This window comes from Pseudomonas fluorescens (assembly GCF_001902145.1).
Classification (GTDB): Bacteria; Pseudomonadota; Gammaproteobacteria; order Pseudomonadales; family Pseudomonadaceae; genus Aquipseudomonas; species Aquipseudomonas fluorescens_BV.
Map to the genome: position 1 here is coordinate 671,476 of NZ_MRST01000027.1, position 115,343 is coordinate 786,818.

100 protein-coding genes and 1 pseudogene (2 of these 101 only partly in view) are annotated in these 115,343 nt (G+C 61.6%); 32 read left to right on the forward strand and 69 right to left on the reverse strand.

Annotated elements, in window-relative coordinates; all coding sequences use genetic code 11:
* The 5 genes from BUE92_RS26225 to BUE92_RS26240 form a co-directional block, all read left to right on the forward strand.
* On the forward strand, nt 1–326 hold the 3' portion of the coding sequence (locus BUE92_RS26225) for an ureidoglycolate lyase (RefSeq protein WP_005789953.1). Its footprint begins 178 nt before the window's first position; the window shows 326 of its 504 coding nt (coding positions 179–504); its start codon lies off the left edge, out of view; it ends in the stop codon at nt 324–326.
* Between the two features lie 51 nt (nt 327–377).
* Entirely contained in the window at nt 378–1,661 is a 1,284-nt protein-coding gene (locus BUE92_RS26230) for a urate hydroxylase PuuD (RefSeq protein WP_003192825.1), read from the forward strand.
* 194 nt (nt 1,662–1,855) lie between these two features.
* A complete protein-coding gene (locus BUE92_RS26235) occupies nt 1,856–3,199 on the forward strand; it encodes a nucleobase:cation symporter-2 family protein (RefSeq protein WP_073527053.1) in 1,344 nt (447 codons plus the stop codon).
* Nucleotides 3,200–3,242: 43 nt separating this feature from the next.
* Nucleotides 3,243–3,611, forward strand: coding sequence for a hypothetical protein (locus BUE92_RS28350; protein WP_143170035.1), 369 nt, complete (start codon nt 3,243–3,245; stop codon nt 3,609–3,611).
* Nucleotides 3,612–3,634: 23 nt separating this feature from the next.
* Complete coding sequence (locus BUE92_RS26240) at nt 3,635–4,420, forward strand: outer membrane protein OmpK (protein ID WP_073527054.1); 786 nt, start codon at nt 3,635–3,637, stop codon at nt 4,418–4,420.
* A 112-nt stretch (nt 4,421–4,532) separates the two neighbouring features.
* On the opposite strand, the gene BUE92_RS26245 is transcribed toward BUE92_RS26240, so the two are convergent.
* Both BUE92_RS26245 and BUE92_RS26250 read right to left on the reverse strand, forming a co-directional pair.
* Complete coding sequence (locus tag BUE92_RS26245) at nt 4,533–5,675, reverse strand: patatin-like phospholipase family protein (protein ID WP_073527055.1); 1,143 nt, start codon at nt 5,673–5,675, stop codon at nt 4,533–4,535.
* A 31-nt stretch (nt 5,676–5,706) separates the two neighbouring features.
* A complete protein-coding gene (locus tag BUE92_RS26250) occupies nt 5,707–6,642 on the reverse strand; it encodes a lipid A biosynthesis lauroyl acyltransferase (protein ID WP_073527056.1) in 936 nt (311 codons plus the stop codon).
* Between the two features lie 119 nt (nt 6,643–6,761).
* On the opposite strand from BUE92_RS26250, the gene minC reads away from it, so the two are divergent.
* From minC to BUE92_RS26285, 8 genes are all read left to right on the forward strand, one after another.
* Nucleotides 6,762–7,499: a septum site-determining protein MinC gene (gene minC / locus BUE92_RS26255; RefSeq protein ID WP_003192832.1), complete on the forward strand. Its 738-nt coding sequence runs from the start codon at nt 6,762–6,764 to the stop codon at nt 7,497–7,499.
* Between the two features lie 199 nt (nt 7,500–7,698).
* Nucleotides 7,699–8,511, forward strand: coding sequence for a septum site-determining protein MinD (gene minD, locus BUE92_RS26260; protein WP_003192835.1), 813 nt, complete (start codon nt 7,699–7,701; stop codon nt 8,509–8,511).
* A gap of 3 nt (nt 8,512–8,514) precedes the next feature.
* Nucleotides 8,515–8,769, forward strand: a complete 255-nt coding sequence (gene minE / locus BUE92_RS26265; RefSeq protein ID WP_003175252.1) for a cell division topological specificity factor MinE — start codon at nt 8,515–8,517, stop codon at nt 8,767–8,769.
* A 202-nt stretch (nt 8,770–8,971) separates the two neighbouring features.
* Nucleotides 8,972–9,607: an RluA family pseudouridine synthase gene (locus tag BUE92_RS26270; RefSeq protein ID WP_005789965.1), complete on the forward strand. Its 636-nt coding sequence runs from the start codon at nt 8,972–8,974 to the stop codon at nt 9,605–9,607.
* A 171-nt stretch (nt 9,608–9,778) separates the two neighbouring features.
* Nucleotides 9,779–11,068, forward strand: coding sequence for a M18 family aminopeptidase (locus BUE92_RS26275; RefSeq protein ID WP_003192841.1), 1,290 nt, complete (start codon nt 9,779–9,781; stop codon nt 11,066–11,068).
* A gap of 199 nt (nt 11,069–11,267) precedes the next feature.
* Nucleotides 11,268–11,435, forward strand: a complete 168-nt coding sequence (locus BUE92_RS28585; protein ID WP_003192842.1) for a hypothetical protein — start codon at nt 11,268–11,270, stop codon at nt 11,433–11,435.
* Between the two features lie 72 nt (nt 11,436–11,507).
* On the forward strand, nt 11,508–13,673 hold the full coding sequence (locus tag BUE92_RS26280; protein WP_073527057.1) for a mechanosensitive ion channel family protein: 2,166 nt from the start codon (nt 11,508–11,510) through the stop codon (nt 13,671–13,673).
* A gap of 16 nt (nt 13,674–13,689) precedes the next feature.
* Nucleotides 13,690–15,036 (forward strand): amidohydrolase, encoded by a 1,347-nt coding sequence (locus BUE92_RS26285; RefSeq protein ID WP_073527058.1) that lies wholly within the window; start codon nt 13,690–13,692, stop codon nt 15,034–15,036.
* A 111-nt stretch (nt 15,037–15,147) separates the two neighbouring features.
* On the opposite strand, the gene BUE92_RS26290 is transcribed toward BUE92_RS26285, so the two are convergent.
* The 5 genes from BUE92_RS26290 to BUE92_RS26315 form a co-directional block, all read right to left on the reverse strand.
* A complete protein-coding gene (locus BUE92_RS26290; RefSeq protein WP_003192847.1) occupies nt 15,148–15,372 on the reverse strand; it encodes an MbtH family protein in 225 nt (74 codons plus the stop codon).
* Between the two features lie 82 nt (nt 15,373–15,454).
* Nucleotides 15,455–16,855 (reverse strand): aspartate aminotransferase family protein, encoded by a 1,401-nt coding sequence (locus tag BUE92_RS26295; protein WP_073527059.1) that lies wholly within the window; start codon nt 16,853–16,855, stop codon nt 15,455–15,457.
* Between the two features lie 706 nt (nt 16,856–17,561).
* Nucleotides 17,562–18,329 carry an N-acetylmuramoyl-L-alanine amidase gene (locus tag BUE92_RS26305; RefSeq protein WP_073527061.1) on the reverse strand — a complete coding sequence of 256 codons (768 nt, stop codon included), beginning with the start codon at nt 18,327–18,329 and terminating at the stop codon, nt 17,562–17,564.
* A 123-nt stretch (nt 18,330–18,452) separates the two neighbouring features.
* Nucleotides 18,453–19,772 carry an ATP-binding protein gene (locus tag BUE92_RS26310; protein WP_073527062.1) on the reverse strand — a complete coding sequence of 440 codons (1,320 nt, stop codon included), beginning with the start codon at nt 19,770–19,772 and terminating at the stop codon, nt 18,453–18,455.
* On the reverse strand, nt 19,772–20,452 hold the full coding sequence (locus tag BUE92_RS26315; protein WP_014719307.1) for a response regulator: 681 nt from the start codon (nt 20,450–20,452) through the stop codon (nt 19,772–19,774). Before BUE92_RS26315 ends, BUE92_RS26310 begins: the two co-directional genes overlap by 1 nt.
* A 175-nt stretch (nt 20,453–20,627) precedes the next feature.
* Between BUE92_RS26315 and dsbD the strand changes: the two genes are divergently transcribed.
* From dsbD to dsbG, 3 genes are read left to right on the forward strand one after another with little or no spacing between them, the layout of a single operon-like run.
* Complete coding sequence (gene dsbD, locus BUE92_RS26320) at nt 20,628–22,355, forward strand: protein-disulfide reductase DsbD (RefSeq protein ID WP_073527063.1); 1,728 nt, start codon at nt 20,628–20,630, stop codon at nt 22,353–22,355.
* Nucleotides 22,355–23,200 carry a TlpA disulfide reductase family protein gene (locus tag BUE92_RS26325; RefSeq protein ID WP_073527064.1) on the forward strand — a complete coding sequence of 282 codons (846 nt, stop codon included), beginning with the start codon at nt 22,355–22,357 and terminating at the stop codon, nt 23,198–23,200. The genes dsbD and BUE92_RS26325 overlap by 1 nt, the downstream gene beginning before the upstream one ends.
* Nucleotides 23,176–23,937, forward strand: coding sequence for a thiol:disulfide interchange protein DsbG (gene dsbG / locus BUE92_RS26330; protein WP_020302229.1), 762 nt, complete (start codon nt 23,176–23,178; stop codon nt 23,935–23,937). The genes BUE92_RS26325 and dsbG overlap by 25 nt, the downstream gene beginning before the upstream one ends.
* A 677-nt stretch (nt 23,938–24,614) precedes the next feature.
* Here dsbG and BUE92_RS26340 read toward each other — a convergent pair.
* Nucleotides 24,615–37,511, reverse strand: a complete 12,897-nt coding sequence (locus tag BUE92_RS26340) for a non-ribosomal peptide synthetase (RefSeq protein WP_073527065.1) — start codon at nt 37,509–37,511, stop codon at nt 24,615–24,617.
* Nucleotides 37,512–37,562: 51 nt separating this feature from the next.
* Nucleotides 37,563–38,315: a thioesterase II family protein gene (locus BUE92_RS26345; protein WP_073527066.1), complete on the reverse strand. Its 753-nt coding sequence runs from the start codon at nt 38,313–38,315 to the stop codon at nt 37,563–37,565.
* A gap of 301 nt (nt 38,316–38,616) precedes the next feature.
* Here BUE92_RS26345 and BUE92_RS26350 point away from each other — a divergent pair, with 301 nt between their 5' ends.
* Nucleotides 38,617–39,168: an RNA polymerase factor sigma-70 gene (locus BUE92_RS26350; protein WP_073527067.1), complete on the forward strand. Its 552-nt coding sequence runs from the start codon at nt 38,617–38,619 to the stop codon at nt 39,166–39,168.
* 81 nt (nt 39,169–39,249) lie between these two features.
* Here the strand turns inward: BUE92_RS26350 and BUE92_RS26355 are convergent, their stop codons facing one another.
* Both BUE92_RS26355 and BUE92_RS29145 read right to left on the reverse strand, forming a co-directional pair.
* Nucleotides 39,250–40,464: a hypothetical protein gene (locus tag BUE92_RS26355; RefSeq protein ID WP_143170036.1), complete on the reverse strand. Its 1,215-nt coding sequence runs from the start codon at nt 40,462–40,464 to the stop codon at nt 39,250–39,252.
* Between the two features lie 222 nt (nt 40,465–40,686).
* Nucleotides 40,687–40,907 (reverse strand): annotated as a pseudogene (locus BUE92_RS29145) (amino acid ABC transporter substrate-binding protein); the annotation flags it as partial.
* A 397-nt stretch (nt 40,908–41,304) separates the two neighbouring features.
* Here BUE92_RS29145 and BUE92_RS26365 point away from each other — a divergent pair.
* Nucleotides 41,305–41,628, forward strand: coding sequence for a hypothetical protein (locus BUE92_RS26365; RefSeq protein WP_073527069.1), 324 nt, complete (start codon nt 41,305–41,307; stop codon nt 41,626–41,628).
* Between the two features lie 127 nt (nt 41,629–41,755).
* Here the strand turns inward: BUE92_RS26365 and BUE92_RS26370 are convergent, their stop codons facing one another.
* Both BUE92_RS26370 and BUE92_RS26375 read right to left on the reverse strand, forming a co-directional pair.
* Complete coding sequence (locus BUE92_RS26370) at nt 41,756–42,544, reverse strand: substrate-binding periplasmic protein (protein ID WP_073527070.1); 789 nt, start codon at nt 42,542–42,544, stop codon at nt 41,756–41,758.
* A gap of 92 nt (nt 42,545–42,636) precedes the next feature.
* Nucleotides 42,637–43,260: a TetR/AcrR family transcriptional regulator gene (locus tag BUE92_RS26375; RefSeq protein ID WP_034126813.1), complete on the reverse strand. Its 624-nt coding sequence runs from the start codon at nt 43,258–43,260 to the stop codon at nt 42,637–42,639.
* A 150-nt stretch (nt 43,261–43,410) separates the two neighbouring features.
* Between BUE92_RS26375 and BUE92_RS26380 the strand changes: the two genes are divergently transcribed.
* The 8 genes from BUE92_RS26380 to ppnP all read left to right on the forward strand — a co-directional run bounded on the left by BUE92_RS26380 (nt 43,411) and on the right by ppnP (nt 52,716).
* Nucleotides 43,411–45,189 (forward strand): acyclic terpene utilization AtuA family protein, encoded by a 1,779-nt coding sequence (locus BUE92_RS26380; RefSeq protein ID WP_073527071.1) that lies wholly within the window; start codon nt 43,411–43,413, stop codon nt 45,187–45,189.
* A 12-nt stretch (nt 45,190–45,201) separates the two neighbouring features.
* On the forward strand, nt 45,202–46,074 hold the full coding sequence (locus BUE92_RS26385; protein ID WP_073527072.1) for an SDR family oxidoreductase: 873 nt from the start codon (nt 45,202–45,204) through the stop codon (nt 46,072–46,074).
* Between the two features lie 4 nt (nt 46,075–46,078).
* Complete coding sequence (atuC, locus tag BUE92_RS26390) at nt 46,079–47,695, forward strand: geranyl-CoA carboxylase subunit beta (protein WP_073527073.1); 1,617 nt, start codon at nt 46,079–46,081, stop codon at nt 47,693–47,695.
* 17 nt (nt 47,696–47,712) lie between these two features.
* Entirely contained in the window at nt 47,713–48,870 is a 1,158-nt protein-coding gene (gene atuD, locus BUE92_RS26395) for a citronellyl-CoA dehydrogenase (protein WP_073527074.1), read from the forward strand.
* Nucleotides 48,867–49,628 (forward strand): enoyl-CoA hydratase/isomerase family protein, encoded by a 762-nt coding sequence (locus BUE92_RS26400; protein ID WP_073527075.1) that lies wholly within the window; start codon nt 48,867–48,869, stop codon nt 49,626–49,628. The genes atuD and BUE92_RS26400 overlap by 4 nt, the downstream gene beginning before the upstream one ends.
* A 111-nt stretch (nt 49,629–49,739) precedes the next feature.
* The gene (locus BUE92_RS26405; RefSeq protein ID WP_073527076.1) at nt 49,740–51,623 is read left to right on the forward strand and encodes an acetyl/propionyl/methylcrotonyl-CoA carboxylase subunit alpha; all 1,884 of its coding nucleotides are present in this window, start codon (nt 49,740–49,742) and stop codon (nt 51,621–51,623) included.
* A gap of 75 nt (nt 51,624–51,698) precedes the next feature.
* Nucleotides 51,699–52,241, forward strand: coding sequence for an exonuclease domain-containing protein (locus BUE92_RS26410; RefSeq protein WP_073527077.1), 543 nt, complete (start codon nt 51,699–51,701; stop codon nt 52,239–52,241).
* A 190-nt stretch (nt 52,242–52,431) separates the two neighbouring features.
* Nucleotides 52,432–52,716: a pyrimidine/purine nucleoside phosphorylase gene (ppnP, locus tag BUE92_RS26420; RefSeq protein ID WP_003226701.1), complete on the forward strand. Its 285-nt coding sequence runs from the start codon at nt 52,432–52,434 to the stop codon at nt 52,714–52,716.
* 49 nt (nt 52,717–52,765) lie between these two features.
* On the opposite strand, the gene BUE92_RS26425 is transcribed toward ppnP, so the two are convergent.
* On the reverse strand, nt 52,766–53,572 hold the full coding sequence (locus tag BUE92_RS26425; RefSeq protein WP_073527079.1) for an MOSC domain-containing protein: 807 nt from the start codon (nt 53,570–53,572) through the stop codon (nt 52,766–52,768).
* 38 nt (nt 53,573–53,610) lie between these two features.
* On the reverse strand, nt 53,611–54,546 hold the full coding sequence (locus BUE92_RS26430) for a chemotaxis protein CheV (protein WP_073527080.1): 936 nt from the start codon (nt 54,544–54,546) through the stop codon (nt 53,611–53,613).
* Nucleotides 54,547–55,094: 548 nt separating this feature from the next.
* On the opposite strand from BUE92_RS26430, the gene BUE92_RS26435 reads away from it, so the two are divergent.
* The 3 genes from BUE92_RS26435 to BUE92_RS26445 all read left to right on the forward strand — a co-directional run bounded on the left by BUE92_RS26435 (nt 55,095) and on the right by BUE92_RS26445 (nt 57,350).
* Complete coding sequence (locus BUE92_RS26435; protein WP_073527081.1) at nt 55,095–55,541, forward strand: hypothetical protein; 447 nt, start codon at nt 55,095–55,097, stop codon at nt 55,539–55,541.
* Nucleotides 55,542–55,800: 259 nt separating this feature from the next.
* The gene (locus BUE92_RS26440; RefSeq protein WP_073527082.1) at nt 55,801–56,694 is read left to right on the forward strand and encodes a sensor histidine kinase; all 894 of its coding nucleotides are present in this window, start codon (nt 55,801–55,803) and stop codon (nt 56,692–56,694) included.
* Entirely contained in the window at nt 56,691–57,350 is a 660-nt protein-coding gene (locus tag BUE92_RS26445; protein WP_073527083.1) for a response regulator transcription factor, read from the forward strand. The genes BUE92_RS26440 and BUE92_RS26445 overlap by 4 nt, the downstream gene beginning before the upstream one ends.
* On the opposite strand, the gene yegS is transcribed toward BUE92_RS26445, so the two are convergent.
* The 53 genes from yegS to BUE92_RS26730 form a co-directional block, all read right to left on the reverse strand.
* Nucleotides 57,309–58,229, reverse strand: coding sequence for a lipid kinase YegS (gene yegS, locus BUE92_RS26450; RefSeq protein WP_073527084.1), 921 nt, complete (start codon nt 58,227–58,229; stop codon nt 57,309–57,311). The genes BUE92_RS26445 and yegS overlap by 42 nt on opposite strands.
* 651 nt (nt 58,230–58,880) lie before the next feature.
* Complete coding sequence (locus BUE92_RS26470) at nt 58,881–59,273, reverse strand: DUF2802 domain-containing protein (RefSeq protein ID WP_073527086.1); 393 nt, start codon at nt 59,271–59,273, stop codon at nt 58,881–58,883.
* On the reverse strand, nt 59,274–59,756 hold the full coding sequence (locus tag BUE92_RS26475) for a chemotaxis protein CheW (protein ID WP_073527087.1): 483 nt from the start codon (nt 59,754–59,756) through the stop codon (nt 59,274–59,276).
* 79 nt (nt 59,757–59,835) lie between these two features.
* Complete coding sequence (locus BUE92_RS26480) at nt 59,836–60,627, reverse strand: CheW domain-containing protein (protein WP_073527088.1); 792 nt, start codon at nt 60,625–60,627, stop codon at nt 59,836–59,838.
* The gene (locus BUE92_RS26485) at nt 60,627–61,415 is read right to left on the reverse strand and encodes a ParA family protein (protein WP_014719332.1); all 789 of its coding nucleotides are present in this window, start codon (nt 61,413–61,415) and stop codon (nt 60,627–60,629) included. The genes BUE92_RS26480 and BUE92_RS26485 overlap by 1 nt, the downstream gene beginning before the upstream one ends.
* A 51-nt stretch (nt 61,416–61,466) precedes the next feature.
* Nucleotides 61,467–62,354 (reverse strand): flagellar motor protein MotD, encoded by an 888-nt coding sequence (gene motD / locus BUE92_RS26490; RefSeq protein ID WP_073527089.1) that lies wholly within the window; start codon nt 62,352–62,354, stop codon nt 61,467–61,469.
* Between the two features lie 151 nt (nt 62,355–62,505).
* Nucleotides 62,506–63,246 carry a flagellar motor protein gene (locus BUE92_RS26495; protein WP_003192902.1) on the reverse strand — a complete coding sequence of 247 codons (741 nt, stop codon included), beginning with the start codon at nt 63,244–63,246 and terminating at the stop codon, nt 62,506–62,508.
* Nucleotides 63,246–64,376, reverse strand: coding sequence for a protein-glutamate methylesterase/protein-glutamine glutaminase (locus BUE92_RS26500; protein ID WP_073527090.1), 1,131 nt, complete (start codon nt 64,374–64,376; stop codon nt 63,246–63,248). The genes BUE92_RS26495 and BUE92_RS26500 overlap by 1 nt, the downstream gene beginning before the upstream one ends.
* Before the next feature lie 48 nt (nt 64,377–64,424).
* Nucleotides 64,425–66,620, reverse strand: coding sequence for a chemotaxis protein CheA (locus tag BUE92_RS26505; RefSeq protein ID WP_073527091.1), 2,196 nt, complete (start codon nt 66,618–66,620; stop codon nt 64,425–64,427).
* Between the two features lie 11 nt (nt 66,621–66,631).
* A complete protein-coding gene (locus tag BUE92_RS26510) occupies nt 66,632–67,420 on the reverse strand; it encodes a protein phosphatase CheZ (RefSeq protein WP_003192906.1) in 789 nt (262 codons plus the stop codon).
* Between the two features lie 18 nt (nt 67,421–67,438).
* Entirely contained in the window at nt 67,439–67,813 is a 375-nt protein-coding gene (locus BUE92_RS26515; RefSeq protein WP_003192908.1) for a chemotaxis response regulator CheY, read from the reverse strand.
* 167 nt (nt 67,814–67,980) lie between these two features.
* Nucleotides 67,981–68,721 (reverse strand): RNA polymerase sigma factor FliA, encoded by a 741-nt coding sequence (gene fliA, locus BUE92_RS26520; RefSeq protein WP_073527092.1) that lies wholly within the window; start codon nt 68,719–68,721, stop codon nt 67,981–67,983.
* Nucleotides 68,718–69,551: a flagellar synthesis regulator FleN gene (gene fleN / locus BUE92_RS26525; protein ID WP_003192912.1), complete on the reverse strand. Its 834-nt coding sequence runs from the start codon at nt 69,549–69,551 to the stop codon at nt 68,718–68,720. Before fleN ends, fliA begins: the two co-directional genes overlap by 4 nt.
* Before the next feature lie 105 nt (nt 69,552–69,656).
* On the reverse strand, nt 69,657–70,973 hold the full coding sequence (flhF, locus tag BUE92_RS26530) for a flagellar biosynthesis protein FlhF (protein WP_073527093.1): 1,317 nt from the start codon (nt 70,971–70,973) through the stop codon (nt 69,657–69,659).
* Between the two features lie 11 nt (nt 70,974–70,984).
* Entirely contained in the window at nt 70,985–73,099 is a 2,115-nt protein-coding gene (flhA, locus tag BUE92_RS26535) for a flagellar biosynthesis protein FlhA (RefSeq protein WP_073527094.1), read from the reverse strand.
* A gap of 430 nt (nt 73,100–73,529) precedes the next feature.
* On the reverse strand, nt 73,530–73,880 hold the full coding sequence (locus BUE92_RS26540; RefSeq protein WP_073527095.1) for an FKBP-type peptidyl-prolyl cis-trans isomerase: 351 nt from the start codon (nt 73,878–73,880) through the stop codon (nt 73,530–73,532).
* Between the two features lie 235 nt (nt 73,881–74,115).
* Nucleotides 74,116–74,319, reverse strand: a complete 204-nt coding sequence (gene cspE, locus BUE92_RS26545) for a transcription antiterminator/RNA stability regulator CspE (RefSeq protein ID WP_073527096.1) — start codon at nt 74,317–74,319, stop codon at nt 74,116–74,118.
* Nucleotides 74,320–74,336: 17 nt separating this feature from the next.
* The gene (locus BUE92_RS26550; RefSeq protein ID WP_256674013.1) at nt 74,337–74,555 is read right to left on the reverse strand and encodes a cold-shock protein; all 219 of its coding nucleotides are present in this window, start codon (nt 74,553–74,555) and stop codon (nt 74,337–74,339) included.
* Between the two features lie 546 nt (nt 74,556–75,101).
* Complete coding sequence (gene flhB / locus BUE92_RS26555) at nt 75,102–76,238, reverse strand: flagellar biosynthesis protein FlhB (protein ID WP_073527098.1); 1,137 nt, start codon at nt 76,236–76,238, stop codon at nt 75,102–75,104.
* A 3-nt stretch (nt 76,239–76,241) separates the two neighbouring features.
* Nucleotides 76,242–77,027, reverse strand: a complete 786-nt coding sequence (gene fliR, locus BUE92_RS26560; RefSeq protein WP_073527099.1) for a flagellar biosynthetic protein FliR — start codon at nt 77,025–77,027, stop codon at nt 76,242–76,244.
* Nucleotides 77,028–77,031: 4 nt separating this feature from the next.
* Nucleotides 77,032–77,301 (reverse strand): flagellar biosynthesis protein FliQ, encoded by a 270-nt coding sequence (gene fliQ, locus BUE92_RS26565; RefSeq protein ID WP_003192936.1) that lies wholly within the window; start codon nt 77,299–77,301, stop codon nt 77,032–77,034.
* 4 nt (nt 77,302–77,305) lie between these two features.
* A complete protein-coding gene (fliP, locus tag BUE92_RS26570; protein WP_057700900.1) occupies nt 77,306–78,049 on the reverse strand; it encodes a flagellar type III secretion system pore protein FliP in 744 nt (247 codons plus the stop codon).
* Nucleotides 78,049–78,483: a flagellar biosynthetic protein FliO gene (gene fliO / locus BUE92_RS26575; RefSeq protein WP_073527100.1), complete on the reverse strand. Its 435-nt coding sequence runs from the start codon at nt 78,481–78,483 to the stop codon at nt 78,049–78,051. The genes fliP and fliO overlap by 1 nt, the downstream gene beginning before the upstream one ends.
* Before the next feature lies 1 nt (nt 78,484).
* The gene (gene fliN, locus BUE92_RS26580) at nt 78,485–78,952 is read right to left on the reverse strand and encodes a flagellar motor switch protein FliN (RefSeq protein WP_069558450.1); all 468 of its coding nucleotides are present in this window, start codon (nt 78,950–78,952) and stop codon (nt 78,485–78,487) included.
* A gap of 43 nt (nt 78,953–78,995) precedes the next feature.
* A complete protein-coding gene (fliM, locus tag BUE92_RS26585; RefSeq protein ID WP_003192943.1) occupies nt 78,996–79,964 on the reverse strand; it encodes a flagellar motor switch protein FliM in 969 nt (322 codons plus the stop codon).
* 9 nt (nt 79,965–79,973) lie between these two features.
* The gene (gene fliL, locus BUE92_RS26590) at nt 79,974–80,474 is read right to left on the reverse strand and encodes a flagellar basal body-associated protein FliL (RefSeq protein ID WP_073527101.1); all 501 of its coding nucleotides are present in this window, start codon (nt 80,472–80,474) and stop codon (nt 79,974–79,976) included.
* A gap of 221 nt (nt 80,475–80,695) precedes the next feature.
* Nucleotides 80,696–81,982 (reverse strand): flagellar hook-length control protein FliK, encoded by a 1,287-nt coding sequence (locus tag BUE92_RS26595; protein ID WP_073527102.1) that lies wholly within the window; start codon nt 81,980–81,982, stop codon nt 80,696–80,698.
* 160 nt (nt 81,983–82,142) lie between these two features.
* Nucleotides 82,143–82,499, reverse strand: a complete 357-nt coding sequence (locus BUE92_RS26600; protein ID WP_073527103.1) for an Hpt domain-containing protein — start codon at nt 82,497–82,499, stop codon at nt 82,143–82,145.
* Between the two features lie 30 nt (nt 82,500–82,529).
* Complete coding sequence (locus BUE92_RS26605; RefSeq protein WP_073527104.1) at nt 82,530–84,248, reverse strand: fused response regulator/phosphatase; 1,719 nt, start codon at nt 84,246–84,248, stop codon at nt 82,530–82,532.
* Nucleotides 84,245–84,550: an STAS domain-containing protein gene (locus BUE92_RS26610; protein ID WP_073527105.1), complete on the reverse strand. Its 306-nt coding sequence runs from the start codon at nt 84,548–84,550 to the stop codon at nt 84,245–84,247. Before BUE92_RS26610 ends, BUE92_RS26605 begins: the two co-directional genes overlap by 4 nt.
* A gap of 193 nt (nt 84,551–84,743) precedes the next feature.
* On the reverse strand, nt 84,744–85,193 hold the full coding sequence (fliJ, locus tag BUE92_RS26615; protein WP_073527106.1) for a flagellar export protein FliJ: 450 nt from the start codon (nt 85,191–85,193) through the stop codon (nt 84,744–84,746).
* Between the two features lie 3 nt (nt 85,194–85,196).
* Complete coding sequence (gene fliI / locus BUE92_RS26620) at nt 85,197–86,555, reverse strand: flagellar protein export ATPase FliI (RefSeq protein WP_073527107.1); 1,359 nt, start codon at nt 86,553–86,555, stop codon at nt 85,197–85,199.
* Entirely contained in the window at nt 86,545–87,309 is a 765-nt protein-coding gene (gene fliH / locus BUE92_RS26625; protein WP_073527108.1) for a flagellar assembly protein FliH, read from the reverse strand. Before fliH ends, fliI begins: the two co-directional genes overlap by 11 nt.
* 10 nt (nt 87,310–87,319) lie before the next feature.
* Nucleotides 87,320–88,336, reverse strand: a complete 1,017-nt coding sequence (gene fliG, locus BUE92_RS26630; RefSeq protein ID WP_003192957.1) for a flagellar motor switch protein FliG — start codon at nt 88,334–88,336, stop codon at nt 87,320–87,322.
* Complete coding sequence (fliF, locus tag BUE92_RS26635) at nt 88,329–90,104, reverse strand: flagellar basal-body MS-ring/collar protein FliF (RefSeq protein ID WP_073527109.1); 1,776 nt, start codon at nt 90,102–90,104, stop codon at nt 88,329–88,331. The genes fliG and fliF overlap by 8 nt, the downstream gene beginning before the upstream one ends.
* Nucleotides 90,105–90,120: 16 nt before the next feature.
* Nucleotides 90,121–90,450, reverse strand: a complete 330-nt coding sequence (gene fliE / locus BUE92_RS26640; RefSeq protein WP_003192959.1) for a flagellar hook-basal body complex protein FliE — start codon at nt 90,448–90,450, stop codon at nt 90,121–90,123.
* A gap of 282 nt (nt 90,451–90,732) precedes the next feature.
* On the reverse strand, nt 90,733–92,109 hold the full coding sequence (locus tag BUE92_RS26645; protein WP_073527232.1) for a sigma-54-dependent transcriptional regulator: 1,377 nt from the start codon (nt 92,107–92,109) through the stop codon (nt 90,733–90,735).
* Nucleotides 92,110–92,116: 7 nt separating this feature from the next.
* Nucleotides 92,117–93,328 carry a sensor histidine kinase gene (locus BUE92_RS26650; protein WP_073527110.1) on the reverse strand — a complete coding sequence of 404 codons (1,212 nt, stop codon included), beginning with the start codon at nt 93,326–93,328 and terminating at the stop codon, nt 92,117–92,119.
* A 110-nt stretch (nt 93,329–93,438) separates the two neighbouring features.
* On the reverse strand, nt 93,439–94,911 hold the full coding sequence (locus tag BUE92_RS26655; protein WP_034126784.1) for a sigma-54 dependent transcriptional regulator: 1,473 nt from the start codon (nt 94,909–94,911) through the stop codon (nt 93,439–93,441).
* A 169-nt stretch (nt 94,912–95,080) separates the two neighbouring features.
* Nucleotides 95,081–95,377: a hypothetical protein gene (locus BUE92_RS26660; protein ID WP_003192968.1), complete on the reverse strand. Its 297-nt coding sequence runs from the start codon at nt 95,375–95,377 to the stop codon at nt 95,081–95,083.
* Between the two features lie 25 nt (nt 95,378–95,402).
* On the reverse strand, nt 95,403–95,792 hold the full coding sequence (fliS, locus tag BUE92_RS26665) for a flagellar export chaperone FliS (protein WP_057023033.1): 390 nt from the start codon (nt 95,790–95,792) through the stop codon (nt 95,403–95,405).
* Between the two features lie 130 nt (nt 95,793–95,922).
* Entirely contained in the window at nt 95,923–97,290 is a 1,368-nt protein-coding gene (fliD, locus tag BUE92_RS26670) for a flagellar filament capping protein FliD (RefSeq protein WP_073527111.1), read from the reverse strand.
* A gap of 82 nt (nt 97,291–97,372) precedes the next feature.
* The gene (locus tag BUE92_RS26675; protein ID WP_073527112.1) at nt 97,373–97,720 is read right to left on the reverse strand and encodes a flagellar protein FlaG; all 348 of its coding nucleotides are present in this window, start codon (nt 97,718–97,720) and stop codon (nt 97,373–97,375) included.
* Between the two features lie 76 nt (nt 97,721–97,796).
* Entirely contained in the window at nt 97,797–99,500 is a 1,704-nt protein-coding gene (locus BUE92_RS26680; RefSeq protein ID WP_073527113.1) for a flagellin N-terminal helical domain-containing protein, read from the reverse strand.
* Between the two features lie 381 nt (nt 99,501–99,881).
* Nucleotides 99,882–100,811, reverse strand: coding sequence for a ketoacyl-ACP synthase III (locus tag BUE92_RS26685; protein ID WP_057011796.1), 930 nt, complete (start codon nt 100,809–100,811; stop codon nt 99,882–99,884).
* 276 nt (nt 100,812–101,087) lie between these two features.
* Nucleotides 101,088–102,698 (reverse strand): flagellar hook-associated protein 3, encoded by a 1,611-nt coding sequence (locus BUE92_RS26690; RefSeq protein WP_073527114.1) that lies wholly within the window; start codon nt 102,696–102,698, stop codon nt 101,088–101,090.
* 14 nt (nt 102,699–102,712) lie between these two features.
* Nucleotides 102,713–104,758, reverse strand: coding sequence for a flagellar hook-associated protein FlgK (flgK, locus tag BUE92_RS26695; RefSeq protein WP_073527115.1), 2,046 nt, complete (start codon nt 104,756–104,758; stop codon nt 102,713–102,715).
* Nucleotides 104,759–104,768: 10 nt separating this feature from the next.
* A complete protein-coding gene (flgJ, locus tag BUE92_RS26700; protein WP_073527116.1) occupies nt 104,769–106,028 on the reverse strand; it encodes a flagellar assembly peptidoglycan hydrolase FlgJ in 1,260 nt (419 codons plus the stop codon).
* 4 nt (nt 106,029–106,032) lie between these two features.
* Nucleotides 106,033–107,142: a flagellar basal body P-ring protein FlgI gene (locus tag BUE92_RS26705; protein ID WP_161793221.1), complete on the reverse strand. Its 1,110-nt coding sequence runs from the start codon at nt 107,140–107,142 to the stop codon at nt 106,033–106,035.
* A gap of 6 nt (nt 107,143–107,148) precedes the next feature.
* Nucleotides 107,149–107,844, reverse strand: coding sequence for a flagellar basal body L-ring protein FlgH (flgH, locus tag BUE92_RS26710; RefSeq protein ID WP_014719364.1), 696 nt, complete (start codon nt 107,842–107,844; stop codon nt 107,149–107,151).
* 52 nt (nt 107,845–107,896) lie between these two features.
* Entirely contained in the window at nt 107,897–108,682 is a 786-nt protein-coding gene (gene flgG, locus BUE92_RS26715; protein ID WP_003192986.1) for a flagellar basal-body rod protein FlgG, read from the reverse strand.
* A 62-nt stretch (nt 108,683–108,744) separates the two neighbouring features.
* Nucleotides 108,745–109,485: a flagellar basal body rod protein FlgF gene (locus tag BUE92_RS26720; RefSeq protein WP_003192988.1), complete on the reverse strand. Its 741-nt coding sequence runs from the start codon at nt 109,483–109,485 to the stop codon at nt 108,745–108,747.
* Between the two features lie 1,390 nt (nt 109,486–110,875).
* Complete coding sequence (locus BUE92_RS26730) at nt 110,876–112,441, reverse strand: sigma-54-dependent transcriptional regulator (protein WP_073527117.1); 1,566 nt, start codon at nt 112,439–112,441, stop codon at nt 110,876–110,878.
* A 257-nt stretch (nt 112,442–112,698) separates the two neighbouring features.
* On the opposite strand from BUE92_RS26730, the gene phhA reads away from it, so the two are divergent.
* The 3 genes from phhA (at nt 112,699) to BUE92_RS26745 (ending at nt 115,138) form a co-directional block, all read left to right on the forward strand.
* Complete coding sequence (phhA, locus tag BUE92_RS26735; RefSeq protein ID WP_073527118.1) at nt 112,699–113,490, forward strand: phenylalanine 4-monooxygenase; 792 nt, start codon at nt 112,699–112,701, stop codon at nt 113,488–113,490.
* Nucleotides 113,491–113,588: 98 nt separating this feature from the next.
* Entirely contained in the window at nt 113,589–113,945 is a 357-nt protein-coding gene (locus tag BUE92_RS26740; protein WP_003192995.1) for a 4a-hydroxytetrahydrobiopterin dehydratase, read from the forward strand.
* Nucleotides 113,945–115,138, forward strand: coding sequence for an amino acid aminotransferase (locus BUE92_RS26745; protein WP_073527119.1), 1,194 nt, complete (start codon nt 113,945–113,947; stop codon nt 115,136–115,138). The genes BUE92_RS26740 and BUE92_RS26745 overlap by 1 nt, the downstream gene beginning before the upstream one ends.
* Before the next feature lie 173 nt (nt 115,139–115,311).
* Here BUE92_RS26745 and BUE92_RS26750 read toward each other — a convergent pair whose 3' ends face one another.
* A protein-coding gene (locus BUE92_RS26750; RefSeq protein WP_073527120.1) for a UDP-2,3-diacylglucosamine diphosphatase crosses the window boundary here: on the reverse strand, nt 115,312–115,343 show its 3' portion. The gene runs 778 nt beyond the window's last position; 32 of the gene's 810 nt are visible here — the last part of the coding sequence; its start codon lies beyond the right edge, outside the window; its stop codon occupies nt 115,312–115,314.

Below are 115,343 nucleotides of genomic sequence, written 5' to 3' on the forward strand. Positions count from 1 at the left end.
GCGCCGACGCGCAGGACATGCCGCTGACCGTGTGCATGCTGGAGAGACACCCGCTGGGCAGCCAGGCGTTCATTCCGCTGCTCGGCAACCCCTTTCTGATCGTGGTCGCGCCACTTGGCGATGCACCTGTATCAGGCTTGGTCCGCGCCTTCGTCACCAACGGCAGGCAGGGCATTAATTACCATCGCGGCGTCTGGCACCACCCGGTGCTGACGATCGAAAAGCGGGATGACTTCCTGGTGGTTGATCGCAGTGGCACAGGCAATAACTGCGATGAGCATTTTTTCAAAGAGGATGAGCGGTTGATCCTCGCCCCCCACCAATAAGAGAAGGCCGGATCACCCGACAACAAGGGTGACAGGCGAGAGGTAAAGACTGTGGAAGCACATCTGTTGGAATGGCTGAACCTGAGCGTGCGCTGGGTTCACATGATCACTGGCGTCGCCTGGATCGGCGCTTCTTTCTACTTCGTCTGGCTGGAAAACAACCTTAATCGCGTCAACCCCAAGAACGGCCTGGCCGGTGACTTGTGGGCGATCCACGGTGGCGGTATCTACCACCTGGAAAAATACAAACTGGCCCCCCCGACCATGCCGGACAACCTGCACTGGTTCAAATGGGAAGCCTATTTCACCTGGATGTCGGGCGTCGCGCTGCTGTGCGTGGTGTTCTACCTCAACCCGACGCTGTACCTGCTCGCCCCCGGCAGCAGCCTCAGCGGCACCGAAGGCGTGTTGCTGGGCATCGGCTCGTTGTTCGCCGGCTGGTTCATCTACTCCTTCCTCTGCGACTCGGCCCTGGGCAAACGCCCTGCCCTGCTCGGCTTGATCCTGTTCGTGCTGTTGATTGCGGCGGCCTACGGCTTCAGCAAGGTGTTCAGCGGCCGTGGCGCCTACCTGCACGTGGGTGCGGTGATCGGCACGATCATGGTGGGTAACGTGTTCCGCATCATCATGCCGGCCCAGCGCGCGCTGGTGGCGGCCATCGCCGAGAACCGCACGCCCGACCCGGCGCTGCCGGCCAAGGGTCTGCTGCGCTCACGGCACAACAACTACTTCACCTTGCCGGTGCTGTTCATCATGATCAGCAACCACTTCCCGAGCACCTATGGCAGCCAATACAACTGGCTGATCCTGGCCGGGATCGCGGTGGCGGCGGTGTTGGTGCGCCACTACTTCAACACCCGGCATGACAGCCAGAAGTATGCGTGGACCTTGCCCGTGGGCGCCTTGGCGATGATCAGCCTGGCCTACGTGACCGGGCCAAAACCGGCTGAACCGATTGCCAAGGCACCAGCTGCCATCGAGTACCAACCCCTGCCGGAAACCGCATTGGGCGGTGGCTTGAAACCGGCCGCGCCTGCCGCACCCGCCGCTGAACCGGCACCGGCCCAGGCCACCACGGACTTCGGCCAGGTGCACCACGTGATCGAGCAACGCTGCACCGTGTGCCATTCGGCCAAGCCCACTAGCCCGCTGTTCAGCACCGCCCCGGCTGGGGTGATGTTCGACACACCGGCACAGATCCAGCAGCAGGCCGCGCGGATTCAAGCGCAGGCGGTGGCCAGCCAGATCATGCCGCTGGGCAACATTACCCAGATGACCCAGCAGGAGCGGGATTTGATTGGCACCTGGATCAATCAGGGGGCCCGCACCAACTGACAGTCTGACGCAGATCCAAATGTGGGAGCGGGCTTGCTCGCGAATACGGTGTGTCATTCAACCCTTAAGGTGACTGAACCGGCGCTTTCGCGAGCAAGCCCGCTCCCACAGGAGATATGCAGTGATTTGAAATCGCGTTCCAAATGGCAATTGAATGCCAAACAACACAAAAATAAAAAGATCCGAGGTGTTGCATGTCCCAGTTAGAAACGCAGACTCCTGCCGCGCCCGCCATGGTGCGGCTGCCCCTCTTGCAACTGATCCTGGTAGGCCTGCAACACGTCTTGCTGATGTACGGCGGTGCCGTCGCCGTGCCCCTGATCATTGGCCAGGCCGCAGGCTTGAGCCGTGAAGAAATTGCCTTTCTGATCAACGCCGACCTCCTGGTGGCCGGTATCGCCACCATGGTGCAGTCGTTCGGCATCGGCCCCATGGGGATCCGCATGCCGGTGATGATGGGCGCCAGTTTTGCAGCCGTAGGCAGCATGGTCGCCATGGCCGGCATGCCCGGCATCGGTTTGCAGGGCATCTTCGGCGCGACCATTGCCGCCGGGTTCTTCGGCATGCTCATCGCACCGTTCATGTCCAAGGTGGTGCGCTTTTTCCCGCCGCTGGTGACCGGTACGGTGATCACCGCCATCGGCCTTTCGCTGTTCCCCGTCGCGGTGAACTGGGCCGGCGGGGGCAGCGCCGCCGCCACGTTTGGCTCGCCGGTCTACCTGGCGATTGCCGCCCTGGTGCTGGGCACTATCTTGCTGATCAACCGCTTCATGCGCGGCTTCTGGGTGAACATCTCGGTGCTGATCGGCATGGGCCTGGGTTACGCCCTGTGTGGTGTGATCGGCATGGTCGACCTCAGTGGCCTGGCCCAGGCGCCGTGGGTGCAGGTGGTGACGCCGTTGCACTTTGGCATGCCCAAGTTCGAGTTGGCGCCGATCCTGTCGATGTGCCTGGTGGTGGTGATCATTTTTGTCGAGTCCACCGGCATGTTCCTCGCCCTGGGCAAGATCACCGGCCAGGAGGTCACGCCGAAGATGCTGCGGCGCGGCCTGCTGTGTGATGCCGGCGCGTCGTTCTTTGCCGGCTTCTTCAACACCTTTACCCACTCCTCCTTCGCGCAGAATATCGGCCTGCTGCAGATGACCGGTGTGCGCTGCCGCTCGGTCACGCTCATGGCCGGCGCGTTCTTGATCGTGCTCAGCCTGTTGCCCAAGGCGGCCTATCTGGTGGCGTCGATTCCACCTGCGGTACTCGGCGGCGCGGCGATTGCGATGTTCGGCATGGTGGCGGCGACCGGAATCAAGATCCTGCAGGAAGCCGACATCGCCGACCGCCGTAACCAGTTGCTGGTGGCCGTGAGCATCGGCATGGGCCTGATCCCCGTGGTACGTCCGGAGTTCTTCGCGCAGCTGCCATTGTGGATGAGCCCGATTACCCACAGCGGCATCGCCATGGCCACCCTCAGCGCGTTGTCGCTGAACATCCTGTTCAACATCCTCGGCGGCGCTGAGCGCCCCGAAGTCGCGCATACGCATTGATTCCTTTGTTAGTACAAAAATAACAACAACAGGGAACATCCACATGCACAACCTTGACCTGGGGCCGGCCACACGCCGCGCCCCATTCTTGCCCCTCGCGCTCTGTTACAGCGCACTTGAGCCCAGGCCTGGGAGCCAGTATTCTCCGCGCCCGCTCGAATCGACTCAAAAAAAAACAGCGAATGTAAAAGCTGACCTCAAGGCCAACTTATCCCGGCCTGATGTTTGCTGCCAAAGTGCACAAAAGTCCCCTGAATTCGACTGCATCCGCTGCAGCCGACGGGGATTTTTTGGCTTTTTTAACACCTTGGCGCAGCTCTTGCTAAAAGCATCAAAGCTGACCGAACAGACGATTTTTGCAGCGAACCAAAAGGCGCCACACCAGAGCGCCTGCGTAGAAGAAAAACCATAAAATTTTAACTCGGGAGCAACCGAATGAAACCTATGTTCAAAGGCCTGATGCTGGCGGGATCACTGCTGGCTGGTGGCCAGGCCGTCGCCGGTGACTTGTTGCAGTGGCAGAACAACAGCCTGACTTACCTGTGGGGCAAGAGCTTTACCGTCAACCCGCAGATCCAGCAAACCGTCACCTTCGAACATGCCGACGCATGGAAGTACGGCGACAACTTCTTCTTCCTCGACCGCATCTTTTACAACGGCAAGGAAGACGGCAATCTGGGGCCCAACACTTACTACGGCGAGTTCAGCCCGCGCTTGTCCTTCGGCAAGATTTTCAACCAGGACCTGTCATTCGGCCCGATCAAGGATGTGTTGCTGGCCTTCACCTACGAGTTCGGCGAAGGCGACAACGAGTCCTACTTGCTGGGCCCGGCATTCGATTTGAACATTCCCGGTTTCGACTACTTCCAGCTGAACTTCTACCAGCGCCAGACCGAAGGCAATCGTCCGGGTGACGGCGTATGGCAGATCACGCCGGTATGGTCGTACACCATTCCCGTGGGTAACTCCGACGTGTTGATCGACGGCTTCATGGACTGGGTGGTGGATAACGACAAAAACGCCCGCGGCACTTCTCACGCCAACCTGCACTTCAACCCGCAGGTCAAATACGACCTGGGCAAAGCGCTGCATTGGGGCGACAAGCAGTTGTATGTGGGTTTTGAGTACGACTACTGGAAGAACAAATACGGGATTGAAGACAGCGGGGCCTTCAAGACGACTCAGGACACGGCAAGCTTCCTGGTCAAGTACCACTTCTGACCGTCCTGTGTAGGAGCGAGCTTGCTCGCGAAAAACTCACGATCACCGCGCCCATGCTAAATAAACGCGGCGTTCTCAGGTTCTTCGCGAGCAAGCTCGCTCCTACAGAGGCTCATGCCAACCCCAGGAAACGGGTGATCTCCTCACGCTTGGCCAGTGCATCCTTGCGCCCCAGCTCGATCAACTCACTGCAGTACCCCGCCTCGAACAACAGATAACTCAACACCCCTGCCCCGCTGGTCTTGGTCGCCCCAGGCCCGCGCAAAAACACACGCAACGCCGCCGGTAATTCCTGACGATGCCGCGCGGCGATTTCATCGATGGGCTGGCTGGGGGCAATCACCAGTACCTCTACCGGTGCCAGGCCCTGCACCGCCGCATCCGCCGGCACGACGCGGCTGAACTGGTTCAAGCGCTCCAGCAGCTCGATATCGCTTTCCAGGCTGTCAATGAACGTGCTGTTGAGCATATGCCCACCAATTTGCGCCAGGGTCGGTTGCTGGCCGGTATAGGTACGCTGCATCGACGGTTCATTGCCACGCGGGTTACCACTGACGCCCACGACCAGCACGCGGCTGGCGCCCAGGTGCAAGGCCGGGCTGATGGGCGCGGACTGGCGCACCGCGCCATCGCCGAAGTACTCCTGGCCAAGCTTGATCGGGGCAAACAACAGCGGAATCGCCGAACTGGCCAGCAGGTGCTCCACCGTCAACTGGGTGGGCACGCCGATACGCCGATGGCGCAGCCAGGCATCAATGGTGCCGCCGCCCTGATAGAAGGTCACCGCTTGCCCGGACTCATAACCAAATGCCGTCACCGCCACCGCCTGCAAATGCTGGCGACGGATAGCCTCGTCGATGCCGTTCAGGTTCAAGCGCTCCTGCAACAAGTCGCGCAGTGGCGAGCTGTTGAGCAACGCCACCGGCACCTGGGCGCCCACCCCCAACAGGCTATGGATCAGGAAACGACTGGCCTGGCGCATCACTCCCGGCCAGTCGCTGCGCAGCACCTGATGGCTGCGAAAGCCCTGCCAGAAGGCCACCAGCCGTTGGATAGCGGCCGAAAAATCACTGGCGCCACTGGCCAGGCTCACCGCATTGATCGCGCCAGCCGAGGTGCCGACGATCACCGGAAAAGGATTCGCTGCCCCCGCAGGCAGCAACTCGGCAATCGCCGCCAACACCCCCACCTGGTACGCCGCTCGCGCCCCGCCGCCGGAAAGAATCAAGCCTGTGACCGGTTCAGCTGGGCGCATTGCGTCACTCCATGTGGCGAAAGGGTTGGGGTTATCGACGGCGCTTTTCGTACAACTTGGGCTCACCCGGTGGCCGGCTCTTGAAACGGCGGTGGGTCCACAGGTATTGCTCGGGGCATTCGCGCACCGAGGCTTCGACCCACTGGTTGATGCGCAAGCAGTCGATCTCGTCGGTTTCACCCGGGAAGTCGGTCAGCGGCGGGTGGATCACCAAACGGTAACCGCTGCCATCGGCCAGGCGCTCCTGGGTGAACGGCACCACCAGCGCCTTGCCCAGGCGTGCGAACTTGCTGGTGGCGGTGACGGTGGCCGCCTGGATACCGAACAGCGGCACGAAGATGCTTTGCTTGGCGCCGTAGTCCTGGTCCGGTGCGTACCAGATGGCCCGGCCGGCGCGCAGCAGCTTGAGCATACCGCGCACGTCGTCGCGCTCCACGGCAAGGGAATCGAGGTTATGGCGCTCACGACCACGGCGCTGGATAAAATCGAACAGCGCATTGCCGTGCTCGCGATACATGCCATCGATGGTGTGCTTTTGCCCCAGCAGCGCCGCACCGATTTCCAGGGTGGTGAAGTGCAGCGCCATGAGGATCACGCCCTTGCCTTCCAACTGCGCCTGCGTGAGGTGCTCCAGCCCTTCGACATGGGCCAGGCGCGCCAGGCGCGGCTTGGGCCACCACCAGCTCATGGCCATTTCAAAAAAGGCGATACCGGTGGAGGCAAAGTTTTCCTTGAGCAGGCGTTTGCGCTCCTGCGCGGATTTTTCCGGGAAGCACAGCTCAAGGTTGCGCGCCGCGATACGGCGACGATCACCCGCCACGCGGTACATGCCCGCGCCCAGCAGGCGACCAATGGTCAACAGCGCCCGATACGGCAATTGGGTGACCAGCCACAGCAGGCCGAGCCCCAGCCATAGCAGCCAAAAACGCGGGTGAAGAAATACAGCTCGAAAACGCGCGCGATCCATTACAGATTCCGGTAAAGACAAGGGCCGCGCATTCTACAACGGTTCGACTCGGCTTGCGGCGGGTGAGTGTTCTCGTTATAAGTCTCGACACTTTTCGTGACAAGCCGCTTTCGCCGACCATGAGCCAAACCGAACCGCTAGACCAAGATCCCGTGTTCCAGCTAAAAGGCAGCATGCTCGCCATTACCGTGCTGGAACTGGCCCGCAATGACCTCGACGCCCTGGACCGCCAACTGGCCGCCAAGGTCGCCCTGGCGCCGAACTTCTTCAACAACGCCCCGCTGGTGCTGGCGCTGGACAAGCTGCCGGCTGGCCAGGGCGTAATTGATTTGCCCGGCCTGATGCGCGTATGCCGTTCCCATGGCCTGCGCACACTGGCCATCCGCGCCAGCCGCATCGAAGACATTGCCGCTGCCATCGCCATTGAACTGCCAGTACTGCCACCGTCCGGCGCCCGCGAGCGTGCGCTGGAACCGCTGGTCGGCGAAGAAAAGAAAAAACCGGAAAAACCACCCGAGCCTGCGATCAGGCCTACAAAGATCATCACCTCGCCGGTACGCGGCGGGCAGCAGATTTACGCCCAGGGCGGCGACCTTGTGGTGGTTTCCTCGGTCAGCCCGGGGGCGGAACTTCTTGCCGATGGCAACATCCATGTATACGGCCCGATGCGCGGACGCGCCCTGGCCGGCATCAAGGGTGATACCAAGGCGCGTATTTTTTGCCAGCAGTTGACCGCCGAGCTGGTTTCCATCGCGGGTCAGTACAAGGTTTCCGAAGATTTGCGCCGCGATCCACTGTGGGGCGCTTCGGTACAGGTCAACCTGTCGGGCGATGTGTTGAACATCATCCGTCTTTAACGGATACTGCCGCATTTTCCAAGCATCTCTAGACTCTGATAGCAAAGCGAAACCGGCAAGACTTGTGTAGGACTTTTTGGAAGTTGGTGTTTCCCCATGGAAACCCCGTCTTTTTCCTGCAAAGGCTGTCCGCCTGCGGCGAGCTCCAAGAGATGTTTTTCAGGGACCGAAAGTCCTTTTTCCTTAGGGGTGAAACACCTTGGCCAAGATTCTCGTGGTTACATCCGGCAAGGGTGGTGTGGGTAAGACCACCACCAGCGCCGCTATCGGTACCGGCCTCGCTCTGCGCGGCCACAAGACAGTCATCGTCGACTTCGACGTCGGCCTGCGTAACCTTGACCTGATCATGGGCTGCGAGCGTCGCGTGGTGTATGACTTCGTCAACGTGGTGAACGGCGAAGCCAACCTGCAACAGGCCCTGATCAAGGACAAGCGCCTTGAGAACCTGTACGTGCTGGCCGCCAGCCAGACCCGTGACAAAGACGCGCTGACCAAAGAAGGCGTCGGCAAAGTGCTCGCCGAGCTCAAGGAAACCTTCGAATACGTGGTGTGCGACTCCCCGGCCGGTATCGAAACCGGTGCTCACCTGGCGATGTACTTCGCCGACGAAGCCATCGTGGTGACCAACCCGGAAGTCTCCTCGGTACGTGACTCGGACCGCATGCTCGGCCTGTTGGCCAGCAAGTCCAAGCGCGCCGAAGAAGGCCAGGACCCGATCAAGGAACACCTGCTGCTCACCCGCTACAACCCGGAGCGCGTCAACAACGGCGAAATGCTGGGTGTTGAAGACGTGAAGGAAATCCTCGCCGTGACCCTGCTGGGCGTGATTCCGGAATCCCAAGCCGTCCTGAAGGCATCCAACCAGGGCGTACCGGTGATTCTCGACGACCAGAGCGACGCCGGCCAGGCGTACAGCGATGCCGTGGATCGCTTGCTGGGCAAGACCGTGGAACACCGCTTCCTCGATGTCAAGAAGAAGGGATTCTTCGAGCGTATCTTTGGAGGCAACTAAACAATGAAATTTCTCGACTTCTTTCGCGCCAACAAAAAGCCAAGTACCGCGTCGGTAGCGAAAGAGCGTCTACAGATCATCGTGGCGCACGAACGCGGCCAACGCAGCACCCCGGACTACCTGCCAGCCTTGCAGAAGGAACTGGTCGAGGTGATCCGCAAGTACGTCAATATCGGTAACGATGACGTGCATGTCGCCCTGGAAAATGACGGCAGTTGCTCGATCCTGGAACTCAATATCACCCTGCCCGATCGTTGATCGAACGGGCGGTCGCCACGGCGGCTCTGCTACCTGGCCCCTGTACTGTTGTAGGAGCGAGCTTGCTCGCGAAGAACCTGAGAACACCGCGTTTCACCTGAATGAACGTGGTGCCGATGAGTTCTTCGCGAGCAAGCTCGCTCCTACAGGGTGAGGGGGCAGTCAGTGGAGCCGCCGTTGGCGTTTGTTACGAGACTGTTTAATGCCGCTGTCCAATATTCATATCCTGCATCAGGACGATGCTGTCCTGGTGGTGAACAAGCCGACCCTGCTGCTCTCGGTGCCTGGTCGCGCCGACGACAACAAGGACTGCCTGATCACCCGCCTGCAGGAAAACGGTTACCCTGAAGCCCGCATCGTCCATCGCCTGGACTGGGAAACCTCGGGGATCATCCTGCTGGCCCGGGACGCGGATACCCACCGTGAACTGTCCCGCCAGTTTCACGACCGTGAAACCGAAAAAGCCTACACCGCCCTGGCGTGGGGCCAGCCGGAACTGGACAGCGGCAGCATTGACCTGCCCCTGCGCTACGACCCGCCGACCAAGCCCCGCCATGTGGTCGACCATGAGTTCGGCAAACATGCGCTGACCTTCTGGAAAGTGCTGGAGCGTTGCGGCGACTGGTGCCGCGTAGAGCTGACACCCATCACCGGGCGCTCGCACCAGTTGCGCGTGCATATGTTGTCCATCGGGCATCCGTTGCTGGGAGATGGCTTGTACGCCCATGAGCAAGCCCTGGCTGCATGGCCGCGCCTGTGCCTGCATGCAAGCATGCTCAGCTTCACCCACCCGCAAAGCGGCGAGCGCCTGCGCTTCGAGTGCCCAGCCCCTTTTTAAGACAAAGACGATGACCTTGTAGGAGCGAGCTTGCTCGCGAAGAACCTGAGAACACCGCGTATAACCTGAATGGCTGCGGTGCCGTTGAGTTTTTCGCGAGCAAGCTCGCTCCTACAATGAATCGGCGGGGCCAATACGGTAAACTCCGCGCATTGCTGTCTGGAGCTATTTATGCGCGAAGCGTTGAATCAAGGCCTGATCGACTTCCTCAAGGCCTCCCCTACTCCTTTTCATGCCACTGCCGCCCTGGCCCAGCGCCTGGAAGCGGCCGGTTACCAGCGTCTCGACGAGCGCGACACCTGGGCCACCGAGGCCAACGGTCGCTACTACGTGACCCGCAACGATTCCTCGATCATCGCCTTCAAGCTCGGCCGCCAATCGCCGCTGCAGGACGGTATCCGCATGGTCGGCGCCCACACCGACAGCCCGTGCCTGCGGGTCAAGCCCCAGCCGGAGCTGCAACGCCAGGGCTTCTGGCAACTGGGCGTGGAAGTCTACGGCGGCGCGCTGCTGGCGCCCTGGTTCGACCGCGACCTGTCCCTGGCCGGGCGTGTCACCTTCCGCCGCGATGGCAAGGTCGAGAGCCAACTGATCGACTTCAAGCTGCCGATCGCCATCATTCCCAACCTGGCGATTCACCTCAACCGTGAAGCCAACCAGGGCTGGGCGATCAATGCCCAGACCGAGCTGCCGCCGATCCTGGCGCAGTTTGCCGGTGACGAGCGCGTGGATTTTCGCGCCGTGCTCACCGAACAGTTGGCCCGCGAGCATGGGTTGAATGCCGATGTGGTACTCGACTACGAGCTGAGCTTCTACGACACCCAAAGTGCCGCCGTGATCGGCCTCAATGGCGACTTCATTGCCGGTGCGCGCCTGGACAACCTGCTGTCGTGCTACGCCGGTTTGCAAGCCTTGCTCACCAGCGACACCGATGAAACCTGCGTGCTGGTGTGCAACGACCACGAAGAAGTCGGCTCCTGCTCGGCCTGCGGCGCCGATGGCCCGATGCTGGAGCAGACCCTGCGTCGCTTGCTGCCCGAAGGCGAAGAGTTCGTACGCACCATCCAGAAATCCCTGCTGGTGTCGGCAGACAACGCTCACGGTGTGCATCCCAACTACGCCGAGAAACACGACGCCAACCACGGCCCGAAACTCAACGCCGGCCCGGTGATCAAGGTCAACAGCAACCAGCGCTACGCCACCAACAGCGAAACCGCCGGGTTCTTCCGCCACCTGTGCATGGCCCAGGAAGTGCCAGTGCAAAGCTTCGTGGTGCGCAGCGACATGGGCTGCGGCTCGACCATCGGCCCCATCACTGCCAGCCACCTGGGGGTGCGCACCGTAGATATCGGCTTGCCGACGTTCGCCATGCACTCCATTCGAGAACTGTGCGGCAGCCATGACCTGGCGCATTTGGTCAAAGTGCTGGGTGCGTTCTACGCCAGTCGCGACTTGCCCTGAGACCGAGGCGCGCCCATCGCGGGCAAGCCCGCTCCCACATTTGATCTGTGAATGCATTTAAGTGTGGGAGCGGGCTTGCCCGCGATGGGTTTCCAACCAGACATAAAGCTATCTGACTCACATCAACTGCACTTCTGATAATCCGGCCTAGACTTGTCAGAACTTCCACTGCGACAAGGCCACCCTCTTCATGATCTCCATGTCCTCATTCCACGCCATGCTCATTCCCATCGTGATCGGCATGATCATGCTCGCGGTCGGCTTCAACTTTCGCGACAAGCCCCTGGGCGTGTTTGGCATGTGGATCGGCATGCTGTTGATCCTCGGCACCGTGCTCTACAAGATCCTCGCCAAACTGGCGCAGTGACAAATGCGCTCGCATTGGGCATAGCGGCCTCGTACACTCGGTCAATTCGTCGTTTTCAAGGTTGACCGCCTCGTGTTCTCCCGTCTGTTTGCCCTGCCCTGCTACCTGCTGATCGCCCTGCTCACATTGCTGCCAGTGACGCCCGCCCAAGCCGTGGGCTTGCCCGGGATGCTGGGCGGCTCCAGCAAGACCCAACCCCAGGCGGAAGTGCCCTTGGGGCAGTCGCTGGACGAAGTGATCAAGACCCTGGAAAACGACCAGCAACGCACCCAGTTGCTCAGTGACCTGAAGAAACTGCGCGCCGCCACGCAAAAGGCCCAGCCCGCCGCCGAACTCGGGGTACTCGGGTTGATCGGCAGTACGCTGTCGGGCTTTGAGCAGCAGTTTTCCGGCGCCGACAGCCCGCTGGGGCGCTGGTCCAATGAAGTCGACCTGGCCAAGGATGAACTGGCCGCCCTGATGTTGCCGGCCAGCGAATGGCTGCCGATCATCTTCGGTTTTGCCGTAATCCTGGCCGTATGGAGCCTGCTGGCCGCCGCGCTGATCTGGCTCAGCCATCGGGTACGCGAGCGTTTCGGCTTACCCGAAGAGTTACCGCAACATCCACGCACCTGGGACATGCTGCGCTTTGCCCTGCGCAAGCTGGGCCCCTGGCTGATCGCTTTGGTGATCACGGTTTACCTGAGCTACGCCCTGCCTTCCTCCCTGGGCAAATCCCTGGCGATGGTGCTGGCCTATGCCTTGGTGGTCGGCACCTGCTTCTCGGCCATCTGCGTGATTGCGTTCTCCGTACTCGATGGCCCGCACCGCCACCGCGCTCTGTATATCCTGCGCCACCAGGCGTTCCGTCCGCTGTGGTGGATCGGCAGTTTTGCCGCCTTTGGTGAAGCCTTGAGCGATCCGCGCCTGGTTGCAGCGCTCGGCCAGCACCTGGCCCACACTGCCGCAACCGTGGCCAATGTAATGGCGGCGCTGTCCACCGGTGTGTTTATCCTGCGTTTCCGCCGACCGATTGCGCACCTGATCCGCAACCAGCCGCTGTCGCGCCGCCTCAACCGCCGGGCGCTCACCGATACCCTGTCGATCATCGGCACCTTCTGGTACCTGCCGGCGCTGTTGCTGGTGGGCATTTCGCTGTTCGCCACCTTCCTGTCCGCCGGCGACACCAGCACCGCCCTGCGCCAGTCGCTGCTGTGCACGGTGTTGCTGGTGTTGTGCATGGTGATCAACGGCCTGGTGCGCCGCCACGCCCTCAAGCCGCACCGCGGGCACAAGCGCCATGCGCTGTATTCCGAGCGCCTCAAAGGCTTCGTCTACACCCTGGTACACCTGGCGGTGTGGCTGGTGTTCATCGAGCTGGGTTTGCGCGTGTGGGGCCTGTCGATGATTCGTTTTGCCGAAGGCGACGGCCATGAAATCGCCGTCAAGCTGGTGGGCCTTGGCGGGACCCTGCTGTTTGCCTGGCTGATCTGGATCCTCGCCGACACGGCCATTCACCACGCCCTGACCCGCTCGCGCAAAGGCCTGGCCAACGCGCGTGCGCAAACCATGATGCCGCTGATCCGCAACGTGCTGTTCGTGACCATCTTCATCATCGCCGCCATCGTGGCGCTGGCGAACATGGGCATGAACGTGACGCCCCTGCTGGCCGGTGCGGGCGTGATCGGTATCGCCATCGGCTTTGGTGCGCAATCGCTGGTAGCCGACTTGATCACCGGTTTGTTCATCATCATCGAAGACTCCCTGGCCATCGACGACTACGTGGATGTCGGCGGCCACCTCGGTACCGTAGAGGGCCTGACCATCCGTACCGTGCGCCTGCGCGATATCGACGGCATCGTGCACACCATCCCGTTCAGCGAAATCAAGAGCATCAAGAACTACTCCCGCGAGTTCGGCTATGCGATCTTCCGCGTGGCGATCCCCTACAACATGGAAATCGACGACGCGATCAAACTGATGCGCGAGGTCGGCCATGCCATGCGCAACGACCCACTGCAACGCCGCAATATCTGGTCGCCGCTGGAGATCCAGGGTGTGGAAAGTTTCGAGTCCGGCAGCGCGATCCTGCGCGCACGCTTCAAGACCGCGCCGATCAAGCAGTGGGAAGTGTCGCGGGCATTCAACCTGTCGCTCAAGCGGCACCTGGATGAAGCCGGGCTGGACCTGGCGACACCGCGCTTGAGCGTGCAGGTGCAGACTGCCGGCAGCGTGCAGGAGAAAGATCCACAACAATAAGCAAGGAGAGGTTGGTATGCGAATGAACGGTCTGACACACCAATGGGTCTTGGGTCTGCTCGGCGCGGTCGCGAGCAGTGCAGTGATCGCCGCCAGCAGCGGTCAGGACAGTGCCCGGGAGGAAATTGCCGCCCAGGCAAAAATCCTCGAACCCAGCCTGTTGGAAACCCGCCGCGATATCCACGCCCATCCGGAACTGGGCAATACCGAAACCCGCACCGCCGAGTTGGTCGCCAAACAGTTGCGCGAACTTGGCCTTGAAGTAAAGACCGGGGTGGCCCGCACTGGCGTCGTCGCCATCTTGAAAGGCGCCCTGCCCGGCCCGACTGTGGCCCTGCGTGCCGACATGGATGCGCTGCCGGTCAAGGAAGTGGCCGACCTGCCCTTCGCCTCCAAAGCCAAGGGCACCTATCTGGGCAAAGAAGTCGACGTGATGCACGCCTGTGGCCACGACGCCCATACCGCCATCTTGCTGAGCACTGCGAAGATTCTTACCGGCATGCGCGACCGCCTGCCCGGCACCGTGGTGTTTTATTTCCAACCGGCCGAAGAAGGCCCCAGCGACTTTATCCCCGACGGCAAGAACACCTGGGGCGCGAAGATGATGGTGCAGGAAGGCGTGATGAAAGCGCCCAAGCCTGATGCGGTGTTCGGCCTGCATGTGTGGGCTGGCGTGCCTGCCGGGCAAATCGCCTACCGCCCGGGCCCGACCCTGGCCAGCTCCGATGACCTGCGCATCAGGATCCTCGGCAAACAGACCCACGCCGGCCGCCCCTGGGACGGTATCGACCCGATCACCGTCGGCGCGCAAACCATTGTCGGCCTGCAGACCGTGGTCAGCCGCCGTACCGATATTTCGTCATTCCCCTCTGTCGTGAGCATCGGCACCATCAACGGTGGCACCCGCTACAACATTATCCCCGAGTCGGTAGACATGAGCGGCACCATTCGCTCCTACGACTACGGCATCCGCCAGAAGCTGCATGGGGATGTGCGCCAGACCGTAGAAAAAATCGCCGAAAGCGGTGGCGCCAAGGCCGAAGTGACGATCATCGAGAAGTACGACCCCACCATCAACAACCCGGCGCTGACCGAAAAAATGCTGCCGAGCCTGCGCTGGGCAGCTCAGAATGATGTGGTGCAAGGCCCGCTGGTGGGTGGCGCCGAAGACTTCTCGTTCTATGCCAAGGAGGCGCCGGGGTTGTTTGTCTTCCTGGGGGTAACGCCAAGGGACCAGGACATGAGCAAGGCGGCACCGAATCACAACCCAGGGTTCTTTGTGGATGAGTCGGCGTTGGTGGTGGGCGTGAGGACGCTGGCGTCGTTGGCGACGGATTACCTCTATACCCACCCCCCCTTGTAGGAGCGAGCTTGCTCGCGAAGAACTTAAGAGCGCCGCGTTTACTCAGGGTAACCGCGGCGTTCTTGCGTTTTTCGCGAGCAAGCTCGCTCCTACACAGGGTATTGGGGTGAATCAGTTGGCGAGGGCCGCGCCGTCCATTTTCTGGCGCAGGCTCAACGGCCGCATGTCGGTCCACACTTCCTCGATATACGCCAGGCACTCCTTCTTCATGCCACTCTTGCCCACGGTACGCCAGCCTTCCGGCACGGCCTTGTAGTCGGGCCAGATCGAATACTGTTCTTCATGGTTGACCACTACCTGAAACAGGATGTCGTCGCGGTCAAATACTGAGGTCATTGCTGTTCTCCATCGCTCAAAGGCTGGCTGCGCACCACGCGCAGCGCTGATATCTGTAGAAACGTACCAAGGGCCTGGAAAATTACACGCTGGCCACGGCCGCCGCCAAGGCGCGCCCGAAAATCTCGGCCACCTGGTCGACTTCGCCTGCGGTGATCACCAGCGGTGGCAGGAAACGCACCACACTGCCATGGCGCCCGCCCAGTTCCAGGATCAGCCCGCGCTTGAGGCATTCACGCTGCACCAGCGGCGCCAACTGGCGATGCACCGGTGGGTGGCCCTGACTATCAGGCGTGCCCGTTGGGTCTACCAGTTCCACCCCCAGCATCAGCCCACGCCCGCGGATATCCCCCAGGTGCGGGAAGTCGCGCTGCAGGATGCGCAGGTGTTCGCCCAGGCGCTCGCCCATGGCGGCCGCATGGCCTGCCAGGTCGTGATCCTTGAGGTAGCGCATCACCGCCGAGCCCGCCGCCATCGCCATCTGGTTGCCGCGGAAGGTCCCGGCATGGGCACCCGGCAGCCAGGTGTCGAGCCAGTCGCGATACACCACCACCGCCAGCGGCAGGCTGCCGCCAATCGCCTTGGACATGACCACCACGTCCGGGATGATGCCGGCGTGTTCGAAGGCAAACATTTTGCCGGTACGCCCAAAACCACTCTGGATTTCATCGACGATCAGCGCCACCCCCGCTTGCGCGGTGATGCGGCGCAGGCCACGCAGCCAGTCGAGGTCCGCCGGGATCACGCCACCCTCGCCCTGGACCACTTCGACAATCACCGCGGCTGGCAGCAACACGCCGGCCTCCGGATCGTTGAGCAGGTTTTCCAGGTAATGCAGGTTGACCCGCACACCTTCGGTACCACCCAGCCCAAACGGGCAACGGTAGTCATACGGGAATGGCAGGAATTGCACGCCATTGCCGAGCAAGGCGCCCAAGGGTTTCTTGGGCCCCAGGCTGCCCATCAAACTCAGCGCGCCCTGGCTCATACCGTGATAGCCGCCCTGGAACGACAGCACGGTGCTGCGCCCGGTAGCGGTGCGCACCAGCTTCAACGCAGCCTCCACCGCATCGGTGCCGGTGGGGCCGCAGAACTGGATTTTGGCTTCCCGCGCCAGTTCCGAGGGCAGCAAACCGAACAGGTCCTGCACGAATTGATCCTTGACCGGCGTAGTCAGGTCCAGGGTATGCAGGGGCAGTTCGTCGCTCAGCACTTGCTGGATGGCCTGGATCACCACCGGGTGGTTATGCCCCAGCGCCAGGGTTCCGGCACCGGCCAGGCAGTCGATGAACCGGCGCCCCTCCACGTCCTCCACATAAATGCCCTTGGCGCGCTTGAGTGCCAGGGGGATGCGCCGCGGGTAGCTGCGGGCGTTGGATTCCTGCTGGCGCTGGCGGGCCAGCAGCGGGCTTTCGTCAAACTGATAGAGCGTTTCCGCGGCCTGCACCGGGGCGTCTTCGATACGGCTGGTAGCGACTGACATCTCTGGATCCCTCAATACGCTGATGATGGTGACCAAACTGCCGATCCGTTGGCGTCTGGCCCAAGGGCATGCGCACGGATTTCCTGTTGTGGAGACGCTTCAGATGCACGGGGATTTAGGAGGTTGGTCGGATATTTACCGACTGTGCAGTTCGCCGCAGCCACCGGTAACCACGATGCGAAGCGAGTCGCTCTTGCTCTTGCTCTTGCTCTCAGGCGCCCCGTTAAACCACGCTGGCCGGAATTCGACAGGGATTTGGGGGGGAAACCGGCAGGGATGCCGGTTTAGCCGCCCCGCGCCATGGATGGCGCGTGGCGGCGGCCCCCCAAATCACTGGCGGATTACGGGCACACCGAGCCAAAGCGAGGTGCCGAGTGGTGGGGCAAGAGCGTTTTGCTTACTTTTGCGCTTTTCAAAAGTGAGCCGCTGTCAGAGCGGAACCCTAAGTGGCCGTTACCGCAGCAATGGATATACACACAATCCAACTGTGTTGACTGCCAGGCCGCCTTCGCGAGCAAGCCCGCTCCCACAGTTTGATTGTGGGGTGTCAGGTAGATAGGTGTCGGCTGTCAGGCCGTCATCGCAGGCAAGCCAGCTCCCACATTTGGATCGCGGCGCGTCAGGTAGATAAGCGTCGGCTGTCAGGCCGTCTTCGCAGGCAAGCCCCCCTCCCGCATGGGGCCCCACATTTGAACAGTGCTCGGCATCAAATCCCGCGGTACTTTTCGTTCAGTGCATACAAGACCGCACAAGTCTCTGCATCCAGGAACCCACAATAATCCTCTGACCGAAAGTGCATCTGGAACGCCCGGGTGCGCTGCTCAAAGGCCAGGCGGTTCTGCGCGGGCTTGTAGCCATAACGCTGAAACGCCCGCTCCACTTCGACCTCCGGCGGCAAGCCGACACAAAAGCGGCGCTGGTACATCGCCCGGGTCGACTCATCAAACCAGGCCCCGATACCGGCTTCATGCAGCGCACGCCAGGGCAGCCGAGGCCCAGGGTCGCTCTTGCGCCAGTAGGCCACATCCGAATGCCCGAGCCAGTCAGTGGGGCCCACCTGCGGATAGCGCTCCAGCAGGTCGCGAAGCAATTCAATCAGTAGGTCAATCTGTGCCGGTGCGTACTCCGGAAAGGTAAAGACCCCCGCTTCATCCCGCGCCAGGTTGACGATTTCAATGCCCACCGAGCGGCTGTTGAGATCGGCCTTCCCCGCCCAATAGCTCACGCCTGCGTGCCAGGCGCGCTGGTCCTCGCCCACCAGGCGAAACACCCGCAACTCTTCATAACCGGCAGCGCGGTAGCTGGGTTCAGCGGGGTCGGGCAGCAGATAGTGGGCGCTGACGCCATCTTGGGTGAGGGTGCGTAGCGAGGAAGCAAAGGGCGCAGCGGTGTAGTGCACAATCACCTGCTGCACGGATTCGCCGCGGCGGTCGTTGAAATCCCTGGCGGGGAAACTGGTGTCTATCACCAACATAAGAACAGTCCTTTTCAATTCAGGCCGACTCATTCGGCCCGTTCAAGCACAAAAAAATTACCGCCATCCTGAAGATTTGAGCCTCAGGCGGGCGGTAATTATTTGCCACATGAAAAGGGCAGCTCAGCGCCGCAACGGCATGCCCAGGTCGACCCGCATACCATCGGGCTGGCTGTCGAAGTGCAACGAGCAGGAACAGCGCTGCACGATCGCCTGGACAATCGCCAGGCCCAGGCCACAGCCTTCGCTGCTGCCATTGCGCCAGAACCGCTGGGTGAGGTATTGCAGGTCTTCGCTGGAGATCTGCTGGCCATGGTCACGCACGCGGAACACCACGTTATCCAGGGTAGAAAACACCTGCAGTTCCACGCGGGTATCGGCCGGGGTATGGCGCAAGGCGTTGTCCAGCAGGTTACGCAGGGCCGCGACGGCAAGGCCCACGGGCATTGCTACTGGAACAGGGGAAAGATCCGGCGCCAGGATCAGATCAATGCGTGAATTGTCGCCGGCGTTGGCATCCTGGATCGCCAACCTGGCGACTTCCTCGGCACTGGACTGCAGGCCATCGTCAAACGACAGGCTGCCCTCCACCCGCGCCAGCAACAACAGTTGCTCCAGGGTGCGATGCAAGCGATCGGCGCCCTCCTCGGCGTGCGCCAGGGACTGGTCGCGGGCCGCGCCCTCGGTCATGCGCGCGACTTGCAGGTGGGTCTTGATCGCGGTCAACGGGCTGCGCAGTTCATGGGCGGCGTCGCCGGTCAGGCGACGTTCGCGCTCGATGGTCTTGGCGATACGCTGCAGCAGTTGGTTCTGGGTGTCGAGCAACGGCTTGAGTTCACTGGGCAGCGGGTGAATCTGCAAGGGTTCGAGGGAGTCGGCACTGCGCCGCATCAAGGCATCACGCATACGGTTGAGCGGCACCAGGCTCTGGCCAATGCCCAGCCACAGCAGGCACAGGCAGCCCAGCAACGCCACGCCGACCGGCACCGAAGCCGCCAGCAGGATCGACAGGTTGAGGGCCTCGCGCTCCACCTGGCGGTCGGCGGTGGTGATCAGCAGGTCGCCACGGGACAGGGTAAAACTGCGCCAGCCCACGCCGTCGATGATCTGGTCACGAAAACCGCTGCGGCGCGACTCCAACCCTTCCTCTGGCGTGGTATGGCTGCGCGCCAGGATCTCGCCACGCAAGGAACTGACCTGGCAAGCCATGCCGCCCGGCACATTCAGTTGTTCGGTGCGCAAATGCGCGCCCCCGCTGACGCTGGCCAGGCCCGGCATCTGCTCGGTGAGCCCGGCCACCATGCGCGCCGAAGCCACCAGGCGCTGGTCGAGGGAAAACATCATCTGGTTGCGCAAGTCGTTGAGCATCCAGGCGGCCGCCAGCACCCAGATCAGCACAAAAGCGGCGCCCAGCTTGAACGTCAGGCGCAGACGCAAGCTCATCACGGCGTGTTTTCTCCCCCATCAGCCGTGCCCAGGCGATAGCCCAGCCCCCTGACGGTTTCGACGATGCCGTTGCCCAACTTGCGCCGCAGGTGGTGGATATGCACGTTGAGGGCGTTGCTTTCCAGTTCGTCGCTGAAGCCGTAGACGCTGTCCTTGAGCTGTTCGCTGGACAGTACGCGGCCCTTGTTGTGCAACAGCGCCTGCAACAACGCCTGTTCACGCCGGGACAGGTCCACCGGCTGGCCGCCGAGGAAGGTCTCGCGGCTGCTGGGGTCGTAGGCCAGGCGGCCATGTTCGATCAGGTTGACGCTGCGCCCCGCCACGCGGCGCAACAGGGTTTGCAGGCGAGCGGCGAGCTCACGCAGGTCGAAAGGCTTGAGCAGGTAGTCGTCGGCGCCGGCTTGCAGGCCGTCGACGCGGTTGGTCACCGAGTCCCGCGCGGTGAGGATCAGCACCGGAATGTCCAACCCCTGGCTGCGCTGTTGTTGCAGCAGCTTGAGGCCGTCTTCGTCGGGCAGGCCGAGGTCGAGCACCATGATGTCGAAGGCCGCGGCCTTGAGCATCGCCCGCGCAGCCGAGGCCGTGGCCACGCGCTCCACGGTAAAGCCCTGGGCGGTCAGGCCGGCCACGATGCCACTGGCGATCAGTTCGTCGTCTTCACAGACCAGTACGTGCATGGTTAACCCTTCATGAAAGATGGCGCGATTAGAAAAGCCACGGATTAAGCGCGCATTATGCCGCTAAAGTTCGCAACACCGGATAACACCTACGCTCTAGAATAGCTGCGGTTAATCATCGGTTAATCAACGCCACACATTGTGTGCCTCACTTGCATCGAACTAAGGCTTGACCATGCGGCATCTGTTTACCCTTCTGCTGGTGTTGTTCGCGGGATTTGCCCAGGCAGCGCCGGGCAGCCCCTTCGAAACCAAACCCGACTTCCTCCCGGTGGGCAAAGCCTTCGCCTTTACCTCCGAACGTCTAGAAAGCGGCGAAACCCAGCTGTTTTGGCAGATTGCCGACGGTTACTACCTGTACCAGCAGCGCATGAAGTTCGACGGCCTGGCCGAAAAACCCGTGCTGCCCGAGGGTGAAGCCCATAGCGACGAGTTCTTTGGCGAACAGCAAGTGTATCGCCAGGGCCTGGAAGTGAAGATCCCCGCCGGCACCACCGGCCAGGTCAAGCTCGGCTGGCAGGGCTGCGCCGATGCGGGCCTGTGCTATCCACCGCAGTCGATCACCGTCGACCTGGGCGGCAACCCGGCCGTCGCCGCGACCGCGCAAGCCCAGGATCAAAGCCTGGCCAGCGGCCTGCAGCAGCGCAGCCTGGGGTGGAGCCTGCTGGTGTTCTTCGGCCTGGGCCTGCTGTTGGCGTTTGCGCCCTGCTCGTTGCCGATGCTGCCGATCCTCGCCGGCCTGGTGGTGGGCAGTGGCGCCAGCCCGCGCCGTGGCTTTGCCCTGGCTGGCAGCTACGTGGTGTGCATGGCGCTGGTGTATGCCGCCCTGGGGGTGATGGCCGCATTGCTCGGCGCCAACCTGGCGGCGTTGCTGCAAACGCCGTGGATCCTCGGCAGCTTTGCGGCGTTGTTCGTGTTGCTCGCCCTGCCGATGTTCGGCTTCTTTGAACTGCAACTGCCCGCCTTCCTGCGTGACCGCCTCGATAACGTCAGCCGCCAGCAAAGCGGTGGCAGCCTGGTGGGTGCCGGTGCGCTCGGCGCATTGTCCGGCCTGCTGGTGGGGCCGTGCATGACCGCGCCCCTGGCTGGCGCCCTGCTGTACATCGCCCAGAGCGGCAATGCGCTGCACGGTGGCCTGATCCTGTTTGCCATGGGCATCGGTATCGGCATTCCGCTGTTGCTGCTGGTCACCGTGGGCAATCGCTTCCTGCCCAAGCCAGGCACCTGGATGAACGTGCTCAAGGGCATCTTCGGCTTCCTCTTCCTGGGCACCGCGGTGCTGATGATTCGCCCGGTAGTCAGCGACAGCCTGTGGATCGGCCTGTGGGGCGCCTTGGCGCTGGTGATGGCCTACTGTGGCTGGACACTGGCCCGTGAGTTCGGCCTGGCGGCCAAGGTGCTCGGCGCCGGTTCCCTGGTGCTGGGCCTGTGGGGCGCGGTGCTGGTGGTGGGGGCGGCCGGTGGCAGCGATGAGCTGTGGCAACCGTTGAAGGTCTACAGCGGCTCGCGGGTCGCCGGTGCACCCAGCGCTCACGATGCCTTCACCACGGTAAGCGACCCGACTGTACTGCAAAGCCAACTCGACAGCGCCAAGGCCCAGGGCCAGTGGGTGTTGCTGGACTACTACGCCGACTGGTGCGTGTCGTGCAAGATCATGGAAAAACAGGTCTTCGGCAAACCCGAAGTGATGGACGCGCTCAAAGACGTGCGCCTGTTGCGCCTGGACGTCACCGCCGACAACGCCGCCAGCCGCGAGCTGCTGGGCCGCTACAAAGTACCGGGGCCACCGAGCTTCGTATGGATCGGCCCGGACGGTGAAGAACGCCGCGCCCAACGCATCACCGGCGAAGTAGATGCCGCCGCCTTCCTGCAACGCTGGACCCAGACGCGGGACGCTCTCTGATGCTGACCCTCACCATCGGCACCTTCGCAATCGCCCTGAATCACCTGCTGCTGATCAGCGCGCTGATTCTCGCCACCCTGGTGGGCTGGCGCGTGGCCAAGCGCGGCGGCGAAAACCCGGAGTCGGTGCTGTTCAGCCTGTTCCTGCTGGGCCTGCTCGCCGCCCGGGTCAGTTTTGTGCTGATGTACTGGAGTTATTACAGCAACGACTGGGTGGAGATGGTCGACCTGCGTGACGGCGGCTTTCTCGCCTGGCCCGGCATCATCGCGTTGATTCTCGGCGCGCTGGTCTACGGCTGGCGTCGCCCTGCCCTGCGCAAGCCGCTCAGCGCCGGGGTGATCACCGGCCTGTTGTTCTGGGGCATGACCAGCCTGTCCCTCAGTCTGTACGAAAAAGGCACGCGCCTGCCGGATATCACCCTGCGCAATGCCAATGGCGAGGTGGTGCAACTGGCGGATTATCAAGGCGGCCCGTTGGTGATCAACCTCTGGGCCACCTGGTGCCCGCCGTGCCGACGCGAAATGCCGGTGCTGGAAAACGCCCAGCGCATGCGCCCCGACGTGACCTTCCTGTTCGTCAACCAGGCCGAAAGCATGCAAAGCGTCAGCACCTACCTGGCCACGCAGGGCCTGAACCTCGACAACGTGCTGTTCGACGCCAGCGGCCGCCTCGGCCAGGCTGTGGGTTCCATGGCGCTGCCGACCACGTTGTTCTACCAAGCCGATGGGCGCCTGATCAACAGCCACTTGGGCGAACTCTCCGAAGCCAGCCTGGCCCGTGCCATGGAACCCTTCGACAACACCACGACAAGGAAACCGACATGCCTCGCCTCCGCCACCTGCTGACCCTGCTGCCTTTGACGCTAGCCGCTACGCTGGCCCAGGCCGAAGACCTGCCGGCCCCGATCAAACAGATCGAAGCCAAGGGTGCCAAGATCATCGGAAAATTCGATGCGCCCAGCGGTCTCACCGGCTACGCCGCCCAGTACCAGAACCGTGGCATGGCCCTGTACCTGACCGCCGACGGCAAGCACGTGATCGCGGGCAACCTGTACGACGCTCAAGGCAATGACCTGAGCACCGCGCCCCTGGAAAAACTGGTGTACGCACCGATGGCCAAGGAAGTCTGGGCCAAGATGGAAAACAGCAGTTGGATCCAGGACGGCGATAAAAACGCCCCGCGCACCGTCTACCTGTTCAGCGACCCCAACTGCCCGTACTGCAACATGTTCTGGGAACAGGCCCGCCCGTGGGTGAAGGCCGGCAAGGTGCAGTTGCGCCACATCATGGTCGGTATCATCCGCGAAGACAGCCCAGGCAAATCCGCCGCCCTGCTCGCGGCCAAAGACCCGCAAAAAGCCCTGCAAGAACACGAAGCCGCCGGCAAAGGCAGCAAGCTCAAGGCGCTGGAAAAGATCCCGGCCGAGGTCGAGGCCAAGCTCGATGCCAATATGAAGTTGATGGATGAACTGGAGTTGTCGGCGACGCCGGCGATTTTCTATCTGGATGACAAGGGTGGGCTGCAGCAGCAGCAAGGGGCGCCTTCGCCGGATAAGCTGGTGAAGATTCTCGGGCCAAAATAAGCGCCGCCATCGCGGGCGCCATCGCAGGCAAGCCAGCTCCCACATTTGAATGTATTCGCAACTCAAAATATGGGAGCTGGCTTGCCTGCGATGAGCATAGGTATCTACACAACTTTGTGGGTTGTAACAGCAGACGGTAACCACGATGCGAAGCGAGTCGCTCTTGCTCTTGATCTGCTTTTGATCTTGATCTTAAGCGCCCCGTCAAACCACGCTGGCCGGAATTCGACAGGGATTTGGGGGGTAAACCGGCAGGGATGCCGGTTTAGCCGCCCCGCGCCATGGATGGCGCGTGGCGGCGGCCCCCCAAATCACTGGCGGATTACGGGCACACCGAGCCTAGGCGAGGTGCCGAGTGGTGGGGCAAGAGCCTTTTGGTTACTTTTGGCTGGGCCGGCATTCCGGCTCTTTTCAAAAGTGACCCGCTGTAAAAGCGGAACCAATAGCAGCCATTACCGCAGGAACGGATATGTACGCGGTCTGATCCGAGATCCTGGTCGGCTTTCAGGCCGCCTTCGCAGGCAAGCCAGCTCCCACATTTGGATCGCGGTGCGTCAGCTCGATCAGCGTCGGCTGCCAGGCCGTCACGGGAGCAAGCTCCCTCGCCACAGGTCCAGCGTCGCGCCGAAGTTGTGTAGATACCTATGCTGCGATAGGGCCCTTACAGACAACGAAGATTAAAGCCCCTCCAACTCCGCCATCAAATCACTCAACCGATCCACCTTCTCGGCACTGATCTCGTTGCCCACCACCCCCTCGATATACTCGGCCAACTCCGCCACCGTGCTGCACTCGAACATCGCCCGCAACGGCACATCGCGCTGCAGCGTCTTCTGCACCCGCGAAGCAATCTGCGTGGCCAGCAGCGAGTGCCCGCCCAGTTCGAAGAAATTGTCCTGCACCCCGACCCGTTCGACCTTCAGCACCTCGGCCCAGATACCCGCCAACGTGGTTTCCAGTTCAGTGCGCGGCGCCACATAGTCCTGATTGTGCAACTGACCGATCTCCAGGACCGGCAGGGCCTTGCGGTCGAGTTTGCCGTTGGCATTCAGGGGCAGGCGTTCAAGCCATAGCCAATGCAGCGGCACCATGTATTCAGGCAGTTCGGCACGCAGGCGTTGCTTGATGCGCTCCAGCTGTTCGCTCGGGTCGAGCGTGGCATCGGCCGCCACCAGGTAGCCGACCAGATGCTTGCCGTTGATGCCCTCTTGCACACCCACCGCCGCGTCACGCACATGTGGTTGTTCATGCAGGCGCGCTTCGATTTCACCCAGTTCGATGCGGTAGCCGCGAATTTTCACCTGGTGGTCGATACGCCCGACATACTCCAGCACGCCATCGCTGCGACGCCGTGCCAGGTCGCCGGTACGGTAGAGCCGCTCACCAGGCGCGCCAAAGGGGTTGGGTACAAACACTTGGGCGGTGCGCAGCGGATCGCTGACATAGCCACGACCGACACCGGTGCCGGCGACGCACAACTCGCCCACCGCCCCTTGAGCCACCAGCTCTAAAGCGCCATCCAGCAGGTACAAGCGGTTGTTGTCGGTCGGCGTACCAATCGGCAGGTAAGTACCACGGGTCGAGGCCAGATCGACGCGGAAGAACGCCACATCATCTGAGCATTCCGCCGGGCCGTAGGCATTCACCAGACCAATCTGCGGGTAACGCAGCAGCCACTGATGGGCCAGCTCAGGTGGCATGGCCTCCCCGGTCGGCAGCATCCAGCGCAGGCCCTCGAGGCTGATACGCTCCTGGGCCAGCATGCCCTGGATCAGCGGCGGCACACTCTCCAGCACGGTGATGCCCTGTGCTTGAACGTGGGCGAGCAACCCTTGCGGATCATGGGCGATAGTATTGGGCACAATGTCCACCCGTGCGCCAAACAGCGGCGCGGCGAGGAACTGCCACACAGAAATATCGAAGCTTTGCGACGCGGTCTGGGCAATCACATCGGCATCGCTCAGGTCCAGGTACGGCACTTTGCTCAACTGGTTATTGAGCATGCCACGCTGTTCGACCATCACGCCCTTGGGCAAGCCGGTGGAACCCGATGTGTAGATCACGTAGGCAAGATTGTCCGGGCCGCTGTAGATACCTGGGTTTTCGCCACGGGCGGGCACTTCCTCCCACACCAGCAGTTGGCAATCAACCCCTTGCAGCAATTCGATGGCCTGCTCGCGGCACGCCTCGGTACACACCAGCAGCGGCGTGCGGCTCAGGTCGATGATGCGGCTCAGGCGCGGGCCGGGCAGCCCTGGGTCCAGCGGCAGGTAACCGGCACCGGCCTTGAAGCTGCCGATGATCATGCCGAGCAAGTCCAACCCACGTTCAGCCAGCAACGCCACCGGCTGGTCCAGGCTCACACCGGCCGCAATCAACGCGTGGCCCAGGCCGTTACTGCGACGGTTCAATTCGTCGTAGCTCCATTGCTGGTCCAGGCAACTGGCGGCGATGCGCTGCGGATGCCCTGCCACCTGGGCCTCGAACAGCTCGATGTAGCTCGTCTCCAGCGGATAGGCTTGCTCACTCTGATTACAGCCCGCCACCAGGAACTCGCGCTCCTGCTCGCCAATCAGCGGCAGCTCGGCCATGTCACCGTGGAAGCCCTGCACCAGCGCCAGCAACAGGCGCTTGAACTCAGCGAGCATGCCTTGCACGGTGCTTTCGTCGAAATAACGCTGGTCGTAGGACAGGTGCAAGCCGAGGTCATCGCCGGGATAGCACACGGCCGTCAGCGGGAAGTTGGTGTGGGTACGCCCGGAATCCGAGGTGGCGTTCAGGCTTTGCGCACGGTCCAGCACCGAGACTTCCACCGGCGCGTTCTCAAACACGAACAGGCTGTCGAACAGCGGCTGGCCCTTGGGCAATTCGCTGTGCTCCTGGATGGTCACCAACGGCAGGTATTCGTACTCGCGCAGTTGCATATTGCTGTCGAGCAAGGCGCTCAACCACTGGCGCACGCTGCACGTCTGGCCGTCATCGGGCAGTTTCACCCGCAGCGCGATACTGTTGATAAACAGCCCCACGGTGCGTTGCATCTCGGGCATGTCCACCGGGCGCCCGGCCACGGTGACGCCGAACAGCACGTCGCGATCGCCACTCAAACGCCGCAGCACCAGGGCCCACGCCGCCTGGGCGAAGGTGTTGACGGTGAGCTGATGCGCCTGGGCCAGTTCGCGCAGCTGCGCACCGTCGCGGGCATCCAGACGGGTGTAGCAGTCGCCCACCACCATGCCGCCGCTGCCACCGGCGTGTTCGCGCAGGAACGGGCGGTCGCTGGGGATCGGCGTGGCGCGCTCGAAGCCTTGCAAGTTTTGCTGCCACCACTGGCGCGCCTCGTTGAGGTCCTGGCGCTGCAGCCAGGCAATGTAGTCGCGATAGCGCGGTGGCGTCGCCAATTGCGCATCGCGGCCTTCGCCCAGGGCTGTGTAGATATCGAAGAAGTCATTCATCAGCAGCGAACGGCACCAGGCATCGATCAGGATGTGGTGGTTGCTCATCATGAACCAGTAGCGCGCCTCGCCCACGCGAATCAGGCGCAAGTGGAAAGGCGCCTGGTTGAGCAGGTCAAAACCGGCTTCGCGCTCGGCCTTGAGCAACGCTTGCAGGCGCGGCTCCTGCTCATCCTGCGGGTCGGCGCTCCAGTCCAGGTATTCAACCGGCGTGTTGCCGGGCTTGTGGATCACTTGCAGCATGTCTTCGCCGACGTTCCAGCAGAACGAGGCGCGCAAGGCTTCGTGACGGGCGATCACCGCTTGCCAGGCCTGGGCAAAACGCTCCGGGTCCAGGGCGCTGTTGATGCGGTAGCGGTCCTGCATGTAATACAGGCCCGTGCCGGGCTCCAGCAGGGTGTGCAGCAGCAAGCCCTCCTGCATCGGGGTCAGCGGGTAGACGTCTTCGATGGCGCTGGCCGGTACCGGCAAGGCGTCCAGTTGCACCTGGGTCAGGCGCGCCAGGGGGAAGTCGGACGGCGTGAGGCCGCCGGCATCGTCCTGCAGGCAATGGGCGATAAGGCTGTGCAATTCGGCCAGGTAAGCCTCGGCTAACTCGCGAATGCACTGTTGATCGTGGCGCTCGCGGCTGAAGGTCCAACGCAGCACCAGTTCACCGCCATACACCTGGCTGTCGATGCTCAGTTCATTGGGCAACGACGCATCCGGGTCATGGGCCAGGCCGGCGGATTCCTCCAGCGGATGGAACAGCGCATCAGTGCCAAAGCTCTGGTCGAACTGGCCCAGGTAGTTGAAGGTGACCTGCGCGCTCGGCAATGCGGCCATGCTCTGCTTGCACAGGTCATCGGCCAGGTAACGCAGCACGCCATAACCCAAACCTTTATGGGGCACGCCACGCAGTTGCTCCTTGATCGCCTTGATCGAGTCGCCTTGCTCGGCCTGCGGCGTCAGGCGCAACGGATAGGCACTGGTGAACCAGCCCACGCTGCGGGTCAGGTCGATGTCGTCGAACAAGGTTTCGCGGCCATGGCCTTCCAGTTGGATCAGTGCCGAGGCCTGCCCGCTCCAGCGGCACAGCACGCGGGCCAGGGCGGTCAGCAGCAGGTCGTTGACCTGGGTGCGATAGGCACTCGGCGCCTGTTGCAGCAACTGCCGGGTGCGCTCGGCATCCAGGCGCACGCTGACCGTTTCGGCATCGCTATTGCGCCGTGCACCTTGGGGACGCTGTACTGGCAAGGCCACGGCGGGGCCAGCCAATTGCGCTTGCCACAGGCTCAACTCTTCGCGCAGGGATTCACTGTGGGCATAGGCTTGCAAGCGCGCAGCCCAATCACGCAGCGCGCTGGTCTTGGCCGGCAGGCTGACGGACTGGCCTTCACTCAGTTGGCGATAAACGTTTTGCAGGTCTTCCAGCAACACGCGCCACGACACACCGTCCACCACCAGGTGATGGATGGCGATCAGCAAGCGTTGCTGGCCTTGCGGCCCGTCCACCAGCAAGGCACGCAACAGCGGCCCCTGTGCCAGGTCGAGGCTGCGCTGGGTATCGGTGAATAACGCCGTGCATGCCTGCATGTCGCGCACCTGAGCCTGCAGCAGCACGCCGCCTTCCGGCACGCCCAGGTGTTCGGCATGCCATTGCGCGCCACGCGGCGTAAAGCTCAAGCGCAGCGCGTCGTGGTGTTCCAGCACCGCCAGCAGCGCTTGCTCCAGGCGATGGGCGTCGAGCAGTTGCAGTGGCTTGAGCACCAATGCCTGGTTCCAGTGCTGGCGCGCCGGGATGTCGGTGTCGAAGAACCAGTGCTGGATCGGCGTGAGGCCCGAGGGGCCGGTCAGCAAACCTTGCTCGGCGGTGATGTGCTCCGAGCGGGTCGCCACGGCAGCCAGACTCTGTACCGTCTGGTGCTGGAACAGGTCACGGGGGCTGAAATGAATCCCGGCCTGGCGCGCACGGCTCACCACCTGGATCGACAGGATCGAGTCGCCGCCCAGTTCAAAGAAGTTATCGTCGAGGCCCACTTGCTCTACGTTCAGCACCGCGCACCAGATGGCAGCCAGGCTGTGTTCCAGCTCGCTGCGCGGCGCCACGTAGGCTTGGCGATTGGCCTCCGGGTCCGGCTCCGGCAAGGCGCGGCGGTCGAGCTTGCCGTTGGCGGTCAGCGGCATGCTCTGCAGCACGATCAGATGCGTGGGCACCATGTAGTCCGGTAGCTGCGCCTTGAGGTGCGCCTTCAACGCGTCGCGCAAGACGGCGTGCTCGGCATCGCTGACCAGGTACGCCACCAGCTGCTTGCCGCTCGGCGCATCCAGTGCCAGCACCACCGCTTCGCGCACGGCCTCGTGTTCGAGCAAGCGCGTTTCGATTTCGCCCAGCTCGATGCGAAAGCCGCGGACCTTCACCTGATGGTCGATGCGCCCCAGGTACTCCACCAGGCCATCGGCGCGTTGGCGTACCAGGTCGCCGGTGCGGTACAGGCGCCCGCCCTTGCCAGCAAACGGGTCTATGACAAAACGCTCCGCCGTCATCCCCGGCCGCTGGTGATAACCCAGGGCCAGGCCGGCGCCACCGATGTACAGCTCACCGCTGGCGCCCTGCGGCACCAGCGCCAGGTCGGCGTCGAGAATGTAAGCCACGCGCTCGCCGACGATGCTGCCGATCGGTACGCTGCCTGCGCCCTCCTCCAACTGCTCGGGCGCCAGGCTGGCCAGGGGCATCACCACGGTTTCGGTGGGGCCGTAGGCGTTGAAGAACAGCTGGGGCGTGAACGCTGCGCGGATGCGTTGCAGGTGTTCGCCGGTCAAGGCTTCGCCACCGGTGATGCACATACGCACCGGCAGCGTCTGTTGCTGGGTCGCCAGCCACTGCGCCAACTGGCTGCCGTAGCTGGGGGTGAAACCGAGCACATTGATGCGATGGGTACGGATCAGCGCGCAGATTTCCTCCGCATCCCACTGGCCCTGGGCGCGCAATACCACCCGCGCCCCGCACAGCAGCGGCACCAGCAAACGCTCGGTGGCGGCGTCGAAGTTGATCGAGTAAAAGTGCAGCTCGCAGTCATCCGGGCGCATGTCGAACCGCTCGATCACTGCCTGGCAATGCATGGCGATCTCACCGTGGGACACCACCACGCCCTTGGGCTTGCCCGTGGAACCCGAGGTGTAGATGAGGTACGCCTGGTGTTGCGCCAGACTCACGAACGGCAGCGTCTCGGTGGGGTAATTGGCCAGCACCGGCGAGTCATCCTCCAGGCACCAGCACGCCACCGTCGCCGGCAATTCACCAAGGGCTTCGAACAGGGCCGCATCACTGAGCAGCAGGCCGATGTCACTGTCTTCGATCATGTAGTGCAGACGGTCCAGCGGGTATTCCGGGTCCAGCGGCACATAGGCACCGCCGGCCTTGAGGATCGCCAGCAAACCGACGACCATTTCCAGCGAACGCGGCAGCGCCAGGCCCACGCGCACCTGCGGGCCCACGCCACGCTCGCGCAGCATCCAGGCCAGGCGGTTGGCGCGCTCATCCAGTTGCGCATAAGTGAGGGTCACACCGGCAAAGGTCAGCGCCGGGGCATCCGGCCGCTGGCTCGCCTGCTGGCTGAACAGTTGATGGATGCACTGGTCGAGGCGATGCTCGCCCTTCTCCACCCCCAGGCTGTCTTGCAAGGCGCGTTGCTCATCCGCGCTCAGCAACGGCAATTCGCTCAGACGCTGGCCGGGATCGGCGACCAACGCTTCGAGCAGGTTGCGCCAATGCTCGGCCATGCGCGCAATGCGTGGCTCGTCGAACAGGTCGGTGCTGTAGGTCAGGCAGCAACCCAGGCGATGGTCGAGGTCGGTGACTTCCAGGTTGAGGTCGAACTTGGTCGCCCGCGCATCGTTGGCCATGTACTCCACGGTCATGCCAGCCAGTTGGCGGCTTTGCTGGAATTCCCAGCGCTGCACGTTGCACATCACCTGGAACAACGGGTTGTACGCCGCGCTGCGCGGCGGTTGCAGGGCTTCCACCAAGTGGTCGAACGGCAGGTCCTGGTGGGACTGGCCCTCGATCACGGTATGACGCACCTGCTCGAACAACTCGCTGACCCGCATCTGCCCATTGAGCTGGCAACGCAGCACCTGGGTATTGAGGAACGCGCCAATCAAGCCTTCGCTTTCCGGACGGATACGGTTGGCCACTGGCGCGCCAATGCGCAGGTCGGTCTGGCCGCTGTAGCGGTAGAGCAACACCGCCAGGGTCGCGGTCATGGTCATGAACAGCGTGAGGCCGTGTTGGGCGTTGAAGCCACGCACGCGGGCGGCCAGCTCATCGCTCAAATCAAACCGGTACAGCTCGCCCCGGTGGCTTTGCACCGGTGGCCGCGGACGGTCGCCGGGCAGTTCCAGCAATGGGTGTTCGTTGCCCAGTTGGGCGGTCCAGTAGTCCAGCTGACGCTGGCGCTCACCGGCTTCCATCCACTGGCGTTGCCATACGCTGTAGTCAAGGTACTGCACCGGCAACGCTGGCAGCGGTGAGTCGCGCTCGTCGATAAAGGCTTCGTACAAGGCGCTGAGTTCACGGGCAAAGATGTCCATGGCCCAGCCTTCTGTGACGATATGGTGCAGGGTCAGCACCAGGTAATGTTCCTGCTCGCCGGCCTTGACCAGGCAGGCGCGCAACAGCGGCCCGGTTTCCAGGTTGAACGGCGTGTGCGCCTCGACATCGGCCAGTTGCTGCAAACGCTGCTGGCGCTGCGGCTCATCCAGCACGGAGAAATCCTGCCAGCCCATGCGCACATTGGTTTGCGACGAGACCTTCTGACAGGCCACACCGTCAACGCTTGGGAAAGTGGTGCGCAGGGTTTCATGACGCATGATCAAGGCTTGCAAGGCCGCCTCGAAACGCCCCACATCCAGCACCCCGCGCAGGCGCGCCATACCGCCAACGTTATAGGCCGGGCTGTCCGGTTCCATCTGCCAGAGGAACCACATGCGCTGCTGGGAATAGGACAAGGGTACCGGCTGGCTGCGGTCGGCCTTGGCGATGGCAGTCTGTTGGTTGCGCTGGCCCGCCGCCTGGATCAGCCCGACCTGCTGGGCAAAATCGCCCAGCTCGCTGGCTTCGAACAGGGTGCGCAGGGGCAGTTCGACGTCACAGGCCTGGCGGGTGCGGGAGATGATTTGCGTGGCCAGCAACGAGTGCCCGCCGAGTGCGAAAAAATCATCGCGCAGGCCGATGCGTGGCAGGCCAAGCACCTCGCGCCAGATCGCGGCGATTTGCAGTTGCAAAGGTGTGTGCGGTTCGACGTGTTCGCGGGTTTGCCATACCGGCTCTGGCAAGGCACGCCGGTCGAGCTTGCCGCTGGGGCTCAGGGGCATGGCGTCCAGGCGCATCAGCAGCGCGGGCACCATGTACTCCGGCAACTCGGCGGCCAGGGCGATTTTGACCCTTTGCTCATCCAGTTCGGTGTCGGCGGTGTAGTAGCCGATCAACTGTGCATCACGCACCAGCACCACGGCCTGGGCGATGCCGCCCAGGGCCAGCAGGCGCGCTTCGATTTCTTCCGGCTCCACCCGGAAACCTCGCAGCTTGACCTGCTGATCGAGGCGCCCGAGGTATTCGAGCACGCCATCGGCATTCCAGCGCGCACGGTCACCGGTGCGATACAAGCGGGTGCCCGCCGCGCCCAGGGGGTCGGCGACAAACCGTTCGGCCGTCAGCCCGGCACGGCCCAGGTAACCCCGCGCCAGGCCGATACCGCCGATGCACAATTCGCCCGGCACACCGGTCGGCAGCGGGTTGAGCTGCTCGTCCAGTACGCGGCAGATCACATTGCCCAATGGCCGGCCAATCGGCGAGCGCTCGCCATCCGAGGCAGCGCACTGCCAGTGGGTGACGTTGATCGCGGTCTCGGTCGGGCCATAGCGGTTGTGCAATTGCACCGCTGGCAAGCGCGCCAGTACGCGGTTACGCAGCTCGGCGGGCAAGGCTTCGCCGCCGGAGAACACACGACGCAGGCTGGTGCATTCGGCCACCAGCGGCTCGTCGATAAACAGCTGCAGCAGCGGCGGCACGAAGTGCAGCGTGGTCACCCCATGCTCCCGCACAAGCTGCGCGATACGGTGTGGGTCGCGATGTTCGCCCGGCCCGGCCAATACCAGGCGGCAGCCGGTAATCAACGGCCAGAAGCATTCCCACACCGACACGTCGAAACTGATCGGCGCCTTTTGCATCAGCACATCGGTTTCATTCAGTTGATAGGTGGCCTGCATCCATTGCAAACGCTCGGCAAGGGCGCCGTGGGTGTTGCCCACGCCTTTGGGTTGGCCGGTGGAACCGGAGGTGTAGATCACGTAGGCAAGATTATCGCCGTGCAGGTGCAAGCCTGGCGCCTGGGTGGGCCAGCTGTCGAGGTGCAGGCTGTCCATGGCAATCACGCACACGCCTTCGGCGCTGGGCAGGTGGGGGAGCAAGGCGGTCTGGGTGAGCAACAGTTGCACGCCGCTGTCCTTGAGCATGTAGGCCAGGCGCTCGGCGGGGTAATCCGGGTCCAGCGGCACGTAGGCGCCACCGGCCTTGATGATGGCGAGCAGGCCGATCAGCAGTTGCGGCGAACGCTCGGCGGCGATGGCCACGCACACGTCCGGGCCGACGCCTTTGTCGCGCAGGTAATGGGCCAGGCGGTTAGCCTGGGTGTGCAGTTGGGCAAAGGTCAGGCTGCCGTCCTGCCAGACCAGTGCGGTGGCGTCCGACGTTTGTTGGCTGAGCAGGTCGGGCAGCCAGCGTCGAGCCGGCGCGCAGGGTGCTTCACTCCAGGCCTGCTGTTCGTCGGCCTGCATCAACGGCAGGTCACCGATAGCGTGTTGCGGTTGCGCGCACACCGCGTGCAGCAGGTGAATGAAATGCTCGGCCAGGCGCTGGATGGTCGCGCAATCGAACAGCTCGTCGGCGTAGTCGAACGACAGGCTCAAGCGCCCATTGCGGTCTTCTTCGCTGTGCAGTTGCAGGTCGAACTTGGCTTCGCGGCTGTGCCAGGGCAACTCATCGGCCAGCAGGCCCGGCAGGCGGCGCAAGGCACTGAGGTCACGTTGCTGGTGGTTGAACATGACCTGGAACAGGCCCTGTTCGCGGGCCTGGGGGAAGGCTTCCAGCAGTTGCTCAAAGGGCAGGTCCTGATGGGCCTGGGCGGCCAATGTGGTCTCGCGAGTGGCGGCCAACAGCTGGTTGAACGGCAGGCGCCCGTCCAGCTCGGCGCGCAGCACCAGGGTGTTGATAAAGAAGCCGATCAGGCCCTGGGTTTCCTGGCGCGGGCGGTTGGCATTGGGCACGCCGATACGGATGTCGCGCTGGCCGCTGTAGCGATAGAGCAAGGTCTGGAACGTCGCCAGCAACAGCATGAACGGCGTCGTTTCATGGGCCTGGGCGGTCTGGCGGATCGCCGCACTGAGGCGCGCATCCAGGCGCTGGCTATGGCGCGAGGCGCTGTGCCGATGCTGGGCGGCACGCGGGTGATCGGTGGCCAGGTTCAGGGCTGGATGCTCGTCACCCAACTGCGCTTTCCAGTACGTCAGCTGTCGCTGGCCCTCGCCTTCGGCCAGCCATTGGCGCTGCCAGCTGCCGTAGTCGGCGTACTGCAAGGCCAACGGCGGCAGCTCCAGGGGCTGGCCTTGGGCGGCAGCGGCGTACAAGCGCGAGAACTCGTCGATCAGGATATTCAGCGACCAACCGTCGGCAATGATGTGGTGCAAGGTCACCAATAGCTGGTGCTCTTCATCGTCCAGGCGCACCAGGTTGACCCGCAGCAACGGGCCTTTTTCCAGGTTGAACGGGCTGCGCGCCTGGTCTTCGCGGACCTGTTGCGCACGGGCTTCGCGTTCGGTGTTGGGCAAGTCACTGAGGTCGATGACCGGCAGTTCGAAATCCGCCGTAGCCTCGACACGCTGGAACGCCTGGCCGTCGCGCTCGTAGAAGCGCGTGCGCAAGGCTTCATGACGCTGGATCAGTTGCTGGAAGCTGTGGCGCAGTGCGTCTTCATCCAGCTCGCCGCGCAGGTGCAAGGCGCCGGGAATGGTGTAGGCGCTGCTGTGGGGGTCCAATTGCCAGGTGATCCACAGGCGGTTCTGTGCCAGGGATTGAGGCAGGTCTTCTTGACGTGACAGCACGTGGATTGCGCCTTGGGCAACGCCGCCATCCTGTTGCAGCTGCGCGACGGCCGTGGCGAAGGCGGCGAGGGTCGGCGCTTCGAACAGCAGGCGCAGGTTCAGCTCCAGCCCCAGGCTTTCGCGCAGGCGGGCGACCACTTGGGTCGCGGTGATGGAGTTGCCCCCCAGCAGGAAAAAGTGATCGTCGCCCGCCACATGAGCCACTTGCAGTTGCTCGCACCAGATCGCCGCGATCTGCTGTTGCAGGTCCGATTCCAGCGCCACTTCGCTCGCCTGCCCCGGCTGCCCAGGGAACTGCGCGTAGCTGTCGAGGCTGCCATCGGCATGCCGAATCGCACAGGCGGCACGCTGCACTTTACCGCTGGAGGTCTTCGGCAAGGCGCCTGGGTTGAGCAGCACCACCACGCTCGGGGCTTGCTGGCAGGCCTCGGCCACCGCTTGGCGGATCGCCTTGATCAGCGCTTCGGGCGGCAGGATTTTTTGCACGCTGCGGCTGATTTCCGCCGCGATGCCGATGCCTTCCAGGCCCTGGTCATTGACCGCAAACGCGGCGACCCGGCCCTTGCGTACCACCTCCACTTCGCGCTCGATGGTCTGTTCGATGTCCTGGGGGTAGAGGTTATGGCCGCGCACGATCAGCAGGTCTTTCAGGCGCCCGGTGATGTACACCTCACCGTCGCGGATAAAGCCCAGGTCACCGGTGCGCAACCAGGTACGGCCAGCGTGCTGGACGAAGGTCTTGGCGCTGGCTTCGGGGTTGCGCCAGTAGCCGTGGGCGATGCTCGGGCCCGTGGCCCAGAGTTCACCGACGCACTGGTCGGGCAGCTCGGTGAGCGTGTGCGGGTCGGCGATCAGCACGGCGTGGTCCGGCTGGCTGGTGCCGCAACTCATGATCGCAGGGCCCTGCCCCGGTTCGGCGCGGTTGGCGGCCAGCGCCTGTTCGTCCAGGCGCAGGGCGGGAATGCCATGGCCACGGGTGCCGCCGGCGACAAACAGGGTGGCTTCGGCCAGGCCGTAGGAGGCGAAGAAATTATTCGGGGTGAAACCACAGGCGGCGAATTTTTCCGCGAAGCGTTCCAGGGTGTCGAGGCGGATCGGCTCGGAACCCGAATAGGCCACGCGCCAGCGGCTCAAATCCAGGCGCTCCAGGGCCGACTCACTGACCCGTTCGCTGCACAGGCGGTAGGCGAAGTCCGGGCCACCGCTGATGGTACCGCCGTATTCGCTGATCGCCTCCAGCCAGCGCAAGGGCCGGCCGAGGAAGTAGGCCGGCGACATCAACACGCAGGGCACGCCGCTGAAGATCGGTTGCAGCAGGCCGCCGATCAGGCCCATGTCGTGGTACAGCGGCAACCAGCTGACGATCACGTCATCGGGGTTGAGGTCGATGCCAAAACCACGGCGGATCAGCACTTCGTTGGCCACCAGGTTGCCGTGGCTGACTTGCACGCCCTTGGGCAACGCGGTGGAGCCGGAGGTGTATTGCAGGAACGCAATATCGTCGGCCTTGAGGTCGGGCGCGACCCACTGGTCGGCCTGCTGCGCATCCAGGGTATCCACGCTCAACACCGGCGGTGCGTTTTCAATCTGCGCCAGGCCCTCGCTGAGGCTGGCAATGGTCAACAGCAGCCGCGGCTCGGCATCGCTGATGATCGACAGCAGACGCTCCTGGTGATGACGGCGCGTGGATTCCGGCGGATACGCCGGCACCGCGATCACCCCGGCGTACAGGCAACCAAAGAACGCCGCCACATAGTCCGGGCCACTCGGGAACAGCAACACCGCACGCTCGCCCAGGCCAGCGTTGGCTTGCAAGGCGGCGGCGATGGTGCGGGCGCGTTGGTCGAGGTCGCGATAACTGAGCACCACACTGTGCTCGGCGCTCTCGGCGAGGAAGCGCAACGCCACCTGGTCCGGCGTCTGCGCAGCACGCTGTTGAAGGGACTGGACCAGGGTACGGGGGAGTTCGAAGGCGTCCATCATGGGGTTCCTGCCTGAAATCGGCTTACGGGGAATTCGGGAAGTCGGTGGGGTTCAGCCGGCGACGAGTTGCCGCGCCGCGCCAATGCGCCAGCGGGCCAGGTGCTCGTCGGCATAGCGACGCACGCAGCGCAGCACGGCGCTTTCGTGCTGCACGAGGAAGAAGTGGTGGCCGTCAAACATGTCCAGGGAGAACCCACTGGCGGCGTCGAGCTGCCAGTCGAGCAACTGGTCGGCACGCACGCTGTCTTGCTTGCCACCCAACACATGGATCGGCAGCGCCAGGGGCTGGCGCTCGCCATAGGTGAAACTGCCGCACAGCAGGAAATCAGCGCGCAGGATCGGCAACATCAGTTGCATCAGCTCGGGGTTGGCCAGGGCTTCTTCGGCGGTGCCCTGCAATTCGCGCAGGCGGGCGATGAGTTGGGCATCGGTTTTTTCGACGGCGTACTCGCTCACATCACGACGCGCCGGGCCAGCCGTGCCGGACGCGAACAACGCCAGGGGCGCAGGCAGATTGCGTGCGCTCAAGGCGTGAGCCAATTCAAACGCCAACAGCCCGCCAAGGCTGTGGCCGAACAAGGCATAGGGGCCATCGAGATCACGGCTGATTTCTTCAGCAAGCTGCGCGGCCAAGGCCTTGATATCGCGCTGCAACGGCTCGTCCATGCGCATGCCGCGTCCCGGCAATTCCAGCGGGCACACTTGCAGCCAGTCCGGCAGAACCCGGCGCCAGCGAGCGTAGACCGAGGCGCTGGCGCCTGAGTGGGGCAGGCAAAACAGGCGCAGCCGCAGGGACGTACTCATCCCGCGAGGACTCCGAACTGAAACACGCTCAATGCACGATAAAAACCCATCTGGTCCTCCTGCGGGTGCTGATCCTTGGCCGTTGTACTAACGAACCTGTCACCCATGAGAACGGACGGAGCCTGCAAATAATTAGTCGCCGGGGGCGAGCGAGACGTGGTTCACACCTTCGCCCAAGGCATAAGATTAGTTCGCCTTCTCATTTGACAATCATTATCATTAAGCATAATTTGTTGCCCGATGTGTAGGAGGCCTCAGCAGGGAAGCCCTCCCCTAACCTATTCGCAGCAAGGTGATTTCCATGACGGAACAAGTATCCACAGGCAGGTGCGATTCACCCCTTCTCCAGGCGTTCGTCGACAATCGACTGATTCTGGTGAAGATCGCGGCCCGTATCACCGGGTGCCGCTCCCGCGCCGAAGACGTGGTGCAGGACGCCTACTTCCGGCTGCAGTCGGCGCCGACCATCACCTCATCGTTCAAGGCCCAACTGAGTTATCTGTTCCAGATCGTGCGCAACCTGGCGATCGATCATTACCGCAAGCAGGCCCTGGAGCTCAAATACTCCGGGACCGAGGAGGAAGGCTTGAATGTGGTTATTCACGGCGCTTCACCGGAAACCTCCCACATCAATTTCAACACCCTGGAAAACATCGCCGACGCCCTGACGCAACTGCCCCAGCGCACCCGTTACGCGTTCGAGATGTACCGCCTGCATGGCGTGCCGCAAAAAGACATTGCCAAGGAGCTTGGGGTGTCTCCGACCTTGGTGAACTTCATGATTCGCGATGCGCTGGTGCACTGCCGCAAGGTGTCGGGCAGTCATAGCGATACGTTTGCGCGGCGGATTTGAATATCCCTCTGATCGTTCCCCCTCAAGGGAACGATCGATTTCAAGATTTTGAGTAAAGAAAGGCAGCGAACGCATTTATTTTCAGGGTTTGATCCACATACTGAAAAAGTCCAAAAAACTATAGTCACGAGCGTGCACAACCATAGTCTTGATCCCCGCCGCGGAACTGAAATCGGCCCAGACATTCGACCAGCCTGTCAGCTCCAGATCATCAATCAATTTGCCTTGCTCATCGTATAATTCGCAACGCAGGTAAAAGTGAACCCACGTGATCGCGAACTTCAAACGGGTCAATGGGTTGGCAAACGTAATTTTCATCTGTTGTTGATCAACATCAGAATGAATATTTCTACACAGAGCGATAGATTGCCCAAAGCGCATGCCAGGTAGAATATTCTGATACCCGTCAATCCCGGCCTGCCCATTAGAGTTCGGCAATAAATCAATCGTCAACGAGTTAACGGTTACTTGGCCGCCGGCCGTAATCAACTGATGTGGCGCCGCTTCGAAGTCCTCTGTTTCAAGACGCAATTGCTCAATCTGGCGAATCTGATAGATATAACGACGCAACTCCGTAGCCGAGTTTTTATCAGGCTTCCTCTTATAGTTCAGATAACAGACATAGGTAAGCCCAGAATAGTCCTGAAACAAATGTAGGAAGTCCCGATCAATAATCTCCGTTATTCCCGAAACCGCTTCCTCAGCTGTCAACGACCGCCCTTGAATCAGATGATATAGGATCGGTTTTCCGTCGACATCCAAACCTTCAATATCCACCCATATGAGCATCCCTTCCTCGGCATAGGGCGGAACGCCCATAGTGACTCGAACAGGACCACGAATTTCCCTGAGATCCAATACATTCTCTTTGGCCTGGGGCATGAACGGTAGAGGTAGATCTTTATCGAGCAGGCGCTGAATCCTAAGTTTCAGCGTCAAAGAGGTCACACTTATCTTCCCGCTGGTCACGGTGTAGGTAATATAAACATCTGAGTCGATACGTGGACCTATAATATCTTCAGTGAGGAAAAAGTGAACATAACCCTTGGCACTATCACCCCACAGGGGAGGTAGAACAACATCGTTCAAGCCTTCCGCAGCGATCGTCACCGTGATTTCATGGCCATCCTCCATGTCGGGGTATTTAACTTCAAGCGTAAACCTCCAAGGGCTTACCCCCACAGCAGGAATGGGATACAACTGAACGCCACCAATCGCTTCAAGTACTGTGGGCGCTGGCGGCTCTGAATTAAATTTGCAAATACTATTATTTGAAATAACCGAAGTAGAACTCATGTCATTGTCTCCCGCTGTTGAGAAGTTAAATCCGACAACAGACAAAGAGCTTGAGCTGAGCGCAGATGATTATCTACTGTCAGATCTGACAGTACTTCGACAATCCCGACAAACGGTAATAGCCACCCTGAAGCGGCATGAATCCCCTTCGTCGATGTAACACGCTGGCAGTGTGGCGTGAGAGGAGTGACAGCGCAGGATGCGCCAGAACGCGTGAAAACCTTAGCGCTTGGGCATCACATCAATGCGATACGGCTCGAAAATCTTCAACATCTGGCCATTATCACGCAGCCCCTTGAGCAACCCGGCAAACGCCGGCCCGGTGATCGGGCCTTGGGCCGTAGAAGCGCGTAATGGTGATACACCTGGTCAATGCGCTCCGACACCAGGAATTACCGCGCCATGTCCGCGTTGCGCACCATGAAGTCACTCAGGTACGAGCGGGGTGACCCGCACGATATCCACATACCTAGCAGGTTGCTGTCATCGCGACTTCGAATCGCCCAGACAAACGGTAAGCTCTGCTCTCAGCCTGGGAGCCACTCGTCGGGCACCTGAAAAACCCGGTAATTCTAACAGTATCCGCCACAATTGATTTTGGTTTTACTCGCCAAGTCCCAAATGCCGCGCGAGCAAAATTTGGTCGTTAACCAATGAATGGAGCGTTGAACAATGTCAAATAAGACCACGAAAGATAACACTGATCTCAGCGAAGATTTCGATACTTTACCCCCCAAATAAATAAAAAAGGGGGAAGACATTATTGCGAAAAAACTAATAATCAACTTCTTAGACGGATTTGGAAAAGCTGGAATCAAAAAATACAGCAACGTTCCTGGCATGCATGTTGGGAATGTTTTCGCACTGTGTATTGACCAGCATAACGTAGCGCATACGCAACATCTGAAATTTCACTTTGGCCAATACATTAATGATATAGAGTTCGCCCTCACCTGGTTGCACAAAAAAGCCACCATTGGCGCTTATGACAGAGATGACACCCTCTTGAATGAACAGGTATTTCTAGGTTCTGATGAGGCGGGCGGCAAATTAAACCATTGGGTAAAATTCACTAAACCTGAAGACAAAAACATGTTTTATATTAAAATATCGGTTAGCGACTATTGCTTTGTTGACTTCTTTAAAGCAACCCCCGCTTGGTAAGAGTAGCGCCTCAATTGATCAGTGAGCTTTTCAAGCCAGTTGTTCAGGTAGAACGATACCTTATCGTCGTACTGGCTGATGGCTTGTGAAGCTTTCGGGGGGCCTTAAGTAGCTCATCGTAGATCCCTCAATACCCCGCCATCACATCGATTCGGTACGGCTCGAAAATCTTCAACATCTGGCCATTATCACGCAACCCCTTGAGCAACCCGGCAAACGCCGGCCCGGTGATCGGGGCCTTGGGCCGTAGAAGTGCGTAATGGTGATACACCTGGTCAATACGCTCCGACACCAAAAACTGCCCCGCCATGTCCGCGTTGCGCACCATGAAATCACTCAGGTACGAACGGGTAACCAGCGCAATATCCGCACGCCCACGAGCAACCATCAGCAGATTACTGTCATGGGAATAGGTCAACGTCGCGTTGAAACGCTCGGCCATGTTCTTGGGATCGGAATTGAAGTCAGCAAAGGCATAGTGATACCCGCTGAATACCGCCAGGCGCTTGCCGGTAAGGTCGGAAAAATAACTCTGGTCGCGCCCGGGCTGACGCTGAGCGACAAAAATCTCCGCATCTTCCAACCCCATATCAACACTGGTATGGGCAATATTCTGCCAACCCCAGGCCGGGTTTTCGAAGATGGCCATGTCGACCCGGCCTTGCTCGAAGTCACGAAAACGCCGGGGGATCGAGGTGGGCACCACCACAAACTGGTAGTCGGTTTGCGCAGCGTTCAACGCCTCGACCAATTGCGGCAGCAAACCGGAGTCGGCACCTTGTTCGGGGCGCACGGTGTAGGGCGGAAAATGCGCCGCGCCGATTCTCACCAACTGCGCGGCACCGGCCTGCGTCCACGCGGCGGTGCCCAGTGCCCATAAAGTCAGTCCTGCAGCCAGCCGCCATGGCGAAAACATCGAGGCACACACCGTTGAAGAGTTCAATGCCGATAAGCTAGGCGTTTTTACTGGGGGAGACAACTTTCGCCAGCAAATTAATAACTTGCGCCTCAGTCCGACTTCAGCACCATCAACAAGGCCTCTTCGGCCAGCTCTTCAAGGGTCAGGCTGCCTTGAGCGCGAAACCAGGTGGTGGTCCAGGACAAGGCGCCGGTGAGGAAGCGCCGGGTGATAAACACATCGCCCCGGATGTAGCCAGCGGCCTTGGCCTCGCCCAGCACCTGCAACCAGATCTGCTCATACACGTCACGCAGGGCCAGCACGTGCGCCTGGCCTTCGGCCGACAGCGAGCGCCATTCGTAGACCAGCACCGCCATGGCCTCGCCACTGCCACCCATGATCGACTGCAACTCGCAGCGGATCAGCGCCAGCACGCGTTCGCGCACCGTGCTCGCCTCCTCCAGTGAAGCGCGCATCATCGCGGTGTTGTAATGGATGGTTTCCTCCATCACCGCACGCAATATCTCATCCTTGCTCTTGAAGTGATGAAAGATGCTGCCGGACTGGATGCCCACGGCGCTGGCCAGATCTCGCACGGTGGTGCGCTCGAACCCCTTGTTGCGAAACAGATGAGCCGCGGTTTGCAGCAACTTGCCGCGGGCGCTCTCGGGGTCCGTCAATTGGCCACCATCGACCATGGTGCGCATCACCCCCAGGGCTTTGTGCTCATCCATGCTGCTCTCCTTCACGTCTGTCGTCTTGGCCGGCAATTTAGGCCGTGACTGCCACCCAAGCAAGCGCTTGGGTAAAACTTGTGTCTGGAGTTTACAAACCAAGCGCTTGCTTGGTAGTCTCGGCACCAGCCCTTGGAGGAAGGATTTCTCATGAGTAAGACGGTACGTATCGGCTGCGCCAGCGCGTTCTGGGGCGACACCTGCACCGCCGCCGCCCAATTGGTGCAGGGCGGCGCCTTGGATTACCTGGTGTTCGACTACCTGGCGGAAGTCACGATGTCGATCCTCGCCGGTGCCCGCCTGAAAGACCCCAAGGCCGGTTACGCCACGGATTTTGTCGAGGTGCTTACGCCGTTGCTGGCGGATATCCAGCGCCAGGGCATCCGGGTGATCAGCAATGCCGGCGGTATCAACCCCCAGGCCTGCGCCGCCGCCCTGCAAGCGGCCTGCGACAACGCGCACATCCCGCTGAAAATCGCCGTGTTGCTCGGCGATGACCTGCACCCTCAACTCAAACACCTGTCGCCTGTCACCGATATGTTCAACGGCGCCCCCCTGCCGCCCCTGTGCGTGTCCGCCAATGCCTACCTCGGCGCACCGGGCATTGCCCAGGCGTTGGGGCTCGGCGCCGATATTGTCATCACCGGCCGGGTGGTCGACAGCGCCGTGGTCAGCGCGGCACTGGTGCACGAATTCAACTGGTCGTGGCAGGACTACGATCACCTGGCCCAGGCCGCCCTGGCCGGGCATATCATCGAATGCGGCGCCCAATGCACCGGCGGTAACTTCACCGACTGGCGTGACGTGCCCGACTACGAACACATCGGCTTCCCTATCGTCGAAGTCAGCGCCGACGGCCAGTTCACCGTCAACAAGGTCGAAGGCAGCGGCGGGCTGATCAGCGAACTCAGCGTGGCCGAACAACTGCTGTATGAAATCGGTGACCCGCGCGCCTATATGCTGCCGGATGTGATCTGCGATTTCAGCCAGGTCAAACTGCAGCAACAAGGCAAACACGCGGTGCGCCTGCACGGCGCCAAGGGCCTGCCACCCACCGACCAGTACAAGGTCAGCGCCACCTACCCCGATGGCTTTCGCTGCACCGCCAGTTGCCTGCTCGCTGGCATCGACGCGGTGGCCAAGGCTGAGCGGGTCAGCCAGGCGCTCATCAACAAGACTTCGCAGCTGTTCAGCCAGCGCGGCTGGGCACCTTACACCGACGTCAATATCGAACTGCTCGGCAGCGAAGCCACCTACGGCGCCCACGCCCGGCGTGCGGATTGCCGTGAAGTGGTGGTGAAGCTGGCGGTGCGGCACCCGAGCAAGCAGGCGCTGGTGCTGTTCGCCCGCGAGATCGCCCAGGCGGCCACCGGCATGGCACCGGGGCTGACCGGCATTGTTGGCGGGCGGCCGACGGTGTATCCGCTGATCCGGCTGTTTTCGTTCCTGGTCGACAAATCACGGTGTAGCGTCGCCATCGAGTACCAAGGCCAGCGTTATGCCGTTGAGCTGCCCGTCTTGACGCCACTGCTCGCGCCCGCTGCGCCCATCGAGCCGGCCAAGCCCCAGGGCCGTGCCGACGCCAGTGTGCCGCTGGTGAAACTCGCCGTGGCGCGCTCCGGTGACAAGGGCAACCACAGCAATATCGGCGTGATCGCCCGCCACCCGGACTACCTGCCGTGGATCGCCGAAGCCCTGACCCCGGAGGTGATCGTCGACTGGATGGACCACGTGCTCGACCCGATCCATGGCCGCGTCGAACGCTGGTACTTGCCCGGCAGCCACAGCCTCAACTTCCTGCTGGAAAACGCCCTGGGCGGCGGCGGCATCGCCAGTTTGCGCATCGACCCCCAAGGCAAAGCCTTCGCCCAGCAACTGCTGGAAATCCCCATCGCCGTACCCCAGCACATTGCCGATCAACTCACCTAAGGGACCGTTGCCGTGGCCTTCGACTCGATCTTCAAAGCCGACCTGTTCCAGGGGCAAACCCTGATCGTCACCGGCGGCGGCAGTGGCATTGGCCGCTGCACCGCCCACGAACTGGCAGCCCTTGGCGCCCGCGTGATCCTGGTGGGGCGCAAGCCGGACAAGTTGCAGCAGGTAGCCAAGGAAATTACCCAAGACGGCGGCGTCGCCCATTGGCAGGCCTGTGACATCCGCGATGAAGAAGCGGTGAAGGCACTGGTCACGCAAGTTCTGCACGACCACGGCCCCATCCATGGCCTGGTGAATAACGCCGGCGGCCAATACCCGTCGCCACTGGCCGCGATCAATCAGAAGGGCTTTGAAACCGTACTGCGCACCAACCTGGTGGGCGGTTTCCTGATGGCGCGGGAAGTGTTCAACCAGTCGATGAGCAAGCACGGTGGCGCGATCGTCAACATGCTCGCCGACATGTGGGGCGGCATGCCTGGCATGGGCCACTCCGGCGCGGCGCGCTCCGGCATGGACAACTTCACCAAGACCGCCGCGTTTGAGTGGGGCTATGCCGGGGTGCGCGTCAACGCCGTGGCGCCTGGCTGGATTGCCTCCAGCGGCATGGACACCTACGAAGGCGCCTTCAAGGCGGTGATTCCCACCCTGCGTGAGCATGTACCGCTCAAGCGCATCGGCACCGAGTCGGAAGTCAGCGCGGCCATCGTCTTCCTGCTCAGCCCGGCTGCGGCCTTTATCAGCGGCACCACCCTGCGCATCGACGGCGCCGCCAGCCTGGGCAGCCGCGCATGGCCGCTGCACCAGGCGCAGGCACCGAGCGAGCCGTTCAATGGATTCCACCGCGCCTACCTGCCGGATGTGCTCAAGACGGAGCAATAACCGCATGCCGATGATTGAAAGTCTGATCGATCCCCACAGCCCACAGTTCGCGCAAAACCGCGAAGCCATGCTGGCGTCCATCGCCCAGTTGCGCCAACTGGAACACAACCTGCTGGCCAAGGCCCAGGAAGCCAAGCCCAAGTTCGACAAGCGCGGCCAATTGCTGCCCCGTGAGCGCCTCAGCCTGCTGCTGGACCCCGGCGCGCCGTTCCTGGAGCTGGCCAGCCTGGCCGGCTACAAACTCCACGACGACAAAGATGGCAGTGCCGCCGGGGGTGGGCTGATCGCCGGCATCGGCTATGTCAGCGGCGTGCGCATGCTGGTGGTGGCCAACAACAGCGCGATCAAGGGCGGCACCATTTCCCCTTCCGGGCTGAAGAAATCCCTGCGCCTGCAACAGATCGCCATGGAGAACAAATTGCCGGTGGTGACCCTCGCCGAAAGCGGCGGCGCCAACCTCAACTACGCCGCCGAGATTTTCGTTGAAGGTGCGCGCAGCTTTGCCAACCAGGCGCGCATGTCGGCCATGGGCTTGCCGCAGATCACCGTGGTGCACGGCTCGGCCACGGCCGGCGGTGCGTATCAGCCGGGCCTGTCGGATTACGTGGTGGTGGTGCGCGGCAAGGCCAAGCTGTTCCTCGCCGGGCCACCGTTGCTCAAGGCCGCCACCGGCGAAATCGCCACCGATGAAGAACTGGGGGGCGCGCAGATGCACGCGCAAACCGCCGGCACCGCTGAGTACTTGGCCCAAGACGATGCCGACGGCGTGCGCATCGTGCGTGAAATTGTGGGCCTGCTGCCCTGGAATGACCGCTTGCCGCACGCGCCACAACGCGCCTATCGCGAACCGCTGTACCCGATTGAAGAGCTGTTGGGGCTGATTCCCGACGACCCGAAAAAACCCTACGACGTGCGCGAGATCCTGGCGCGCCTGGCCGACGGTTCGAACCTGCTGGAATTCAAGGGCGAGTTCGACCCCCACACCGTCTGCGCCCATCTGCATATCCAGGGGCGCGCCGTGGGGGTGATCGGCAATAACGGCCCCATCACCCCGAAGGGCGCGAGCAAGGCCGCGCAGTTTATCCAGCTGTGCGACCAGAGCCGTACGCCGCTGCTGTTCTTGCATAACACCACCGGCTTCATGGTGGGCACCGAGTCGGAACAGCAAGGGGTGATCAAGCACGGCGCGAAGATGATCCAGGCGGTGGCCAATGCCCGTGTGCCTAAACTCACCATCGTGGTCGGTGGTTCCTACGGTGCCGGCAACTACGCAATGTGCGGCCGCGGCCTGGACCCGCGCTTTATCTTCGCCTGGCCCAACAGCCGCACCGCGGTGATGGGCGGTGCACAAGCGGGCAAGGTGCTGCGCATTGTCACCGAGGCCAAGCAACTCAAGGACGGCCTGGTGCCTGACCCCAAGGTGCTCGACATGCTCGAACAGGTCACCGCGCAGAAGCTCGACAGCCAGTCCACCGCCCTCTACGGCAGCGCCAACCTGTGGGACGACGGGCTGATTGACCCACGGGATACCCGCACCTTGCTCGGATTTTTGCTGGATATCTGTCACGAAGCCGAACTGCGGCAACTGCAACCGAACAGCTTTGGTGTGGCGCGTTTCTAATCAGGAGAACAATAAAAATGATCTTCACCCAGGAACACCAGGAACTGCGCCGCACCGTGCGCGCCTTCGTCGACCGCGAGATCAACCCGCACGTGGATGAATGGGAAAAAGCCGGGCGCTTTCCCATTCACGAAATCTTCCGCAAGGCCGGCGACCTCGGCCTGCTGGGCATCTCCAAACCGGAAAAATTCGGCGGCATGGGCCTGGACTACAGCTACTCCATTGTCGCCGCCGAAGAGTTCGGCACCATCCGCTGCGGCGGCATCCCCATGTCCATCGGCGTGCAGACCGATATGTGCACCCCGGCCCTGGCGCGCTTCGGCTCCGATGAACTGCGCGAAGAGTTCCTGCGCCCGGCCATCAGCGGCGAACAGGTCGGCTGCATCGGCGTCTCGGAAACCGGTGCCGGCTCCGACGTGGCCGGGCTCAAGACCCATGCGCGCAAGGATGGCGACGACTACGTGATCAACGGCAGCAAGATGTGGATCACCAATTCGCCCAGCGCCGACTTCATCTGCCTGCTGGCCAACACCTCGGACGACAAGCCGCACATCAACAAATCCCTGATCATGGTGCCGATGAACAGCCCCGGCATCAGCGTCAGCCCGCCGTTGGAAAAACTCGGCATGCACAGCTCCGAGACCGCCCAGGTGTTTTTCGACGGCGTGCGCGTACCGCAACGCAACCGCATCGGCCACGAAGGCGCGGGCTTCATGATGCAGATGTTGCAGTTCCAGGAAGAACGCCTGTTTGGCGCGGCCAATATGATCAAGGGCCTGGAGTACTGCATCGACAGCACCATCGAATACTGCAAGGAGCGCCAGACCTTCGGCAAGGCGTTGATCGACAACCAGGTGATCCACTTTCGCCTGGCGGAACTGGCCACCGAAATCGAATGCCTGCGCGCCTTGGTCTACCAGGCCACCGAGCAATACATCAACGGCCAGGACGTCACCCGGCTGGCCTCGATGGCCAAGCTCAAGGCCGGGCGCCTGGGCCGTGAGGTCAGCGACAGTTGCCTGCAGTATTGGGGCGGCATGGGCTTCATGTGGGACAACCCGGTGGCCCGCGCCTATCGCGACGTGCGCCTGGTGTCGATTGGCGGCGGTGCCGACGAAATCATGCTGGGCATAATCTGCAAACTGATGGGCACCCTGCCCGGTAAAAAGCCATGAACACCTTGCTGCTAGAAGCCCATAACGGCGTGCTGCATATCACCCTCAACCGGCCCGAATGCCGCAATGCAATGAGTCTTGAAATGGTGAATGAGCTGCGTGCGGTACTGGCGCAGTTGGACAGCCAGGTGCGCGCCGTGGTGATCAGCGGCGCGGGCGGGCATTTTTGCGCGGGGGCCGATGTGAAGGATCTGGTCGGCGCGGGGGGTCAGTTGCAAGCGTTGAACCGCGCATTTGGCACCTTGCTGCAAGAGGTGCAGGCACTGGCACCCGTGGTGATCGCGGTGCTGCAAGGCGCGGTGCTGGGCGGTGGGTTCGGGCTGGCGTGCGTGAGTGATATTGCGATTGCAGAGGGCCAGGCGCAGTTCGGCTTGCCCGAGACCCGCCTGGGGTTGTTGCCGGCGCAGATTGCGCCGTTTGTGGTCAAGCGTATTGGCCTTACCCACACTCGGCGCCTGGCGCTGACGGCGGCGCGGTTTGATGGGGTGGAGGCTGGGCGGCTGGGAGTGGTGCATTTTGTCGAGCACGACTCCCAGGCATTGGCGCAGCGGGTGGATGAGGTATTGGGGCAGGTGTTGCAGTGTGCGCCGGGGGCGAACGCACGGACTAAAGCGCTGTTGCTGGCCAGTGTGGATGAGCCCCTTGAGGCCGTGCTGGATCGCGGGGCGCAGTGGTTTGCCGAGGCGGTGAGGAGTGAAGAAGGGGTTGAGGGGACGCAGGCGTTTGTGCAGAAGCGAAAGCCGAGTTGGTGCAAATGACGCCTTCGCGAGCAAGCCCGCTCCCACATTTGAAATGCATTCCAACCTGTGGGAGCGGGCTTGCTCGCGAAGAGGCCAGAACAAACACCCCATCAGCCAAGGGATAACCCAATGCCCGCATTCACCAAGATCCTGATCGCCAACCGCGGCGAAATCGCCTGCCGCATCCAGCGCACTGCCCAGGCCCTGGGCTACCGTACCGTGGCCGTCTACAGCGACGCGGATACCAATGCCCTGCACGTGCAAATGGCCGACGAAGCCGTACACATCGGCCCGGCGCCCGTACACCAGTCCTACCTGAACACAGAGGCCATCCTCGCCGCCGCCCAACTGACCGGCGCCGACGCCATCCACCCCGGCTACGGCTTCCTCTCGGAAAACCCAGACTTCGCCCGCGCCTGCCAGCAGGCCACGCTCACCTTCATCGGCCCCAGCGCCGAGGCGATCGAACTGATGGGCAGCAAACGCCTGTCCAAACTCGCCATGCTCGACGCAGGCGTACCTTGCATCGCCGGCTACCAAGGCAGTGCCCAGGATGATGCCACCTTGCAACGGGAAGCCGAACGCATCGGCTTCCCGCTGATGATCAAGGCCAGCACCGGTGGCGGCGGGCGTGGCATGCGCCTGGTGCACCAGCGCGAACAGCTGCCAGAGCAACTGCGCACCGCACGCTCGGAAGCCATGAATGCGTTCGGCAGCGACGAGCTGATCCTCGAACAGGCGCTGATCGACCCGCGCCACGTGGAGGTGCAACTGTTCGGCGACAGCCATGGCAACCTCATCTACCTCGGCGAGCGCGACTGTTCGATCCAGCGCCGCCATCAGAAAGTCATTGAAGAAGCGCCCTGCCCCGTGATGACGCCCGATCTGCGCCAGGCCATGGGCGAAGCCGCGCTCAAGGCCGGGCGGGCGGTGAACTATGTAGGTGCCGGCACCGTGGAGTTTCTACTCGACCGCAACGGCCAGTTTTATTTCCTGGAAATGAACACGCGCCTGCAAGTGGAACACCCCGTCACCGAGATGATTACCGGCCTCGACCTGGTGGACTGGCAGTTGCAGGTCGCCGCCGGTCAAGCGCTGCCACTTACCCAATCACAGGTCACCCTGACCGGCCACGCCATGGAAGTGCGCCTGTACGCCGAAGACCCGGCCCAAGGCTTCCTGCCGCAAACCGGTGACGTGTTGCGTTGGGAACCTGCCCCCGGCGTACGCATCGACCATGGGTTGCTTGAAGGCCAAACCGTCAGCCCGTTCTACGACCCGATGCTGGGCAAGATCATCGCCCACGGCGCCAGCCGCGAAGAAGCCCGGCGAAAACTGCTGCGGGCCGTGGAAGACAGCGTACTGCTGGGCCTGGCGACCAATCAGCGCTTGCTCATCGACCTGCTCAAGCACCCGGACTTTATCAACGGCGACTTCAGCACGGGGTTGATCGCCGAACACTTCAGCGTCATCCCACAGCACACGGCGACCGCTGAACAGCTCTCGCTGGCCGCCGCGCTGTTTTATCAACACAGCGCCAACCAGCACTCACACGCCCTCGCGCGATGGCGCAACACAGCGAGTGCCCCCGTGACGTACCGCCTGGAGGCCAACGGCCAACTCCACAGTGTCAGTGCTGACGACCTGCAACTCACCACCGACGGTCGCGACGCCACCTTTGCCATCAAGGGTGTCCGCCGCCGCATCGTCTATCACCTGGACGGCAACCGGCTATGGTTGCCAGGGCTGACAGTCACCGACCGCACCCAGCAAGTTGCCAGCCGCCCGGCCGACGCCAGCAGTGGCACTGTCCAGGCGCCCATGGACGGCGCCATCGTCGATGTACGGGTGTGCGTCGGTGAGAGCGTCAGCAAAGGCCAGCTTTTGCTGGTGCTTGAAGCGATGAAAATGGAGCACCCGCTGAAGGCCGGTATTGATGGCACGGTCAAGGAGATGCGCGTCGTGACGGGCGATCAGGTGCGCAACCGTCAGGTTTTGCTGGAGATCGAATAACGCCCCTAGGCGGAACTACAGGGCCGGGCTACGCTCTATCCCCATCAGGAAGGGACGAGTACGGGAACCTGCACCATGCCTCATTGGCTGATTATTGACCTTGAAGCCACAACGGATGACGGCGGCTGGCCCGTGACGGAGATGGAAGTCATCGAGATCGGCGCCAGCCTGGTCAACCGCCAGGGCCGCGAACTGGACCACTTCCAGCGCTTTGTGCGGCCCTTGCGGCGGCCATTGCTGACACCCTTTTGCCGCAAACTCACCCATATTACCCAGGGCAATATCGACATGGCCGCGCCGATCACCGAGGTGTGGCCGCTGTTCGAGCGCTGGCTGGGCCAACATCAGCCACGCCTGGAAGGCTGGGCCAGCTGGGGTGACTATGATCGCGTGCAGCTTGAGCTGGAGTGGCAGCGCCATGGCCTCGCCAGCGCCCTGGGCGAAACCCCGCATGTGAACCTCAAGCAACGCTTTGCCAAGGCCCGGCGCCTGGACAAGCCGCTGGGGCTCAATGGTGCGCTGCAATTAGCCGGAATGCAGTTCAATGGCCAGCAGCATCGCGCCCTGGAGGATGCACGCAATACCGCGCGCCTGCTGCCACTGATTTTGCCGGTCTAGGCAGCGCCCACAGCCTTGGGCATACTGGCCAGCCATTTTCTTGCTGCTCTGTAGGAGCGAGCTTGCTCGCAAAGATCGCCAACGATAACGCAGCGCTTCTGGTTAAACGCGGTGTTCTCAGGTTTTTCGCGAGCAAGCTCGCTCCTACAGTGGTTGGCGTAAGCCTTGACCCTTTTCCGAGGATCCACCCATGTTCAAAGTCAACGAGTACTTCGACGGCACCGTCAAGTCGATCGCTTTCGGCACCGCAGAAGGGCCGGCGACCATCGGCGTGATGGCTCCGGGTGAATACGAATTCGGCACCGCCCAACGTGAAATCATGCACGTGGTCTCCGGCGCCCTGACCGTGAAGCTGCCCGACAGCAGCGACTGGGAAACCTTCGCTGCCGGCAGCCAGTTCAACGTACCGGCCAACAGCAAGTTCCAATTGAAGGTTGCGGTGGACACCGCCTACCTGTGCGAATACCGCGGCTAAGCACTCCCCGCCACAAAAAAAAGCCCGTCTCCCACGAGACGGGCTTTTTTTATTCCAGCACCGTTACCGGCATGCCGACTTCCAGGTGCCCGATGCCATCGTTGACCAGGTTCTGGCCGAACATCGCGCCCTTTTCGGTCTTGCGGTAGGTTTCCAGTGTCGCGAAGGGCTCGCGGTCGGGGCTGCGCTCACCGGTCTGGGGGTCGATGGTGGTGAGGATGCACCGCGAGCACGGCTTGACCACCCGAAATTCCACGTCGCCGATGCGCAAGCGCTTCCAGCCGTCTTCGGCGAAAGCCTCGGCGCCTTCGATGACCAGGTTGGGACGAAAACGCAGCATCTGCATCGGGCGGCCGATCTTTTCACACAAGTCGTCGAGGGAGCCCTGGCCGATCAACAGCAATGGGTAGCCGTCAGCGAAGCCCACCTTGTCGTCATCCTTGCCATACCCGGCTTCGGTGGTACGCGCACGTTCCAGGGGCAGTTGCACCAGGCGCGTCGGCTTGCCAATGAATGCGCTGACCCAGGCCGCGGCCTCATCGCCAGCATCCGGCACACGCAGGGTGTCGCGCCAGATGGTCACACCGCGCAGTTCGCTGGCGCTGCCAGGCAATGCCACATCCAACGGCGCGTAGCCCGGCGAACTCAGGGTCAGGCCCCCGCTGCTGTTCCACAACGCCGAGAGCTGGCTCATCTTCGCCACGGCCCGCTGCGTCAGGAAGCGCCCGCTGGCTTCATCCACCAGCATCCAGCGTCGATCCCCGTCCAACCCGAGTTTATCCAGGCCAGTCTGCTGCAAGGCTTCGGCCCTGCCGGACTTCAAGGGGTAACGGTACAACGCGCTGAGACGCAGCATGGGCCTGCCTTCCTAGGAAACAAAGTGTCATCCTAAAGTCAGGCGGGCATTTCGTCCAACATCAGTCGCTGGCGCACCACGTCCACCAGCTTGTCCGGCTGGAATTTGGAGAGGAAATTGTCGCAGCCGACCTTCTTGACCATCGAGTCATTGAAGCTGCCCGACAGCGAGGTGTGCATCACCACGTACAGACCACGCAGGCGCGGGTCGTTGCGGATTTCGGTAGTGAGACGGTAACCATCCATCTCGGGCATTTCGGCGTCGGTGAAGATCATCAGCAGTTTGTCGGTCATCACCTGGCCGCTGTCGGCCCAGGCCTTGAGCATGTTCAGGGCCTTGAGGCCGTCGCTGGCGACGTGCATCTTCACGCCCAACTGGCCCAGGGTGTCACGCAGCTGCGACAAGGCCACATTGGAATCATCCACCAGCAGCACTTCGCGGCCACGGGCACGCTCCAGCACCGGGTCTTCAAGTTTGTCCCGGGAGACCTTGGCGTTGTAGGGCACGATCTCGGCGAGGACTTTTTCCACGTCGATGATTTCCACCAGTTGCTCATCGACCTTGCTGATGGCGGTGAGGTAGTGCTGGCGACCGGCGCTGGTCGGCGGCGGCAGGATGGCTTCCCAGTTCATGTTGACGATGCGGTCCACGCCGCCCACCAGGAACGCCTGCACCGAGCGGTTGTACTCGGTGACGATGATGGTGCTGTTGGGGCCCGGCACCAAAGGGCGCATGCCGATGGCCTGGGACAGGTCGATCACCGGCAGGGTCTGGCCACGCAGGTTGACCACCCCGCACACGAACGGGTGGCGCTGGGGCATGAGGGTCAGCTTGGGCAATTGCAGGACTTCCTGCACCTTGAACACGTTGATCGCGAACAACTGCCGCCCGGCCAGGCGGAACATGAGAATCTCCAGGCGATTCTCCCCCACCAATTGCGTGCGTTGATCTACCGTGTCGAGAATGCCGGCCATTGAAAGCTCCTGGTGTACACGCAGGTGTGCGCTGAAGGGTGTGCGGTTCGTATAGGCGGTTATCGGCGGCAAGCACCAAACCTTGACCCTGCTAAAATGCCATGCAAACACATTGATGTCACACTGACATCATGCTTTACTGCATTCACCTCTTCCGAACCCTTGCAACGACCCCCGCACGACACTCGAATCGGCGCGCGGTTCCACCTCGTAAGGGATTCCCCTATGCGCAATCAGGCCCAACCTGATATTCGCGATATCTAATAGCCATTAATGTGACGCCATTCTCATTGCATGAATGGAGTCAGGCTTTTGTTTGCCATCCCCAGCCCTTGGCCCACAGGCCTTTCAGGCACTCACGTATCGGCAACTGAAGTCGTGTCATCCCTCACACCCGGGGCTACATACGACTTTCGTGAGCATTTCAATAAACGTCCTACTGGAATATCGGAATCGACCTACAAGTCCGAGTCGTGTTTCAGCGCTAGTTTTAAGCCATTCACCCGGTGCGACATCTCATCACCCGATCTTTTGTTAGGGAGACTTGCATGATGAACGACGGTAAGGAGTGGCAACTTGCATTTCCCGAGTTCCTGCACGAGGCTGAAAAGCTGCTGAACAAGTCAGAAGAGTGCTTGAGCCACCTGCATTTGATTCCAAACGACAGTGACGCCGTCGAATGCATGAAAGTCAGCTTGAGCAAGCTCGCCGAGCGTGCGGACTGCCTGGCCTTGCAGGCGATCAGCGAGTTTTCCCGGAAAATTCAATACCTGATCGCCAATGCCGTGAGCCCCATGCAATTGCATGATCAGGCGCTGGATGCCTTGCACGACTGCCTGACGCTGCTGGCCTGGCAACTGGAATTCATCGACCCCCACACGGGCATATTGAGCCTGGATGATGGTGAGCAAAGGTCATTGATTGAGGCGGCCAGCATGCAGATCCCGCAAAAAGATCAAAAATACACGGCGCAGCCTGAGGTCCGCCTGCAGTAAATATCAATTAGCCATCAATGCGATCGTTATACAAACCAACTTCGTTAATACAACTTTCCACTTTCAACGCTGGAATTACCGCCCAGAGTATTCGTGTGGGTCATACACCAATCAGGCGACCAACGGTAAGAGCGGTGGTACTATGCCCCGCTCGAAATGTTTTAACTTTACCCTGTTTAAAAACGATTCGGCTGCGCATTCCAGACAGAGCCCGGTCAACCGGCCTCCCCGCAGTGAACCCTCATTGGCTCCATCCGCTATGTACGCCAGTCTCAAGTCACTTATCGTCAGGTCCGTGTCCCGCAGCCATGCCCGCCGCCTCATCCTTGCCCTGTGCCTGTGTTCATCGCTGGTCAGCCTATGGGTTTACCTGCAGGGCGCGCCGCTGCCGTTATTGATCCTGCTGCTCAACCTGGCCACCTTGGCAATGGTGGGCCTGCACCAGTGGCGCTCGCGCAAAGCCATCAGGTTCCAGCCCCAGGAACTGGCCGACCGCCTGCTGCAAGTCCAGGAAAACGAACGCCACCGCCTCAGCCGCGAGCTGCACGATGACATCGGCCAATTGCTGACCGCCGCCAAGCTGCAAAGCGAATGGCTGCAGCGCCGCCTGCCCCCAGACCTGCAAAGCCATTGCGCGGTGCTGTGCAACACGCTCAATGAAACCCTGGCCAAGGTGCGCGACGTGTCCGCGATCCTCAACCCTCGCCAACTGGCAAGCCTGGGGCTGGAAGCCAGCCTGCGCGCGCACCTGCTCAAGACCCTGGAAAATACCCAGGTGTGCTGGAGCCTGGAGTGCCAGCAACGGCTCACCGGCGTTCCCGAAGAAATGGCCGTGGCGGCCTTTCGCATCACCCAGGAAGCGGTTACCAACATGCTGCGCCATGCGAAGGCACACAACCTGCTGGTGCGCCTGCAACGTTTGCCTGAAGGGCTGTCGCTGACGATCTGTGATGACGGCCAGGGCTTCGCGCCTGCCGCCGACCCCGGCAAGGAAGGCCAACGGGGCATGGCCGGCATGGGCGAACGGGCACACCAGTTGGGCGGTACCTTGTCCGTCAGCAGCCAGCCGGGCAAAGGCACACGCATCCACGCACTTTTCCCCTGGGCACCCCGCGCCCTCGAACGGGCCAGTGCCCATAAGGTTCTCCAGTGACCTGCAATCTGCTCCTGGTCGATGACCATGCCTTGATTCGCGCCGGCGTGCGCGCACTGGTCCTGGATATCCCCGGCTACAGCGTGATCGGCGAGGCCAGCGATGGCGCACAACTGCTGGAGTCCTTCAGCGCCCTGCAGCCCGACATTGTGCTGCTGGACCTGTCGATGAAACACACTGGCGGCCTGGATGCCTTGCAGCAACTCAAGCGCGCCTATCCCAAGTGCAAGGTGCTGATCCTGTCGATGCACACCGACCCCGAGATGATCATGCGCGCCCTGGAGTCTGGTGCCCACGGCTACCTGCTCAAGGACACCACCGCCAACGAGCTGGAACATGCCCTGCTGGCGCTGCGTAACAACGAACGCTACCTGAGCCCCGCCATCGCCCACACAGTGATCAACCAGGCGCTGATCCGTAGCCAGGCCCCCAGCGCGCCTGTCGCCCACAGCCACAACCTGACGGCGCGGCAACTGGAGATCCTGCGCTTGATCGTGCGCGGCAAATCCACCCGGGAAATTGCCCACGGCCTGGGCCTGAGCATCAAGACTGTCGAAGCCCACCGCTCGCAGATCATGAAGCGCCTGCAGATTTTTGACGTGGCGGGCCTGGTGTTATTTTCCGTGCGTGAGCAGATCATCAGCCTGGACGACTAACGGCGAACCCAGCGGCAAGTGCACGCGCAGGGCCTTGGGCAGCGCCTCGAAGTGCAGGTCGTCGCCTTCCAGCGGCTCGCCGTCGAGGTTGATGTACAAGCCTTGCGCGACCTTGATCTTCACCCACGGCAGGCGTGCCCGCACGAACATGGTGTCCAGGCCCCAGCCGTTGTTCATCAACTCACGCAACGTGCCCACCACTTCCTGGGGCGCCGGCAGGATGCTGACATCCAGCAGCCCGTCATCAGCCAATGCACCGGGGCACAGCACATGACCGCCACCGGCCTGGCGACCGTTACCGATGCCCAGCGCGAGCAACTCGCCTTTCCAGTGGAAATCCGGGCCTTCCAATTCACCGTAGGCGGCTTTCAATTCGCTGAAGCGCGACAAACCGGTGAACAGGTAGGCGGCGCCGCCCAGGACCTTCTTCAAGTCTTCGGAGGTGTTGGCCGTGACCTGACTACCGAAACCGCCGGTGGCCATGTTCAGGAAAATCTGCCCGCCCACCTGGCCGAGATCGATGGCCCTGGGCTCAACGTCCAGCAACGCCAGGGCGCCGGCCGGCTCCAACGGCACGCCCGCGGCCTTGGCGAAATCATTGGCGGTGCCCAGGGGCATCAGCACCAGGCTGGCGTCGGTGTTGGCATGGGCCATGGCTTCGGCCACATCGCGCAGGGTGCCGTCGCCGCCGCCGGCAATGATGTGGGTGTACCCCTCGGCCAGGGCTTCATTGACCAGTCGCCGGGCATCGCCGCCCTCCCAGGTCACCCGCACCGCCAACTCCCCCCCCTGCTCACGCCGGGCCAGCACGGCAGCGCGCACATCCTCGTTCAGGGCTTGTTTGCCGTGGAGGATCAACAGGGCTTTGGGGGCGGTCATTTGGGGGAATCTCCTGGGTCAAGGTGCTTGAAGGATGTTGACCTTTGGGGAAGAGGAAAAGTCTGTGGCTGGAGAAAATTGATTGAAGTACACAGATCAAGAAGTGGGAGCTGGCTTGCCTGCGATGGCCATAGGTATCTACACAACTTTGTAGGCTGTAACAGCCGACGGTAACCACGATGCGAAGCGAGCCGCCCTTGATCTTGATCTGCTTGTGATCTTGATCTCAGGCGCCCCGTTAAACCACGCTGGCCGAACGCAGGCTTGAATTCGTGGGTAACCCGGCAGGACGCCGGGTTAGCCGCCCCGCGCCATGGATGGCGCGTGGCGGCGGCCCACGGATTCAAGCCTGCGTTCGGGCACACCGAGCCTAGGCGAGGTGCCGAGTGGTGGGGCAAGAGCGTTTTGCTTACTTTCGCGCTTTTCGAAAGTGAGCCGCCGTCAGGGCGGAACCCTAAGTGGCCGTTACCGCAGGAATGGATATGTACTCGCTATAACAGCGTCGCCTGTCAGGCCGCCTTCGCGAGCAAGCCCGCTCCCACAGTTGGATTGTGGGGTGTCAGGCAGAGAAGTGTCGGCTGATAGGCCGTCATCGCAGGCAAGCCAGCTCCCACAGTTGGATCGCGTCGGCTGCAAGGCCGCTATCGAGAATCAGCTCTTGTGCAACTTGCTCATCAACTGCGCCTCAGCCTGGGTCAGCCCACACGACTGGGTCAGCTCATCCACCGTGGCCCCCATGCCGACCAGCTTGGCCGCCTGGGCAAACGACAAGTTCGACGGATCACGCTGTTCCAACTGCACCAACCTGTCGGGCAACGGCGCGAGAATCGCGCTCAGTTCGTGCACTTCATCCCCAACCCGCACCGCACTTTGCTGGAAATGATCAACGCGCTTGACCAGTTCCAGGATGCGCCGGTCACGCACCGCATCGCGCTCGGCCTGTTGCAAGGCCGACTCCCGCTGCTGGCGCATATAGCGCAGCACAAACGCCAAGGTCCCGGCCCACAACAGGGCCAGGACAATCACCGCTGCCTCAAGGAACAATCAGATGCTCTCCAGTTCCGACCACTCTTCTTCGCTCATCATCTTGTCCAGCTCAACCAGAATCAGCAATTCGCCGTTCTTGTTGCACACGCCCTGGATGAACTTGGCCGACTCTTCGTTACCGACGTTCGGTGCGGTTTCCACTTCCGATTGGCGCAGGTAGACCACCTCGGCCACGCTGTCGACCAGGATGCCGACCACTTGCTTGTCGGCTTCGATGATCACGATACGGGTGTTGTCGCTGACGTCAACCGTGTCCAGGCCGAACCGCTGGCGGGTGTCGATCACCGTCACCACGTTGCCGCGCAGGTTGATGATGCCCAGCACGTAGCTTGGCGCGCCTGGAACCGGGGCGATCTCGGTGTAGCGCAGCACTTCCTGCACGCGCATCACGTTAATGCCGTAGGTTTCGTTGTCCAGCTTGAAGGTCACCCATTGCAGGATCGGATCATCCAAACCTTGTGCGGACGCTGACTTGTTCATTCATCTGACCCCTTCAAATGCCGCTATCGACGGCGTGTGTGCAAGTGGGCCGCGCAACCGCACGGCCCTTATTGTTCAATCAACTGCGTTTGTTCTCTGGCATTGCCTTCACCGCACCGCTGGCGATCAACTCGGCCAGTTCGGCGACATCCAGCAACGCGCACATGTGTTCAATCACCGTGCCCGCCAGCCACGGCCGCTGGCCGCGGTGGCTGCGCCATTTGATTTCATTCGGGTCCAGGCGCAGCGAGCGGCTGACCTGATGCACCGCCAGCCCCCACTCGTAGCCCTGCACCGAGATCACGTATTGCAGGCCTTGGCGAAAGTCATCGCGGTAACGGTCGGGCATCACCCAGCGCGCCGTGTCCAGCACCTTGAGGTTGCCCGCCTGGCTGGGCAGGATGCCGAGAAACCACTCCGGCTGCCCGAACAACGGCGTCAGCTCCTGGCCTTCCAGGGAGTAGATCGAGCCCAGGCACACCAGCGGCACCGCCAGGGTCAAGCCGGCGACGTCAAACAGCAGGCACTCGAACGGCTCGGCAGCCCATGAGGGGCGACCGTCGCCCGTCACCGGCGGCGGCGTGATGCTGGGCGGCAGGTACACGTCCACCAGCGGTTCGACCACCGGGGGCGCCACCACTGCCGGCGCGCTCGGCACCACGACGGGCGCCTCCACCACCTGCGCATCGCGCGCCTGTTCTTCCATCACCGCCTGCTGGAATTCGTCCAGCGGGCTTTCGGGCTCGACAGCAGGCTCGAGTACCAGAATCGGTTCCGGCATTTCTTCGGCTGTCGCATCCTGCAGCAAGGCATCCAGGTAGGATTCCAGTGCCAGTTGCGGGCGGGTCTTGAATTCGACAGGACGGTTCATCACGCCACCTGCGCCACAAGCTGTTGCGACAGCAGGTGCTTGAGCAAGGCACGGTAGGCCAGCACGCCACGGCTCTTGCCGTCGAACTGCGACGGTGTGAGCCCGGCACGGCTGGCGTCACGCAGGCGCGTGTCCACCGGGATGTAGCCGTTCCAGATGGTGTCCGGGTAGGCATCGCGCAACACGCGCAAGGTGCCGAGGGACGCCTGGGTGCGACGGTCGAACAAGGTCGGCACGATACTGAACGGCAGCGCCTGCTTGCGCGAGCGGTTGATCATCGCCAAGGTGCTGACCATGCGTTCCAGGCCCTTGACCGCCAGGTGCTCGGTCTGCACCGGGATCACCAATTGCTGGCTGGCCGCCAACGCATTGACCATCAGCACGCCGAGCAACGGCGGGCTGTCGATGATCGCGTAATCGAAGTCCTGCCACAGCTGCGCCAGGGTCTTGGCGATCACCAGGCCCAGGCCGCTCTGGCCTGGCGACTGGCGCTCCAGTGTGGCCAGGGCGGTGCTCGACGGTAGCAGGGAAATGCTTTCGTTGCTGGTGGGCAACAGCAGTTGCCCAGGCAGATCCGCCGGCACGCTGCCCTTGTGCAAAAACAAGTCATAGCAGCTGTGTTCCAGCGCATCCGGGTCGTAGCCGAAATAGCTGGTCATGGAACCGTGGGGGTCCAGGTCAACCACGACCACACGCTTGCCCGCTTCGGCCAGCAAGCCGGCCAAGGCGATGGAAGTGGTGGTCTTGCCGACCCCACCCTTTTGATTGGCAACTGCCCAGACTCTCATTCGGTTGGTTCCTCCCGGCGGGCACAGGCGCGACCGAGACAGTGCATACGGTTATTGAGCCGGCGACGGAGAATTGACGTTACTCGGTCGGACCGGCGGCTTGACAACGGGCGGTGCAGTTTGTGTGCCAGCACGCTTCAACGCCGCATCCGGGGTGGCATTGGCGGTGCCGGTACCGGTCAGGCTGCGACGCACATCCAGGTTGCGCGACACCACCAGCACCACCCGACGGTTGCGCGCACGCCCTTCCACCGTGGCGTTATTGGCCACCGGCTGGAATTCACCATAGCCCACCGACGCCAGCCGCTGGGGGTTAACACCCTGCATGGCCAACATGCGCACGATGCTCGATGCGCGGGCCGAGGACAGTTCCCAGTTGGTCGGGTACTGCGCGGTGCTGATGGGGAAATTGTCGGTGAAGCCTTCCACGTGGATCGGGTTTTCAAACGGTTTGAGGATCAAAGCGACCTTGTCGATGATCGTGAACGCCTGGTCACTGGGCAACGCATCGGCACTGGCGAACAACAGGCTGGAGTTCAGCTCGATCTCCACCCACAACTCATTGCCGCGCACGGTCATCTGGTTGGAGCTGATCAGGTCGCCAAAGGCGGCACTGATGTCGTCGGCGATGCTTTTGAGCGGGTCGCTGGTGCCGCCGATGCCGGCGGCGGTTTCATCACTGTCATTGACCAGGGGCTTGGCCGGGGTCACGGTCTTGGGCCGCTCTTCGCCGATGGGGATCGGCTTGAGCGCCCGCTCGGCATCGTTGAACACGCCCACCAACGCCTGGGAAATGATTTTGTACTTGCCTTCGTTGATCGACGAGATCGAGTACATCACCACGAAAAACGCGAACAGCAAGGTGATGAAGTCCGCGTAGGACACCAGCCAACGCTCGTGATTGACGTGTTCTTCAGGCTCGCGACGGCGACGGCTCACAGGCACTCCCCTCCACACACCCACCCCACTGTAGGAGCGAGCTTGCTCGCGAAAGACGTCAATACAGACACGGGCATTCTGGATGCACGCGGCGCTCTCAGGTTCTTCGCGAGCAAGCTCGCTCCTACGGGGACACGGGTGTTCATGTGCATCAATCCATGAAGCCCTGGAGCTTCAATTCGATGGAGCGCGGGTTTTCGCCCTCGGCAATCGACAGGATGCCTTCGAGCAACATTTCGCGATAACGCGACTGGCGCATGGCAATCGACTTGAGCTTGCTGGCCACCGGCAGCAACACCAGGTTGGCACTGGCCACGCCGTAGATGGTCGCGACAAACGCCACGGCAATACCGCTGCCCAGTTGTGAAGGGTCGGCCAGGTTGCCCATCACGTGGATCAGGCCCATCACCGCGCCGATAATGCCAATGGTCGGCGCGTAGCCGCCCATGCTTTCAAAGACTTTGGCTGCATTGATATCACGGCTTTCCTGGGTGTAGAAATCCACTTCGAGGATGCTGCGGATCGCTTCCGGCTCGGCGCCATCGACCAACAGTTGCAGGCCTTTGCGCGCGTAGCTGTCAGGCTCGGCATCGGCCACGCCTTCCAGGCCCAGCAGGCCTTCCTTGCGGGCGGTGAGGCTCCAATTGACCACGCGGTCGATGCCGCCTGCCAGGTCGACCCGTGGCGGAAAAATGATCCACACCAGAATCTGCATGGCACGCTTGAACGAGCTCAGGGGCGACTGCAACAACGCCGCGCCCACGGTGCCACCGATCACGATCAGCGCTGCCGGGCCGTTGGCCAAGGCGCCGAGGTGGCCGCCTTCCAGATAGTTGCCACCAATGATGGCGACAAACGCCATGGTGATGCCGATCAGGCTCAAGACATCCATCAGAGGCAGGCCTCCACCAGGTGCTTGCCGATGTCGTCCAGGCTGTAGACCGCATCGGCCAAGTCAGCCTTGACGATCGCCATGGGCATGCCATAGATCACGCAACTGGCTTCATCCTGGGCCCAGATGGCGCTGCCGCCCTGCTTGAGCAGGCGCGCGCCTTCACGGCCATCGGCGCCCATGCCGGTAAGCACCACCGCCAGAACTTTGTCGCCATAGGACTTGGCTGCAGAACCGAAGGTGATGTCCACGCACGGCTTGTAGTTGAGGCGCTCATCGCCCGGCAGGATTTTGATCGCGCCACGCCCGTCTATCATCATCTGCTTGCCACCCGGCGCCAGCAGTGCCAGGCCAGGACGCAGGATGTCGCCATCCTCGGCTTCCTTGACGGTGATACGGCACAGCTTGTCCAGGCGCTCGGCGAAGGCTTTGGTGAACGCCGCCGGCATGTGCTGCACCAGCACAATCGGCGCCGGGAAGTTGGCCGGCAGTTGGGTCAGCACCCGCTGCAAGGCCACCGGGCCGCCGGTGGAGGTGCCGATGGCGACCAGCTTGTAAGCCTTGCGCTTGGGCGCGGGCGAATGCGTACTCGGCGCTGCGGCGGTACGTACCGGCGCTACCGCAGGCCGGGCCACGGGCGCAGGCGCCGGGCGCGCAAACGACGAGGTCGGCGCCGCCGCTGCGGGCGCAGGCGTAGGGGCTGGTACGGGTGTGCTGAACAGGCTGCGACGGTTACTGCGGGAAATGCTGTGCACCTTCTCGCACAGCATCTGCTTGACCTTGTCGGGGTTGCGCGAGATGTCTTCGAAATTCTTCGGCAAAAAATCCACCGCGCCGGCATCCAAGGCGTCGAGGGTCACTCGCGCGCCTTCGTGAGTCAGCGAGGAAAACATCAATACCGGTGTGGGGCAGCGTTGCATGATGTGGCGAACGGCCGTGATGCCGTCCATCATCGGCATCTCGTAGTCCATGGTGATCACGTCCGGCTTCAAGGCAATGGCTTGATCGATCGCCTCTTTGCCGTTGGTGGCCGTGCCGACCACCTGGATCGTTGGATCAGCGGAAAGAATTTCCGAGACGCGGCGGCGGAAGAAACCCGAATCGTCCACCACCAGGACCTTGACTGCCATAAACACTCCGTTAGGCGGGGCGGGCATGACCGCCCTGCCCCACCAGAATCAAATACGCCGTGCGGCGTAACGCTTGAGCATGCTTGGAACATCGAGAATCAGTGCGATGCGACCGTCACCGGTAATGGTTGCGCCCGACATGCCCGGGGTGCCCTGCAGCATCTTGCCCAAAGGCTTGATCACCACCTCTTCCTGGCCCACCAGTTGGTCGACCACAAAGCCGATGCGCTGGGTGCCCACGGACAGGATCACCACATGGCCTTCGCGCTGTTCTTCATGGGCAGCCGAGGCCACCAGCCAACGCTTGAGGTAGAACAGCGGCAACGCCTTGTCGCGCACGATCACCACTTCCTGGCCGTCCACCACGTTGGTGCGCGACAGGTCGAGGTGGAAGATCTCGTTGACGTTGACCAGCGGGAAAGCGAAGGCCTGGTTGCCCAGCATCACCATCAGGGTCGGCATGATCGCCAGGGTCAACGGCACCTTGATGACGATCTTGGAGCCCTGGCCCTTGGTCGAGTAGATATTGATCGAGCCGTTGAGCTGGCTGATCTTGGTCTTCACCACGTCCATGCCGACGCCACGGCCGGACACGTCGGAGATCTCGGTCTTGGTCGAAAAACCCGGGGCAAAGATCAGGTTGTAGCACTCGGTGTCGGTCAGGCGGTCGGCGGCGTCCTTGTCCATCACGCCGCGCTTGACCGCGATATTGCGCAAGATGGTCGGGTCCATGCCCTTGCCGTCATCGGTGATCGACAGCAGGATATGGTCGCCCTCTTGCTCCGCCGCCAAAATCACTTTGCCGTTACGGGACTTGCCAGCGGCTTCGCGTTCTTCCGGGGTTTCTACGCCGTGGTCGACCGCGTTGCGCACCAAGTGGACCAGCGGGTCGGCCAGGGCCTCGACGAGGTTTTTATCCAGGTCGGTTTCTTCACCCACCAGCTCCAGGTTGATTTCTTTCTTGAGCTGGCGCGCCAGGTCGCGAACCAGGCGTGGGAAACGGCCGAAGACTTTCTTGATCGGCTGCATCCGCGTTTTCATCACCGCGGTTTGCAGGTCGGCGGTGACCACGTCGAGGTTCGACACGGCCTTCTGCATGGCTTCGTCGCCGCTGTTCAGGCCCAGGCGCACCAGGCGGTTACGCACCAGCACCAGTTCGCCGACCATGTTCATGATGTCGTCCAGGCGCGCGGTATCCACGCGCACGGTGGTTTCGGCTTCGCTGGCGGGTTTTTCCGCAGCAGTCGGCGCCGCTGCACGTGCAGGGGCCGCAGCAGGCTTGGCGGCCGGTTCGGGTTTGGCGGCAACCGGGGCAGCAGTAGCAGCGGCTGAAGCGGCAACCGGGGCAGCTGCGGCCGGGGCCACTTCGCTGAACTTGCCTTTGCCGTGCAGCTCGTCGAGCAGGGCTTCGAATTCGTGATCCGAGATCAGCCCGTCGCCGGCCGGTGCGGCACTGGCCGCTGGCGCAGCAGCGGCAGTCGCCGCCACCTCGGGCAGGGCTTCAGCCACAAAGGTGCCTTTGCCATGCAGTTGGTCGAGCAGTGCCTCGAATTCGTCGTCGGTAATGTCGGTGCTGGCGTTGGCAGCGGGTGCTTCTGGCGTCGCCGCAGGAGGTGCCACGGCATCCGCCGCGAACTGGCCTTTGCCGTGCAACTGGTCGAGCAACGACTCGAATTCGGCGTCGGTAATGTCTTCGCTGGTCGGCGTCGCGGCAGGCTGCACCGGCGCTTGCGCTTCGGCCTTGACCGCGCTGAGGGAGTTGAGCAGTTGTTCGAACTCGCTATCGGTCACGTCCGGCTCGGCGTGCGCCACCGGCTCCGGCGCAGCCTCGACCACCGGCGCAGCCGCGGTGTCGGCAGGTTCGGCCAGGCGCGCCAGGGCGGCCAGCAGCTCCGGGGTGGCGGCGGTGATCGGTGCACGTTCACGCACCTGGCTGAACATGCCGTTGACCGCATCCAGGGCTTCGAGAATCACGTCCATCAATTCCGAGTCAACGTGACGCTCACCCTTGCGCAGGATGTCGAAGACGTTCTCGGCGATGTGGCAGCACTCCACCAGCTCATGGAGCTGGAGGAAGCCGGCGCCCCCTTTTACAGTGTGAAAACCGCGAAAAATTGCATTGAGCAGGTTCGCATCATCCGGTCGGCTTTCCAGCTCGACCAGTTGTTCGGACAGTTGCTCTAGAATTTCGCCGGCCTCTACAAGGAAATCCTGAAGGATTTCTTCATCGGCGCCGAAGCTCATGGGTGTGCTCCTTAGAAGCCTAAACTGGACAGCAAATCGTCTACGTCGTCTTGCCCGGATACAACGTCTTCACGTTTATCGGCATGAATCTGCGGACCTTCACCCTTGGCGAGATGTTTTTGTGGATCTTTTTCCGAGAGGATCGCTTCGCGGTCATGTTCGATGCCGGCAAAACGATCGACCTGGCCGGCCATCAGCACCAATTTGAGCAAGTTGCTTTCCACTTCAGTGACCAACTGGGTCACGCGCTTGATCACCTGACCGGTAAGGTCCTGGTAATCCTGGGCCAGCAGGATGTCGTTGAGGTTGCTGGCCACCGTGCGGTTTTCCTGTTCGCTGCGCGACAGGAACCCGTCGACGCGACGCGCCAATTCACGAAACTCTTCAGCGCCGACTTCACGGCGCATGAAGCGGCCCCAGTCCTGGCTCAACGCCTGGGCTTCGGTGGCCATCCCATTGACCAGGGGCGTGGCGTTTTCCACCAGGTCCATGGTGCGGTTGGCCGCCGCCTCGGTCAGCCTGACCACATAGGACAGGCGCTCAGTGGCATCAGTGATCTGGGAAATTTCTTCGGCCTGGGGCATGCGCGGGTCAATCTGGAAATTGACGATTGCGCTGTGCAGCTCGCGTGTGAGCTTGCCCACTTCCTGGTACAGGCCGCGGTCACGGGTCTGGTTAAGCTCATGGATCAACTGCACCGCGTCGGCGAACTGGCCTTTTTCCAGGCTGTCGACCAACTGGTGAGCATGTTTTTTCAAGGTCGACTCAAAGTCGCCCTGTGACGTTTCGTTATGCTCCATAGCTCCCCCGCGATGGCATTAGCCGTGGATGCGTTCGAAGATTTTCTCGATCTTCTCTTTCAAGGCCAGTGCCGTGAATGGCTTGACCACGTAACCGTTGACCCCGGCTTGGGCGGCTTCGATGATCTGTTCGCGCTTCGCTTCGGCGGTCACCATCAGCACAGGCAGGCTGCGCAGTTTTTCATCGGCGCGCACGTGGCGCAGCAGGTCGATACCGGTCATGCCCGGCATGTTCCAGTCGGTCACCAGAAAGTCGATGCTCCCGCTGTTGAGAATCGGAATGGCCGTCAGGCCGTCATCCGCCTCGACCGTGTTGGTGAACCCAAGGTCACGCAACAGGTTTTTAATGATCCGCCGCATCGTTGAGAAGTCATCAACGATGAGGATTTTCATGTTCTTGTCCAATTCGACCTCCAAGCAGTCTTAAACGCGCCCAGCACCTGGACGCGCCATTTCAATCAACAGGCGTTACACAAAAAGGACTGCCCAGGGCACCACGGTACTCACCCGCAAAACCCTGCGGTTTCGCGGTAGCGTCTGCAGTGTCCCCACACTGCCTGTCAGCGCGCGCGCCATTCTCCCAATCGCCCCCGCAAGCGGGCTGCGCACTGGCTATGCAACTGGCTGACACGCGATTCGCTGACCCCCAGGACCTCACCGATTTCCTTGAGGTTCAGCTCTTCGTCGTAGTACAGCGCCAGCACCAGCCGCTCACGCTCCGGCAAATTGGCGATTGCATCGGCCAACGCGCCCTGGAAACGTTCATCTTCCAGGTCGCGTGACGGCTCCGTATGCGCGCTCGCGCCGTCCTCGTGCAGCCCTTCGTGCTCGCCGTCCTGTAAAAGGTCGTCGAAACTGAACAGGCGGCTGCCCAAGGTATCGTTCAAAATCCCGTAGTAATCGTCGAGACTCAATTGGAGTTCGGCCGCAACTTCATGATCTTTAGCGTCACGACCGGTTTTTGCTTCAATTGCACGAATTGCATCACTGACCATGCGCGTATTGCGGTGTACCGAACGCGGCGCCCAATCACCTTTACGCACTTCATCGAGCATCGCGCCACGGATGCGGATACCCGCATACGTTTCGAAACTGGCACCCTTGCTGGCATCGTATTTGGTCGAGACTTCAAGCAGGCCGATCATGCCGGCCTGGATCAAGTCTTCGACCTGCACACTCGCTGGCAGGCGCGCCAACAGGTGATAGGCAATGCGCTTGACCAACGGCGCATAGCGCTCGATCAATTCGCCCTGGCTGTCACGTGCCGACTTTTTGTAAAGGTTGTAGCCGCTGGATGTCATAGCACCGGTCCTGCGCTCGTCTGATGCACCAAACGCTCGACGAAAAACTCCAGATGCCCCCGCGGGTTGGCGGGCAACGGCCAGGTATCGACCTTCTGGGCAATGGCCTTGAACGCCAGTGCGCACTTGGAACGAGGGAACGCTTCATAGACCGCACGCTGCTTTTGCACGGCCTTGCGCACACACTCGTCATAGGGAACTGCGCCGACGTATTGTAAAGCCACATCGAGGAAGCGATCCGTGACCTTGGTCAACTTGGCGAACAGGTTGCGCCCTTCCTGCGGGCTCTGGGCCATGTTGGCCAGCACGCGGAAGCGGTTCATGCCGTAGTCACGGTTAAGCAGTTTGATCAGCGCGTAGGCATCGGTGATCGAGGTGGGCTCGTCGCACACCACCAGCAGCACTTCTTGCGCTGCGCGCACAAAGCTGACCACCGACTCGCCGATGCCGGCGGCGGTGTCGATCACCAGCACGTCGAGGTTGTCGCCGATGTCGCTGAACGCCTGGATCAACCCGGCATGCTGCGCGGGGCTCAGGTGCACCATGCTCTGGGTGCCCGAGGCCGCCGGCACGATGCGAATGCCTCCGGGGCCCTGGAGCAGCACATCGCGCAGCTCACAGCGGCCCTCGATCACATCGGCCAGGGTATGTTTGGGTGTCAGCCCCAGCAGAACGTCGACGTTCGCCAAGCCCAGGTCAGCATCCAGCAGCATGACGCGACGGCCAAGCTCTGCCAGGGCCAGGGACAAATTCACTGACACGTTAGTTTTGCCGACGCCACCTTTGCCGCCGGTCACCGCGATCACCTGTACGGGATGCATGCTGCCCATTTTATTTCTTTACCTTGTCTTGCTTAGACGCAGGCTACATGGCTTGGCCGCGTGAAGCGCTTGCAGACCATCGATGTAGGTACTTTTCACGGTGTTCATCCTGCCTCAACCCACCCGTTTAGCCGGGTGGTGGTAAAGGTCGGCGAACATATCGGCCATCGCTTCCTCGCTAGGCTCGTCTTGCATTTGCACACTCACGGCACGGCTGACCAACTGATGACGGCGCGGCAGATGCAGATCATCCGGGATCCGCGGCCCGTCGGTCAGGTAGGCAACCGGTAATTCATGGCTGATGGCCAGGCTCAACACTTCGCCCAGGCTCGCGGTTTCGTCGAGCTTGGTGAGGATGCAGCCGGCCAGGCCGCAACGCTTGTAACTGTGATAGGCAGCGGTAAGAACCTGTTTCTGGCTGGTGGTTGCAAGCACCAGGTAATTTTTCGACTTGATGCCACGCCCGGCCAGGCTTTCGAGCTGCATGCGCAGCGCCGGATCACTGGCTTGCAGGCCGGCGGTATCGATCAGCACCACGCGCTTGCGCAGCAACGGCTCGAGGGCATTGGCCAGGGACTGGCCCGGGTCGACATGGGTCACCGGCACGTTGAGGATGCGGCCCAGGGTCTTGAGCTGCTCCTGAGCGCCGATGCGGTAGCTGTCCATGCTCACCAAGGCGATATTCTGCGCGCCATATTTAAGCACGTAACGGGCGGCCAGCTTGGCCAGGGTGGTGGTCTTGCCCATGCCGGCGGGGCCGACCATGGCGATTACACCGCCCTCTTCCAGAGGTTCGATTTCCGGCGTGGCGATCATGCGCGCCAAGTGCGCCAGCAACATGCGCCAGGCCTGGCGGGGTTCTTCGACTTCGGCGGTCAAGGCCAGCAGGTCGCGGGACAACGGGCCGGACAGGCCGATGCGTTGCAGGCGACGCCAGAGGTTGGCTTGCTGCGGCTTGCTGCCTTGCAGTTGGGTCCAGGCCAGCGAGCCGAGCTGCACTTCGAGCAATTCACGCAGGCCGTTGAGTTCAAAACGCATCGAGTCGAACACGCGCTGGTCAACTGCGGCAGCCGGGGCAGGCGCTGCAGGACGCGGCGGTTCGACAAACGTAGGCTCCACCAGCGGCTCGGCGGCGGTCAGCGGCAGGCCGGCGAACAATTGGCGATTGGTGGTGGCGTCGCTGTCACCGCGCATGCTCAGTTCAGCCTGGGCCGACACGATGCGCGAGGCGGTCTTGCGCAACTCGTCTTCGAGTTCCATGTTCGGCACGCGCGGGGCCAGCGCCTGGGGGGTGTAATCCAGGGCAGCCGTCAGCTCGACACCGCCGGCAATCCGACGGTTACCGATAATCGCGGCATCGGCGCCCAGCTCATCACGGACCAGTTTCATGGCCTGACGCATATCGGCGGCGAAAAAACGCTTAACTTGCATAACCCACTACCTCAGCCATTGGGCCCAACTGTCGCGACAATAGTCACTTGCTTATTGTCAGGAATTTCCTGGTAAGCCAACACGTGCAAATTCGGTACAGCCAGGCGTCCGAACCGCGACAACATCGCGCGAACCGGGCCAGCCACCAGCAGGATCACCGGGTTGCCCTGCATTTCCTGGCGCTGTGCGGCGTCGATCAATGAACGCTGCAGCTTTTCAGCCATGCTTGGCTCCAGTAAAACACCCTCTTCCTGGCCTTGCCCTGCCTTCTGAATACTATTGAGCAATATTTGTTCCAACCTGGGCTCCAAGGTGATCACAGGCAGCTCGGACTCAGTCCCTACAATGCTTTGCACGATTGCACGGGACACGCCGACACGCACCGCCGCCACCAGAGCGGCAGTATCTTGACTCTTGGCGGCATTGTTGGCGATGGCCTCGGCAATGCTGCGAATGTCGCGCACCGGCACCTGTTCGGCCAACAGCGCTTGCAACACCTTGAGCAACTGCGACAGCGAAAGCACGCCCGGCACCAGTTCTTCGGCCAGTTTTGGCGACGATTTGGCCAGCAAGCCCATCAATTGCTGGACTTCCTCGTGGCCGATCAGCTCATGGGAGTGCTTGTAGAGAATCTGGTTGAGGTGCGTGGCGACCACGGTGCTGGCATCTACCACGGTGTAACCCAGCGATTGCGCCTGGCTGCGCTGGCTGACTTCGATCCACACCGCTTCCAGGCCGAAAGCCGGATCTTTGGCGGTGATGCCGTTGAGCGTACCGAACACTTGCCCTGGGTTGATCGCCAGTTCGCGGTCCGGGTAGATCTCGGCTTCGGCCAGGATCACCCCCATCAAGGTCAGGCGGTAGGCGCTGGGAGCCAGGTCGAGGTTGTCGCGGATATGCACGGTGGGCATCAGGAAACCCAGGTCCTGGGACAGCTTCTTGCGCACACCCTTGATCCGCGCCAGCAGTTGCCCACCCTGGTTGCGGTCGACCAGCGGGATCAGGCGGTAGCCGACCTCCAGGCCGATCATGTCGATGGGCGTGACGTCGTCCCAGCCCAGCTCCTTGGTTTCCTGGGCGCGGGCCGGGGATGGCAGCAGATCCTGCTGGCGGGCGATCTCTTGCTCGGCCTGGACCTTGACCGCGTTCTGCTTCTTCCAGAACAGGTAAGCCGCGCCGCCGGCCAGGGCCGCCATGCTCAGGAACGAGAAGTGCGGCATGCCCGGCACAATGCCCATGATTGCCATGATGCCCGCCGCCACAGCCAGAGCCTTGGGCGAGGCGAACATCTGCCGGCTGATCTGCTTGCCCATGTCTTCGGAGCCCGAGGCACGGGTAACCATGATGGCTGCGGCTGTGGATAACAACAGTGATGGCAATTGCGCCACTAAACCGTCACCGATGGTCAGCAAGGCGTACACCTTGCCGGCATCGCCGAAGGTCATGCCGTGCTGGAAGATCCCCACCGCCATGCCGCCGATCAGGTTGATGAACAGAATCAACAGACCGGCGATGGCGTCGCCGCGCACAAACTTGCTGGCACCGTCCATGGAGCCGTAGAACTCGGCTTCCTGGGCGACTTCGGCCCGGCGCGACTTGGCCTGGTTCTGGTCGATCAGGCCGGCATTGAGGTCGGCGTCGATGGCCATTTGCTTGCCGGGCATGGCATCGAGGGTAAAGCGTGCGCTCACCTCGGAAATCCGCCCGGCGCCCTTGGTCACCACCACGAAGTTGATGATCATCAGGATGGCGAACACCACGATACCCACCACGTAGTTACCGCCGATCACCACCTCACCGAAGGCCTGGATCACCTTACCGGCGGCGGCGTGACCGTCCTGGCCGTGGAGCATCACCACCCGCGTGGAGGCCACATTGAGCGCCAGGCGCAGCAGGGTCGCCACCAGCAGAATCGTCGGGAATACCGCGAAATCCAGCGGTCGCAGGGCGTACACGCACACCAGCAGCACCACGACGGACAGGGCAATGTTGAAAGTGAAGAACACATCGAGCAGGAACGGCGGCATCGGCAACATCATCATTGCCAGCATCACCAGCAACAACAACGGCACACCCAGATTGCCCCGCGACAGATCAGTCAGGGTGCCACGGGCCGTGTTGAGCATTTGAGAGCGATCTACCACCGGTATTCCTCGGGTCCTTGAAGCAAAGTTTTGACGCTGGAAGGCGACTTGAAGGCGGGGTTGCAAGAAGCCTTCCAACTTTGGTTTTGGGTGATCGTCGGGTGGTAACCGTTTCAAATGTGGGAGCTGGCTTGCCTGCGATTGCGGTGTGCCAGTCACTGGGATATTGGCTGTGAGTCAGCCATCGCAGGCAAGCCAGCTCCCACATTTGGATTTGTGTGCATCGTGGATATCGAGGAAATTTCCGACATGGATTTGGGGTTGCCCATGTGATCTCTAGTCTAAACGCAGCGGTCGGGCGTCGCGGCGATCAGTGGCGGCATTTCCACGCGGGAGCGTGGGAACGATCAAAAGTCAGCTAATAGATCGCTCCCGAACCGCAGTACGGGAACGATCCAAGATGACGAGAGCACTAGTTGATGCCAAGCAGTTCCACGTCAAAGATAAGTGTTGCATTTGGCGGAATTACTCCTCCGGCGCCACGTTCCCCGTAACCAAGCTCAGGCGGGATGGTCAAGGTTCGTTGCCCGCCGACCCTCATTCCTTGTACACCCTCGTCCCACCCACGAATAACCTGACCTTGACCCAAAACAAACTGGAGTGGGTCGTTGCGATCTTTGCTCGAGTCAAACTTAGCTCCTTTTGCGCCCTCCTTCCAAAGCCAACCCGTGTAATGAACGCTGACTTGCTGGCCAGCCTTTGCTTCAGCACCTTCACCCACTGTCGTGTCCTCATACTGCAGACCGCTGTCAGTTGTGATCATCAGAACTCCTCCATCCTCAATCAGATTTACCGCGCCAATGGCGCGTTTCGCTCTCTCAAGTCGCACGGGTGTGGCGGTGACGGCTGTCAGCGTTGACAGGTATTGGCTGTTTTAAGACGAGCGACTGAGAGAATGATAGCCATAGATAAAAAGGGGGCTCATTTACTTTCAGCCTACAGATTCCGATAGGCTGATCACTCCCATGGGCAAGCATGGGAATAATCGGATCTACGTTTTAAAGGGGCCGTATATTCTCAGCCTGTGGGCCTTTTGGACCTTGTGTGACGTCAAACTCTACTTTTTGGTTTTCTTCCAAAGATCGAAACCCGCTCGACGCAATTGCCGAGTAATGAGCGAACACGTCCGCACTCCCATCATCCGGGGTAATAAAACCAAACCCTTTCTCCGCGTTAAACCATTTCACAGTACCCGTTGCCATTGCCGCTCTCCTTACCCTTACTCAAAACCCAACCCACCTCGATGATGCACCCGGACGGGCAACGCATAGATGCCCTTGGGCCGATGGACCATTTCAAAGCTCAGACGCTTCCCCACCGACAGCGCCGTCCGGCGCCAATCCTTGCGATTGATAAATACCTCTTCTGTCCCGTCATCCAATTCAATCAGCCAATCGCCCCTGATCCAGTCATAGGATTTGACAGTTCCTGTAGCCACGCTCAATCCCGCTCTCCCTGCATCTCGTTGACTACATACGCGCAGTGTCTGGTTCAGCTATAGAACAACGGTAAACGTGCTTTGGCTACTGTCAGAGTTGACAGGTAGACGCGAGTGGCCGAGGGGTGCTAGCGATAGCGCAGCAGATGCATCATGCACCTGATGATTTTTTGCGCTTGCGGGGTTTGCGCGGCTTGGGAGGAGTGGGTGGAGCGTCACCGCGTTGAGCGCCCGCCGACTGAACGGCAACCTCGTTGCCATCGCGATCCCGGGCAATAAAACCAATGCCCTTGACCGCATCGAACCACCTGACCGTACCCCTGTCCATCACCGCCTCCCGAGCCGCGCACGGCTGCGCGCCTCATCGCTGTATCAAACAGTGAAGGCGGCGTTATGGCTACTGTCAAAGTTGACAGGTAAAAGGCCCACCACTGTAGGAGCGAGCTTGCTCGCGAAGGTGGGTAACGATAACGCGGGGAGTCAGGACGAACGCGGTGAAGGTGAGTTTTTCGCGAGCAAGCTCGCTCCTACAGTGGGCAGCAGCGTTCAGGAATCGCGACGCAGGTCCGGCGGGATCGGCAAATCCTTGAGCGGATCAGGCCGCTTGCCCTTGCCGGCGCGGTATTGGCGGATTTGGTAAACGTAAGCCAGTACCTGTGCAACGGCCAGGTACAAGCCGGCCGGGATTTCCTGGTCCAGATCGGTGGAGTAGAAAATCGAGCGCGCCAATGCCGGTGACTCCAACAGCAGAATGTCGTTGGCCACGGCGATTTCGCGGATTTTCAACGCAGTGAAGTCGCTGCCCTTGGCCAACAGCATCGGCGCGCCGCCCTTCTCAGGGTCGTACTTGAGGGCCACGGCGTAGTGAGTCGGGTTGGTGATGATCACGTCGGCGTCGGGCACCGAGGCCATCATCTTGCGCTGGGACATCTCGCGCTGCAGCTGACGGATGCGTTGCTTGACCTCGGGGCGCCCCTCCTGGTCCTTGTGTTCGTCACGCACTTCCTGCTTGGTCATCAGCAGTTTCTTGTGGCTTTCCCACAGCTGGATCGGCGCATCCACGGCGGCGATCAGGATCAGCCCCAGGGCCATCCACAGCGAGCTCCAGCCCACCACTTGCACGCTGTGGATGATCGCCGACTCCAGCGGCTCATGAGCGATGCGTTGCAAGTCGTCGATGTCCGACGACAACACCGCCAACGCCACAAACAAAATCAGGAAAAACTTGGCCAGGGCCTTGAGCAATTCCACCAGGGCCTTGGCGGAAAACATGCGCTTGAGCCCCGCCCCCGGGTTCATGCGGCTGAACTTGGGTGCCATGCTGCCCGCAGCAAACAGCCAGCCGCCCAGGGCCACCGGGCCGATCAGCGCGGCCAGCAGCAAGGTGATCAGGATCGGCTGCACCGCCAACAGGGCGATTTTGCCCGAGTGCAACAGGTACTGGCCCATGGCATCGGGGTTGAGCAGCACCTCGCGCGGCAAGCTGAAGTTGTGCTTCATCATCTCCAGCAGGTCCAGCGCCAGGCCACCGCCGTAGATCAGCAACGCACCGGCACCGGCCATCATGGTGGCGAAGGTATTGAGCTCTTTGGAACGGGCAATCTCGCCCTTTTCCCTGGAGTCCTTTTTACGTTTCTCCGTGGGGTCTTCTGTTTTGTCCTGACCACTCTCGCTCTCGGCCATGGCTCAGCGCGCCCGTGCCAGATCACGTAAGAACTGCAAGGCGTCGCTCGCCAGCGGTTGATACTGATTGAGAATGTCAGCCAGGCCGATCCAGAAAATCCCCATGCCCAATACCAGCGTCAGGGGGAAGCCGATAGAGAAGATATTCAACTGCGGCGCCGCTCGGGTCATCACGCCAAAGGCAATGTTGACCACCAGCAGTGCGGTGATCGCCGGCAACACCAGCAACAGCGCCGCGCCCAGCACCCAGCCGAGGCGCCCCACCAGTTCCCAGAAATGGTTGACCACCAGCCCCGAGCCCACCGGCAAGGTGGTGAAGCTTTCGCTCAACACTTCGAACGCCACCAGGTGGCCGTTCATGGCCAGAAACAGCAAGGTCACCAGCATGGTCAGGAATTGCCCGATCACCGCCGCCGACACGCCGTTGGTAGGGTCGACCATGGACGCGAAGCCCATGCCCATCTGGATCGAGATGATTTGCCCGGCGATCACAAAAGCCTGGAAGAACAACGTCAGGGAAAACCCCAGCATGGCGCCGATCAGGATCTGTTCGGCGATCAGCAGCAAGGCGCTCAGGTCCAGCGCGTTGACCGGCGGCATCGGCGGCAAGCCCGGCACGATCACCACCGTGATCGCCACGGCAAAATACAAGCGCACGCGACGCGGAACCAGGGTGGTGCCGAACACCGGCATGGCCATCAACATCGCGGTGACGCGAAACAGCGGCAGGATGAACGAAGCCACCCAGGTGCTGATCTGGGTGTCGGTCAACGCCAGCAAGGACTGCATCGGCTCAGCCGATCAACTGCGGAATACTGCCGTACAACTGCAGGATGTATTCCATGAAGGTTTGCACCAGCCACGGGCCGGCGACAATCAGGGTCACCAGCATCACCAACAGGCGCGGCAGGAAGCTCAAGGTCTGTTCGTTGATCTGGGTGGCGGCCTGGAACATCGCCACCAGCAGGCCGACCAACAGGCTCGGCACCACCAGCACGGCAACCATCAGGGTGGTCAGCCACAGCGCTTCACGGAACAGGTCGACGGCGACTTCTGGGGTCATAGCGCTATACCCCTCCGAAACTGCCGGCCAGGGTGCCAATAATCAGCGCCCAGCCGTCCACCAGCACAAACAGCATGATCTTGAACGGCAACGAGATGATCAGCGGCGACAGCATCATCATGCCCATGGCCATCAATACGCTCGCCACCACCAGGTCGATGATCAGGAACGGGATGAAGATCATGAAGCCGATCTGGAACGCGGTCTTCAATTCGGAGGTGACGAACGCCGGTACCAGGATGGTCAGCGGCGCCTGGTCCGGGGTGGCGATGTCGGTGCGCTTGGACAGGCGCATGAACAGCTCAAGGTCGCTGGAGCGGGTTTGCGACAGCATGAAATCCTTGATCGGGCCCTGGGCCTTGTCGATCGCGTCCTGGGCGTTGAGTTTTTCCGCGAGGTAAGGTTGCAGGGCTTGCTGGTTCACCTTGTCGAACACTGGCGCCATGATGAACAGCGTCAAAAACAGCGCCATGCCGGTGAGGATCTGGTTCGACGGCGTCTGTTGCAGGCCCAGGGCCTGGCGCAGGATCGAGAAGACGATGATGATCCGCGTGAAGCTGGTCATCAGCATCACGAACGCCGGGATAAAACTCAGCGCCGTCATGATCAGCAGGATCTGCAGGCTGACCGAATATTCCTGCGCGCCCGCCGCGTTGGTGCCCAGGGTGATCGCCGGGATCGACAACGGGTCGGCGCCCAGGGCCATCGGCGCGGCCAGCAACAGCATGAGCGTCAACAAAACGCGCATTACTTCTTATCCTTCTGATCCTTGCCCAGCAATTCCATCAGGCGCTGGGCGAATTCTGGCGTGGCGGCTTCGGTCTTGACCGCGTCCACCGGGGTCTTGAGTACATGCAGCGGGGTGATGCGGCCGGGGGTGATGCCGAGCAGGATCTGCTCCTCGCCCACCTGCACCAGCACCAGCCGATCACGCGGGCCGAGAGCGCGCGAGCCCACCAGCTCGATCACCTGGCCGTTGCCCGGGCCGATGCGCTGCACGCGGCGCATCAACCAGGCCAGCACGAAGATCAGGCCGATCACCAGCAACAGGCCCAGCACCAGCTGCGTCAACTGCCCGCCGACGCTGCCGACCGCTGGCGCCGCAGCCACCTGCGCCACCGGCTCTGCCGCCAGGGCGCTCAATGGCAGCGCCAGCAACAGTCCCGCCATCGAGTACTTCATCTCAGCGCAACTTCTTGATGCGTTCGCTCGGGCTGATCACGTCGGTCAGGCGGATGCCGAACTTCTCGTTGACCACCACCACCTCGCCATGGGCAATCAGGGTGCCGTTGACCAGCACGTCCAACGGCTCGCCGGCCAGGCGGTCCAGCTCGATCACCGAGCCCTGGTTGAGCTGCAAGAGGTTGCGGATGTTGATTTCGGTGCTGCCCACTTCCATGGAAATCGACACCGGGATGTCGAGGATCACATCCAGGTTCGGGCCGTCGAGGCTCACCGGCTCGTTGTTCTTCGGCACGCTGCCGAATTCTTCCATGGCCAGGCGGTTGCCGGCCGGCGCGGTGGCGGCGTCGGCGGCCAGCAGCGCGTCGATGTCGTCCTGGCCAACATCGCCGGTTTCTTCCAGGGCCGCAGCCCATTCGTCAGCCAGGGCCTGGTCTTCGGCGGAAGTGTTTTCGTGTTCGGTAGCCATTACATGTCCTCGGCGCAGCAAACAATCATGAATTAGGGTTGAATCAGCGGCGGTTGATCGGCTCAACCACTTGCAGCGCCAGGTTGCCCTTGTGGGAACCGAGCTTGACCTTGAATGACGGCACGCCATTGGCGCGCATGATCAACTCTTGCGGCAAGTCGACGGGGATGATGTCCCCAGGCGCCATGTGCAAAATGTCCCGCAGGCGCAACTGGCGGCGGGCCACGGTGGCGCTCAGCGGCACGTCGACGTCCAGCAGGTCTTCGCGCAGGGCCTTGACCCAGCGTTCGTCCTGGTCGTCGAGGTCGGACTGGAATCCGGCGTCGAGCATTTCGCGCACCGGTTCGATCATCGAGTAAGGCATGGTCACGTGCAGGTCGCCGCCACCGCCATCGAGTTCGATGTGGAAGGTCGACACCACAATGGCCTCGCTCGGCCCGACGATGTTGGCCATGGCCGGGTTCACTTCCGAGTTGATGTACTCGAAATTGACTTCCATGATCGCTTGCCAGGCTTCCTTCAAGTCGATGAAGGCTTGCTCCAGCACCATGCGCACCACACGCAGTTCGGTAGGGGTGAATTCACGCCCTTCGATCTTGGCGTGACGGCCGTCGCCACCGAAGAAGTTGTCCACCAGCTTGAACACCAGTTTGGCGTCGAGGATGAACAGCGCGGTACCGCGCAGCGGTTTGATCTTGACCAGGTTAAGGCTGGTGGGCACGTACAGCGAGTGCACGTACTCACCGAACTTCATCACCTGCACGCCGCCCACGGCCACATCCGCCGAACGGCGCAGCATGTTGAACATGCTGATACGGGTGTAGCGGGCAAAGCGCTCGTTGATCATCTCCAGGGTCGGCATGCGTCCCCGCACGATGCGATCCTGGCTGGTCAGGTCATAACTTTTGACGCTGCCGGGTTCGGCAGCCATTTCGGTCTGTACCAGACCATCGTCCACGCCATGCAACAGCGCGTCGATTTCATCCTGGGACAGCAGGTCTTGCACGGCCATGTCGTGATCCTACTGCAATACGAAGTTAGTGAAGAGCGCCTGCTCGACCACGACTTTGCCGAGTTCTTTCTGGGCCACTTCCTGCACGCTGGCAGTGACCTTCTGGCGCAGCATTTCCTGGCCGACTGGCGTGGCCAGGCTGTCGAAGCTCTGCCCGGAGAACAGCATCACCAGGTTGTTGCGGATCACCGGCATATGCACCTTGAGGGCATCCAGGTCCGCCTGGTTGCGCGCCAGCAAGGTAATGCTCACTTGCAGGTAGCGCTGACGACCGTTGACGTTGTAATTGGCAACAAAGGCCGGAAGCATCTGCTCGAAGATTGCCGGTTGCTTGACGTTCGTGGCAGTTTCGGCGGCAGGTGCCGGTGTGCTTGCACTGCTGTGCATGATGTACCAGGTGCCGCCAATCGAGGCCCCGATGGCCAGGAGCAGGCCCAGCACAATCAACAGGATCAGCTTGAGCTTGCCTTTGCCTGCGGGGGGAGTTGCTGCGTCGTCGCTCTTCGCCATGCCAATAATCCGTCACTATTCGGGGATTCGTAGATCTATGGCAAGGCAAGAGCAAGTGTTATGCCAGAGTTGTCTGGTAATGAGGGAAGAGCGAACACCAAAAAACAAATGTGGGAGCGGGCTTGCTCGCGAATGCAGAGTATCAGTCACACATATACTGACTGACACTCTGCATTCGCGAGCAAGCCCGCTCCCACATTCAGACCTGTACAGGCCTCAAGTCAGGCGTAGTAGTCGACGGCGCTGGAGCCGATCAGGCTCTGGCTCACGGGCGCTGCCACTTCGGCCACATCTACAGGGGCACCGGCGTCGCCGCTGTCAGCGCGCCTGCCGCTGCTACTGACGCCTCGCGCCTGGCCCTGCTGTTGCTGCTGTTCCTGGCCCCGCGACTGGTCGGAGACATTCACATCCACCTGCCCCATACCCTGCTGGGCAAACATCTCGCGCAAACGACCAGACTGGCTTTCCAGCGCTTCACGCACCACCGCATGGCCGCTCATGAAGTTGACCTGGGCCTGCTGGTCTGCCGTCATATTGACCTTGATGTCCAGGCGCCCCAGCTCAGCGGGCTGCAACTGGATCTCGGCCGACTTGAGGTTGGCGCTGGAGAGGTACATCACGCGGTTGACCACCTCTTCGGTCCAGCCGCTCTGGTGCATGGCCAGGGGCGCATTGGTGACGGGCGGCAAGGCATTCGCGGTTTTCGGCGTGGCCGCCTGGGTCAGCGCCGCCAGGCGGTTGGCGAAGTCGTCCACGCGGGTGTCGCTGCTGGCGTTCTTGAGGTCCTTGAGGCCGTCATCGATCAGCGCGCCGAAGGCCTTGTCGCCGCCTTGGTCGGTGCTGTCCTTGGTGGCTTGCTGGTCGACCATGCTGGCCAGGCCGGCGGCAAAGTTCTGCGCGGCGGTCGGTTGGTCCTGAGTGGTGGGCGCGGCTTTCTGCGGCGCCTGGCTGCTGGCCGAGACGTGACCGCCCTGCTCCATCGCCAGGCGCACGGCCGGCATCGAATCCAGCGGGTCGGCCTCAGGGTCGAAGGCCGGCTGCTTGGGCTCCTCGGTCACGGCAATGAGCGGCTGGGCATTGTCATCTGCGGCCGTGACGGCAGGCGCTTGTACGGGAACAGGGACCGCCACGGGCGCCACGGTGGCAACCAGCGCCGGGTCGGCCACCGGTTGCAGCGCCAGGGACGGGTCGGCAGCTTGCTCACCCTCACTGTCAGCGCTGTCGTCGCTCTTGGCCGGCGGCTTGGCAGGCAAGGGATTGCCGCTATCGGCAACCGCTGGCGCGCTGGCGGCAGGTTTGGCGCTACTATCAGCCGCTTTGTCGCGCACGGGTCTGGCTGGCGCGTCGTCACTCCTGCCCAGCGGCTTGGCAGCTTGCTTGGCAAACACTTGAGCGAAGCCAGGGCCCTTGTCCTGCGAGGCCGCAGGCGCTACCGCAGGCGTGGCGGCCGGCACTTGAGGCTTGGCCGCAGTGGCAGCCTGAAGAAGCGAATTGGAGGCGACTGGCATAAGTAAGGGTCTCCACTGCATGGGGTCGGGAATGCAGTCTGTGGAGATAGAGCAAAAGTCGGGCCAGCTTTACAAAATGCCTGGATATATCAGATTCAATGTAGGAGCGAGCTTGCTCGCGAAGCACCCAAAGGCAGCGCATTTATCCAGGAAGCACGCGTTATCGTTGACGTTTTTCGCGAGCAAGTTCGCTCCTACATTCATACAGTGGCTTGACCAGCGCGAACTCATGATCAATCTGATCAACCAGCGCGCCTAGATCCGAGGCCGCCTCGACGGCCTCGGTCTCCAGCAGCTCACACAATCGGGCCAAACGCACCGCCCCTAGATTGCCGCTGCTGCCTTTGAAACTGTGGGCAATTCGTCCCAACGTTTTGGCGTCGCCCCCAGCCTTGCGCAGTGCTGCGACGCGCTCTTGCGAGTCCTCGATAAAGGTGTCGAGCAACGTCGGATACTCGCTCTCCATCACTTCCTGCAAGTCCGACAACACGTCGGGGTCCAAATGAATCTCAGCCACTTGCTCGCTCCTTGATCAAGAATCGGCGGATTATGCCAGAGCCTCCCAGCAAAACTCCACGCAGACGCAGCGCCCGCCATCGGACCAGCGCACCGCGCTGCTCAGTTGACGCACCAGGCTCAGGCCCCGGCCAGACAGACGGTCGATGTCCACGGGGCGTGCCAGCTCCTGCTCCACATCAAAACCCTGCCCGCTGTCTTCGAGGCGCAAGCTCAATTTGCCGCCCTTGTCGGTGGGTACCACCTGCACATGCACGCGCACGTAACCGCTGTCCAACTGCGCCAGCCGCTCATGGCGCTGGCGATAATACTGCGCAAACCCCTGGGCATCGCGCTTGAGCCGTGAGTCCAGGCCCAGCACGCCATGCTCCAGCGCGTTGGAATACAACTCGGCCATCACACTGTAAAGCGCCCCACTCTGCTCACGCAGGCCGTGGATCTCCAACAGCAGTTGCAGCAAGTACGGCAGCGGGTTGTAGGTCCTGAGGGTCTGGGCGCGAAATTCGAAACTCACCGACCAATCCAGCGGGCACGACTGGCCGCTGTCGGCATACATAGGTTCGGCCGCCCGCAAGGGTTGGCCCGCCTGCAAGGTGATCTCGACCATGCTGACGTCATCGCGTGCCTGGCCGCGAAAGGCCGCCAGGGCCTGCTCGATGTCCGCGAACAGGCGGTCGGGCTCGCGATTGGTGGCGAACACCTGCTGCAAGCGTTCGGCGCCGAACAGTTGATCGTTGGCATCAGAGGTGTCCAGCACACCGTCGGAGAGCAAAAACACCCGGTCGCCCAACGTCATGGGCCAGACCTCGGTGCTGTCATCGAACGCCTCTGCCGACAACACCCCCAAGGGCAGATGCCGCGACATCAATGGCGTGCGCCTGCCCGTGGCGACTTCATGCACGTAGCCTTCGGGCATGCCGCCGTTCCACACCTCCACCGCCCGCCGCTGGGCGCTCAGGCACAGCAAGGTGGCACAGCAGAACATGTCCACCGGCAGGATGCGCTTGAGCTTGGCGTTCATCTCCCGCAGGGTCTGCGTGAGGCCGTAGCCCTTGGCGGTCATGCCGTAGAACACTTCGGCCAGGGGCATGGCACCGATGGCGGCCGGCAAGCCATGGCCGGTGAAATCGCCCAGCAACACATGCATGTCACCCGATGGCGTGTAGGCCGCCAGCAACAAGTCGCCGTTGAACAGCGCATAAGGCGATTGCAGATAGCGGATATTCGGCGCGGCGTTGATACAACCGGAATGGGCGACCTTGTCGAACACCGCCTTGGCCGCCCGCTGTTCATGCATCAGGTGTTCGTGGTGCCTGGCGATCAGGTCACGCTGTTGTAAAACCGTGGCCTGCAGGCGGCGCAGGCGGTCCATGGCGTTGATCTTCGCCGCCAGGATCAAGGGGTTATAGGGTTTGGGCAGAAAGTCATCGCCACCGGCGTCCAGGCATTGGGCCAGGGCTTCGTTTTCGCGCAGCGACGTGAGGAAGATGATCGGCACCAGCGCCTCCCCCGCCAGTTGCTTGATCTGCCGCGCGGCTTCAAAGCCATCCATGACCGGCATCAGTGCGTCCATCAACACCAGTTGCGGACGCTCGCGGGCAAACACCTCAATCGCTTCGGCGCCATTGCTCACGGTCAGCACCTGATGGCCCTGGCGACGGATGATGCTCGCTAGCAACAGGCGGTCGGCGGCGCTGTCTTCGGCGATCAGGATGGTCAGCGCTTCAAGGACCGGGGCCAAGGCGCTCAACTGATGTCGAACAGCTTGTCGAAGTTGGAGATGGCGAGGATCTTGCGCACGTCGCAGTTGCTATTAACCACTCGGATATCGGACTTATCGCCACCCGCATGGTCCCGCAGCAACAGGAGCATGCCCAGGGCCGAACTATCCATGTAGGTGGTACCCCTCAAGTCCACTACAACAGTCTCGGGCTTAGGGTAAATACCTTCGTAGACATTGCGAAAATTTTGGTGGCTGCCGAAATCGAACCGGCCCTTGATTGCGATCGTCAACTTCTTCCCGTCCAGGGATACTTCTGACTCGACTGACATGTGACTGCTTCCTTGTCATTGCACTAGACACAAGGTGTAGCAGCTGAACCCCATCCAAGCAACACAGCAAATGCCCTTTGTAGGAGCGAGCTTGCTCGCGAAAAACTCACAGGCGCCGCGTACATCCAGGAAGCACGCGTTATCGTTGACGTTTTTCGCGAGCAAGCTCGCTCCTACAGATGACATGGGTGCGTTAGAACTGTTCTTGGCGGGGAAGGCGCTGGGACAATTCATCGAGCAGTTTTTGCTCGCGCTTGTCTTCGATGGCTCGCGCTTCGTCGATGTAGCGCTGCACCAGCTTGCGCAGCCCCTCGACCCGGGCAAACGCCTGTTGCCAGGCTTCGCGAGCCTTGTCGAGGTTGGCCTCGTGCCAGACCAGGCTCTGGCGTTGCTGGCCGACGGCGGTCTCAAGCTGATTGAGAAAGCCCTGGTACCCCATCAGCCACTGGCCGGACACCCCCTGGCTGCCGCGTTCGATCCACTGCTGCTGGTACTCGCCACGAAAACGCTCCAGGTCGCCCAGCTTGCTTTGGGCCAGACGCACCTGACCCTGGAAATAACCCAGGCGTTGCACGGCGGCTTTCTCGGCCTTTTCGGCCATGTCCACCACCGGGGCCAGGCGTGCGGCGCGGCTGTTGGCCATGGCTTAGCCGCCCAGCGCCGGGGCGAAGATGGACTGCAAGTGCGACTGGCTCTCGCCCATGGTGATCTTGTCGTTGAGACCCTGGCGCAGGTAGGTCACCAGTTGCGGCTGCAAGGCGATGGCCAGGTCGGTGTCGCGGTCACCACCGGCCACATAGGCGCCGACGCTGATCAGGTCGCGACTTTGCTGGTAACGCGACCACAACTGCTTGAACTGCTGGGCACGGGCCATATGCTCCGGCGTGACCACCGCCGGCATCACCCGGCTGATGGACGCTTCGATGTCGATGGCCGGGTAATGCCCCTCTTCCGCCAAGCGCCGCGACAGCACGATGTGGCCGTCGAGCACGCCCCGCGCCGAGTCGGCAATCGGGTCCTGTTGGTCGTCGCCTTCGGACAACACGGTGTAGAACGCGGTGATCGAGCCACCGCCGGCTTCGGCATTACCGGCACGCTCCACCAGCTTGGGCAGCTTGGCGAACACCGATGGCGGGTAACCCTTGGTCGCGGGCGGTTCACCGATGGCCAGGGCGATCTCGCGCTGGGCCTGGGCGAAACGCGTGAGCGAGTCCATCAGCAACAGGACGTTCTTGCCCTTGTCGCGGAAATATTCGGCGATGCGCGTGCAGTACATCGCCGCACGCAGGCGCATCAGCGGTGCATCGTCTGCCGGAGAAGCGACGACAACGGAACGCTTGAGCCCTTCTTCACCGAGGCTGTGCTCGATGAACTCCTTCACTTCACGGCCCCGCTCACCGATCAGCCCCACCACGATGATGTCGGCCTCGGTAAAGCGCGTCATCATGCCCAGCAACACCGACTTACCCACGCCGGTACCGGCGAACAGGCCCAGGCGCTGGCCGCGACCGACCGTCAATAAACCGTTGATGCTGCGAATGCCCACGTCCAGCGGCACGCTGATGGGGTTGCGCTTGAGCGGATTGATGGTGGGGCCGTCCATCGGCACCCAGTCTTCGGCCTTCATGCCGCCCTTGCCGTCCAGCGCACGGCCGGCCCCGTCGAGTACGCGGCCCAGCATGCTCATGCCCATGGGCAGGCGGCCGGTGTCGGCCAGCGGCACCACGCGGGCACCGGGGGCAATGCCGGCGAGGCTGCCGACCGGCATCAGAAAAATCTTGCTGCCCGAAAAGCCCATCACCTCGGCTTCGACCTGCACCGGGTGGTAGCTGTCGTCGTTGATCACCAGGCAGCGGCTGCCCATGGCGGCGCGCAGGCCCTCGGCTTCGAGGGTCAGGCCGACCATGCGCAACAGGCGCCCTTCGAGGATCGGCTGGCCGGGCAACTCGGTGGCCTCGGCGTAGCTGCCCAGGCGCTTGGCGAAGCTGGTGCGATCAAGGCGCATCGGTGGCGTCCAGGTCAACGCTCAGGTCAGGCTCGGCGGGATGCAGGGCCTGTTCATGCAGTTGATCAAACAACTTGGCCATGATCTGGCTGATACGGGTTTCCACCGTCGCGTCAATGCGGCTGTGTTCGGTCTCGACGCGGCAACCACCGGGCTGCAACGAGGCGTCTTCGACGATGCGCCAGGTTTCTTCATGGCGCTCGCGCAGGGCTTTGACCTGTTCGAAATCCTGCGGGTTGATGTACAGCCGCACATTGCCAACGCCCAGGGGCAGCAGCTTGAGGGCTTCACGCATCACACCTTCGATCTGGCTGGAATCGAGCACCAGCTCGCGCTGGATCACCTGGCGCGCAATGTGCTGCACCAGGCCGACCATGGACTTTTCCAGCTGTGAATCCTGTTCGGCGATAGGGTCGAACAGGTTGCCCATCAAGCGCTCCAGGCTGCCCAGCTTGGCGGCCAGCGCCACCTCGGCTTCCTGGCGAACCTTGAGGGTGGTGCTGCGAAAACCGTCTTTTTCCCCCGCCGCAAAGCCTTCGTTGTAAGCCTCCTGGCGGATGGTTTCCAACTCTTCGAGGGTCAGTGGCTGGACTTCATCCAGCGGCACTTCTTCCATCTCCGCCGGCGGTTCCTCCACCGGTTCAGGCTCGGGCTGCGGCACATGGGGGTCGAAGCTGGGCAGCGACCAGATGTCGAAGCCGCCGACATCACGCGCGCGAATCAGATCGCTGGGCGCCTCATCTTTATTCGACATGCAAGGCGCCTTAGATCATTTCTTCGCCGCCCTTCCCGCCGAGAACGATTTCTCCGGCTTCGGCCATACGGCGGGCAATGGTGAGGATTTCCTTCTGCGCGGTTTCCACATCGCTGACGCGCACCGGGCCCTTGGCTTCCAGGTCGTCGCGAAGCAATTCGGACGCACGCTTGGACATGTTCTTGAAGATCTTTTCTTTGACGTTTTCGTCCGAGCCCTTGAGCGCCAGCACCAGCACGTCCGAGGACACTTCGCGCAGCAGCGCCTGGATGCCACGGTCGTCGACATCGGCCAGGTTGTTGAACACGAACATCAGGTCTTCGATCTGGCCGGACAGGGTGTCGTCGATCTCGCGGATCGAGTCCATCAACTGGCCTTCGACCGAGCTGTCGAGGAAGTTCATGATGTCGGCCGCGCGCTTGATGCCACCCAGGGTGGTGCGCGAGGCATTGGAATTGCCGGAGAACTGCTTCTCCAGAATGGTGTTGAGTTCTTTGAGCGCCGCCGGTTGCACCGTGTTCAGCGATGACACACGCAGGATGATGTCCAGGCGCACTTTATGGTCGAAGTGACCAAGCACTTCGCCGGCCTGGTCCGGGTCGAGGTAGGCCACCACGATCGCCTGGATCTGCGGGTGCTCGTAGCGGATCACGTCGGCCACTGCCCGCGGCTCCATCCACTTGAGGCTGTCCAGGCCGCTGGTGTTGCCACCCAGCAGGATGCGGTCGATCAGGCCGTTGGCCTTGTCTTCGCCCAGGGCCGAGGTGAGCATCTTGCGAATGTAGCTGTCGGAGCCGACGCCCAGGCTGGTCTGGTCGCCGACGATCTCGACGAACTCGCTCATCACCTGCTCGACTTGCTCACGGTGCACATTGCGCATCTGCGCCATGGCCACGCCCACCCGCTGGACCTCTTTGGGGCCCATGTGGCGCAGCACTTGGGCAGCGTCGGTTTCACCCAGGGACAGCAGCAACACGGCGGCTTTGTCGACCCGGGAGAGCTTGGCCACAGCGGCTCGATCATTCATCTGCGTTAATCCACTCTTTCACGACCTGAGCCACACGGCCCGGGTCTTCTGCCACCAGACTCTTGATTGCGTTCAACTGAGCGTCATAGCCTTCGCTCGGGCTTGGCAACAGGATGCTTTGCGGGCCGCCGAGGCTGACGCGGTCGTTGGCCAGCTCGCCATCCAGGCCGCCCATGCCCCCCAACTCGACGTCGCCACCGGCCAGCGCCAGTTGTTTCTTGCCGCCACCGGTGATGTTGTTGAGCACCGGGCGCAATACGCCGAACACCAGCACCAGGATGAACAGCACCCCCAGCACTTGCTTGACGATGTCCCAGAACCACGGCTGGGTATAGAACGCCGGGTCGGCGATGACTTCACCGCGCTCGGCGGAGAACGGCATGTTGATCACGCTGACGCTGTCGCCACGGCTGGCGTCGAAGCCCACGGCGTCCTGCACCAGGCGGGTGAACCGTGCCAGTTCGTCAGCCGTCCACGGCGCACGGGTCACCGCGCCGTCCGCTGGGTTGACCTTGACCTGGTCATCGACCACCACCGACACCGACAGGCGATTGATCTTGCCCTGTTGCTGCTTGGTGTGGCTGATGGAACGGTCGAGTTCGAAGTTCTTGGTGGACTGGTTACGTTTGTCCGCAGGATACGGCGCAAGCATCGGCTGGCCGGTGGCCGGGTCCATGATCTGCTGGCCGTTGGCGTCCAGCAATGGTTGGCCAGGCTGGATCGCGCCAGCGGTAGCGGCGGCGCCACCGGTGGTCTGCGGTGCGGAGGCCGGCGCTGGTGGCTGGTTGCTCAGGGCGCCCGGCACACCTTGCGGGCCATTGCTGGCGGTGCGTTGTTCGCTGGTGGACTGCTCGCTGCGCAGGGCCGGCTGGTCCGGGTTGAACTGTTCGGAGGTGGACTCGACGGCGCTGAAATCCACGTCGGCGGAGACTTCAGCCTTGTAGCGGTCGTTGCCCAGTACCGGTTGCAGGATGTTATGCACGCGCTGGGTGAGCATGCTTTCCATGCGGCGGCTGTAGTCGAACTGCTTGCCGGCCTGGGTCAGCGCGGAGTTTTCGGCCATGTCGGACAACAGGTTGCCCTTCTGGTCCACCACGGTGATTTGCGACTTGCTCAATTCGGGAACACTGGTCGCCACCAGGTTGACGATCGCCAGTACCTGGCCAGGCTCCAGGGAGCGGCCGGCAAAGAGTTCGACCAATACCGAGGCGCTGGGCTTGCGCTCGTCACGCACGAACACCGAGCTTTTCGGAATCGCCAGGTGCACACGGGCGGCCTTGACGTTATTGAGGCTGGAAATGGTGCGCGCCAGTTCGCCTTCCAGACCCCGGCGATAGCGGGTGGCTTCCATGAACTGGCTGGTGCCCAGGCCCTGGTCTTTGTCGAGGATTTCAAAACCGATATTGCTGTCGGACGGCGCCACGCCAGCGGCGGCCAGTTTCATCCGTGCACGGGCCACGTCATCGGCCTTGACCAGCAAGGCGCCGGAGTTGGGCTCCACGGTGTAGGCGATGTCGGCGGCGGCGAGGGTTTCCATGATCTGCTTGGAATCCATGCCCGACAGGCTGCCGTACAAGGGGCGGTAATCGGGTTGCTGCGACCACAGCACCACGGCAAAACCAATCGCCACGCTGGCTGCCAGGCCCACCATCAGGCCCACCTGACGCAGCATGGTCATTTGCGAGAGGTTTTCCAGGAACGACAGGCCAAACAACGGCGGTTTGCCGTCGGCCTTGGCGGGGAGGTTGTCGGAGACTGCTTCAGCCATGACTTAAATCTCGTCCTTAAACCGGCATCTGCATGATGTCTTGATACGCCTGAACCAGCTTGTTACGCACTTGGGTCAAGGCTTGGAAGGACACACTGGCCTTTTGCGAGGCGACCATCACATCGGTAAGGTCCACGCCGCTTTTACCGATCTCGAAGGCCGTCGCCAACTGGCTGGACGCCTGCTGGGTATCGCTGACTTTATTGATTGCCTGGCCGAGCATGTCGGCAAAATTGCTTTGGCCCAATTCCGGCGCTGGCGCGACGGATTTCGGTTGAGCCATGGCATCCATTTGCATGGCGCGCATATCCAACATCAACCGATTGAACTCAATACCCTGGCTCATGACCTTCTCTCTCCGACGACCCGCAATTTTTTGACACTACGCAGCGGTTACTAGGGGTGGTAGCAACAAGGGTGCCAGCTCTGGAGCAACTCGTAAGAAAAGGCGACAAAGCTTGTCGAACTTGTTACCGCACGTTTTTTGGCCCTTCTTACCGCACGGTTTTTTGTAGGAGCGAGCTTGCTCGCGAAAAACGTCAACGATAACGCGTGCTTACAGGATGCCCGCGGCGCCTATGGGTTCTTCGCGAGCAAGCTCGCTCCTACACACGGCATTGGCGCGCGTTCATGTGGCGAAAAGATAGGCTTCCACGTCCATTCCGGCGTCGCGCATCTGCGCCAGCTTGTAGCGCAAGGTGCGCGGGCTGATGCCCAGGCGCTCGGCCGCTTCTTTGCGGCGGCCACGCTCGGCGCGCAGGGTGTCGATGATCATCTGGAATTCGCGGCGGCGCAGGTCATCGCCCAGGGCACCGGCTGATTCCGCCTCGGCGACCACTGGAGCCGGCGCCAGGCTCGGCAACGGTGCCGCCCCGCTGCCCATGGCCAGGCAGAAATCCTGGGGCTGGATCAAACCGCCCTGCTGCAAAATCAGCGCACGCTGGATCGCGTTGTCCAACTCACGCACGTTGCCCGGCCATGGGTAACTGACCAGGCACGCCTGGGCCTCAGGCGATAAACGCGCCTGGGCATGCTTCATTTTTTTGACGTGGTTGTTCAGCAGGCGCTCGGCCAAGGGAATGATATCCGCCGGGCGCTCACGCAATGGGCGCCAGGCCAGGGGGAACACCGAAAGGCGGTAGAACAAGTCTTCACGGAAGCGCCCCGCCGCCACTTCGCCCGCCAGGTCGCGGTTGGTGGTGGCGACCACGCGGATATCCAGCTGGATCGGCTTGCGTGCGCCCACGCGCTCCACTTCACGCTCCTGCAATACCCGCAGCAACTTGGCTTGCAGGCCCAGGGGCATTTCCGAGATTTCGTCGAGCAGGATGGTGCCGCCGTCGGCCTGTTCGAACTTGCCGGCCTGGGCCGCGATGGCGCCGGTGAACGAGCCCTTTTCATGGCCGAACAAAGTGGCTTCAAGCATGTTGTCAGGGATCGCCGCGCAGTTGATCGCAATGAACGGTTGCTTGGCACGGCCCGATTGCTGGTGGATATACCGCGCCAGCACTTCTTTACCGGTGCCGGACTCGCCGGAAATCAGCACAGTGGAATCACTGCGCGCCACCCGCGCCGCCAGCTCCAGCAACTGCGCGCTGGCCGGCTCAAAGGCAATCGGGCCATCGCCATCGACTGCGGGCATCACGCCCAGGGCATGCCGGGCGACCAGTTCGATCAACGCCTTGGGTTCGAACGGCTTGACCAGGTAATCCGCCGCGCCCTGACGCATGGCATCCACCGCCCGCTCCACCGCGCCATGGGCGGTCATCAGCAGCACCGGCAGTTGCGGCTGGCGCACCCGCAGCAGGCCGAGCAACTGGTGGCCGTCCATGCCGGGCATGTTGACGTCGCTGACCACCAGGCTGAAGGTCTCCTGTTCGACCGCCTCCAAGGCTTCTTCGGCAGAGCCGACCGCACGATAGTCATGGCCCGCCAACAGCAGCGTGTCAGCCAATGCTTCACGCAGGGCGCGATCGTCTTCCACCAATAAAACCTTGATAGCCATCATCTTCTTACTCCGCGCTTGCCGCGCTGGAAAACAGCGGCAAGGTCATCAATGCACAGGTGCCACGCCCCAGGCGGGAACGCAGCTGCAATTGTCCCTGATGGGCACGGGCCACTGCCTTGACCACGGTCAGGCCCAGGCCAGTGCCGTTGGTCTTGGTGGTAAAAAACGGCTCGCCCAGGCGCTGCAGTACCTGCGGGGCAATACCGCTGCCGCTGTCGCTGACGCACAGGCGCAGGGTTTGCCCGCGGGTGTACAGGTGCACTTTCAGGCGCGCCCCGGGGCCACTGGCCTGGGTGGCGTTTTCGATCAGGTTGAGCAGCGCGCCCACCAGGGTGTCGCGGTTGCACAGCAATTCGCCCTGGTGGCTGTCGCACTGCCAGCGCAGGTTGGCCTCCTGCACATGGGTCGCCGCTGCCGCTTGCAGCGACTGCATCAAGCCGGCAGGGGTAATGCGATCGGTCAGCGGCAGTTCGCCGCGGGCAAACACCAGCATGTCGCGCACTTGGTGTTCCAACTCATGCAGGCGTTCCTTGAGGCGCCCGGCAAAGCGTTGGTGGGTGGCCGCCGGTAATTGCTCGTCAGTCAAATGGCTGGCGTAGATCAATGCCGCCGACAACGGCGTACGAATCTGATGCGCCAAGGAAGCGACCATCCGGCCCAGCGAGGACAGCCGCTCATGGCGAGCCAGCTGATCTTGCAGGTGCCGGGTTTCTGTCAGGTCATTGAGGAGCACAAGCTGGCCCGGCTCGGCGTCCAGGGAACGGGTCGCAATGGACAGCCGGCGCCCGTCCTTGAGGGAGACTTCGTGGCCGTCGTCTTCACGGGGGGCAAAACAGCGGGTGATGACTTCACGCCACAGCTCGCCTTCCAGCGGCAGGCCGAGCAGGTCGCAGGCTGCCGGGTTGGCTTCGCGCACGCGGCCCTGGTCGTCGATGACGATCACGCCACCGGGCAACAGGTCCAGCAGGTTTTGCAGGCGGTTGGCCAGGCGTTCTTTCTCGGCCAGCTCTTGCATGCGCTGGGCGCTGACCACCGCCAGTTCGCCTTTAAGCTCCGAAACCCGGGCCTCAAGCAGACTGTAGGAGTCGGTCAGCTGGCTCGACATCTGGTTGAACTGCGAGAACGCGTGCTCCAGGCCCTGGCGGGTCGGCGGCTCTACAGGCGAAACCAGCCCCTGGATGGCAGGGGCCGAAGATAGTTGGGCGGCGTGGGGCATGATGCTCTCTCGCTTGGCTGACCGTCAGTTAAACGGAACGTTGCGAGGGTTGTAGCAATACCCGTGCCGAAAAAAATCTACCTATAAATCAAGTAGTTGAAAAACAGGCGTCAATCATCCGCCTGTTCATCACCTTCTTTGCGGCTCATACCGTACTTGCGCATCTTCTCCACCAGGGTGGTGCGACGGATACGCAGGCGCTCGGCGGCACGGGCGACGATGCCGTTGGCATCATCCAGCGCCTGTTGGATCAGGCCTTGCTCCAGGTTGCCGAGGTAGTCCTTGAGATCCAGGCCTTCGGGCGGCAACATCGCGCTAGCGCCGAAATCTGGAGTATGGCCGTTGATTGCCACGCGCTCTTCCATGTCGCTGCGCAGGCTGTCCATCTGCTCGTCCTCGTCGTCGACGTAGCGGAATTTCTTCGGCAACTCGACCACACCGATCACCCCATACGGGTGCATGATCGCCATGCGCTCCACCAGGTTGGCCAGCTCGCGGACGTTGCCCGGCCAGCCGTGACGGCACAGGGACATGATCGCCGCGGAGTTGAAACGAATGGAGCCGCGCTTCTCGTGCTCCATGCGCGAGATCAGTTCGTTCATCAGCAACGGAATGTCTTCCACGCGCTCACGCAGCGGGGCCATCTCGATAGGGAATACATTGAGGCGGTAGTACAGGTCTTCGCGGAAGCTGCCGACCTCGATCATGCTTTCGAGGTTCTTGTGGGTGGCGGCAATGATGCGCACATCCACGCTCTGGGTCTTGTTGCTGCCCACGCGCTCGAAGGTGCGCTCCTGCAACACGCGCAGCAGCTTGACCTGCATCGGCAACGGCATGTCGCCGATTTCGTCGAGGAACAGGGTGCCGCCATTGGCCAGTTCAAAGCGCCCGGCACGGCTGGTGATCGCCCCGGTAAAGGCGCCCTTCTCATGGCCGAACAATTCGCTTTCCAGCAGCTCTGCCGGGATCGCCCCGCAGTTGACCGGCACAAAGGGCCCGTCGCGGCGCTTGGAATGATAGTGCAGGTTGCGCGCGACCACTTCCTTGCCGGTGCCCGACTCGCCGAGGATCAACACGCTGGCGTCGGTATCGGCCACTTGCTGCATCATCTGACGCACGTGCTGGATGGCACGGCTGGTGCCGACGAGGCTGCGGAACAGGTTGGGTTCACGGTGACGGCCGCGCTCGCGGGCCTGGTCGTACATCTCGCGATAGACCTGGGCGCGGTGCAGGGAATCGAGCAATTTACTGTAGCTGGGCGGCATTTCCAGGTTGGATAGCACGCGGCGGCGCTGGTCTTCCGGCAGGTCCACGGAAGAAATATCGCCCATTAGCAACACCGGAAGGAACTCATCCCAGGTAGACAGTGTCTTTAACAGGCCCAGAACTGCGCCAGGAGCGTTTACCGTCCCGATCAATACACAAATGACTTCACGGCTCGACGACAACGAGCTGACCGCCTGCTGCCAATCGTGGCTGCCGCAGGGCAAATTTTCTTCACCGAGAAAATTTAAAATCACCGCTAAATCGCGGCGGCGGACGCTATCGTCATCGATCAGCAGAATTTTGGTTTCACGCCACATGCAATAGCAACTTCCCTAGTAAAACTTCCTGCCCCGGAATGAGGGCAATCTAGACGTCTGTAAGATTTGTTACCTACTAGACGTCTGAAATCTGAAAACAGCACTAGTTAAGTCAAAAATGCTGGCACAGTCAAATATATGACGCGCCGTGCGGATTAACTGCGCCCGTTCAACCGAACAGATGGTAAACCTTTGACGCATTTTTCGCTTGGTTGATCTGCGACATCTCTTCGAAAATGGCCTGGCGCTCGCCGGTCGTCACCTCAAGCAACTGCCGATACACCACCAACAAACTTTCAAGCTTCTCGCGCAGTGCGTCCTCATCTACCGGCGCCTCGCTGAGTACCTCATCAATCACCGCGCGGCACCCCAGGTCCAACTCGCCCACGGCTTCCCAGTTGCGCTCGGCCAGCGCGCCGATCAGGGCTTCGCGGGTTTCGTCGATGCGTTGCAGTGCGTGGCTCATGATGTGTCCCTCAAGGCAATCGGCCTTATTGTGGAGCGATGGCATCCCAGCCGGTCTTGACGGTGATCAGCAGGCGGGCGACTTCGTCGATCATCTCGACATCATTGACTTGGTTGGCCTCGACCAGGCGATTGCCCATGTAGTTGTACAGGGCATCCAGACGCTGGATCGCGGCCGGATCTTCGGCTTTCTCCGGCTCCAGGCCATCGCGCAGGCCCGAAATAATTTCAATCGCCTTGCCCAGCATCAGGCCTTTTTGCGCGATGTCCCCGCGACTCAACGCGCCCTTGGCCTGCGCCATGCGATCCAGGCCACCTTCCATCAGCATCTGCACCAGGCGGTGCGGGCTGGCTTCGGAGACCTGAGCGTGGGCGTTGACCTTCTGGTACTGACGAAGGGCTCTCATTGGGTTCATGTTGCTACCTCGTAACTGGGCGACAATCGAATAGGTTTGCTTAACCAGTTTTTCGACCGTGACGACCAAAACTTTAATCCAGCACCCTGCGCCAGGGCCCTCTAAATGGGGGCCCTGCACACACCGTTTATCAGTTCGACTTAGGATTGTTCAACGAATTGAGGGTGGTCAGGATGCTGGAGCTGCTGGCGTTGATCTGCGCGATCATGGTGTCCATCGCCGTGTACTTGGCGGTCAGGGACTTCTGCAAGGCATCCATGCGTCGCGTCAGGTCGTCGGTCTCTTTGGTCAAGTCGGTCAACTTGTTGTTGAGATCGGTAGCCCGGGTCGCCAGGGTGCCAGTGGTGCCCACGTAGCTCTTGGTCGCCTTGTTCATGCGCGTGATCAAGCCAGTGTCGCCAGTGAACAGCTTGGCGATATCGCCAGCGCCCTTGACCACGGCCTTGTCCCAGGTCTTGTCGTCCAGGCTCAGCAGGCCGGTTTTCTGGTCAGTGGTAATGCCCATCTGCGCCAGGCTGGTCATGGTGCCCGCGCCGGAGCCGTTGACCAACTCGGAACGCAGGCTGTTCACCAATTGACGCATCGACGCATCACCGGTCAACGCACCTGCGGTGGTGGTGGAGGCATCACCGGTGGCGGTGACTTTGGTTTGGGTATTGATCGCCGTCATCAGCGTGTTGTACGCACTGACGAAGGACTGCACCGAGGTTTTCAAGGTGTCGGTGTTGCTGGCCACGGTAATGGTGGTCGGTTTGGTGATGTCTACCGTGTCCAGCAAGTCCAGGGTCACGCCGCTGATCGCCGAGGTGATCTTGTTGCTGGTCGATGACATTTCAATGCCGTCGATGGAGTACTTGGCGTTGGTCGGCGGCGTGCCTTTGTCATACCCGACTGCCAACTGCGAATCACCACTAAGGGTGATGTCGGTGCCTTCGCCCATATTGGTCGAGGTCAGCACCAGGCGTGCGCCGTTAGAGTCACTCAGGACGTTGGCACTGATCCCTTGGGACGAGAGCTGGGTATTGATCGACTCGCGCACCTGTTGCAAGGTCGCGCCGCCGGGGATCACCACGTCGTAGCTTTTGCCTGACTGGTTGATGGTCAGCGTCTGGTCTTCGTCCGTGCTGTTGGCCTTGCCCGATGCGCCGTCCGCGTTCACCGCTGTGGTGACTTTCGAGGCGGTCGCAAGGTTTGCGATCTTCAACAGGTATTTGCCACTGGAGGCGCCGTCACCCAGGGTGACTTTGACGTTTTTCTCTTCCGAAGAAGTCGCCGCCAGCCCGTTGAAGGCCGAGGCATTGTTCAACTTGGTGATCGCCGCCTGGTAGGCTTCCAACGCCGTCTTGACCGAGCCCACGGCAGACAACTGCACGGTGGCTTTCTTCTGCTCGTTGGTGATCTGAGCCTGCTTGGGCGCCTGCTCGGCCCCGACCAGCGCCTTGACGATTGCTTGGGTGTCGTAGCCCGAACCTGGGCCGGAAATCGTTGAACTAGCCATTTGCCATTCTCCTTGTCCTGCGGCGGCCGTTTTTTGGCGCTTATACGCCTAGACCGCAATCAGAAACATGTTTCGTGCCAACTCAAGCCTTGCTATCAAACAACAGGCTGCCGGCATCGCTCAGGTTCTGCGCCAATTTGAGCGCGGTCTCCGATGGAATCTGTCGAATCACTTCACCACTGTCAGTGGCGATCACCTTGACCACTACCTTGCCGGTGGAGTCATCGATGGAAAAATCCAGGTTGCGCTGTGAAGCCTGCACAAACTCACGCATATCGGTAACAGCCTTTTCCAGCGCCGCGCGCTGAGGCTCTTCACTTTTGATCGGCTCATTGCTGGCCGCAGGCTTGGCCTGGGTCACCACTGCGCCAAGGTTGGCCGGGGCCGTAGCTGCGGGGTAAGACGAGGTCAGCTTGATGCTCATGTCCATGTCACCACCTCCAAACTGAAAAAACGGAAGGGCACGTCGTTAAACGCACCCTCCCGTTATTTAACCGCTAGCGCTATTACTGAAGCAGCTTCAGAACAGACGATGGCAGTTGGTTGGCCTGGGACAGGATCGCAGTGGAAGCCTGTTGCAGGGTTTGTTGCTTGGTCAGTTCAGCGGCTTCAGAGGCGAAGTCAGCGTCTTCTACGCGGCCTTTGGCAGCGGAGGAGTTCTGCGAAATGCTCTGCAGGTTGGCCACGGTGCTGGCGAAGCGGTTTTGTACGGCACCCAGCTGCGAACGCTGGCTGTCGATTTGCTGCATGGCGTCGTCCAGAGCCTGGATGGCCTGCTGCGAAGAAGCGGCAGTCAGGATGTTCAGGTCGGAAACGCTGGTTTCCATGGTGACGGCGGTTTTGGTGCCGGCAGCTGCAACAGCGGTCAGACCCAGTGCAGCCAGGCCAGTACCGGCGCTGCCGTCCTTGATGGTGATGTCTTTGTCGGCGAACAGGTTCAGGGTACCGTCAGCGTTTTTGCTGGCTTGAACACCGGTGCTGGCGCTGTTGATCGAAGCTACGATCGCGTCAGAGGTGTCGCCCTTCTTGAATTTGACTTCAACTCCGTTCACGTCGATGGAAGTGTCAGCGGTCAGTTTGGCTTGGGTAGTGCCGGCCGACAGGCCCAACTGCGACAGAGAACCAGCAGAAGTGTTGGACAACTTGATATCAGCACCGTCACCCGACGTCAGCTTGACACGACCGTCAACGAAAGTGGCCGAAGCGCCAGTGGCCGCACCGCCTGCAGCGTTGGTAAGGTCGGTGAGAACGCTCGCCATGGTGGCGCCTTTTGCCCAGTTCACCGCTGTGCCGTTAACCGAAATGCTACCGGCAGCAGTGAGGTCGCTGGAGGGAGCAGGGGAAGCACCCGCCGCAACGTTGAGCTTGGCCAAGCCATCGTTAGTTGCACCAGCGCCAAGAGTGAAAACCTTGGTCGATGAGAGGCTCAAAATACCTGTAGCATCAGCGCTGGCAGTAACACCAGTTGTAGCCGTTTGTGCGTTAATAGCTGCCACTGCATCAGCGGCAGCAGCAGTAGCAGTAGCACCACCAGCCAGAGTGATCGTTGTGCCGTTAATGGTGAAGTTATCACCAGCAGTGGTAGCGCCGGCGACAGCAGTACCCGTCACGGTTGATTTATTAGTCAGAACCGAACCAGTAGCGGTAGCGGCCAGGCCTTTCATCGCAGCGCCATCTACAGCCGCTTCTTTGTAGTTCCCCTTCAGCGCAGTCGAGCTGATATCAGTCATACCGAACGAGATAGTCTCGTTGGCGTTGGCGCCGATCTGGAACGCTACGTTGCTGAACGAGCCGTCCAGCAGGTTACGACCACCGAAGGTGGTGGTGCTGGCGATACGGTTCAGCTCGCCCACTTTAGCGGTGAATTCTTGCTGCAGGGAAACACGGTCAGCGTCGCTTTTATCACCGTTGGCCGCTTGCAGGGCGAGTTCACGCAGACGCTGCAGGGTGTTGGTGGATTCTTGCATCGCGCCTTCAGCGGTCTGGGCAATCGACACGCCGTTGTTGGCGTTGGCGATGGCAACGTTCAGGCCTTTGACCTGGTTGTTCAGACGGTTGGCGATCTGCATGCCGGCAGCGTCGTCTTTGGCGCTGTTGATTTTCAGGCCGGAGGACAGACGGTTCATCGACTGGCTCAGAGCGTCGGAAGCTTTGTTCAGGTTCTTCTGGACACCCAGGGAGGTGATGTTGGTGTTTACTGATAATGCCATGACGAAATCCTCGTGGTTTGGATACTGCGGCTTCCGGCCCTGGCGACCGCCGGGTGTGGCCTAGAGAACCTACGTAATAGTTATCGTCGTGGTAGCCAGTTGCTTGAGGATTTTTTTGATTTTTTTTAGTAGCCCTGTGCCAGCCCTTGTATTTCAAGGCCTTATAGAGGCGTGAAACGCCCGTAATCACGGGTTACTGGCGCCAAAGCGTCGCCTGTAGGAGCGAGCTTGCTCGCGAAGAACGTTAACGATGACGCGGGCATTCAGGATGCACGCGGCGCTCTCAGGTTCTTCGCGAGCAAGCTCGCTCCTACAGGGGGCGCAAAAAAAACGCCGATGATCGTGGGATCATCGGCGTTTTTTTGTGCAGCGGCTAAAGCATCACGGGCGGTAGAGAATCGCCGAGCCCCACGACAGGCCCACGCCAAAGCCGCTGATTGCCACGCGCTTCCAGGTGGCGTCCATCACGTGCTTTTCCAGCAGCAGCGGGATGCTCGACGACACGGTGTTGCCGGTCTCGACCATGTCCTTGATGAACTTGTCCACCGGCGCCTCTTCAAAACGACGCGCCACGGCATCGACGATGGCCGCGCTGCCCTGGTGGATGCAGAACGCATCGATGTCATCGGCCTTGAGGTCCGACTCGGCGAGCAGCTCGTGCAGGTGCGCAGGCACCTTGAGCAAGGCGAAGTTGAACACCTGGCGGCCGTTCATGAAGAACACGCCGTCGCTGACTTTCAGGTGCGGCGCACCGGAACCGTCGGTGCCGAACTTGGACTTGCCGAGCAACCACGGCGCGTCTTCACCCATCCAGGTGGCGGTGGCGGCATCGCCGAACAGCATGGTGGTGTTGCGGTCTTCCGGGTCGACAATCTTGGAATACGGGTCGGCGGTGATCAGCAGGCCGTTTTTCAGGCCAGCGGCTTCCATAAAGCCTTTCATCGCGTAGATGCCATAGACGTAGCCGGAGCAGCCCAGGGAAATATCGAAGGCGGCCACGTGAGTTGGCAGGCCCAGTTTGTCCTGCACGATGGCGGCGGTGTGAGGCAAGCCCTCTTCATCGCCGTTCTGGGTGACGACGATCAGCGCGTCGATGGACTCGCGCTTCAATTGCGGGTTGTTGGCAAACAAGGCGTTGACCGCCTCGACACACAGATCAGAGGTTTCCTGTGCAGCTTCCTTGCGCGGCAGGAACGCCGAACCGATCTTGCCGATGATGAATTCTTCATCCTTGGCGAATTTGGCACCCTGGGCGTAGTTATCGATCCCGTCTGCCGGCACGTAACTGGCGATGCTTTTTATGCCAATCATTGTGGCTTCCCAATACTAAATAGCTGGAGAACACCCCTCGGGCTACGCCGGAAGTGCTGACAATAAAGGGGATAACCCCATAAAAATCCCGCTGAAAGCCGCCCGACACAGGCCCTGTGACGACTTATCCTTTTCACACGATACAGTGAAGATGCGCTTTATGACTCACAGGTCACTCAATTTTGTCCGCTTTGTGCAAAACCTTTCAACAAATAACCCCCATAAACAACAACGGCCCGCCCTGTTTCCAGAGAAGGCCGCTTGACGAAACGCCCATTACATCTTGTTGAACAGGCTCAACTGCGAGATTTTCACAAAGGCCAGCTGCGAGGCCTGCAGCATGGTCTGCTGCAAGCTCAGGTTGATGGCGGCTTCGGCGAAATCGACATTGCCCAGGTCGTTCATGGTGGTGGTATTGGCCAAGTCCAGGCTGATGTTTTCCTTGGACTGAATATCCAGGCCATTGAGGCGCGCGCCCAGGGAGCCGCGTGCCTGGTCGATCTGGCTGTAGGCGTTGGTCAGGTTGCCAATGGACTTGGCCACCACATCCTTGAGCTCCTTCTGCGCCGCCGGGTTGCCGTCTGACGGGGTTTCCAGGATTTTGCGCAGATGGCTCAGGGTGTCGAGGACGTTCTCGTTCTTGTTGCTGGTGGCACTGATCGAAAACTGGTCGCCGGCTGCCGGCGCCGGTGCGGTGGTGATATCGAAGGTCACCCCTGCCGCCGTGATCGAGGTTGCACCGGCCGCCAGGGTGCCACTGGCGATGGATTTGCTGTCTGCGGTATACGGCTGCGCATACAGGTCATAGGCACCGGCCGCGCCAAACTTGACGACGACACCCGAGTTGGGAAAGGTGTTGGCGTAAGCCGCCGGGTCGCTCACCGTGCCGCCGCTCAGTTGCGCGGTGGACGGATTGCTCGGGGTGCGCGAAACACTGAAGGTGTCCGGCTTGACCGACAGGCTGAACTCGCGATCCTTGACGATGGCGTCCGACGGCGCGCCGGGCAGTATGTCTTTGCCCAGTGCATCCTTGCCCAGGTTCAAGCCGATGTCGAACTTGACCCCGCGCAGATTGATACTCGAACCGCCTTCCTTGGTGGCATCGAAAGTGCCGTTGCCCGGGATCTCCGAAGTGATGTCCTTGCCGGCATTGTCCGTTACTACGTATTGGGTGCTGCTGGTGAAGGTCAGCTTATACGGCTGACCGTCGGAAAAACTGCTGTTATAGCTGGTGTTGGCCGCGATAAGCCCTGCCGATACGGTGACCTTGCCATCGTCGACCGCGGGCGGCACGAGGATCGGCGCTGTTTGCGTACGGCCCGTATTGGCCGAGCTTTCCAGCATGCTCTTGGCGGTATTGCCCATGGCGACCGACAGGTTTTCCGCAATCTTCAGGCTCAACGGCGTGTCATCGCCCTGGTAGCTGTAGGTGCCGTCATTGTTGCGGGTGTAGGGAGGCGTGTCGGTCTTGCTCCCGGAGAACAGGTAATTACCGCTGGCGTCCTTGGTGTTGAGCAGGCCCAGGATCTGGTCTTCAATGGCGCCAATTTCGGCGGCGGTCGACTTGCGGTCAGCGTCGCTGATGCCGACGTTACCCGCCTTGAGCGCCAACTCACTGGCCCTTTGAATCGCGATATTGATATTTTCCAGCACGCCGTCCTGAGTAGTCAGCGAGTTCTTCAGGGTGTCGATGTTGCCATTGAACTGCCCCAGCATGTCTTTCTGCTGTTGCAGCATCAGCAACCGCGCCGCCGCTACTGGATCATCGGCGGCGGTTTGCACGCGCACACCGGTGCTGGCCTGTTCCTGGGCCTTGACCACGCTGGAATAGTTGCTCTGGTACTTGGCAGAGCTGGTCTCGAAATACTGCTGTGTAGAAATACGCATCGTCCCAGCCTCCCTTAAAGAGCATTCATCAGTGTGGTGAAGGTTTCTTGCGCAGCCTTGATGATCTGCGACGACGCGGTGTAGTACTGCTGGAACTTGATCATGTCGCCCGCTTCGTCATCCAGGTTGACGCCGGACACCGAGTTGCGCGCATCTTTATTGGCGCTCAGCAACGCGCCGGTGGCCGCGCTGTCGACCCCGGCCTGGCTGGCCTTGGCGCCGACAGTGGAGACCAGCTTGCTGTTGGCCCCCACCAGGCTGGTGCCCCCGTTGCCCTCGCCCATGCCGACGGTGGCCTTGGTTTGCAGGTTCAGCAGTTCCTGGGCGTTACGGCCATCGGACTTGCCGCCACTGTTGAAGGCGAAGGTGGTGCTGTCGCCGTCTGCCGGGGAGCCGTTGACGGTGGTGTCGAACTTGAAGCTCTTGCCAGGGATGGCTGCGCCGCTGGCGTCGCGCATCGGTACGTCGACGGTGATCTTGTTGCCCTGCCCCGGAATAATCGAACCGGTACTGATCGGGTTGCCCTTGGCGTCGCTGATCGTATAGGACTGCGTGCCGTCGGCGGCGGGCTTGCCGAATACCATCTTCACCGGCATCGAGTTTTCAATACCGGCGCGCAGTTGCGCGGTGTCGGTGCCGCCATGGATATCCAGCGGCACGGTCAACGACGGCTGGGTAAAGGTGCCCGTGCCGCTGTTGGTCGTGCTGCTGGTACCCTTCAACGGGCCGGCAAACGCCAGCTTGTTCGCATCGGTGAGCGCCACGCCAATACCGCTTGCGCCGGTGGCGGTCGGGCTGACTTTGAAACTGTCGCCAAACGCCATGGTGCCCTTGCCGTCCAGCGCCAGGGTAAAGCCATCCATGGTCGGGGGCGGTGCGGAACCCATGTCAAAGGTGCCCATGGCCTTGCCGTCCGAGCGCAGTACCGTGACCTTGTTGGGGTCGGTCTTGTCGCTGAAGGTCACGGTGTAGTCAAACGTGGACAGCTGGCTGCTGTCCTTGATCGTCACGTTCAGGTTGCCTGCCCCGGCACTGTTGCCTGAGGCGCCCTGGCTGCGCGAAGCAATGGCGGCGGCGCTGTTGATGTCTTTGAACAACGAAACGCCAAAGTCACCATTGAGGTCCAGGCCTTGGCCCAACTGGTTATTGATGGTGTCGGCGGTCGCGATGGCGATACGGCCCAGGTCGTTGATAGCCGGCATCAAGGCATCACTGCGATAACGCAACAGGCCACCGATGCTGCCGCCACTGATGACGCCGCCCAGGTCCATGGTGGTGCCGTTCATGTCCAGTTGAATGGTGTACTGGCTATTATCGGTTTTGCTCGGCACCGCCGAAATCGTATTGGAAATCCCGCCTTCTACCAGCGACTGGCCGCTGCCGGTGGTCACGCTGAACTGGCCGTTTTTCTCGGTGGCCGTGACGCCGATCAGTTCATTGAGCGAGCGTACCGCCTCGTTACGCGAGTCCAGCAGGTTGGCCGGCGCATTACCCGACGCGCCCTGCACTTGGGAGATCTGCTTGTTGAGCGAGGCAATCGAGGCAGTCAATTGATTGACTTGCTCGCTCATGCTGCCCAACTGGTTGTTGATGGTTTCTTTCTGCTGGGTCAACTGCGTCGAGATCGCGTTGAAACGGCTGCTCAGGGTCTGGGCGTTGGTCACCAGCAGTTGGCGGGCCGACAGGTCGCTGGGGTTGGACGCTGCGGTTTGCAGGGTGGCGAAGAACGAGCTGAGCACCGAAGACAGACCGGTGGTCTTGTCCGACAGCACTTTGTCGACGGCGCCGACCTGATCCAGGTACGCCTTGGCATCGTTATTCAGGGCCGTGCTGTTCTGGTAGGCGGTGTCCAGGTATTGGTTGTACACCCGGCGCACGTCGGCCAGGGTGGTGCCGGTGCCGATGAACACCCCGCCGAACGGGTTCGACGCGTTGGTATTCTGCGTGGTCTGCTGACGCGAATACCCCGGGGTGTTCACGTTGGCGATGTTGTTACTCAAGACCGACAACGATCCTTGAGCGGCGTTGAGCCCTGACATCCCGATACTGAGCAAACTCATGGTTCAGACCTTATAAATGTGTGGTTGCGCCAGCGGCAGCGTAGTTCTGGTAACTGTTCATGGTTTTGGCGATCTGCGAAATCTTGCTGGCGTAATCCGGGTCGGTTGCATAACCGGCTTTTTGCAACTCGCGTACAAACTGTTCCGGGTTGTCGGCTGATTTCACAACTTCTTTATAGCGATCATGGCTTTGCAGCAAGGTCACGAGGTCGTGGAAGCTGTCCTGATACGAGCTGTAGGAACGGAACTGCGCCGTTTCCTTGACCATCGCACCATCGCGAAACTCGCTGGTGATCGCCCGGGCCTGACCGCCCTGCCAACTCTGGCCGGCCTTGATGCCGAACAGGTTGTGGCTGCTGCTGCCGTCTTCGGCGCGCATCACCGATTTGCCCCAGCCGGTTTCCAGCGCGGCCTGGGCCACCAGGTACTTGGGGTCGATACCGATACGCGCGGCGGCGGCCTTGGCCATCGGCAGCATGGTGGCGACAAATTCATCCTGGGAGCTGAAGGCTTTCTTGGCCGGCGCCAGTGGTGGCTGGGCAATGGCGCGGCCATACACCTGCATGCGCCCGCTCGGCACGGCAAAGCTACGCGCGCTGCTATTGATGACAGTGTCGTCGGCAGCGCTGTTACGCAGGGGCGCGGCTTTGGCTTCGACCGGAGCGTTCGGCACGATGCCCGCCAGCAGGCGGTCGGCCAGCTTGCTGGGCAAGGCGATACGGCGCTGGTTCATCAGTTCCATGTCGTTGGCATGGGTGCTGGCGCCCTCAGGCACGGCCACGCGATACGCCCACAAAGGCCGCTGGCCATTGGAGCGGCCCAACGGGCCTTCGGCCTGGGTACCGGCGGCAATCTCGGTCGGCACATCGACTTTCTTCACCGGCACATCCGCCGCCGGGCCTTGCAAGGTGGCGGCCTGGGCCTCCACCGGCTTGTTCTTCTGCATCTGGCGCATCAGCACATCGGCCAGGCCGATACCGCCGCCTTCGCGCGACATCGACACCGCCAGTTGCTGGTCGTACATTTCCTGGTACTGCTTGGCGGCCGGGGTGTTCAGCGGGTTGTCCTTGCCCAGGGCCTCGGTGGCCGAACGCATGGACTTGAGCATCTCGTTCAAAAACAGCGACTCGAATTCCTGCGCCACTTTGCGCAGGTTGCCTTCGCTGTTTTTGTCGTCGCCCACCTTGAGCTGGTTAAGCCGGTTCAGGTCGGAGTAAGACCCCGAGTCCACCGTGCTGCTGATGCCGCTCTTGCGCATATCCATGGCCATGGCCTCAGATCACAATCAGGTCGGCTTGCAACGCGCCGGCCTGCTTCAAAGCTTCGAGGATCGCCATCAAGTCGCCGGGCGCAGCGCCCACCTGGTTCACCGCACGGACAATCTCGTCCAGGGTGGTGCCGGGGCCGAACTTGAACATCGGCTTGGCTTCTTGCTGGGCATTGACGCGCGAACGCGGGACCACGGCAGTCTGGCCACCGGACAACGGCCCAGGCTGGCTGACGATCGGGTCTTCGGTGATGGTCACCGTCAGGCTGCCGTGGGTTACCGCCGCTGGCGAGACCTTGACGTTCTGGCCGATCACGATGGTGCCGGTGCGCGAGTTGATGATGACTTTCGCCACGGCCTGGCCTGGGTCCACCTCAAGGTTTTCCAGGATCGACAGGTAGTCCACGCGCTGGCTTGGGTCCAAAGGCGCAGTGACGCGAACCGAGCCGCCGTCGATGGCCTGGGCCACGCCAGGGCCGAGCATGTCATTGATCTTGTCGACCACGCGCTTGGCGGTGGTGAAGTCGGAGCGGTTGAGGTTCAGGGTCAGGCTGTTGCCCTGGTTGAAACCACTCGGCACGGTGCGTTCAACCGTGGCGCCACCAGGAATACGCCCAGCTGACGGCACGTTGACGGTGATCTTCGAACCGTCGCGGCCTTCGGCGTCAAAACCGCCGACCACCAGGTTGCCCTGGGCGATGGCGTAGACGTTGCCGTCGATACCTTTGAGCGGTGTCATCAGCAAGGTGCCGCCGCGCAGGCTCTTGGAGTTACCCATGGACGAAACAGTGATGTCCACCACCTGCCCCGGCTTGGCAAACGCGGGCAGATCGGCGCTGATCGACACTGCTGCGACGTTCTTCAACTGCACGTTGCCCGAGCCAGGCGGCACCTTGATGCCGAACTGGGAGAGCATGTTATTGAAGGTTTGCAGGGTGAACGGCGTCTGGGTGGTCTGGTCACCCGTGCCGTTGAGCCCCACGACCAGGCCATAGCCGATCAACTGGTTGGAGCGCACGCCAGAAATACTGGCGATGTCCTTCAAGCGCTCGGCCTGGGCCACAGCGCTCAAGGCCAGCAAAAGCGCCATCGCCATCAGCTGTTTGAACTTCAAAATGGCCACCTAGAAAGGGAACAGCGGGCTGAGGAAGAAGCGGTCGAACCAGCCCGGCTGGCTCGCATCGGCAAACGAACCGGTGCCCGAGTAGGTAATGCGTGCATCGGCAATGCGCGTCGACGGCACGGTGTTGTCGGTGGAGATGTCATCAGCGCGGACCATGCCGGCGATACGCACCAGCTCGTCGCCGGTGTTGAGGGTCATCCACTTTTCACCGCGCACGGCAATGATGCCGTTGGGCAATACATCGGCGACGGTCACGGTGATCGAACCGGTCAGGCTGTTGCCCTGCCCGGCCGCGCTCTTGCCGTTGGTGGCGCGGTCACCGCTGTAGCCGGCGTCCAGGCTCAGGTCACCACTGCCCAGCGGGTTGTTGGTGTTCAGGCCACCGCCGAACAGCGAGGTCAGGCCGATGCTGGTCTTGCTGTTCTTGCCGATCTGCGAGTTGGCGTTCTTGCTGGCCTGGGTCTTCTCGTTCAGGGTGATGGTGATGATGTCACCGACCCGGAACGCCTTGCGGTCGCTGTACAGGTTCTGCTCGAAACCGGCCTGGTAGATCGAGCCGTTGTTGGCCGCCGCCGGCAGCGGCGTGCGTGGCAACACCGGCGCGTAGTACGGGTCATTGGGTTTTGGCGTGGGGGCGACACAGCCCGCAAGCACGGCGATCCCACTCAATGCCAACACACAAACATAGCGATTCATGACCCTAACCTCACGGTGTTGCAGGCACCCTCAAGGGCGCCTCATAGACTGATTACAGATTCTGCGTAACGAACGAAAGCATCTGGTCGGCGGTGGAAATCACTTTGGAGTTCATCTCGTAGGCGCGCTGGGTGGTGATCATGTTGACCATCTCCTCAACGGTGCTCACGTTGGAGGTTTCCAGGGTGCTTTGCAGCGTGGTGCCAAAACCGTTCAGGCCAGGGGTGCCGATTTGCGGCGCGCCACTGGAGGCGGTTTCCAGGAACAGGTTGTTGCCCATGGCCTGCAGGCCGGCCGGGTTGATGAAGTCGGCGGTTTGCAGGTTGCCGATCACTTGGGACGCCGGGTTGCCAGCGACGGTGATGGACACGGTGCCGTCGTTGCCGACAGTGAAGGTCTTGGCGTCGGGTGGCACCACGACAGCAGGCTCCAGGGCGAAACCGTTGGCGGTCACGATCTGGCCGTTGGAGTCCAGGTGGAAGGTGCCGTCACGGGTGTAAGACGTGGTGCCATCCGGTTGCAGCACCTGGAAAAAGCCCCGGCCATTGATCGCCATGTCCAGAGGCTGGCCGGTTTGCTGCAGGTTGCCGGCGCTGAAGTTTTTCTGGGTGCCGACGATCTGCACACCGGTACCCAGTTGCAGGCCCGACGGCAATTCGCTGTCCTGGGTCGATTGGGCGCCCGGTTGCTTCTTGATCTGATAGAGCAAGTCCTGGAACTCGGCGCGGTCACGTTTGAAACCCGTGGTCGACACGTTTGCCAGGTTGTTGGAAATGGTCGTCAGGTTGGTGTCCTGGGCGGACAGGCCTGTCTTGGCAACCCATAGAGCCGGAAGCATGCTGTTCTCCTTCGTGCGCCGGATGGTTGGCGCTGCGTTGCAAATTAGTTAATGGGCCTGGATCAGCTCATCTGCATGACGCGGGTCATGGCCTGGTCGTCTTCTTTAGCGCTGTTCATCATCTTGATGTGCAGCTCGAACTGCTTGGCCAGCGCCAGCACCGCGGTCATTTCTTCCACGGCATTGACGTTGCTTGCCTGCAGGAAACCCGAGGTCAGCCGCACGTTCGCGTCGGCCTGGGCCGGTTGGCCATCCTTGGTGTGGATGGTGCCGTCCAGGCCCTTGGTCATGTTCTTGAGGTCAGGCTGGACCATCTTGATACGGTCCACTTCCGCCATCACCCGCGGGCCTTCGCCCATGGCACGGATGCTGATGGTGCCGTCCGAACCCACTTCGATTTTCTGCTGGGGCGGCACGGCGATCGGGCCACCGTTGCCCATGATCGGCATACCGTTGCCGGCCCGCAGCACGCCCAGGGCATCCACGTTCATGCTGGCGCTGCGCACGTAGGCTTCGCCGCCATCCGGGGTCTGCACCGCCATCCAGCCATCGCCGCTGACGGCTACGTCCAGGTCGCGACCGGTCTCGATCATCGCGCCCGGTGAAAAGTCGGTAGCCGGACGTTCGGTCATGGCAAACGCCCGCGCCGGAAAGCTGTCACCAAACACCGGCATCGAACGCGCCTGCTCCAGATCGCGCTGAAAACCGTTGGTGGAAATGTTCGCCAGATTGTTGGCATGGGCCTTCTGCGCCAGTGCATTCTGGCTGGCGCCGGTCATTGCCACATAAAGGTACTTGTCCACGCTCTATCCTCTTTCTGACGGACGCTTGCCGCCCACCGCTGTACTGAGGAGGCTTAAGCAATTTGCGAACCAACTTTTTAAAAGAGGCGCAAATCCAGACGCGGCGGGGGTTTCGTGCAGGTATCTGAAATAGGGGGCGGGAGAAACAGTCGAAAAAACGGCGGACTACTGCCGCCTGCGGCAAACACCGGCCTTAAATCCGGTACGGAGCAAAGCTGGCTTGCCTGCGATAGCCATAGGTATCTACACAACTTTGTAGGCTGTAGCCGTCGACGGTAACCACGATGCGAAGCGAGTCGCTCTTGATCTTGATCTGCTTTTGATCTTAGGCGCCCCGTTAAACCACGCTGGCCGTAATCCGATTTTGATTTGGGGGGTAAACCGGCAGGGATGCCGGTTTAGCCGCCCCGCGCCATGGATGGCGCGTGGCGGCGGCCCCCCAAATCAATGTCGGATTACGGGTACACCGAGCCTAGGCGAGGTGCCGAGTGGTGGGGCAAGAGCCTTTTGGTTACTTTTGGGCTCTTCAAAAGTGACCCGCTGTAAAAGCGGAACCAATAGCAGCCATTACCGCAGGAACGGATATGTACGCGGTCTGACCCGAGATACTGGTCGGCTTTAAGGCCGCCTTCGCAGCGATGCGGCGACCCGACAAGCCAGCTCCCACATTGGATCGCGGGGCATCAGTTAGATCAGCGTCGGCTGCCAGGCCGTCTTCGCGGGAGCAAGCTCCCTCGCCACAGGTCCTGCGTCGCATTAAAGTTGTGTAGATACCTATGCTGCGATAGCGGTGGTTCAGTTGCAGACTCATTGACGGACCCGCCGCCATCGCGGGCAAGCCCGCTCCCACAGGGGATCGGTGCCGGACGCTGATGCCGTGGGCAATACCCAACCAATGTGGGAGCTGGCTTGCCTGCGATAGCGGTGGTTCAGTGACAGACTCATTGACTGACACGCCGCCTTCGCGAGCAAGCCCGCTCCCACAGGGGACTGATGCCGGACGCTGATTCCGTGGGCAATACCCAACCAATGTGGGAGCTGGCTTGCCTGCGATAGCGGTGGTTCAGTGACAGACTCATTGACTGACACGCCGCCTTCGCGAGCAAGCCCGCTCCCACAGGGGACTGATGCCGGACGCTGATTCCGTGGGCAATACCCAACCAATGTGGGAGCTGGCTTGCCTGCGATAGCGGTGGTTCAGTGACAGACTCATTGACTGACACGCCGCCTTCGCGAGCAAGCCCGCTCCCACAGGGGACTGATGCCGGACGCTGATTCCGTGGGCAATACCCAACCAATGTGGGAGCTGGCTTGCCTGCGATAGCGGTTGGGCAGGCGCTGATATGCCAACTGACAGTCCGCTATCGCAGGCAAGCCAGCTCCCACCGTTTTAACTGCGATCAGCCTTGAGCACTTCGTAATCACGCAGTTTGTTGGCAATGGTGGTGTGGGACACCCCCAGGCGCTTGCCCAACTGGCGACTGCTCGGGTGTTCGGCATACAGGCTTTCCAACACCGCCTTCTCGAAGCGCCCGACGATATCCTCCAGGCTCCCCACCAGGGAAAAATCGCCCAGCGGCTGGCGTACGCCATAATCCGGCAACCGAATATGCTCGACCTTGACCGTACCACCCTCACACAACGACACCGCCTGGAACAGCACGTTTTCCAGTTGCCGCACATTGCCCGGCCAGTGGTAGTGGCTGAGCTTGTCCATGACGGCGGGGGCCAGCTTGGGCAGTGGGCAACCGATCTGCCGGCTGGCCTGGTCGAGAAAGTGCTCGACCAACGGCGCGAGGCCATCCAGGCATTCGCGCAACGGCGGGATATGCAACGACAACACATTCAGCCGGTGATAAAGGTCCTGGCGAAACTCACCCCGGGCGCAGAGCTCCGACAAATCCACCTGGGTCGCGCAGATCACCCGCACATCCAGGTACACCTCTTCATCACTGCCCACCCGGCGAAAACAACCGTCCTGCAGAAAGCGCAGCAGCTTGACCTGCAAGCGCGCGCTCATTTCTCCCACACCATCCAGAAACAACGTACCACCCGCCGTCAGCTCAAGCAGGCCCAACTTACCTTCCGCCCGCGCCCCTTCAAATGCGCCGGGGCCGTAGCCAAACAGTTCGGTCTCGGCCATCGACTCGGGCAACCCTGCGCAGTTGAGGGCCATCAACGGCGACTGCCCGCGCGGGCTGGCCAAGTGGCAGGCTCGGGCCAACAGTTCCTTGCCGGTGCCGGTTTCGCCTTCTATTAATAGCGGCGCATCCAGCGGCGCCATGCGCCGCGCTTCACGCACCACTGCGGCCATGACCTTGGAGCTTTGGAAGATGCTGTCGAAACCGCGCAGCTCTTGCTTGCGCACGTTATAGATACGCTCACCGACACGGTCGGCCCGGTGCAGGGTGAGCACGGCGCCGGCCATGGCTTCGCTGTCATCGTGCTCGGAGGATTGCAGGGGCGCGATGTCCGCCAGAAACACGTCGCCCTTGACCTTGACCCGCAGGCCATTGATTCGCGACTTGCTGGCGCGCACCAGTTCCGGCAGGTCGAAATCCTCGGCATAACGCGACAGGGGAATCCCCGGAACTTCATCCACCCGTACGCCAAGCAACTGCGCCGCCGCCCGGTTGGCGGCCACGATGGAGCCGCCCATATCAATGGACAGCACCGGGAATTCCAGGGCGCCGAGCAATGCGTTGAGTTCCATATGCCGCCGCTCGCTGGGCATCAGCCCTACCCGCTTGACCCCGAACACCCCGGCAATCGCCTCGAACTGCGGGCGCAACGCCTGGAATTGCATGTTCACCAGGTTGGGGCAGAACAGGTAAATGGCGTTGCCATGCTCACCGCCGACTTCGCCCTTGGCGACGTTGACGCCGTACTCCACCAGCAGGTTGAGGATGTCCCGCAGGATGCCGATGCGGTTCTGGCAGTGCACTTTGATACGCATGGAAAGACTCGAAAAGGGAGTAGGCGCCGCGTCTTTTTGTCGCCGGGCGCAGATAGTCGTCAAGATTATGTGACAGCGCGATGGCTTTTCCCAGCCCATAGCTACGACGAGCGGGCCTATCGTAACGAATTCTTTACGATAATCAGTAATTTTTCCTACACCCGTCCGTTAAAGGCTGATGGAATCCGGCGCCTATCCGGTTATCAATAGGTGCATCCCAGGACATAACAAGAACGAATGCCTAGCAGGAGAGCCGTATGAAGCAGACGCACTACGTGGCCCGCGAGCCCGATGCGCAAGGTTTTATCCACTACCCGCCAGAAGAACATGCGGTGTGGAACACCCTGATCACTCGCCAATTGAAAGTGATCGAGGGCCGTGCCTGCCAGGAATACCTGGACGGTATCGACAAGCTCGGCCTGCCCCTGGACCGCATTCCCCAGTTGGGCGAAATCAACAAGGTGCTGGCCGACACCACCGGCTGGCAAGTCGCCCGCGTGCCGGCGCTGATTCCCTTCCAGACCTTTTTTGAATTGCTGGCCAGCAAACAGTTTCCGGTAGCGACCTTTATTCGCACCCGTGAAGAACTGGACTACCTGCAAGAGCCGGATATTTTTCACGAGATCTTTGGCCACTGCCCGCTGCTGACCAACCCTTGGTTCGCTGAGTTCACCCACACCTACGGCAAGCTCGGCCTGGCGGCCACCAAGGAGCAACGGGTGTACCTGGCGCGCCTGTACTGGATGACCATCGAGTTCGGCCTGGTGGACACGCCCCAGGGACGGCGTATCTACGGTGGCGGCATTCTGTCGTCGCCTAAAGAAAGTGTGTATTGCCTGTCGGACGAGCCCGAGCACCAGGCCTTTGATCCGCTGGAAGCGATGCGTACCCCCTATCGCATCGACATCCTGCAACCGCTGTACTTCGTATTACCCGAGCTCAAGCGCCTGTTCGACGTGGCGCAGGAAGACATCATGGCCATGGTCGAGCGCGGTATGCAGCTGGGTCTGCACGCGCCGAAATTCCCTCCGAAGCCCAAAGCCGCGTGAACCTTGTGTTTTAAGGCCAGGTGAGTCTGTTCCCTGGCCCCGCGTTGCTTTAGGGTAACGCCACTGACCTTCAATCTTTCGAATTCAGGACACCTTCCATGACCACCTTGAACCAAGCCCACTGCGAAGCCTGCCGCGCCGATGCCCCGCAAGTCAGCGATGAAGAACTGCCGGTGCTGATCAAGCAGATCCCTGACTGGAACATCGAAGTGCGCGACGGCGTGATGCAGCTGGAAAAGGTTTTCCTGTTCAAGAACTTCAAATTCGCCCTGGCCTTCACCAACGCGATGGGTGAGATCTCCGAAGCCGAAGGCCATCACCCTGGCCTGCTCACCGAGTGGGGCAAAGTCACGGTGACCTGGTGGAGCCACTCCATCAAGGGCCTGCACCGCAACGACTTCATCATGGCCGCGCGCACCGACGAAGTGGCCAAGACTGCCGAGGGCCGCAAGTAATGCATTTCGATGCCATCGACCGCGTGCCCGGCGACCCGATCCTCGGGCTGATGGACCTGTATACCCAGGACGCCAACCCGAACAAGTTCGACCTGGGCGTAGGTGTCTATAAGGACGACCAGGGCCTGACGCCGATTCCTCACTCAGTGAAGCTGGCGGAACAGCGCCTGGTCGACACCCAAGTGACCAAGACCTATATCGGTGGCCATGGCGATGCAGCCTTCGGCAGCCTGATCAGCGAACTGGTGCTCGGCGCCGACTCAGCCTTGCTGCGCGACCGCCGTGCTGGCGCCACGCAAACCCCAGGCGGCACCGGCGCCCTGCGCCTGAGCGCCGACTTTATCGCCCACAGCCTGCCGGGCCGTGGCGTGTGGCTGAGCAACCCGACCTGGCCGATCCACGAAACCATTTTTGCCAAGGCCGGGCTCAAGGTCAGTCATTACCCTTACGTGGGCAGCGACAACCGCCTGGATGTGACGGCGATGCTCGCGACCCTGTCCAGGGTGCCCAAGGGCGACGTGGTATTGCTGCACGCGTGCTGCCATAACCCGACCGGCTTTGACCTGTCCCAGCATGACTGGCGCCAGGTCTTGCAGATCGTGCGTGAGCGCCAGTTGCTGCCGCTGATCGACTTTGCCTATCAGGGCTTTGGCGATGGCCTGGAGCAGGATGCCTGGGCGGTGCGCCTGTTTGCCGCCGAGCTGCCGGAAGTGCTGATTACCAGTTCCTGCTCGAAGAACTTCGGCCTGTATCGCGACCGCGTGGGTGCATTGATCGTCTGTGCGGCGGATGCCGAAAAGCTCACCGATGTACGCAGCCAACTGGCGAATATCGCTCGCAACCTGTGGTCGACACCGCCGGATCACGGTGCTGCCGTGGTGGCGACCATCCTCGGTGATGCACAGTTGAAAAAGCAGTGGAGCGAGGAAGTCGAGGCCATGCGTTCGCGGATCGCCCAGTTACGCTCCGGATTGGTGGAAGCGCTTGCGCCCCATGGCCTGGCCGAGAAATTCGCACATATCGGCGCGCAGCGTGGGATGTTTTCCTATACCGGCTTGAGTGCCGAGCAGGTCAAGCAACTGCGCGAGAAGCACAGCGTGTATATGGTCAGTTCGGGGCGGGCTAACGTGGCCGGGGTTGATGCGACGCGCTTGACGTTGCTGGCTCAAGCCATTGCTGACGTCTCCAACTGAAGACACCGGTTTTTTTAATGTGGCGGTTGCCCCACGCCCTCTGTAGGAGCGAGCTGGCTCGCGAAGAACCTCAACGATGACGCGTGCATCCTGAATAAACGCGGCGCCTATGAGTTTCTCGCGAGCAAGCTCGCTCCTACAAAAGCCTTAAGGCCATTCAATCGAGCTGGTTTTTAGCCAGTGACCAGCTCAGCCTTGAGTTGGG

Coding starts and splice junctions, on each gene's coding strand:
- flgH (WP_014719364.1), bottom strand. CDS start 107,844: ATGAATCGCTATGTTTGTGTGTTGGCATTGAGTGGGATCGCCGTGCTT.
- BUE92_RS26305 (WP_073527061.1), bottom strand. CDS start 18,329: ATGTTGGTGATAGACACCAGTTTCCCCGCCAGGGATTTCAACGACCGC.
- fliM (WP_003192943.1), bottom strand. CDS start 79,964: ATGGCCGTGCAAGACCTGCTGTCCCAGGATGAAATCGACGCGCTGTTG.
- BUE92_RS26365 (WP_073527069.1), top strand. CDS start 41,305: ATGCATGTTGGGAATGTTTTCGCACTGTGTATTGACCAGCATAACGTA.
- BUE92_RS26440 (WP_073527082.1), top strand. CDS start 55,801: ATGTACGCCAGTCTCAAGTCACTTATCGTCAGGTCCGTGTCCCGCAGC.
- BUE92_RS26495 (WP_003192902.1), bottom strand. CDS start 63,246: ATGGATGTCTTGAGCCTGATCGGCATCACCATGGCGTTTGTCGCCATC.
- BUE92_RS26650 (WP_073527110.1), bottom strand. CDS start 93,328: ATGCCCCACGCCGCCCAACTATCTTCGGCCCCTGCCATCCAGGGGCTG.
- BUE92_RS26680 (WP_073527113.1), bottom strand. CDS start 99,500: ATGGCATTATCAGTAAACACCAACATCACCTCCCTGGGTGTCCAGAAG.
- minE (WP_003175252.1), top strand. CDS start 8,515: ATGAAATTTCTCGACTTCTTTCGCGCCAACAAAAAGCCAAGTACCGCG.
- BUE92_RS26675 (WP_073527112.1), bottom strand. CDS start 97,720: ATGGACATGAGCATCAAGCTGACCTCGTCTTACCCCGCAGCTACGGCC.
- minC (WP_003192832.1), top strand. CDS start 6,762: ATGAGCCAAACCGAACCGCTAGACCAAGATCCCGTGTTCCAGCTAAAA.
- BUE92_RS26500 (WP_073527090.1), bottom strand. CDS start 64,376: ATGGCAGTCAAGGTCCTGGTGGTGGACGATTCGGGTTTCTTCCGCCGC.
- BUE92_RS28585 (WP_003192842.1), top strand. CDS start 11,268: ATGTCCTCATTCCACGCCATGCTCATTCCCATCGTGATCGGCATGATC.
- BUE92_RS26645 (WP_073527232.1), bottom strand. CDS start 92,109: ATGGCTATCAAGGTTTTATTGGTGGAAGACGATCGCGCCCTGCGTGAA.
- fliH (WP_073527108.1), bottom strand. CDS start 87,309: ATGTCGAATAAAGATGAGGCGCCCAGCGATCTGATTCGCGCGCGTGAT.
- BUE92_RS26345 (WP_073527066.1), bottom strand. CDS start 38,315: ATGAGTACGTCCCTGCGGCTGCGCCTGTTTTGCCTGCCCCACTCAGGC.
- fliJ (WP_073527106.1), bottom strand. CDS start 85,193: ATGGCCAACAGCCGCGCCGCACGCCTGGCCCCGGTGGTGGACATGGCC.
- flgK (WP_073527115.1), bottom strand. CDS start 104,758: ATGAGTTTGCTCAGTATCGGGATGTCAGGGCTCAACGCCGCTCAAGGA.
- flhA (WP_073527094.1), bottom strand. CDS start 73,099: ATGCTCAACACGGCCCGTGGCACCCTGACTGATCTGTCGCGGGGCAAT.
- fliF (WP_073527109.1), bottom strand. CDS start 90,104: ATGGCTGAAGCAGTCTCCGACAACCTCCCCGCCAAGGCCGACGGCAAA.
- atuC (WP_073527073.1), top strand. CDS start 46,079: ATGCCGATGATTGAAAGTCTGATCGATCCCCACAGCCCACAGTTCGCG.
- BUE92_RS26745 (WP_073527119.1), top strand. CDS start 113,945: ATGCATTTCGATGCCATCGACCGCGTGCCCGGCGACCCGATCCTCGGG.
- fliA (WP_073527092.1), bottom strand. CDS start 68,721: ATGACATCCAGCGGCTACAACCTTTACAAAAAGTCGGCACGTGACAGC.
- BUE92_RS26290 (WP_003192847.1), bottom strand. CDS start 15,372: ATGACCTCAGTATTTGACCGCGACGACATCCTGTTTCAGGTAGTGGTC.
- BUE92_RS26325 (WP_073527064.1), top strand. CDS start 22,355: ATGCTGACCCTCACCATCGGCACCTTCGCAATCGCCCTGAATCACCTG.
- BUE92_RS26380 (WP_073527071.1), top strand. CDS start 43,411: ATGAGTAAGACGGTACGTATCGGCTGCGCCAGCGCGTTCTGGGGCGAC.
- BUE92_RS26340 (WP_073527065.1), bottom strand. CDS start 37,511: ATGATGGACGCCTTCGAACTCCCCCGTACCCTGGTCCAGTCCCTTCAA.
- flhF (WP_073527093.1), bottom strand. CDS start 70,973: ATGCAAGTTAAGCGTTTTTTCGCCGCCGATATGCGTCAGGCCATGAAA.
- fliR (WP_073527099.1), bottom strand. CDS start 77,027: ATGCAGTCCTTGCTGGCGTTGACCGACACCCAGATCAGCACCTGGGTG.
- BUE92_RS26405 (WP_073527076.1), top strand. CDS start 49,740: ATGCCCGCATTCACCAAGATCCTGATCGCCAACCGCGGCGAAATCGCC.
- BUE92_RS26250 (WP_073527056.1), bottom strand. CDS start 6,642: ATGGATCGCGCGCGTTTTCGAGCTGTATTTCTTCACCCGCGTTTTTGG.
- BUE92_RS26285 (WP_073527058.1), top strand. CDS start 13,690: ATGCGAATGAACGGTCTGACACACCAATGGGTCTTGGGTCTGCTCGGC.
- BUE92_RS26740 (WP_003192995.1), top strand. CDS start 113,589: ATGACCACCTTGAACCAAGCCCACTGCGAAGCCTGCCGCGCCGATGCC.
- BUE92_RS26475 (WP_073527087.1), bottom strand. CDS start 59,756: ATGAACAAGTCAGCGTCCGCACAAGGTTTGGATGATCCGATCCTGCAA.
- BUE92_RS26425 (WP_073527079.1), bottom strand. CDS start 53,572: ATGCTGCGTCTCAGCGCGTTGTACCGTTACCCCTTGAAGTCCGGCAGG.
- BUE92_RS26400 (WP_073527075.1), top strand. CDS start 48,867: ATGAACACCTTGCTGCTAGAAGCCCATAACGGCGTGCTGCATATCACC.
- flgG (WP_003192986.1), bottom strand. CDS start 108,682: ATGCTTCCGGCTCTATGGGTTGCCAAGACAGGCCTGTCCGCCCAGGAC.
- BUE92_RS26235 (WP_073527053.1), top strand. CDS start 1,856: ATGTCCCAGTTAGAAACGCAGACTCCTGCCGCGCCCGCCATGGTGCGG.
- BUE92_RS26730 (WP_073527117.1), bottom strand. CDS start 112,441: ATGCGTATCAAAGTGCACTGCCAGAACCGCATCGGCATCCTGCGGGAC.
- BUE92_RS26370 (WP_073527070.1), bottom strand. CDS start 42,544: ATGTTTTCGCCATGGCGGCTGGCTGCAGGACTGACTTTATGGGCACTG.
- BUE92_RS26480 (WP_073527088.1), bottom strand. CDS start 60,627: ATGAACCGTCCTGTCGAATTCAAGACCCGCCCGCAACTGGCACTGGAA.
- BUE92_RS26435 (WP_073527081.1), top strand. CDS start 55,095: ATGATGAACGACGGTAAGGAGTGGCAACTTGCATTTCCCGAGTTCCTG.
- fliD (WP_073527111.1), bottom strand. CDS start 97,290: ATGGCTAGTTCAACGATTTCCGGCCCAGGTTCGGGCTACGACACCCAA.
- fliN (WP_069558450.1), bottom strand. CDS start 78,952: ATGGCTACCGAACACGAAAACACTTCCGCCGAAGACCAGGCCCTGGCT.
- fliE (WP_003192959.1), bottom strand. CDS start 90,450: ATGAGCCAGGGTATTGAGTTCAATCGGTTGATGTTGGATATGCGCGCC.
- flgJ (WP_073527116.1), bottom strand. CDS start 106,028: ATGGCCATGGATATGCGCAAGAGCGGCATCAGCAGCACGGTGGACTCG.
- BUE92_RS26595 (WP_073527102.1), bottom strand. CDS start 81,982: ATGCCAGTCGCCTCCAATTCGCTTCTTCAGGCTGCCACTGCGGCCAAG.
- BUE92_RS26310 (WP_073527062.1), bottom strand. CDS start 19,772: ATGAGCTTGCGTCTGCGCCTGACGTTCAAGCTGGGCGCCGCTTTTGTG.
- BUE92_RS26350 (WP_073527067.1), top strand. CDS start 38,617: ATGACGGAACAAGTATCCACAGGCAGGTGCGATTCACCCCTTCTCCAG.
- ppnP (WP_003226701.1), top strand. CDS start 52,432: ATGTTCAAAGTCAACGAGTACTTCGACGGCACCGTCAAGTCGATCGCT.
- BUE92_RS26485 (WP_014719332.1), bottom strand. CDS start 61,415: ATGAGAGTCTGGGCAGTTGCCAATCAAAAGGGTGGGGTCGGCAAGACC.
- fliS (WP_057023033.1), bottom strand. CDS start 95,792: ATGAACCCAATGAGAGCCCTTCGTCAGTACCAGAAGGTCAACGCCCAC.
- phhA (WP_073527118.1), top strand. CDS start 112,699: ATGAAGCAGACGCACTACGTGGCCCGCGAGCCCGATGCGCAAGGTTTT.
- fliG (WP_003192957.1), bottom strand. CDS start 88,336: ATGAATGATCGAGCCGCTGTGGCCAAGCTCTCCCGGGTCGACAAAGCC.
- BUE92_RS26510 (WP_003192906.1), bottom strand. CDS start 67,420: ATGGAGCATAACGAAACGTCACAGGGCGACTTTGAGTCGACCTTGAAA.
- BUE92_RS26275 (WP_003192841.1), top strand. CDS start 9,779: ATGCGCGAAGCGTTGAATCAAGGCCTGATCGACTTCCTCAAGGCCTCC.
- fliI (WP_073527107.1), bottom strand. CDS start 86,555: ATGCGCCTTGATCGCACCAGCTTCGCCAAGCGCCTGGGCAGCTACGCC.
- BUE92_RS26270 (WP_005789965.1), top strand. CDS start 8,972: ATGCCGCTGTCCAATATTCATATCCTGCATCAGGACGATGCTGTCCTG.
- atuD (WP_073527074.1), top strand. CDS start 47,713: ATGATCTTCACCCAGGAACACCAGGAACTGCGCCGCACCGTGCGCGCC.
- BUE92_RS26355 (WP_143170036.1), bottom strand. CDS start 40,464: ATGAGTTCTACTTCGGTTATTTCAAATAATAGTATTTGCAAATTTAAT.
- BUE92_RS26610 (WP_073527105.1), bottom strand. CDS start 84,550: ATGTCAGTCGAGTCAGAAGTATCCCTGGACGGGAAGAAGTTGACGATC.
- BUE92_RS26375 (WP_034126813.1), bottom strand. CDS start 43,260: ATGGATGAGCACAAAGCCCTGGGGGTGATGCGCACCATGGTCGATGGT.
- BUE92_RS26685 (WP_057011796.1), bottom strand. CDS start 100,811: ATGATTGGCATAAAAAGCATCGCCAGTTACGTGCCGGCAGACGGGATC.
- BUE92_RS26515 (WP_003192908.1), bottom strand. CDS start 67,813: ATGAAAATCCTCATCGTTGATGACTTCTCAACGATGCGGCGGATCATT.
- BUE92_RS26505 (WP_073527091.1), bottom strand. CDS start 66,620: ATGAGCTTCGGCGCCGATGAAGAAATCCTTCAGGATTTCCTTGTAGAG.
- BUE92_RS26410 (WP_073527077.1), top strand. CDS start 51,699: ATGCCTCATTGGCTGATTATTGACCTTGAAGCCACAACGGATGACGGC.
- BUE92_RS26540 (WP_073527095.1), bottom strand. CDS start 73,880: ATGATCACAACTGACAGCGGTCTGCAGTATGAGGACACGACAGTGGGT.
- fliO (WP_073527100.1), bottom strand. CDS start 78,483: ATGAAGTACTCGATGGCGGGACTGTTGCTGGCGCTGCCATTGAGCGCC.
- BUE92_RS26315 (WP_014719307.1), bottom strand. CDS start 20,452: ATGCACGTACTGGTCTGTGAAGACGACGAACTGATCGCCAGTGGCATC.
- fliP (WP_057700900.1), bottom strand. CDS start 78,049: ATGCGCGTTTTGTTGACGCTCATGCTGTTGCTGGCCGCGCCGATGGCC.
- yegS (WP_073527084.1), bottom strand. CDS start 58,229: ATGACCGCCCCCAAAGCCCTGTTGATCCTCCACGGCAAACAAGCCCTG.
- BUE92_RS26660 (WP_003192968.1), bottom strand. CDS start 95,377: ATGAGCCACGCACTGCAACGCATCGACGAAACCCGCGAAGCCCTGATC.
- BUE92_RS26690 (WP_073527114.1), bottom strand. CDS start 102,698: ATGCGTATTTCTACACAGCAGTATTTCGAGACCAGCTCTGCCAAGTAC.
- dsbD (WP_073527063.1), top strand. CDS start 20,628: ATGCGGCATCTGTTTACCCTTCTGCTGGTGTTGTTCGCGGGATTTGCC.
- BUE92_RS26655 (WP_034126784.1), bottom strand. CDS start 94,911: ATGTGGCGTGAAACCAAAATTCTGCTGATCGATGACGATAGCGTCCGC.
- flhB (WP_073527098.1), bottom strand. CDS start 76,238: ATGGCCGAGAGCGAGAGTGGTCAGGACAAAACAGAAGACCCCACGGAG.
- BUE92_RS26245 (WP_073527055.1), bottom strand. CDS start 5,675: ATGCGCCCAGCTGAACCGGTCACAGGCTTGATTCTTTCCGGCGGCGGG.
- fliL (WP_073527101.1), bottom strand. CDS start 80,474: ATGGCGAAGAGCGACGACGCAGCAACTCCCCCCGCAGGCAAAGGCAAG.
- BUE92_RS26430 (WP_073527080.1), bottom strand. CDS start 54,546: ATGGCCGGCATTCTCGACACGGTAGATCAACGCACGCAATTGGTGGGG.
- cspE (WP_073527096.1), bottom strand. CDS start 74,319: ATGGCAACGGGTACTGTGAAATGGTTTAACGCGGAGAAAGGGTTTGGT.
- fliQ (WP_003192936.1), bottom strand. CDS start 77,301: ATGACCCCAGAAGTCGCCGTCGACCTGTTCCGTGAAGCGCTGTGGCTG.
- BUE92_RS28350 (WP_143170035.1), top strand. CDS start 3,243: ATGCACAACCTTGACCTGGGGCCGGCCACACGCCGCGCCCCATTCTTG.
- dsbG (WP_020302229.1), top strand. CDS start 23,176: ATGCCTCGCCTCCGCCACCTGCTGACCCTGCTGCCTTTGACGCTAGCC.
- BUE92_RS26240 (WP_073527054.1), top strand. CDS start 3,635: ATGAAACCTATGTTCAAAGGCCTGATGCTGGCGGGATCACTGCTGGCT.
- fleN (WP_003192912.1), bottom strand. CDS start 69,551: ATGGGCAGCATGCATCCCGTACAGGTGATCGCGGTGACCGGCGGCAAA.
- BUE92_RS26295 (WP_073527059.1), bottom strand. CDS start 16,855: ATGTCAGTCGCTACCAGCCGTATCGAAGACGCCCCGGTGCAGGCCGCG.